Source organism: Achromobacter sp. 01N37 (assembly GCF_056399725.1).
Genome location: NZ_JBFTRX010000016.1, coordinates 57,672 through 141,330, shown reverse-complemented (window position 1 = coordinate 141,330; position 83,659 = coordinate 57,672). Strand labels below are relative to the sequence as shown.

The following is an 83,659-nucleotide window of genomic DNA, read 5'->3' as shown; positions in this document are numbered from 1 at the left end:
GTGGTACCACTCCTTCCCATCCCGAACAGGACAGTGAAACGCCTTCGCGCCGATGATAGTGGACGGACGTCTGTGAAAGTAGGTCATCGTCAGGCTTTTATTCCGCAAAACCCCACAGGTAACCCTGTGGGGTTTTGTATTTGGTGATTCGGTTTTTACGATTCGACCATTGATATATTCGATAACTGACATTCGAGCATTGATTAAAAGAAAACCCCTCGCAGCTGGCGCTGCGAGGGGTTTTTGCATGGGCGCGGGTATTAATCCTGTCTTTACGCTACGGCTACGGCCATCGCTACGGCTATCGCTATCGCTATCGCTATGGCTACGGATGGTGCGGTGCTTGATACGGGCCGCGCAAATACTGTTGCCGGTCAATGCCATGCCTTTGCAACTTGTCGTAGAAGGTCTTGCGGGGAATACCCAAGGCTTCCAGTGTGGCTTTGATATCCCCCTGATGCGTTTGCAACGCATCACGGATGAGTTGGGCTTCGAATTGCTCCATTCTTTCTGGCAGGCTTTGTGTTGCGTTTGCTGTGGGAACGGTATCGACCGCTGGGGTATTAAGAACGCCCAGCACGACGCGCTCTGCAAAGTGGGCGAGTTCGCGCACATTGCCAGGCCAGTCATGTGTCATCACATACTGTTTGATCGAGGCAGGCATCTCAGGAATATCGCGATGAAAGCGGCGTGATGCGTGACCGAGGTAATGCGCGAACAACAGAGGGATGTCGTCGCGGCGTTCGCGCAGGGGCGGAATACGGATCGTGACGACATTGAGCCGGTAGAAAAGGTCTTCGCGGAACTTGCTGCGGATAGCCGGGCTGCCCAGATCTTCCTTCGTGGCGGCGACGACGCGCAGATCGAGATTGCGCACCTCGTTGCTGCCAAGCGGAGTGATCTGCCGAGATTCCAGCACGCGCAGCAGCTTCACTTGCACGGCCAGCGGCATGCTTTCGATTTCGTCCAGGAACAAGGTGCCGCCGCTGGCATGTTCGATACGGCCTATGCGCTTCTTTTGAGCGCCCGTAAAGGCGCCTGCCTCGTGCCCGAACAATTCGCTTTCGATAACGCTTTCGGGCAGAGCGCCACAGTTGATGGCGACGAGCGCACGGTGCCGGCGGCGGCTCAGGCGATGCAACGCCATCGCTACCACTTCCTTCCCGGTGCCGGTTTCCCCTTCAACCAGCACGTCGACATCCGCATCGGCAATATGGCGCAGCGTTTGTTTGATACGTTGCATGGCGGGCGTGGTGCCGATGAAGGGGACTTCGTCGGCTTCCACCGCAAACGCGGCTTCACGCAGGCGCCGGTTTTCCAGCACCAGACGACGCTTTTCCGCGGCGTGTGTGATCGCTGTGGTCAGCCTGTCGGGTGCGTAGGGTTTGGCCAGAAAGTCGTAGGCACCGTCACGCATGCACTGGACGGCGGTGGCAATATCGCCATGGCCGGTAATGAGAATGACGGGAAGCTCGGGGTCAATATCACGCAGACGATGAAATAGTTGCAGGCCATCGATATCGGGCATGCGGATATCGGTCACGACGACCCCGTCAAAATCGCGGTGCAAGACGGGAAGCGCGGAACGCGCCGTGCCATGGGCGTCGACCGTCATGCCGTGCAACTTCAACGTCTGGACATTCGCGCGCCGTAGTTCCTCGTCGTCATCGATGAACACAACGTGAGGAGGAATGGGCGCGCGAAGACCGTCATCAATGGAAGCTGAAGCGGGAATTGGGGTAGAAGATGCAGGTGAGCGAGTCATTAGGGGGTGGCCGAAACGGGGTGTCCGGCAGCTGCCTTACGCAGCGTCAGGGTGAACATGGCGCCCGTTTGCGGGCCATGAGGGGCAGGAAAGCCGGGATCGCTGGGGTGGGCGGCTTGCAGTTCTCCGCCAAATTCAGTGACGATGTCGCGGCAGATGACGAGACCCAACCCCAGGCCTTCCGGTTTAGTCGTATGGAAGGGGATGAACAGGCGTGCTCGATCGTCGTCGGACAGCCCCGGGCCGTTGTCGGCGACATGGATTTGAACCGTCGCGCCCAAGTCTTGCAGCGCGACCACGACGCGGCCGTCCGCATTACCTTCCAATGCTTCCAGCGCGTTTTGCAGCAAGTTCACCAGCACTTGTTCCAGCCGGATGCGGTTGGCCCGGACCAGAACGTCCTGATCTTCCGGCGGCCGTTGCAGCGTGACGCCTTGGCGTCGCGCGCGTGGCCCGACCAACAGCAACGCGCCGTCCAAGGCTTCCTTCAGGCTGGTGGGCCCCACGGATGCGCCTGCCTTGCGTGAGAATGCGCGCAATTCGCCCGTGATGTGCCCGATGCGTTCAGTCAGCGAAGCAATGGTGCCCAAATTTTCCTGCGCGGAGCCGGAATCCTGGCGCCGCAAAAACTCAAATGCGTTGTCTGCGTACGCACGGATGGCGGCAACGGGCTGATTGATTTCATGGGCGACGCCCGCTGCGACCTGGCCAAGCAGCGCAAGCTTGCTGGCCTGTACAAGTTCATCTTGCATGGTGTGCAAGCGCGCTTCGGCGCGTTGGCGTTCGTCCATTTCATCCATCAGATGGTCGTTGACCTCGCGCAGCTGTGCGGTGCGTTCATCGACCAGCGCGGCGAGTTGGGCCTGGATGGCGGCCTGTTGTTCTGCGCGTTCGCGATTGCGATGGCGCCGATACAGCACGATGCCAATTGCAGCGGCCAGCAGACTCAGCGCCAGCAACGCGCCCAGCTGGGCGTTGGCGGTGGCTTGGCTCATGGCCGTCTGAACGGGCGACAGCAGGTGCAAAGTCCAGCCCGGTGACTCGGCGATGGGCAGCGTCGTGTGCAAGAGCGGCGCGCCTTTAGGCAGCGTCGGCAAGGCGTCGTCGATACGCACCAATTGCCCGGTGCTGGCTGGAGCCAGCGGCGGCGTGACAGGCAAGGACTGGAAGCGAGCGTCGCCGAATTGCAGGCTCGTACGCAGGCGCTCGGCCAAGTCGGGCGCAAGCGGCGCCAGCACATCGAAGCGCCAGTCCGGGATGCTGCCCAACAGCACCACGCCGTGCTCATCCGTGACAAAAATGGGTGCACTGGACTGGCGCCAGTCGGATTCAAGGTCACGGAAATCAACCTTCAATACGATGACGCCCAGCAGCGCGCCATTGATGTCATCGATGCGGCGCGACAAGTACAGCCCGGCCTCGTGGCTGACCGTACCCAGCGCGAAGTGTTCCGCAGAACCGTTGGCGACGGCGCGCTGGAAGTACGGCCGGAACTGGTAGTCCACGCCTACGAAAGTGGCGGGTTCGCGCCAATTGCTGGCGGCGATGGCCAGCCCCTTGGGGTCCAACAGATAGATGGCGGAGGCGCCGACCCCGTGGCTCAAGGCATCGAGCTTGTCATCCAACGATTCGATCTGCGCGGCGCTTGCGCCTTGCAAGGCCGCGCGCACGTCGACATCGCGTGTCAGCACGAAAGGCAGCGCCCTGAACTTGTCCAGGTTGTTGCGTAGTAGCGCGGCATTGATCTGCCCCGCCGCCCGCGCCTGAACGGTGGCGGTTTTGATCGCGCCATCGCGGGCCCATTGCGTGGCGATATGCAGCACGCCGAACACGATGGCGATGGCGAGCAGAATCATCACTGCGCGCCACGGCCAAGAGCCGCCCGATGACACCCGCGCAGTCGGCCGTGTGGCCGGATGCGTCGAGCCTTGGCGGCTGCTTTGAGGAGTAGTCGAGGGGTCAGTCATGGTGTGTGCGGTTTTCCGCACATTCTATCTTGTTTTCGTGCGGGATTCCGCTCGATCAAGACACCGATTCCCCATCGCCAAATACAAATAGCCAGACTTATCAAGGGCTTGTGCCGATGGGGCCAAGCCATTCAATGCTGGCACGCGTCTTGCATATAGGTATGCAAGCCGAGCGGCATCCGCACGCACGGTGAAATGGGCTTGCGGCGATAACGCAATGCCATAAAACAGATAACGCTCCGTCGCCCGCTGCGCTAGCCGCTCGGGGCAAGGAGCATTGGTGGGGACAAAACCCAATGATCGACGTGGATCAAGGCGCGCCTGCGCGCAAGCTCAAGTTCTATCAAATCCTGTATGTCCAGGTGATTTTCGCCATCATCGTCGGCGTGCTGCTTGGAGCATTCAAGCCTGAACTCGGCCAGCAGATGCAGCCGCTGGGCGACGCCTTCATCAAGCTGGTGAAGATGATCATCGCACCGGTGATTTTCCTGACCGTGGCCTCGGGTATTGCCGCCATGAGCGACCTGAAAAAGGTGGGCCGCGTGGCAGGCAAGGCCATGCTGTACTTCCTGATCTTCTCGACGCTGGCTTTGATCGTAGGCATGCTGGTCAGCCACTTGGTCCAGCCCGGCGCAGGGATGCACATTGATCCCAAGACGCTGGACGAGAAGGCTGTCGCGACCTTTGTCTCGAAGGCCCACGACTCGACCATCACCGGCTTCTTGATGAACATCATCCCGACGACGATCTTCAGCCCGTTCGTGGGTGGGGATATTCTTCAGGTGCTGTTTGTGGCCGTGCTCTTCGGTATTTCGCTGGCGATGGTGGGCGAGCGCGGCAAGCCGATCCTGAACTTCATGACGGCGCTGGCCCAGCCGATCTTCAAGCTGGTCGCCATCCTGATGAAGGCGGCGCCAATTGGCGCGTTCGGCGCGATGGCTTTCACCATTGGCAAATACGGCATCAAGTCGGTCGTGAACCTGGCGATGCTGGTGGGCACGTTTTACGCGACGTCGGTGCTGTTCGTCGTGGTGATTCTGGGCCTGGTAGCGCGCTACAACGGCTTTTCGATTTTGAAGCTGGTGCGCTACATCCGCGAAGAATTGCTGCTGGTGCTGGGCACAAGCTCGTCCGAAGCGGCGTTGCCCACCCTGATGCAGAAGATGGAACGCGCCGGGTGTTCGAAGTCGGTGGTTGGTTTGGTGGTGCCCACCGGGTACTCGTTCAACCTGGACGGCACCAACATCTACATGACGATGGCCGCGTTGTTCATCGCGCAGGCGTGTGACATTCCCTTGTCCTTGGGCGACCAGATCCTGCTGCTGGCGGTTGCGATGCTCAGCTCCAAGGGCGCGGCTGGCGTCACGGGCGCGGGCTTCATCACCCTGGCGGCGACCTTGTCGGTTGTGCCGTCCGTGCCGATCGCAGGGATGACGCTGATTCTGGGCGTGGACCGGTTCATGTCGGAATGCCGCGCGCTGACGAACCTGGTCGGCAACGCCACCGCCGCTGTCGTGGTCGCGCGCTGGGAAGGCGAATTGGACCAAGAGCAGTTGCACGCCGCGCTGGACGGCCAGGTGCCGCCCGCTGCGGCGGTCAACGAAGCGCAGCCAACGCTTAGCCATACTGCCTAACGCGCCGTATCCGTTCTTGCAATGAAAAAACCCCCGAGGTCCGGAAGACCTCGGGGGTTTTTTCATTTCAAAGGGAACGCGTTCAGGGCGTCTGGATACCCGCTGCGCGAAGCAGGTTAGCCGTTTCGAATAGTGGCAAACCCATCACACCGGTGTAGCTGCCGGAGATATGCGAGATGAAGGTGCCGGCCAAGCCCTGAATGCCATAGGCGCCGGCCTTGCCGAAGGGTTCGCCGCTGTCGCAGTAACGGGCAATCTCGCCGTCGTGAAGATCGCGCATACGGACTTCGGTAATGGAGACGGCTTCCAGCAGCTGCTCGCCCGTCCACACGGCGACGGCGGTATGGACTTCGTGTGCTGCGCCGGACAAGGCCCGCAGGATGCGGATGGCGTCATCGCGGTCGGCCGGTTTGCCCAGCACCTTGCCGTTAAGAATCACCGTCGTGTCCGCGGCCAGCAAGGGCAGGGGCGRCAAGCCTTGGGCGTGCATCCAATCGCGGCCGCGCAGGGCTTTGTCGCGGGCAGTGCGCTGCACATAATCGGCGGCGCTTTCGCCCGGATGCTGGGGTTCGTCTTCGCCGGGCGGGGCGGGAACGCGCAAGACCTCGTGCGCCAAGCCTATCTGAGTCAGCAATTCACGCCGCCGCGGGCTGGCCGAGGCAAGGTAAAGACGGGCTGGGGTGGGGGTGTCGGCGGAGTGGGGCATGCGTCAGCGAAGTGGGCGCCGGCCCGGCTAGCGGTCAGGCGCGGTGATAGGGGTGATTGGTCATGATGGCCCAGGCGCGATAGAGCTGTTCGGCCAGCACCACGCGCACCATGGGATGCGGCAGCGTCAGCGACGACAGCCGAAGCTGCCCGCTGCACGAGGCTTTCAGGTCGGCATCCAGGCCGTCTGGCCCGCCGACGAGAAAAGCCACGTCTTGCCCGCCAGCCCGCCACTGTTCCAGCTTTTGCGACAGAGCCATGGTGGTGAGGTCGCGCCCGCGCTCGTCCAGCGCCAGGCGCAGCGCACCGGCCGGCAAAGCGGCTTCGATCCGCTTGGCTTCCGCCGCCATCATCTGCGCGGGCGTCTTGCCGGTGGTGCGGGGTTCAGGCTTGATCTCGCGCAGTTCCAGCGCGCAATCGGCGGGCAGGCGCTTGGCGTAATCGGCCCAGGCAGTCTCTACCCAGTCCGGCATCCGAGTGCCTACGGCCGCAACGATCAATTTCACGGCAAAGACTCAGTGGTCGACGTCGTCGTAGTTGCTGTCGGTCGGGATCGGCGCAACGCGCGTCGATTCCGGCAGCAGCTTCACGCGCACCGGCTTGCCGCCCCAGATTTCTTCCAGGTTGTAGTACTGGCGGATGGCCGGTTGCATGATGTGCACGACCATGTCGCCCAAGTCGACGACGACCCATTCACCGGTGTCTTCGCCTTCGATCGTGATGCCCGAGAGATCGAGCGAGCGGCCGCGATCAGCCACGCTGGAAGCGAGCGCGCGGGTTTGGCGGTTGGAGGTGGCGCTGGCAATCACGACGCGATCAAACAGACTCGTCAGATGCGTGGTGTTGTAGACCTTGATGTCTTGCGCCTTGACGTCTTCGAGGGCATCGATGACGGCGCGTTGGAGTTTCGTTATATCCATAGCTGCAAATATAACCCGCGGACGGACGGCGGATGCCGGCTCCGTGACGCTTTCAGCGCCCGGCGGGTGAGGTTTATCGGTAAAGTTGGTGCGCCGCAATATAGGCGGCGACCGACGGGGCCAGCAGGCCTTCAGTGGATTCGCCCGCGGCCAGACGCCGGCGGATGTCGGAAGCGGAAACCGCCATGGGTGAAAACGGCAGCTCTTCCAGCTGGCGGCCCTGTTCTTGCAGGCAGGCGGCCAATTCGGCCGGCGGCGTCAACGGGGTGCCAGGGCGGGTGGCCACGGCCAGATCCACCAAGCTGGCGATGTCGCGCCAGTGGCGCCACGTGCAGAAATTGGCTAATTGGTCAGCGCCCAGCAGCCAGACATAGCGCGCGTCCTGGGGCAGGGCGCGCAGCGTGTCGATGGTGTAAGTTGCGCCACCGCGTTCGATTTCGATGGGGTTGACGCTTAAACCGTCGTGGCCGGCGATGGCCAGTTCCAGCATGTCGCAGCGTTCATCGCCCGTGGCGTGCAAGGCCGCGCGCTGCCACGGGTTGGCGGCGGGGATCAGTTCCACGCCGGTGAGCCGCAGCGTGTCCAAAGCGTTCTGCGCCAGCGAGATGTGGGCGATGTGGACGGGGTCGAAACTGCCGCCCAAGAGACCGATGCGCTTCAAACCCAATCCCGTGGCGTCAGATAGGCGGCGAGCTCGGCCTCGGGCGTGCCCGCCTCTGGCTGCCAGTCGTAACGCCATTGCGCCAGCGGCGGCATCGACAGCAGGATCGATTCCGTCCGGCCGCCAGATTGCAGGCCGAACAGCGTGCCGCGGTCGAAGACCAGATTGAACTCGACGTAGCGGCCCCGGCGGTAAGCCTGGAAATCGCGCTCGCGTTCCGAATACGGCAACGTGCGGCGGCGTTCGACGATGGGCAGGTAGCTGTCCAGAAACGCATCGCCAACTGAACGGGTCAAGGCGAACGAGGCATCGAAGCCCGGGGCGTTCAGGTCGTCAAAGAAAATGCCGCCGATGCCCCGCGTTTCGTTGCGGTGCTTCAGAAAGAAGTATTCATCGCACCAGCGTTTGTAGCGCGGGTAGTAGTCGGGGCCGTGGCTGGCCAACGCGTCGCGGCATACCGTATGGAAGTGCCGGGCGTCTTCTTCGAAAGGATAGTAGGGCGTCAGGTCGATGCCGCCGCCGAACCAGAAGACGTCGGATTCGTCGTGGCCCGGGCGGGCCGCGGCGACGAACATACGCACGTTCATGTGCGTGGTCGGCACATAGGGGTTGCGCGGATGCAGCACCATGGATACACCCATGGCTTCCCAACTGCGTCCAGCAAGCTCGGGCCGGTGGGCGCTGGCCGACGGGGGCAGTTTCGTGCCCTTGACGTGGCTGAACAGCACACCCGCCCGTTCGAACAGCTTGCCGCCTTCCAGCAGGCGCGACAAACCGCCGCCGCCTTCGGGCCGCACCCATTCATCGGCGCGGAAGGCGCCGCCTTCCGCGTCTTCCAAAGCCCCGACGATGCGGGCTTGCAAGCCGGTGAGATAGTCGCGGACAGTCGTGACGGGCAAGGCGTTCATCAGCGCTTTCCGGTTACGCGTTGGACTTGGGTTTTTGCTGCGACGGCTTCAGCGCGCGCCAACCGATGTCGCTGCGGTACTGGCGGCCATCGAAGTGGATGCCGTCGATGGCTTCGTACACGCGGTCGCGGGCCATCTTGACCGAGTCGCCCAATGCCGTCACGCACAGCACGCGGCCGCCGGTGGTCTTCGTGTCTTCGCCGACCAATTCCGTGGCGGCGTGGAAGACCATGCAGTCTTCGGCGTCGGCGGGCAGGCCGCGGATGACGTCGCCGGTGCGCGGCGTGTTCGGGTAGTTGTGCGAGGCCAGCACGACGCCCAGCGCGGTGCGGCGGTCCCAGACGATGTCGGCCTGGTTCAGCGTGCCGTCCACGGCGTGTTCAAGCGCGTCCAGCAGGTCGCTCTTGACGCGCATCATGATCGGCTGCGTTTCCGGATCGCCCATGCGGCAATTGAATTCAAGCGTCTTGATCTCGCGGTCGGGATCATCGCCCGGGGCGATCATCAGGCCAGCGTACAGGAAGCCGGTGTAGGGGATGCCGTCGCGCGTCATGCCCTGCACCGTCGGCAGGATGATTTCGCGCATGATGCGGTGGTGCAGTTCCGGCGTGACGATCGGCGCGGGCGAATACGCGCCCATGCCGCCCGTGTTGGGACCCTGGTCGCCGTCTTGCAGACGCTTGTGGTCCTGGCTGGTGGCCAGGGCCAGCACGTTGCGGCCATCGCACATGACGATGAAGCTGGCTTCTTCGCCCACCAGGCATTCTTCGATGACGACGCGCGCACCGGCGGCGCCCATCGAGCCGTCGCCCAGCATCGCATCGACGGCGGCGTGCGCCTCTTCGAGCGTAGCGGCTACGACGACGCCCTTGCCGGCAGCCAGGCCGTCGGCCTTGATGACGATGGGGGCGCCTTCCTGGTCAATATAGGCGTGGGCCTGGACCGGGTCGGTGAAGGTGGCGTAGCGCGCCGTCGGGATGTTGTGCCGGACCATGAAGGCCTTGGCGTAGTCCTTCGAGCTTTCCAGCTGCGCGGCGGCCTTGGTGGGGCCGAAGATCTTCAGGCCGCGGGCGCGGAACACGTCCACGACGCCCGAGGCCAGCGGGGCTTCCGGGCCAACGACCGTCAGCGCGATGCCTTCGCGCTGGACGAAATCGGCCAATTCCTCGGCATTGGTGAGCGGGATGTTTTCCATCTGCTCGGCCCGTTGCGTGCCGCCATTACCCGGGGCGACATACACCTTGTGTACGCGCGGGGAGCGGGCGAGCCGCCAGGCGAGGGCATGTTCGCGGCCGCCCGAGCCAATTACCAGGAGTTTCATGTTGCGTGATTCTGAAGGTTGCCACTCTAGCCCGTGGAGAAGGCAACGGACCCGAGACATTCCGGGTCCGAATATCACCCTGGCAAGACGGCGGATGCCGCCCGGCCAGGACGGTGGGATTTACTGCGCTTCGTCGAAAATGACAGTGGTATAGACTTCCTGCACGTCGTCCAGGCCTTCCAGGGCGTCGAGCAGTTTCTGCATCTTGATGGCGTCTTCGCCGGCCAGCTCGGTTTCGTTCAGGGCCTTCATGACGATGCCATCCACTTCGGCCTTCAAGCCAGCGTCGTCGAACGCCTTGCGAACCGCGGCGTAATCGGCCGGCGCGCAAACGACTTCGATCACGCCTTCGTCGTCAGTCGTGACGTCTTCGGCGCCCGCGTCGAGTGCGGCTTCCATGACCTTGTCTTCGGGCGTGCCGGGGGCGAACACGAATTGGCCGCAGTGCTTGAACATGAAGGCCACCGAGCCTTCCTGGCCCAGGTTGCCGCCGTTCTTGGCGAAGGCGTGGCGCACTTCCGCCACGGTGCGGGTGCGATTGTCGGTCATGCAGTCGACGATGACTGCCGCGCCGCCGATGCCGTAGCCTTCGTAGCGGACTTCCTCGTAGGCGTCGCCGTCTGCGCCGCCCGCGCCACGCTGGATGGCGCGCTGGATGTTGTCCTTGGGCATGTTGGCGTCAGTGGCCTTGTCCCAGGCCATGCGCAAGCGCGGATTGCTGTCCGGGTCGGGGCCGCCGGCGCGCGCCGCCACGGTAATTTCACGAATGATCTTGGTCCAGAGCTTTCCGCGCTTGGCGTCTTGACGCCCTTTGCGGTGCTGAATATTGGCCCATTTGCTGTGTCCGGCCATGGCTTCCCAGGATAAATTGTCTGCAAAGAAGGCATTTTACCGTGACGGCGGCCTGCGCGCCCGGCGCTGTCTTGCCTGTGTCCTTATTGCCACGCGCACAAGGCGCGCGGCAAGCTCTACACTTGGGCATCTTTTTGATCCCTGGTCCGGAGTGCTGCACATGCCCAACCCCATCGTCATCGCCAAGAACGCGCAGACCGAGTTGGCGCTGCTGCCTGCGCTGGCCAACCGCCACGGATGCATCACCGGCGCCACGGGCACCGGCAAAACCGTCACGCTGCAAGTGCTGGCGGAGTCTTTTTCCCGGATCGGCACGCCGGTATTCATGGCCGACGTCAAAGGCGACCTGACCGGCATTTCCCAGGCGGGGGCGGCCAGCCCCAAGCTGAGCGAGCGGTTAAAGAGCCTGGGCCTGTCGGAACCGGTCTGGGGCGCCAGCCCCGTCACCCTGTGGGACGTGTTCGGCGAGCAGGGCTTACCCGTGCGCGCCACCATTACGGATATGGGGCCGCTCTTGCTGTCCCGCATCCTGGAATTGAATGACACGCAGGAAGGCGTACTGACGCTGGTATTCAAGGTGGCCGACGATGAAGGCCAACTGCTGCTGGATTTGAAAGACTTGCGCGCCATGCTTCAGAACGTGGCGGATCGCTCGGCCGAACTCAAAACCCGCTATGGCAACGTGTCGTCCGCCAGCGTCGGCGCCATCCAGCGCGGCTTGTTGGCGCTGGAGTCCCAAGGCGCGGAAAAATTCTTCGGCGAACCGATGCTGGACGTGGCCGACCTGATGCGCACGGACGCCCAGGGCCGGGGCATGGTCAACGTACTGGCTGCCGACAAGCTGATGCAGGCCCCGCGCCTGTACGCCATCTTTCTGCTCTGGCTGCTGGCTGATCTGTATGAAAAGCTGCCGGAAGTGGGCGACATGGATCAGCCCAAGCTGGTCTTTTTCTTCGACGAAGCCCATCTGCTGTTCAACGACGCCCCGGCGGCGCTGCTGACAAAGATCGAGCAGGTCGTGCGCCTGGTGCGTTCCAAGGGCGTGGGCGTTTACTTCGTCACGCAGAATCCGCTTGATATTCCCGATACCGTGCTGGGCCAGTTGGGCAACCGCGTCCAGCACGCCTTGCGGGCCTTTACGCCGCGCGACCAGAAGGCCGTGAAAACGGCCGCCCAGACGATGCGCCCCAATCCGGGGCTGGATATCGAAGCCGCCATCACCGAACTGGGTGTGGGCGAGGCGCTGGTATCCCTGCTGGACGCCAAGGGCCGCCCGATGCCGACCGAACGCGCGTACATCGTGCCGCCCGCCAGCCGGATCGGCCCGGCCACCGATGCGGAACGCCAGGTCTTGCGCCAGGGCAGCCCGATGGCCGCGAAGTACGAAAAAGCCATTGACCGCGATTCGGCCTATGAAGTCCTGGCCGGGCGCGCTGCGGTGCCGGTGGGGCAGCCGGGCGCCAAGGCGCCGGCGCAGCCCGGTGGCGCTCCGGCGCCCGCCGAGGAGTCCGGCGGCGGCCTGATGGACAGCCTGAACGACGTCCTGTTCGGCTCGACCGGGCCACGAGGCGGCAAGCGCGACGGCGTGGTGCAGACCATGGCCAAGAGCACCGTCCGCTCGATTGCGCGGGAGCTCACGCGCGGCTTGCTGGGTTCATTGCTGGGGTCGAAGGGCCGCCGCTGAACGTCCCGCGTAATCGTCAGCAGAATAAGCCCCGTCGATTTGTAACGGGGGTGTTGCGCTGCGGCGGTTTATGCCTATGATTCTGGGCGTTCTATCAAAGGAAAATTAAGGAAACGTGGTGGCTAAGAAACACAAGATAGCGGTGATTCCAGGAGACGGTATTGGCAAAGAGGTCGTGCCGGAAGGGTTGAAGGTGCTGGATGCCGTGGCGACGCGCTTCGGCATCGAATTCCAGTGGGATCATTTCGATTGGAGCTGCGACTATTACGCCCAGCACGGCAAGATGATGCCGGACGACTGGAAGGCGCAGATCGGTCAGCATGAGGCGATTTTCTTCGGTTCGATCGGCTGGCCCGCCACGGTGCCGGATCACGAAGCGCTGTGGGGTTCGCTGTTCAAATTCCGTCGCGAATTTGACCAATACATCAATTTGCGGCCAGTGCGCCTGATGCCCGGCGTACCGTCGCCGCTCGCAGACCGCAAGCCGGGCGACATTGATTTCTTCATCGTCCGCGAAAACACGGAAGGCGAATACTCCAATAGCGGCGGCCGCCTGTTCGAAGGGACGGAGCGCGAAGTCGTCATTCAGGAAAGCGTATTTACGCGCATTGGCGCGGATCGTGTGCTGAAGTTCGCGTTTGAACTGGCCCAGAAGCGCGGCAAGCACCTGACCGCCGCCACCAAATCCAACGGCATTTCCATTTCGATGCCGTGGTGGGACGAGCGCGTGGCCGATATGGCCGGGAACTATCCGGACGTTCGCTGGGACAAATACCACATCGATATCTTGTGCGCGCATTTCGTGCAACATCCTGACTGGTTCGACGTGGTCGTGGCTTCCAACTTGTTCGGCGACATCCTTTCCGATCTGGGTCCGGCCTGCACGGGAACGATTGGCATTGCTCCGTCGGCAAACCTGAACCCCGAGCGCAAGTTCCCGTCACTGTTCGAACCGGTGCACGGTTCGGCGCCGGACATTTATGGCAAGGGCATCGCCAACCCGATCGGGCAGATCTGGAGCGGCGCACTGATGCTTGATTTTCTGGGGTACCCGGAAGCGTCGGCCGCTGTGGTCAAGGCGATCGAAACCGTGTTGGCCGATGGCCCGCGCACCCGGGACATGAAAGGCAACGCGTCGACTGTCGACGTTGGCAACGCGATTGCGTCGCTGATTTCTGCGGGTTAAGCGCATTTAGCGAGTACGGCCAATCTGGCTAGTAGATGGAAAACTCAATCGTTCCTTCTTCCGCCGCCGCCCATGTGGGCGGCGGCCGGGCCGACCGATTCGTACGCAAGCTGTTCCGCCTGCTGCGATCCCGCACGCAACGTCACAACCAGCATCTGTGGCCTTTCGTGCGCATCTGGCGGGACCGGTCCGGGGCGATTTGCGGTTTCCGGGCCTTTGGCCGCTCGCTGCCCATCACCCCGCTGGCGCAAGGGTACGACCCCGCCGATGAAACCGTGCATCTGATCCTGAGCGGCCCTTCGGTCGCCGAGATTCCCTACGATCAGCTGGAAATTGGTGCGGCAATGGGCGTCAATGGCGCCATTGCGCTGGCTCGCAAGTTCGACCTGAAGTTCAAGTATTACTGCATCATCGACCAAAATTTCGTGCGGGATCGCATCGAGCTCGTACGCGAAATCGTCAGCCGCGACCTGACGCTGTACGTGTTCCCCGAAGTGCTGCGCTACATCATGCAAGGCATTCCCCAGGATCAGATCCGCTGCCGCATCTGCGTCATCGAACTGATCTCCGAGCGCGCCTATCAGCGTACTTCCGCGCCCGCCATGCTCAAGCGGATTGCCGCCGCCACGCCTGACGTGCAATTGCTGGACGCCAAGCAAGGCCTGGGTTATAGCTTTGACGCCTCGCTGGGCGTGTTCGACGCCGACACGGTGGCCTATGCCGCGTTGCAGGTGCTGATGTCCAGCGGCGCGCGCCAGGTGTACGTGCATGGGCTTGACCTGACCGTGCAGCATGGCCTGCGCTTCTACGACGAAGGCGCGAACCCTCAGACGAGCCGTCTGGCGCGGAAGTTCGCCCACCTGATTGAACCGTCGTTCCGGTTTGCGTCAGCACAATGGCGCGCGCGCGGCTTGTCGGTATTCAATTTGTCGCCCGTCAGCGCCTTGTCGGCTGACATCATCGAACGCATGGATTGGCATGCGCTGCTTAAAGACAGCGTGGCCAATGAAAAGAGCGCCTGACAAGGCGCTCTTTTTTTTGAAGCATCGTTCCGCGCCTTAATGCGCGCCCGCCGCCGCTTCGGCCGCACCGCCCCCCGCGCCCGCCTTCGTTGACCGTGGGCGCGCAAACCACACCAACCCCGTCAGCATCAGGAAGATGATCGCCGAAGCGTAGAACACGTCCACGGCGGACATCGTGAACGCCTGCGCGTTGACCAGCCCGTCCACCATCGTCAGCGCTTGCTGGTGCGACAGGCCCATGCCGTTTTGCAGCGTGTTCATGGTCTGGTCGAACGCCTGCTGGCCAGGCTTGGCGATCTCGGTCAGTTGGGCGTGGTGCATGGTGGCGCGGTTTTCCCACAGCGTGGTCGCGATGGACGTGCCGAATGCGCCTGCGGTCAGCCGCAGGAAGTTCGACAGGCCCGAGGCCGCCGGGATGCGCCAGGGCTCAATGCTGGACAGCGTGATCGATGTCAGCGGCACGAAGAACGCCGCCATGGCCGCGCCCTGGATGATGGTCGGCAGCATCAGCGTGCGCACATCCGTCTGGGTGTTGAAACCCGACCGCATGAAGCAGACCAGCGCGAAGATCAGGAACGCTACCGTCACAATCTGGCGCGGGTCACGCGTGGCCAGCATCTTGCCCACCAGCGGCGTCAGCAAAATCGCCAACAAGCCCACGGGCGCCGTCACCAGGCCGGCGTAGGTGGCGGTGTAGCCCATATTGCTTTGCAGCCACAGGGGCAACAGCACCACGTTTCCGAAGAACACGCCGTAGGCCACCGCCAATGTCAGCGCGCCCACCGTGAAGTTACGTATCTTGAACAGGCGCAAGTCCACAACGGGGTGGGCATCGGTCAGTTCCCAGATCAGGAAGAAGACGAAGGCTACAAAAGCCGTGGCGGCCAGCGCAATGATGGTCGGGCTGGCAAACCAGTCCAGCTCTTTGCCCTTGTCCAGCATGATCTGCAGCGCGCCCACCCACACCACCAGCAACACCAGGCCCAGCTTGTCGATGGGCAGCTTGCGGGTCATCGATTCGCGGTTGCCGTAGATGCGCCAGCTGATCCAGGCCGCCAGCAGGCCGACCGGCACGTTGATGTAGAAGATCCACGGCCAGGTGTAGTTGTCGGAAATCCAGCCGCCCAGCAAAGGCCCGGCCACGGGCGCGACCAGTGTGGTCATGGACCAGACCGCCAGCGCCATGCCCGCCTTGGACTTCGGGAAGCTGGCCAGCATCAGCGTTTGCGACAGCGGGATCATCGGGCCGGCCACCGCGCCTTGCAGCACGCGGAAGGCGATCAACGCTTCCAGTGATGGCGAAAAACCGCACAGCCACGAGGCCAGCACGAACAGCAGGGTCGAGATCAGGAATAGCCGGACCTGCCCGAAGCGCTGCGTCAGCCAGCCGGTCAACGGCACCGTGATGGCGTTGGCGACGGCGAACGACGTGATCACCCAGGTGCCTTGGCTGGAACTGACGCCAAGATCGCCCGAGATGGTGGGAATGGACACGTTCGCGATCGAGGTGTCCAGCACGTTCATGAACACCGCCGTGGACAGGGCGATGGACCCGATGATGCGGGTCGCGCCTTCCAGCGGCGGATAAGTGCCCGGCGGGCGGGCGGGTTCGGCGGGGGGCGCGCCTGCGCCCGCGGGCTGGGCGGTCGTGCTCATGATGCCAGGTTGTCTTCGATGATCTTGTTGATCATGGTGTCGACTTCGCCGTGCGCCGGGTCGAAGGCGCGCGTCGACCATGCCGGCTCATTGCGCACGGCTTGCGTCAGCGGTTCGCCTTCTTGTTGGCCGACGTCGACTTCCACGTCCATCGACAAGCCCACGCGCAGCGGGTGCGACTTCAGGTCTTCGGGGTCCAGCGTGATGCGCACGGGTACGCGCTGCACCACCTTGATCCAGTTGCCGGTGGCGTTCTGAGCGGGCAGCAGGGCGAAGGCGCTGCCGGTGCCGGCGTCCAGGCCGGAGATCTTGCCGTGATAAGTCACCGAGCTGCCGTACAGGTCGGCCACCATCTTCACCGGCTGGCCAATGCGCATCTTGCGCAGCTGGCCTTCCTTGAAGTTGGCTTCCACCCACACCTGATCCAGCGGCACCACCGTCATCAGCGCATTGCCGGGGGCGACGCGTTGGCCCACCTGCGCGCTGCGGCGGGCGATGACACCGCTTACCGGCGCGGGAAGTACCGTGCGCGACTGCGCCAGCCACGCGTTGCGCAGGCCGGCTGCGGCTTGCAGCACGTCAGGGTGATTGGCCACTGTCGTGCCTTGCGTCAGCGCCTGGTTGGTCGCCAGCTTGGCGCGCGAAGCGGCCAGGGCGGCCTTGGCTTGCGCCAGACCAGATTGCGCGGACTTCAAAGCGGCTTCGGCGTGGAGAATTTCTTCACCGCTGACGCCACCGGATTTCGCCAATTGCTGGCGGCGGCTGACGTCGCTTTGCGCGCGGGTCAGTTCAGCCTGCGCGCGCAAGATGTCGGCGTTGCGCAGGTCGACATCGGCGGCCAGCGCGTCGTTCTGGACGTAATACGTACGAACCTGGCGCACCATCTGCGCCAGTTTGGCCTGGGCCTGTTGCAGCGCGATGTCGGTGTCGGCAGAGTCCAGCCGTATCAGCGGCTGGCCGGCGGTGACGGTTTCGGTGTCGTCGGCTTCGATGGCGACAACGGTGCCCGGCACTTGCGGCGTGATCTGCACAAGATTGCCGTGCACGTAGGCGTCGTCGGTGCTTTCAAAGTGGGCGCCAAACAAGAGCCACCAGATGCCGTAGGCGATGGCGACCAGAATGAAGACGCCGGTCGCCAGCAGCATCAGGCGTTTGCGGGCGGGGTTGGTGGTGGGGGTGGCAGCGTTCATGACGTCTGAATCCGGGGATCGTTCAATGAATGGAGGTCGTGGCGGGGGCGTAGCCGCCGCCCAGCGCGTTGGCCAGGTTGGCGTCGAGCTGATAAGCGCGGATGCGCAGGTCGGTATCCAGGCGGGCTTGGGTCAGCACGCCGGTTTGCGCGATGAGCACGGTGATGTAGTTGCCCAAGCCGGCCTTGTAGCGGTTGACCGCCAGGTCGTAGGCGGCCTCGATGGCTTCACGTGCCTGGCGCTGTTGGGCGCGTTCCTGGTCCAGCAAACGCAGGCCGTCCAGCGCGTCGGCCACTTGATGCACGGCGTCCAGCACTGCCTGGTTGTAGTCAGACACGGCCAGGTCGGCGTCGGCGCGGCGGCCGGCCAGATTGGCGTTGAGCTCGCCGCCATGGAAGATCGGCAACGTGATGGCCGGGCCGAAACCTGCGGTGCGCGCGGCGGCGCCCAGCAGATTGCCCGTGCCCAAGGCCTGGAAGCCGGCGAACGCGGTCAGGTTCACGTTGGGATAGAACTCGGCCTTGGCGGTGTCAATGGCGCTACGGGCCGCTTCGGCGCGCCAGCGCGAGGCGACGACGTCGGGGCGGTGGCCCAGCAGGTCCAGCGGAATGTCGGTGGGCACCACGCCAGCGGGGGCGGTCAGGTCCACGGCAACCAGCGATTGGCCCCGTTGCGGGCCTGCGCCTGTCAGCGCGGCGACCTGGTTGCGCAATTGCGCCAGCGTCGTCTCGGTCTGGGTCAGTTCCACGCGGCCGGCAGCCAGCGACGATTCCGCCTGCTTCACTTCCACCTGCGTATCCAGGCCGGCGCTGTAACGCCCTTGCGTCAACGACAGCACGTCGGCGCGCTGCGCGATCACGCGCTTGAGCACGTCGCGCTGGGCGAAGGCATTTTGCAGGTTCAGGTAGGCGCGGACGGTGGCGCTGGCCAGCATGTTGCGGGCGGCTTGCGCATCGGCGGTAGCGGCTTCGCGTTCGGACACCGCCGATTGCAGGCGCGACCGGTTCTTGCCCCAGAAATCAAGCTCGTAGCTGAAATCCAGCGCCAGCCGGTTGTCGCTGACGACGGAGCCGCCCAACGGCGCGGGGTAGATGTAGTCCGAGGAAAGGTGTTCGCGGGTCAACGTGTAATCGGCATCCACGCGCGGCATCAGCGGGGCGCGTGCGGTGCTGACGGCGGCGTTGGCCTTGGCCAGGCGGGCCTGTGCAGCGCTCATGGACGGGCTGTTGGCCAGCGCTTCGTCCATCAGCGCATTGAGCTGGCTGTCGCCGTAGCGCTGCCACCATTGCGTCTCGGGCCAGGCCGTGTCGTGGCCCGTCAGCCCCAGCTTGGCCGCATCCAGCGCAGCAACGGGCTCGGAGCCGGGCTCCATCAGTGCGCAACCGCTCAGGGCCAGCACCAATACGGTAGAAAGAAGGCGTTTCATCCTGACTGTTTGCTGAAAGTAATTGATTAATCTGTATTTGCCTAGGCAAATATTATGCCAAATAAAACCCCCAGGCACGGGGGGAGGGCAGGTGGGAAGATCGTCGTCAGCGTTCGGGAGCCGAGCCGGAAGCGGAACCGTTGGCGATCATGCGACGCATGAAATGCATCAGCTGGGTGACTTCGTCCGCCGTGAAACCACGCAGATGGTGGTTGAGCGAACGGGCGATATTGGGGGGGATTTCACGCGCCATGGCTTCGCCGAGTTCGGTCAGTTCGATCTTCACGACGCGGCGGTCTTGCTGGCTGCGGTTACGGCGCAGCAGACCTTTAGCCTCTAACCGATCCAGCGCGCGGGTCATGGCGCCGGTGTCCATGTCGTTCAAGCGCGCCAGTTCGGCGGGCGTATCGGCGCGGCCCAGATAGACCATGGCCAGGGGGCGCCACTGCATGGCGGTCAGGCCAAGCGGGGCCATTTCCTGGTCCAGCATCCGGGTCAGGGAGTGATAGGCCAGCTTGATCAAATAACCAGCGTTGTCTTCCGCCATGCAGCGGTTATCACTGCGGTAATGGACGGGAGTTTCTGACGACGGCGGGGAAGTTTCGGCATTCATGCGCCGAATTTTACTGCCTAGTCAGTTATTGTCAAGGCTGTGATTTTGCGATGGCTTCCGCGTCGGCGTCGGCCGTTGGGCTCTTGCGCAACCCCGACAAAACGATGGCGGCCACGATCAGCACGGCGCCCGCAATCATGCGCGGCGTGGGCTGCTGGCTGAACAGCATCCAGGCAAAGGCGATGGCGTAGACCGGTTCCAGCGCAATCACCAGCCCTGCGCTGCGCGCGTTCAACTGCGTCAGGCTGGAGACAAACAGGTAGTGCGACAGGCCTGTGCAGAACACGCCCAGCAAGGCCAGCCAGAACCAATCGACCGCCGGCAGGGCGGGCAACTGGCCCACGGCGAACGGCACCATGACCAGCGCCACCACCACGTTCTGCCAGCAGGCGACCTGCATCGGGTCCATGCCCGAGGCCGAGCGGCGGTTGCTCAGCGCCAATAACGCGAAGGTCAGCCCGGAAAGCAGGCCCCAGGCCAGGCCGATAGTGCCCTGGTCCGCGAAGTCGAATGATGGCGTAACCAGCACCAGACCGGCGGTGACCAGACCCAACAACATCCATTCCGCCGCGCGGATGCGCTCGCGGAACAGCAGGCCCTCAAATAGCGTGATGAAGGCCGGGAAGCTGGCAAAGCCCAAGGTAGCGATCGCGATGCCGCCCACTTTGACCGAAATGAAGAAGGTGACCCAGTGCGCCGCGAGCAGCGCACCGGCGATCACCAGCACGAACAGTTGTGCGGGCGTCAGCACGCCCATCAGGGGCTGGCGGCGCAGGCGGGCGAATATCCCCAGCGAAATCACCGCGAAGACGGCCCGGCCCAGCGTGATGACGGCGGCGCTGGCTTGTATCAACTCCCCGAAAACGCCGGTCAGGCCGAACAGCACGGCGGCAATATGTATAGAGGTCAGAGCGCGTTGTCGGGTCATGCGAGGGGGGCGGTGGATGCCAAAAAGCGTAGTTTGAGCGTGCAAATCGGATTGCACTGAATTTAAAATCATCGCATGAATCGTATCGCCAAGCTTTTGCCGCTCTCGCTCCCGTCCGGCCGCGCGGCCGGAATCCTCATGGCGACGCTTGGCGCGGTGCTGTTTTCAGCGAAAGCGATCGTCGTCAAATTCACCTATCGCTACGGCATCGACGCGGTGACGCTCATCGCCTTTCGCATGCTGTTCGCCATGCCGTTCTTCGCCGCGGTGGCCTGGCATCAGTCGCGCCGGGCCGCGCGCGGCGAAATCGTGGTGATGACCAATAAGGAACGCGCCCAGGTCATCGTGCTGGGCCTGCTGGGTTATTACCTGTCGAGCTTCCTGGACTTTCTGGGGCTGCGCTACATCACGGCCAGCCTGGAACGGCTGATCCTGTTCCTGTCGCCGTCGCTTGTCGTGCTGCTGTCCGCGTTCTGGTTCAAGCGCCCGGTTGAACGCCGCCAATGGATGGCCATGGTGCTGTCTTACGCGGGCGTGGTGCTGGTGTTTGCCCACGACCTGTCCTTTGGCGGGGGCGGCGAGGTGCTGTTAGGGTCTTTGTTCGTTTTTGGTTCGGCGGCAAGCTATTCTGTGTACCTGATTTGTTCCGGCGAACTGATCAAGCGGGTGGGGCCGACGCGGTTGGTGGCTTACGCCATGCTCGTGTCGTGCGTGGCCTGCATCATCCAGTTTTTCGTGATTCACCCTCCGTCGATGCTGATCCAGCCGATGGGGGTTTACGGATATTCCGTGATCCACGCCACGCTGAATACGGTCGTGCCGGTCTTCATGCTGATGTGGGCGGTGTCGTTGATCGGCGCGCCCACGGCGTCGCTGCTGGGCATGATGGGGCCGGTGTCAGTGCTATTCCTGGCGTCGTGGTTCCTGAACGAGCCCATCACGGTGTGGCAGATGGCGGGAACCGCGCTGGTGTTGACCGGCGTATTCGCATTGATGGGCGGCGGCCCCAAACCCGCACCCGCGCCCACGCGCGAGGCCGGAACGCCGCCGCGGTGACGCCCGATTTTCCCGATGGTTCGCATTAATTTCAATGAAAGGAGGCCAGCATGGCCAGCAATCTCGTCAAGGCAATTCGTATCGAGCAGCACGGTGGTCCCGAAGTCCTGAAGCTGGTCGAGGTGGAAGTTCCGCCGCCCGCCGCCAATGAAGTCACGATCGAGCAGCACGCCGCCGGCCTGAATTTCATCGATATCTATTTCCGCACGGGCTTGTATCCCCATCCGCTGCCGCATGGCCTGGGCTTCGAAGCCGCCGGCGTGGTGACGGCCGTGGGCGCTGGCGTCAAACACCTGAAGAAGGGCGACCGCGTCGCCTATGGCCAAAGCCCGATCGGCGCCTACGCCAAGGCCCGCAACGTGCCTGCCCAGCAGGTCGTCAAGGTGCCCAAGGGCATTGGTTTCGACGAAGCCGCCGCGCTGATGTTGAAGGGCCTGACGGTGCAATACCTGTTCCGTCAGACCTATCGCCTGCAAGGCGGTGAAACGATTCTGTTCCATGCGGCCGCAGGCGGCGTGGGCCTGATCGCTTGCCAGTGGGCCAAGGCCCTGGGCGTGAAGCTGATCGGCACCGTCTCCAGCCCCGAAAAGGCCGAACTGGCCCGCGCCAACGGCGCATGGGAAACCATCGACTACTCGCGTGAAAACGTGGCCGAGCGCGTGCTGGAACTGACCGGCGGCAAGAAGGTGCCGGTGGTGTATGACGGCGTGGGCAAGGACACGTGGGAAACCTCGCTGGACTGCATCGAGCCGCGCGGCCTGATGGTCAGCTTCGGCAACGCGTCTGGCCCGGTGGCCGGCGTCAACCTGGCCGTGCTGAACCAGAAGGGCAGCCTGTATGTCACGCGTCCGTCGCTGGGCGTGCACGTGAACACGCTGGAAAAACTGCAAGCGGCTTCCGAAGAAGTGTTTGACCTGGTCCTGAAGAAGAAGATCAAGGTCCGTATCGACCAGCGCTACACGCTGGAACAAGCAGGCGAAGCGCAGACCGCGCTGGCCTCGCGCAAGACCACGGGCGCCACGGTGCTGATGCTGGACTGATCGGCATCGGCGCTTGTTCGCTTGAACCCTGAATCAGGGCCGCAAGCGGACAAGTCCAAGGCCAGGCAATACGCGTCACACGCGGCTTGCCTGGCCTTTTTGTTTTTGCGCCGCCGTGCGCAGAATGACAAATCCCCATGCACGGCCCGACAAGCCAGCGCAAAACGCCGTTGCTATTCTGGCTCCACCCTTTTCGTTGGAGCGTCAGATGTCTTCAGCAAGCGAGTTTGCTCCGGCCGCCGTCACGCCAGACCGTCCCGAACTGGGCGCGATCCGTGAATTCATGTTGATCGACGGCAAGCCGGTGCATGACGAGCAGGGCAAGCCCATTCCCGTTTATGACCCGGCCACGGGCCAGGTCATTGCGCATCAACCCGATGCCGGGCCTGCGCAAGTGGATCTGGCGGTGCAGGCCGCGCACCGCGCTTTCGCATCGGGGCCGTGGCGCGAGATGTTGCCCGCGGGGCGTGAGCGCCTGCTGCTGAAACTGGCAGATCTGCTCGAACAGCACGGCACCGAATTGGCGCGGCTGGAAACGCTGAACAACGGCAAGCTGCTGGGCATTGCGCAGGGCCTGGAAGTGGGGGCGGGCGCGCAATGGCTGCGCTACATGGCCGGTTGGGCCACCAAGATCACGGGCGACACGTTGTCGCTATCGATTCCGTTTCCGCCGGGCGTTCAGTACAGCGCCTACACGCTGGCGCAGCCCGTGGGCGTGGTCGCCGCCATCATCCCCTGGAATTTCCCGCTGTTGATGGCGGTATGGAAGATTGCCCCCGCGTTGGCGGCTGGATGCACCGTCGTGCTCAAGCCCGCAGAAGAAACCCCGCTGACCGCCTTGCGGCTGGCCGAGCTCGTGCTGGAAGCCGGCTTTCCACCCGGCGTCGTCAACGTGATCACCGGGCGGGGCGAAACTGCCGGCGCGGCTCTGGTGGCGCACCCGGGCATCGACAAAATCGCCTTCACCGGGTCCACCGAAGTCGGCAAGCTGATCGGCCGGGCCGCCATGGATGACATGAAACGGGTGTCGCTGGAACTAGGCGGCAAGTCTCCGGTGATTGTGCTGGACGATTGCGATGTGGATCGTGCCGTGCAGGGCGCCGCCGCCGCCATCTTCTTCAACCAGGGGCAAGTGTGTACGGCGGGTTCGCGCCTGTATGTGCAGCAGGGCCTGTACGCAAAGGTCGTGCAGGGGCTGGCCGACATGGCCGCCAGCATGACGCTGGGTTCCGGCTTTGACGCGGCCACGCAGATCGGCCCGCTGATTTCGGCGCGGCATCAGCAGCGCGTCATGGACTACATCAGCATTGGCCGCGCGGAAGGCGGCCGGGTGCTGGCGGGGGGCGCGGCGGTCGACGGCAACGGGTATTTCGTGCGGCCCACCGTGTTTGCCGATGTGCCGCAAGGGGCGCGCATCACCCAAGAAGAAATCTTCGGTCCCGTCGTCGTGGCGCAACCGTTCGACACCCTTGACGACGCCGTGCGGCTGGCCAACGACAGCGCGTTCGGCCTGGGCGCCAGCCTCTGGAGCAATGACCTGACCCGCGTGCAACGCCTGATTCCGCGCATTGACGCAGGCACCGTCTGGGTCAACACCCACAACATGCTCGACCCCAACCTGCCGTTCGGCGGGTTCAAGCAATCCGGCATCGGCCGCGAACATGGCCGCGCCGTGCTGGAGATGTACCTCGAGAAGAAGTCCGTTTGCATCGCGTACTAGCACGGCGATAAGCGCCGACCAAGCCGGGGCATACCGGCGGCGGCGCCCTCGCAAGACCAAGGGGAATGGGATGGCAGGCAACACTCGTGGCCTCGTACGTATACGCGCAAGCGCAGCGCTGGTGCTGGCTTGGGCGGGCACGTCGCAGCCGGCGTGGGCGGGCGACCCCAGCGCGCGCGACTGGATTCCGGCGCCAGTAGGCACCAACATCGTGGCCGGCTATCTGGCCGGGCTGCGCTCGTCGGGGCTGTACTCGGAAGGCAAGCGCGTTGACGGCGCGTCCGTAGATGTGAATGCGCTGGTCTACCGCCAGATGCACTATCGCGACTTCTACGGCAAGACGGTGCAGCTGGAATTCATCGTGCCGATGTACCGGACCTCGTTGGACGTGCCCGGCGTGCCTGGCGACCACCAAACCGGTATTGGCGACGTGACGCTGGGCTCGGCGATCTGGCTCTACAACAACGAACAAACCAAAACCTGGTTCGCCTGGGAGCCTTTCATCGTGGCGCCTGTTGGGCGCTATGACGGCTCGCGTCCCGACGTGTCGCCGGGCAAGAACCGCTGGTCCACCATCCAGGATTTTTCGTTCGTCCAGGGCGTGGGTGAATCCACGTTCCTGGAAGCGATTGCCGAAGTTGAAATCTACGGGCGCAACACGGACTGGTACGGCCAGACCTTGAAGAAAGACCCATCGTTCCGCTTTTTCGCGTTGGCCTCCACCAACCTGACGCCGGACACCTACACGGGCATCCGCTATCGGTACGAAACGGGCGGGCGCGAAACGTCATCGGGGGAAACGGTGGCGACGCGGGCGCGCAATCATCAACTGGCGCTTGAGCTGACGCATCAGATCAACGACGCCAACCAGATTCAGATGCAGTACATCCACGACCTGAAGGTCGAAAACGGGCCTCGGATGCGTGGCGTGCAATTGCGCTACGTCTACGCGTTCTAGGGAGTCGGATCATGAGATCAGGAGAATATCGATGATTGCGCTTCGAGCCACATCACGCGCATTGCGGGCGGGACGCTGGGCATTGTGCGCCGCCTTGGCAAGCGCCACGGGCCTTGCCTGGGCGGACTTGCCCATAGAAGAACTCAAGGGGGGCACCCGCTTGCCGCCCGCAACACCRCATCGGCTGTACGTGATGGACACGTCGTTCAACCATATGGTCGACAGCCGCGTCAACCTCTATGACGGCGACTCCGGCAAATACCTGGGGATGATTCCGACATCGTTCAACGGCCACATGACGGTGTCCGCCGATGGCCGCGACATCTACGTCATGACGACCTATTACGAACGCTTGAACCGCGGCAAGCGCACCGACCTTATCGAAGCCTGGGACGCCGAGACGCTGACGCCCAAATACGAGGTGCCCATTCCGAAAAAGCGTGCGCAAGCCTTGAACTACCGCAACTACCTGCGCCAAAGCACGGATGGCGGTTTGCTCTTTGTGCAGAACGCCACGCCCGCCACTTCGGTAACCGTGGTGGACCTGAAGACGCGCCAGTTCGCCGACGAAGTGACGGCGGCCGCGGGCTGCTGGAGCATCATTCCGCTGCCCTCGCGACCGCGCAGCTTCGCCACCATCTGCGGCGATGGCGCGCTGCTGACCATTGATCTGGATGCGGCTGGCAAGCCTTCCGGCCAGCAACGCAGCAAGCCGATGTTCGAGCTGGAAAAGGACCCGGTCTTCATACACACCGAGAACCTGGGCGACACCTTCTACTTTGTGTCCTACAACGGCAACGTCTACAGCGCGGATTTCAGCGGCAAGGAAGTCAGCTTCGGCGCGCCATGGTCACTGCTGGACGCCTCCGGCAAAGACCGCGGCTGGCGGCCTGGCGGCTACAGCCTGCTGGCCATCAACCAGGCGTCCAAGCGGATGTATGTGGCCATGCATCCGAATGGCGCGGAAGGCTCGCACAAGACGCCCGCCGCCGAAATCTGGGTCTATGACCTGGCCACGCACAAGCGGGTGGCGCGCGTGCCGGGCAAGGGCGCGTTGTCGATGTCGGTCTCGCAGGACGACAAGCCCCGCCTGTTCACGATTGATGGCGGCAACGTCAGCATCTTTGACGCCACGCCTGTCGCACCGGTGTTTCAGCGCACGATCCAGGCGGCGGGCGAAACGGCGTTGCAGGTTGAGCCGCAACCACTGGGAGGCCCGCGATGAACGATCCCGTGCTGTTCTATGGCGCTAGTGCCGCGCTGTCCTGCGTGCTGTTGTTGGGCGCGCTGGAAAAAGTGAAGGACATGGCGGCGTTTTCTGCTGCCGTGTTGGCGTACGGCATTTTGCCTTCGGGCGTAAGCGGGGCGTTCGCGCGTGTTTACGTGCTGGCCGAAATTGCCGCAGGCGTGTTGTTGCTGATGCCCGGCTGGCAGGCAGCGGGCGCGGCGCTGGCATTGGGGGTGCTGGCCGTGGCGACGGCAGGCCTGGTCTACAACCTGGCGCGCGGGCATCGCGATATCGACTGCGGCTGCGGCGGCCCCGCCAGCCCAGCGGCGGGCGCCACGCGCACCGGCCTGTCGTGGTGGCTGGTGCTGCGCAACGGCGCACTGGCGTTGTGGACATTGCCGGCGCTAAGTGTGTTCGCCGGGCAGGCGCGCGCTCTGCAATGGGCGGACGCCGCCGCCGTCTTCGGCCTGACGACCACCGCGGTGGCCTTGTACTTCACCGCCAATCACCTGTTGGCCTCGCATCTCAAGCTGCGCAACCTTTGAAGGAGTTTCATATGGATGCCTTGATCATTTCCAACGTTCTGCTGTGGGGCGTGGTGCTGTGCCTGGTGCTGGTCATCCTTGCGCTGTCCCGCCAGATTGGCGTGCTGTACGAACGCGTGGCGCCGATGGGGGCGCTGACGATGGACAAGGGCCCGGCGGTGGGGGACGCCGCGCCGCATTTCGAACTGCCTGATCTGCTGGGCCGCCGCATCACGATTGGCGAACGCGGCCAGCACAGCCAACTGCTGTTCTTTCTGTCGCCCACGTGCCCCGTATGCAAGAAGCTGCTGCCTATCCTGAAGTCGGTGGCCAGCACGGAAAGCGCGTGGTTGCGCATCGTGTTGGCCAGCGACGGCGAAATGCCCGAACACCTGGCGTTCTACAAGCAGGCGGGGCTGGAGCGCTTTCCGTATCTGCTGTCGGCGGAACTGGGCATGAAGTTCCAGATCAGCAAGCTGCCCTACGCCGTGCTGATGGACGAAACCGGCACCTTGCGCGCCAAGGGGCTGATCAATTCCCGTGAGCAGCTGGAAAGCCTGTTCACGGCCAAGGAGCTGGGCGTGGCGTCGGTGCAGGATTTTCTGGCCGGCAGCATGGACGAGACCCGAGTGTCCCGCAAGGAGAGCGGCAATGCATTGGCTGGATAAACTTGGCGAGCGCGCTACGCGTTCCGTCGCGCATGCAACGTCCCGGCGCAGCGTGCTGAACCGCATCGGCAAGTTGCTGGTCGGCACAGCTTTTCTGATGCCGGTGCTGCCGGTTGCGCGTTCGGCGCCCGCAGCGGGCAAGAAGCCGCAGATGGACGACACGGCGTGCGATTACTGGCGCTATTGCGCGGTGGATGGCTTCCTGTGTTCCTGCTGCGGCGGCAGCATGACGTCGTGCCCGCCCGGCACATCGCCGTCCGCCGTGTCGTGGGTGGGCACTTGCCACAACCCGCTGGACGGCAAGGACTACCTCATCAGCTATAACGATTGCTGCGGCAAAGCGGCGTGCGGCAAATGCATGTGCGCATCGGCCGAGCGCGAACGTCCGGGCTATCAGATGTTCCTGCATAACGACATCAACTGGTGCATGTCGAACGAGTCGTCGATCTTCCACTGCACGACGTCTGTCATCGTGGGGCTGGCCAAGCCGCAATCGCAACCGAAGGCAGCGCCGAAACCATGAGGTCTGGGGCAAGACGGCAAGCAACGGGATGGCGGTGGCTGTGCGCCGCCGCTATCCTGCTTGGTGTCACGCAGGCGATAGCGGCGGAGGGGGCGTCCGCGGTCGCGGCTGACGCTGCGCGCTTGCCGCAGACGGCACCCGCAGTCGCGGCCGACGCTGCTCGCTTGCAGCAGACTGCACCCGCAGTCGCGCCCGACGCTGCCCATTTGCGGCAGACAGCGCGGCCCGACTACGTGCTGCAATGCGCCGGCTGTCATCGCTTGGATGGCCGAGGCAGCAACCCGCATGGCATTCCAGATTTCCGCCAGTCTGTCGGCGCATTTGTCCATCTGCCCGAAGGCCGCGAATACCTGATCCGCGTGCCGGGCGCGGCGCATTCCCAATTAAGCAATGCAGAATTGGCTTCGGTACTGAACTGGGTGCTGACTGAATTCAGCGCCGCGCAGTTGCCCGCTGATTTCGTGCCGTATTCAGAGGCCGAGGTCGCGGCGGCACGGCCCAACCGCTACGACGATGTCGTGCCCGTGCGCCACGCCTTAGCCCGGCGGCTCACGTCGATGGGGTTCACGTTGTCTGATTATTATTACGGTAGTGACAGAAAGCCGTAGGGCTGACAGAGGGCGACGGGCGCTTACGGCCACTACTTAGGGGTTGTCACCGATACTCGCTCGGGAAGTGCGGTGCTAGAAAGAGGCAGCATCCAAGAGGCAGCATCCCATTCAACGCTGTAGCTGTGCCGCAGGACTGCCTGTCCATGGCACAAAGGCACGCCGTTTCGAGACGCCGGAGTCGCCATGTCATCATCCGTTTTGCACAGCGCGCCCAGGCACTTCCTGGACTGCGCCAGCTGGCAGGAAAGCATCAGCAACACCTTCGTGCCCCTGGAGGTGTCCGCCGTGTTCCCCACGCGCTTTCGCAATAGCGTGGCGGTGGATTCGCTGGGGTGGCTGCACGTCAGCGAATTGCGCAGCAGCGCGCAACGCGTACGCCGCAGCAAGCTGCTGGCTGACCGCGCCGAGGAAGCCGGCTACAAAGTCACGCTGCAATTGGCGGGCCGTAGCGAGATTCGCCAGTCCAATCGCTTGGCGCTGCTGATGCCGGGTGAATGGGGCATCTACGACACCACGCGCCCCTACGAAGTGGATGTGGACGATGGCGCGCATTTTCTGGTGATGCAGGTGCCGGGCAAGCATACCGAGACCTGGCAGCCGCACATGCAGAATGCGGTCGCGCGGCGCTTCAGCGCGCAACAGGGCTGCGGCCGCATGGCGATGGATCTGCTGCGTGTGGCGCTGAGCGAACACGCCCATTTGTCCGAGAGCGCGGCGCGCGATGCGGCCAACGCGGTGTTGCAGATGATGGGGCTGGATATCCGCGAACGGGCGGGCGAGCAGGCCGAGCAGGATCAGGCTGGCGTGAAGCAGGCGCAGCTGCGCCGCGTTCAGCAGCACATCCTTGAAAACCTGCATGACCCGGCGTTGTCGCCTGCGTCTGCGGCGGCGGCGTTCAGGATGTCGCGGCGCTACCTGTACAACCTGTTTGCGCTGGCGTCCACGACGCCCGCTGATTTCATTCTGAGCGCGCGGTTGGAACGCAGCAAAGATGTCTTGTGTGATGCGGCGCAAGGGGCGCGGCAAATTGGCGATATCGCCTACCGCTTTGGCTTTTCAGACGCCGCGCGATTCAGCCATGCGTTCCGCAAGCGTTTCGGGGCGTCGCCGTCTGAGTATCGGCGCCAGGGGCGCTAAGTGAAGCCCCGGGTGTAGCCCTGGGTTTAGCCCCGGCCGGGGAGGCTCGGGGCGTTGAACCGCGCTGGAATCAGAGCAGTTCTTCGTTGATCAGATCTTCCTTGCCGTAGAACTTCACACCGATGTGGATGCGGTCGCGGCCTTGCGAGCGGCGGTGGCGGTTGGTGTCGCGCAGGGAATAGACGCAGCCGCAATATTCCTGCTGGTAGAAGTTTTCGCGCTTGCTGATTTCGATCATGCGGGCGGAGCCGCCGCCTTTGCGCCAGTTGTACGTCCAATAGACCAGGTCGTCATAGCGGGCGGCAGCGCGTTCGCCGCAGCCGTTGATCTGGTTCATGTCTTTCCAGCGCGAAATGCCGAGCGAGCTGGTGATGGTGTCAAAGCCGTGTTCGTGTGCGTACAGCGCGGTGCGCTCAAAGCGCATGTCGAAGCAGGCCGTGCAGCGTTCGCCACGTTCGGGGGCGTCTTCCATGCCCTTGACGCGGTCGAACCAGTTGTCCATGTCGTAATCGGCATCAATGAATTCAATGCCGTGCTGTTCGGCGAAGCGGATGTTTTCCTGCTTGCGGATTTCGTACTCTTTAACCGGATGAATGTTCGGGTTGTAGAAGTAGATTGCGTAGTCGATGCCGGAGGCCGTCATGGCTTCCATGACTTCGCCGGAACAGGGCGCGCAGCACGAGTGCATGAGCACCTTGCTGCGGCCAGCGGGAAGGTCAAGCTTGGGGCGGACGAGTTCAGACATGGCTTGCAAGCAAAAAGGCGGAAAACTCCTTATTTTACCGCGAGTTGCCGTCAGCCGGGCGCGCGGCCCATCACGGTGTCCCAGAGTTCGCTGACGGCCTGGCGTTCCGCCACCAATTCATCCGGCCCGACCCGCGCCTTCTCAACGCCCTGCATGCGCAGCTGATGCTGGACGCGGCGCAGGACGCGGTACGCGTCGGCGGCGCGTGTCGCCAGTTCGGGGGCGATCAGCCCGGCCTCGCTGGCCAGCCGCAGTAGCGTGATGTTGCCCAGGTTGCGCACCAGCACGGAATGCGTCCCGGCATAGCAAAGCACCAGGTACTGCGTCACGAATTCCACATCGACCATGCCGCCCCGGTCGTGCTTCAGGTCGAATTGCTTGCTGGTATTGGGATGGCCGGCGTTGATCTTTTCGCGCATGGCCAGCACTTCTTCACGCAGCGCGGCGGGGTCGCGCGGCTGCACCAGGATGGCCTCACGGATTTGTTCAAAGCGGGCGCCCACATCGGAGTCGCCAGCGGCAAAGCGCGCGCGCGTCAATGCTTGATGTTCCCAGGCCCAGGCATGCTTGTGCTGGTATTGCTCGAAGGCTTCAACGGAGACGGCCAGCAGCCCGGCATCGCCGTCAGGCCGCAAGCGCAGGTCCACTTCATAGAGGCGGCCCGATGAGGTCATGGTGGACAGCCACGACGTCATCCGCCGGCCAAGCTTGGCGTAGACCTCGGCGGCGTCTTCACGCGGATCATCGAACAGAAAGACCAGGTCCAAGTCAGACGCATAGCCCAGTTCCTTGCCGCCCAGCTTGCCGTAGGCGATGACGGCAAATCGGGGCGGGGCGCCTTCTACCTTGTTCACCAGCGGCCAGGCGCGGCGGATGGTTTCCGTCAGCAGCAAATCGGCAAGCGCCGACAGTTGGTCCGCCAGCTTTTCAACCGTGAGCTCGCCTTCCAGATCCTGCGCCAGCAATTGGAAGCTGGCCTGGCGCTGCACGTCGCGCATCAGATTCATCTGACGTTCGATGTCAGGGTCGCCATCGGGCAAGCGGCACGCGTCCAGGTCTGCCGTGAGTTGACGGGCGATCTGCGTAAATTCCAAGGGCTGAAATAGCGTGCGCCAGTCGATCAGGCTGTCCAGCAGCAGGGGGTGTTGCGTGAGGTATTGCGCGGCCCAGGGGCTGGCGGCGACCATGCGGGCCACGCGCGCAAGCGTGTCGGGGTACTCGGCCAGCAGCGCCAGATAGGCGCTGCGTTGGGCGATTTTTTCGATCAGGTCAAACAACCGAACCGCCGCGTTCATGGGCGCGGAAGTCTGGCGGGCGGCGCGCAAGGCCGCAGGCAGCAAGGCTTCCATGCGGCGGCGGCTGCTTTCGGGCAGGCTGCGCACCCGATGGCTGCCGAGCAACGTCTCGGTGCGCCGCAACAGGTCTTGGGCTTCGTCGCCGAATGCCTGCCGGATCTGTTCGGCCAGTTCGCATTCCTGGTCGGGCTCGTCGGCGCTATCGTCGCGGTCGGCGGGCGTGGACGTGTCTTCAGCGTCGCCCATGCCGACCATGCGGAATACGTTGCGGAACGTTTGCGATACAAACTTGCGGTGGGCGGCCAGCGTGCTTTCGAAGTCGTCCGGGCTCATGCCCAATGCGGCCGCCAACGCTGCGCGCTGAGCCGGGTCGCCGGGCAGCAGGTGCGTCTGTTCGTCTTCCCGGTACTGCAAGGCGTGTTCGGTGCGGCGCAGATAGCGGTACGCCTCTTCCAGCCGGCGCGCGTCTTCTTCGGGCACCAGACCCGCCAGGCGCTCGGCGTGCAGTGCTTCCAGCAAGCCGCGCTTTTGCAGGGCGGGCATGCGCCCGCCGCGAATCAGCTGCGCCAGCTGCACCACGAATTCGATTTCGCGGATGCCGCCATCGCCCAGCTTGATATTGTTGGCGCTGTCGATCCCGTTGCGCGCGCTGGCGCGCCGCTGCCAGTCCTGGCGAATGCGCTCGCGCAAGGCGCGCAGGGCAGCCAGCGCGTCGAAGTCAAAATACTTGCGATACACGAACGGCACGCGCAGGCTTTCCAGCTGACGGGCCTGCGTGCTGCTGTCGCTGTCTTCAAAGGCCTTGGCCGGCATCAGGCGGGCCTTGAGCCAGGCATACCGTTCCCACTCGCGGCCCTGGCCGATCAGGTAGTGTTCCAGCGCGTCCAGGCTCCAGGCGAGCGGGCCCGAATCGCCATCGGGACGCAGGCGCAGGTCCGTGCGGAACACCTGCCCATTGGCGTCCACTTCGGAAATTACCGGCATCATGCGCCGGGTCAGGCGGCCATAGAATTCGTGATGGCTAATGCGGCGCGGGCCATCGGTGTCGCCTTCCTCGCCGTACAGCATGATCAGGTCAATGTCGGACGACACGTTCAATTCGCAGCCGCCCAGCTTGCCCATGCCGACGATCAGCATTTCCTGCGGCTTGCCCGTGGCGGGGTCGCGCGGCACGCCGTGCACGGCCGCCAGTTCCGCCGCCACGCTGCGGTAAGCCTGCGCCACGGCGATGTCCGCCAGCGTGGTCATTGCGCCCACCACTTCTTCCAGATCCGCCTGGCCGCCCAGGTCACGCACGATCAACACGCTGAAGACGCGCTCGCGCAGCTTGCGCAGCACCATCCGGCACGTCTCCACCGGCAGGGTCGCAGGCGCATCGGGGCCGGCGAGTTCAGCCTGCCATTGCGCCAGACGTTCGGCGGTGACGGGTTGCTGCACCGCCGTTTCGAGCCAGGCGGCCAAGTCGGGATGGGCATCCAGGCGGCGGCGCAAGTGACCAGACCAGGCAAGGGCGGGGGCAAGCATAGGAGTCGATGACATGGCGTAAGGGCGGCAGACGAATGGACGCGTTTCAGGTATAAGTGGGGACGATACCGCAAGACATATTCTCCTGCCCACCGATCCGTGTCTGTTTCAAAAAAAGCCCCCACTGCGCGCACGCGAAGCGTGCTTCGCTGCCTGTTCTGGGTCGCGCTGATCGTTTATGGCGTCGTGGCCGTCGGGTTTCTGGGCGTGCGGTATTGGGTGCTTCCTCGCGTGGACCAATGGCGTCCACAGATTGAAGCCTACGCCAGTAAGGAATTGGGCGCTCGCGTCACCATCGGCAGTATCAAGGCGAACTGGCAGGGGCTGAATCCCAAGCTTGATCTTGCGTCGGTCCAGGTGTTCGATGATGACGCCACGCCGGTGCTCAACCTGCCTTCCGTTTCCGCTGTGCTGGCGTGGCGCAGCGTGCTGACCTTGTCACCCAGGCTGGTGCGCTTGCGCGTCGAAAAGCCTGAACTGACCTTGCGCCGCGATGCCGCCAACCATTTGTGGGTAGCGGGTCAGGACATCGACCTGAACGCCAGCGACCATCAATCTGATCTGAATCACCCCGCGCTGCGGTGGCTGGTCGCCCAACGCGAATTGCTGGTCCGTGACGCCACCATCGTCTGGCAAGACGATTTACGCCAGGCGCCCGCGCTGCCGCTGACGGGCGTCGATTTCCTGATGCGCAACGGCAGCCTGTCGCATCGCTTTGTGCTGCGTGCCAGCGCTGGCGCGGCGCTGGCCCGCAACGTGGAGCTGCGCGGCGAATTCAATCGCAGCCTGTTCGCCGCCAATGCCTCGAATCCCGCAAACTGGAATGGCCAGCTTTATGCGGCCTTGGACGATGTGGAGCCTTTGGCCTGGTCGCCATGGTTCAAGGTGCCCGAGATTTCGGGACGCATCGCAGGCCGCGCCTGGCTGCAACTGGATCGCGGAAAATTCACCGAGCTGACGTCGGACATCGCCGTGCGCGGCGTGAATTGGGCGCCGGAAAAGGATGGCCCGGCGGTACGTGGCGCGTCGGCGCAATTGCGCGTTCAAGGGCTGCCGGGTGATTTCGTGCAGGTTGACGGGATGCCGCTTTCCCGTAGCACTGGCGCGCCCGATGTATCGGTCAAAGGGGCCGTGCAGCAGTTGCGCGTCACGCTGCCGGGCGTGTTTGCGGACCCCACACTGAATGTCCGCGAGCTGGCGGTGGATGCGGAAATCAAAGGGCCGGACGCCAAGAACTGGTTTGTGGACGTCGCCCAATTGCATGTGGTGAATGATGACCTGGACGTGCGCCTGCAAGGCCAGTGGCGCCGCGAAGGCAAGACGGCGGCGGGCAGCGCCGACATGCGTGGCACGATGGTGCGCGGCGCCATGCCGGCGATTCACCGCTACTTGCCACTGGACGTGAATGCCGATGCGCGCGAATGGCTGGCCACCGGCCTGCCCGCGGGCGAAATGCAGTCTGCCGCCATCACGCTCAAGGGCGATCTGGACGACTTCCCCTTTGGCGCGTCTGGCGCAACGGGCGAATTCATTATTGCCGGCGCGTACGTGGGCGCCAAAGTGGACTATGCCCCCGCGCGCCAGCACCGCAAGGGCTGGCCGATGCTGGAAAACCTGTCAGGTAATTTCCGCATCGATAAGGTCGGCCTGACGCTGGATAGTTCGGGCGGCGCAGTGGCGCACACCGGGCCGGGGCAGACCGTCAGCCTGGGCGCCGTGACAGCCACCATTCCCGACATGGAACACGGCGCCGAGCTGTTCGTTGATGGCGAAACATCGGGCCCTGTGCCCGCCTATCTGGCGATGGCGGCGAATTCTCCGCTGGGTGTTTTGCTCGATGGCGCGCTGGACGAGGCTCGCGGCACGGGCGACTGGCGCATGCCGTTGAAGCTGAAAGTGCCGTTGATGAACACCGACGATACGCAGGTCACCGGCCACATCCTGTTCGCCGACAACACCTTCACCTTCATGCCCGAGATGCCGCTTCTTTCCCAGATGCATGGCGATCTGGAATTCTCGGAAAAGGGCGTCCATACCAAAGAGCTTCGTGCGCAGTTCCTGGGCGGGCCGGTCAAGATCTACGGTTCGCTTGCGCAAAGTACCGACGTCCTGCGCTTTGATGGCACGCTGGCCGGTTCCGGCCTGACGCAACTGAGCAACACGCCGTCCATGTCGCGGTTTTCGGGCAAGGCGGCGTACAAGGGCCGTCTGGGTTATCAGAAGGGCGGCTCAGTCGATATCTCGATGGAATCCGACCTGGTGGGCATGGCGATCGACATGCCGGCGCCCGTGGGCAAGGCGGCGCCCGCGTCACAGCTGCTGAAGCTGCAATGGGGCGCGGCGCAAGACCGTGGCATCAAAGACCGCCGTTGGCTGACCGCCAGCCTGGGCGACAACGTGAATGCGCTGTTTGAGCGCGACCCCGGTGATGGCCCCTCGTATTTCGCCCGGGGGGCGCTGGGAATCGGCCGGCCCGCCAGCCTGCCCGAGCATGGCATGAGCCTGAACGCCAGCCTGCCCGAGCTGGACATGGACAGCTGGGAAACGGTGATGACGGGCTTCGACACCCCGGCGGGCAAGGGCGGCGCCAAGAAGCCGGTGTCGAAACCGATCTTCCCGCAGCCCGAACGCATCAGCGTGGCAGCAAGCATCTTGCGCACCAGTGGCTACACCCTGAACGATTTGACGCTGTACGCAACGCGGCCCGAACCTGCGCAGTGGCGCGTGGATATCCAGTCGCGTCAGGCGGCGGGTTCGCTGGAATGGCGCGAAGCCTCTGGCGCCATCGCGGGCCAGATCACGGCACGCTTGAAGCACTTGTCCTTGGGCGGCGAAGGCGACACGAACGAGGCCGACAAGGCCTTGGCGTCGGGCAATGACCTGTCAGACATTCCGGCCATCGACCTGCAAGCCAAAGAGTTCTTCCTGTACGGCAAGAACGTGGGCGAATTGCAGGTGAACGGCACGAACCTGGAGCGCGGCCGGCAATGGCGTCTGGACAAGCTGTCGATTATCAACAGCGACGCGAGCCTGAACGCCACCGGCAATTGGCGGCTGGAAGGGCCTGATCGGGGCCTGACCGTGGATGCAAGCGCCAAGTTCGTGGACCTGGGCAAATTCATGAACCGGATCGGTTTCGAGAAAATCATATCCGCCGGCGAAGGTACGGCCCAGGGCAAAGCAACCTGGCGCAACCTGCCGTGGACGCACAACGTGGCGGATATTTCGGGCGAGGTCGACATCAGCCTGGACAAGGGCCGCTTCATGCACGTGAATTCGCGCACGGCGCGTTTGCTGGAGCTGCTGTCTTTGCAATCGTTGCAACGGCTGGCGCGCCTGGATGTGAACCCGACCAATCTGTTGCGGGACGGGTTCCCGTTTGACACCATCCGCGGACGCGTGAAGATGGCGGATGGCCAGATGACCACCGAAGGCTACAAGATCAACGGCCCGGTGGCGGCCATCGTGCTGGCGGGTGGCGTCAATATCATCCGCGAGCGCTGGGATCTGAAGGCGGTGGTGATTCCCAATCTGGACGCCAGCGGGGCGGCCATGGTGACCGCGCTGGCCGTGAATCCGCTGATTGGCCTGGGCGCATTTGTCACGCAGTGGCTGCTTAAGCAACCCTTGGCGCGCGCGATGACCATGGAGTATTCCGTGACGGGCAACTGGGACGATCCGCAGGTGGAACCCATCGACGCCTCGGGCAAGGCGCCGGACAAGCAGACGCCGAGGCCGGCGAATTCCTCGCCGCGCCGCATGCCCGACCACATCGAACACTGATTGCGGCGCGCACATCGAACATCGTCCAGCCAATAAAAAACCGCCTTCAAGGCGGTTTTTTATTGCACGAGACGCGCTGCTTACTTCTTCTTCATCATGTCGAAGAATTCGGCGTTGGTCTTCGTGGCGCGCATCTTGTCCAGGATGAATTCCATGGATTGCACTTCGTCCATGTCGTGGATGAACTTGCGCAGCACCCAGACCTTTTGCAGCAGGTCCGGCGCGATCAGCAGTTCTTCGCGGCGGGTGCCCGACTTGTTCAGGTTGATGGACGGGTAGACGCGCTTTTCAGCCAGACGACGCTCAAGGTGGACTTCGGAGTTACCCGTGCCCTTGAACTCTTCGTAGATGACTTCGTCCATGCGGCTGCCGGTTTCGATCAGCGCCGTGCCCAGAATCGTCAGCGAACCGCCTTCTTCCAGGTTACGGGCCGCGCCGAAGAAGCGCTTGGGGCGTTGCAGGGCGTTGGCGTCCACACCGCCCGTCAGCACCTTGCCGGAGGCCGGCACCACGGTGTTGTAGGCGCGGGCCAGACGGGTGATCGAGTCCAGCAGGATCACGACGTCTTTCTTCATTTCGACCAGGCGCTTGGCCTTTTCGATGACCATTTCGGCCACTTGCACGTGACGGGTAGCGGGTTCGTCAAACGTCGACGCCACCACTTCGCCGCGCACCGTGCGCTGCATTTCGGTCACTTCTTCCGGGCGTTCGTCGACCAGCAGAACGATCATGACCGCGTCGGGGTAGTTGGTGGTGATGGCGTGCGCAATGTGCTGCATCATCACCGTCTTGCCGGACTTGGGGCTGGCGACGATCAAACCGCGTTGGCCCATGCCGATCGGCGCGAAAACGTCGAGGATACGGCCCGTCAGGTTTTCTTCGCTCTTGATGTCGCGTTCCAGACGCATCGTCCGGTTCGGATGCAGCGGCGTCAGGTTTTCGAACATGATGCGATGCTTGATCGCTTCAGGCGCCACGCCGTTGACCTTGTCCACCTTGACCAGCGCGAAGTAGCGCTCGCCGTCTTTCGGCGTACGCACTTCACCTTCGATCGAGTCGCCGGTGTGCAGGTTGAAGCGGCGGATCTGCGACGGCGAGATATAGATATCGTCCGTGCTGGCCAGATACGAGGTCTCGGGCGAGCGCAGGAAACCGAAACCGTCAGGCAGGACTTCAAGTACGCCGTCGCCAAAAATCTGCTCGCCCTGCTTGGCGCGCCGTTTCATGATGGCGAACATCAGCTCCTGCTTGCGCAGGYGGTTGGCGTTCTCGATTTCCAGGCCAGCGGCCATTTCCAGCAGCTGCGAGACATGCAGCGCCTTCAGTTCGTTGAGGTGCATCGCGGTGATTGGTGGGGAAAAGTAAAGGAGGGCTCTGGCGGCGCGCCACGGACGGGCTCGCGCGGTATTGAATGAGCGCCGCCCTCGGGGCGGCGCCTTCGTTCACAGCACGCAGTTTACAACGCGCCGTCCAGGAATGCGGTGAGTTGCGACTTCGACAGCGCGCCAACTTTGGTGGCGGCGGCTTGGCCGTCTTTAAAGAGCATAAGGGTGGGAATGCCGCGGATGCCGTACTTGGTGGCGGTGCCCTGGTTTTCGTCCACGTTCAGCTTCGCGATCGTCAGGCGACCTGCGTACTCGGTGGCAACTTCTTCCAGGATCGGGGCAATCATCTTGCAGGGGCCACACCAGGCAGCCCAGTAGTCCACCAGCACCGGCTGGCCGGATTTCAACACATCGGCATCGAAGCTCGCGTCACTGACGTTCTTGATTTGGTCGCTCATGATGGTGATTCTCGGTTCGGCAGCAAAAGGCGCGTAAAAAGGGACGCGCCTTGCCGTTGTTCTTGTTTGTGGAATGGGCTAAAGCATACCACTGTCAATAACAACAGGCATACCACTGTTAATAACAACAGGGTTTGCTGGTTTTGTGTAGGATGTTGCGGCGCAGTTGATGTGATTCGGGCCGTTAAACCCGGGCACGCTGGCTGTGACTTGTCATCATCCTACCGAATTCGGTGTTGGTCAGGTCGTGCGCATCCCACTGGGAGCCGCGCAGAACCTAGGCTTATCCGTAAAATGTCGGTTTTTTTCCACAGATGTTGGGGATAACTTGGCCACTCCACGTTACACCGAGGCGTCCATTCGCGTCCTGAAGGGGCTGGAGCCCGTGCGCCAGCGCCCGGGCATGTACACCCGTACCGAAAACCCCCTGCACGTTGTGCAGGAGGTTATTGATAACGCCGCAGACGAGGCCTTGGCCGGCTACGGCAAACAGATTCAAGTCACGCTGCATCTTGATGGCAGCGTGTCCGTCGAGGATGACGGGCGGGGCATTCCCGTCGGTCTGCATCCTGAAGAAGGCGCGCCCGTTGTGGAGCTGGTCTTCACCCGCCTGCACGCGGGCGGCAAGTTCGACAAGGCGGGCGGGGGCGCGTACGCGTTCTCTGGCGGCCTGCACGGCGTGGGCGTTTCCGTCACCAACGCGTTGGCGACCCGGCTGGAAGTCGTGGTCTGGCGCGATGGCGCCGTCAACCGCCTGGTGTTCAAGGGCGGCGACGTTGCTGAGCCCCTGGCGCCTTACGACCAGGGCGGCCGCAAGAAATCCGGCACCCGCGTGCGCGTCTGGCCGGATGCCAAATATTTCGACAGCCCCAACATCCCGTTGGGTGAACTTACGCACCTGTTGCGCAGCAAGGCCGTGCTCTTGCCCGGCGTCAAAGTGACGCTGGTCAATGAAAAAACCGGCGACACAAAGACGTGGCAGTACCAGGACGGCTTGCGCGGCTATCTGGCCGAAGCGCTGTCTGGCGCCGAGCTCATGGTGCCGTTTTTCGAAGGCCAGCAATACGCCGGTTCCGACCACGAGAACTTCGCCGAAGGCGAGGGCGCGCAGTGGGTGGTGGCCTGGACCGAAGACGGCAACGCCGTGCGCGAGTCCTACGTCAACCTGATCCCCACGCCGGCGGGCGGCACGCATGAATCGGGCTTGCGTGAAGGCCTGTTCGGCGCCGTGAAGGGCTTTGCCGAACTGCACAGCCTGCTGCCCAAGGGCGTGAAGCTGCTGCCGGAAGACGTGTTCGCCCGCGCCAGCTTCGTGCTGTCGGCCAAGGTGCTGGACCCGCAATTCCAGGGCCAGATCAAGGAACGGCTGAACAGCCGCGATGCGGTGCGTCTGGTGGGCGGCTTCGCGAAGAGCGCGCTGGATTTGTGGCTGCACAGCAATGTGGAGTTCGGCAAGAAGCTGGCTGAGCTGGCCATCCGTCAGGCGCAGGCGCGCCAGYGTTCTGCCCAGAAGGTCGAAAAGCGCAAGAGCTCCGGCGTGGCGGTGTTGCCTGGCAAGCTGACCGACTGTGAATCCAGCGATGCGACGCGCACCGAGGTCTTCCTGGTCGAGGGCGACTCGGCAGGCGGTTCCGCCAAGATGGGGCGCGACAAGGAATTCCAGGCCATCCTGCCGCTGCGCGGCAAGGTGCTGAATTCCTGGGAAGTTGACCGCGACCGACTCTTCGCCAACAACGAAATCCATGACATTTCCGTGGCGATCGGCGTGGACCCGCACGGCCCTGGCGATTCCCCGGACCTGTCGGGCCTGCGCTATGGCCGCATCTGCATCCTGTCCGATGCAGACGTCGACGGCTCGCACATTCAGGTGCTGCTGCTGACGCTGTTCTACAAGCACTTCCCGAAGCTGGTTGAAGCGGGGAACGTGTACGTGGCCAAGCCGCCGCTGTTCCGCCTGGACGTGCCGGCCCAAGGCAAGCGCCCGGCCCGCAAGATCTATTGCCTGGACGAGGGCGAGCTTGAGGCCGCGCAGGACAAGCTGCGCAAGGAAGGCGTGCGCGAGGGCGCCTGGTCGGTCAGCCGATTCAAGGGCCTGGGTGAAATGAACCCCGAGCAGCTGTGGGAAACCACGATGAATCCGGACACGCGCCGCCTGTTGCCCGTGGGCTACGGGGATCAGACGCCTGAAGACACGACCCGCATGTTCGACATGCTGATGGGCAAGGGCGAATCGTCGCAGCGCCGCGCCTGGATCGAAGAAAAGGGCAACCTGGCGGAGCTGGATATCTGATGACGTCCGCCACGCCCGAGCGCGTCACCCCCGGCGCCGGCACGCCTGCCGACGGTACGCCCGCAGCCGGTACGCCCGCAGCCGGTATGCCCGAAGCCGGTATGCCCGCAGCCGATACACCCACCCCCGCTCGTATGACCGTAGACATGACGGCCGACGACTACGCGGAGTTCGCCGCCTATGTGTATCGGCGTCCCGAGCTGCGCCGCCGCCGCTACCGGTCGCACTTGCGATTCGGGGTCTTGATGATCGTGGCCTTGCTGGCCTACCTGATCTGGCAGACCTGGGATGGCAAGGGGCCGAACTGGGGGCAGTTGCTGCCCGTGTATTTCCAGGGGCTGGCGGTGGGGCTGGGCATTCTGGCGCTGCTGGCGCTGGCTTACGAGTTCGTGCTGCCGCCGCTGGTTCGCATGAACACGCGGCGCATGCTGAAAAAGCAGCCCGACGACCTGTTCCTGGGCCGGCATCAGCTGGACTTCGGCCCCGAGGGCATTTCGGACTCCACCGCCACGGCCTCCGGGCGCATGGAATGGTCTGATATTCGCCGGGTCGAAGAGACGCCGCAGCACCTGTACGTCATTCTGGGCACCTTGCAGGGCGTGATCATTCCCAAGCGCGGCCAGGACGCCGCTACGTTGGCGGCGGTGCGCGCCCAGTTGCGCGCGCATGTTGCCGATACGCAGCTGGCGCCGTCCGCTTGAGGCGCTTTGACGCCGTTTCAATGAATTTGTCTACCTGAATAAACATGACCGACAGCAATCAACCCGGCTTGTTCGACCCCACCCCGCCTGATGGCGATGGCGATGCCAACGCCGCCATCACGCTGGCGCGCTATGCCGAACAGGCTTATCTGGACTACGCGGTTTCCGTTGTGCGCGGCCGCGCCTTGCCCGATGTGGGCGACGGGCAAAAGCCCGTGCAGCGCCGCATCCTGTTCGCCATGCAGGCAATGGGGCTGGCCGCTGGCGCCAAGCCGGTGAAGTCCGCGCGGGTCGTGGGCGACGTGCTGGGTAAGTACCACCCGCACGGCGACCAGGCCGCCTACGACGCCATGGTCCGCATGGCGCAGGACTTTTCGCTGCGCTATCCGCTGATCGACGGCCAGGGCAACTTCGGTTCGCGCGACGGCGACAACGCCGCCGCCATGCGATACACCGAAGCGCGCCTGACGCCGATTGCCAAGCTGCTGCTGGACGAGCTGGACGAGGGCACGGTGGATTTCGTGCCCAACTACGACGGCAGCCAGGAAGAACCGCAAATGCTGCCCGCACGCCTGCCCGTGATGCTGCTGAACGGCGCATCGGGCATCGCGGTCGGCATGGCCACCGAGATTCCGCCGCACAACCTGCGCGAAGTGGCGCAGGCCTGCGTGGCGCTGATCAAGCAGCCGCAACTGCCGGACGCCGAACTGCACGCCATGATTCCCGGCCCCGACTTCGCCGGCGGTGGCCAGATCATCACGTCCGCGGCCGATATCGCGCAGATCTACGGCGTGGGCCGTGGTTCGCTGAAGGTGCGTGCGCGCTGGACGTTTGAAGAAATGGCGCGCGGCCAGTGGCAGTTGGTGATCACCGAACTGCCGCCCGGCACGTCGGGCCAGAAGGTGCTGGAAGAGATCGAGGAAATCACCAATCCGAAGGTCAAGTCCGGCAAGAAGAGCCTGACGCCCGAGCAGACGCAGGCCAAGGCGGTGATGCTGAACCTGCTGGACGCCGTGCGCGACGAATCGGGCAAGGACGCGGCGGTGCGTCTGGTGTTCGAGCCGAAGACCTCGCGCGTGGACCGTGACGAATTCGTCAACACGCTGCTGGCGCAGACCAGCATGGAAAGCAGCTCGTCGATCAACCTGGTGTGCATCGGCACCGATGGCCGGCCGCGCCAGAAGGGCCTGCGCGACATCCTGGTCGAATGGGTGGCGTTCCGCACCAACACGGTGGTGCGCCGCACGCGCTTCCGCCTGGATAAGGTCACGGACCGCATCCACGTGCTGGAAGGCCGCATGCTGGTCTATCTGAACGTGGATGAAGTCATCCAGACGATCCGCGAATCCGACGAGCCGCGCGCAGCGCTGATGGAACGCTTCAAGTTGTCTGAGCGGCAAGCCGAAGACATCCTGGAAATGCGTTTGCGCCAGTTGGCCCGTCTTGAAGGCTTCAAGATCGAGCAGGAACTGGCCGACAAGCGCAAGGATCAGATTTCGCTGCAAGAGCTGCTGGACAATCCGGCCACGCTCAAGCGCCTGCTGATCAAGGAAATCGAGACCGACGCCAAGCAGTACGGCGACGAGCGCCGCACGCTGATCGAAACCGCTGAACGCGCCGTGCTGGAAACCAAGGTGCTGGACGAGCCGGTTACGGTGGTGGTGTCGCAAAAGGGCTGGCTGCGCGCCCGCCAGGGCCATGGCCACGACGCCGCGCAGTTCGCCTTCAAGCAGGGCGACGACCTGTACGGCGCCTTCGAATGCCGCACGACGGACACCCTGATCGCCATGGGCGACAACGGCCGCGTGTATTCCGTGCCGGTCGCCGGGCTGCCTTCGGCGCGCGGTGACGGCCAGCCAGTCACCACGATGATCGACCTGGAATCCGGTACGCGCATCGTGCACACCATCGCGGCCGCGCCGGAATCCCGCTGGCTGCTGGCCACGCGCAGCGGCTACGGTTTTTCGGCCAAGCTGTCCGACATGGTCAGCCGCCAGCGCGCAGGCAAGCAGTTCATCACGGTGGAAACGGGCGACGAAATGCTGCGCCCGGTGCCGTTGTTCGACGGGGCCACGCAACTGGCGCTGCTGTCGGCCAAGGGCAAGTTCCTGGTCTTCGGCCTGGACGAATGCAAGTCGTTGTCCGGCGGTGGGCGCGGCACCATCCTGATGGGCCTGGACGCGTCCGACAAGCTGGAACAAACCGTGCCGATTGGCCCCCGCGGCCTGCGCGCCACGGGTATCTACCGCAACAAGCTGACCGAAGACATTCTGGTGGGCGATGCGCTGGCGCCTTATGTGGGCAAGCGCGCACGCAAGGGCCGCCATCTGGATGTGCGTCCGAAGCAGCCAGTGCTGTCGCCCGTGCTGGGGTAATGCAACAAGCCACGGGCGCGGGATGACCCGCGCCCGTGGCGGTCTGCCCTGATGAATCTGCTGTTATCAATTGCCTGTTTTGCCATGGATACGTCAATGCGAAAGGGGCGCGCATGATCGCCAACGAGCCGCCCGGCCGTCTGGCCCACGTGGATGCCCTGCGCGGCTTTGCGCTCTTCGGCATCCTGATCGTGAATATCGGCGTCTTCTCGTCGCCGTTCTATGGCGCGGGCATGGCGGACCCAAACTACTCCCGTCCCATGGACCTGGTGGTGCGCTGGCTGATCGCCTTGCTGTTCGAAACCAAGTTCTATCTGCTGTTCTCGTTTCTTTTCGGGTACAGCTTCACCTTGCAAATGTCGGCCGCAGAACGCAGCCAGGCCGCGTTCAGCCCGCGCTTTTTGCGGCGGCTGGCGGGGCTGGCAGTACTGGGCGCGGCGCATGCCGTGTTGTTCTATCAGGGCGACATCCTGTTGACCTACGCCTTGCTGGGCCTGGGGCTGCTGGCGTGCCGAGGCATGGCGCCCAAGCGCGCGCTGCTCACGGCGCTGTGGCTGATCGTGCTGGCCGCAACGGTCTGGGGCATTCTTGGCCTCGTGAGCTTTCTGGACCCTGTGCAAGCGGATTACACGGCGCAGTACAAGGCGGATGCGCTGGCGTCCATCCTGGCGTACCGCGGCACCATCGGCACGACGATCACGCAGCACATCTATGAACTGACCACGTCCGTGTGGTTCATGGTCTTGTTCGTGCAGGGGCCATTCGTCTTCGCGATGTTCCTGGCCGGTTTGGCGCTGGGCCGGCGCAACGCGCTGGCTGATCCCTGGCGGCAACCGCGCGTGTTGTGGCTGTTGTGCGCGTTGGGGCTGCTTCCTGGGCTTGCCGGGTCAGCGCTGTACGCCACCACGTCGCTGCCGTCGGCAGGCGCGGCGTGGGAACTGCCCGGGCTGGCGGCCGACTTGCTGACCGCGCCGCTGTTAAGCATGGCGTACGCGGCGGCCTTCCTGCTGGCGATCCGCACTCGCGCGCTTGGATGGTTGGGCCGCTGGCTGGCGCCGGCCGGGCGGATGGCGCTGAGCAACTACCTGATGCAGTCGGTCATTTGCGCCTTGTTGTTCACCGGATGGGGCTTGCGCCTGTTCGCGTCGCTATCGCCGTTGGCGACCTTCGGCATCGCGGTGGCGATCTTCGCCGCGCAGTTGCCGTGGTCCGCCTGGTGGTTGCGGCACCATGCCTATGGCCCGGTGGAATGGTTTCTGCGCGCGCTCACCGTCGGGGCGTTGCCACCCTGGCGGCGAGCACGCGCAGTCTGATCAGGCGGTGCTGGGGCGCGTCTGCGTAATAGCGGCGTCGATGGCGCCAGCCAGGCGTTCGGTCAGTTGGTCCAGTTCGTCGTCGGAAATAATGAAGGGCGGGGCCAGCAGCACATGGTCGCCGTGGCGGCCGTCAATGGTGCCGCCCATCGGGTACACCATCAGGCCGCGCGCCATGGCTTCGCGCTTGATGCGCGCGTGCAGCGTCAACGCCGGATCAAACGTCGCTTTGGTGGCGCGGTCTTGCACCAGTTCAATGCCCATGAAGAGGCCGCGGCCGCGGATGTCGCCCACATGCGGATGCGCGCCCAGCGCGTGCTCTAGCCGCTGACGCAAGCCCGCGCCTTGTTCGCGCACGCGCGCCAGCAGGTTGTCGCGGCGGATGACGTCTTGCACGGCCAGCGAGGCGGCGCAGGCAATGGCATGGCCCAGATACGTGTGGCCGTGCTGGAAGAAACCGCTGCCTTGCTGCATGGCGTCCACGATGCGCTGCTGCGCCATCACGGCGCCGATGGGCTGATAGCCGCCGCCCAGGCCTTTGGCGATGGTGATGAGATCAGGCACGATGCCTTCCTGCTCCACCGCGTACAGCGTGCCGGTGCGGCCCATGCCGCACATCACTTCGTCGGCGATCAACAGCACGCCATGGCGGTCGCAGACCTCGCGGATGCGGCGGAAGTAACCCGGCACTGCCGTGACGGCGCCGGATGTTGCGCCCACCACGGGTTCGGCCACAAATGCCATCACCGTGCCAGACCCCAGCTTTTCAAAGGTCTGATCCAGCTCTTGCGCCAAGCGCTCGCCGTACTGTTCGGGGCTTTCACCGTCGCGCTGATCACGATACGCATAGCAGGGCGAGACGTGTTCGACTTCGATCAGCAAGGGCGCGAATTGCGCGCGGCGCCAAGCGTTGCCGCCCACGGCCAGCGCGCCCAGCGTATTGCCGTGGTAGCTCTGACGGCGCGCCACGATATGGCGGCGTTCCGGCTGGCCGATTTCCACGAAGTACTGTCGCGCCATTTTCAGCGCGGCTTCCACGGCTTCCGACCCGCCCGATACGAAGTACGCGTGCGAGATGCCTTCAGGCGCGTCGGCCACCAGACGGTCGGCCAGCTGTTCAGCGACTTCTGTTGTGAAGAAGCTGGTGTGAGCGTAGGCCAGCGCGTCGATCTGCGCGTGCATGGCCGCCTGGATGTCGGGGTGGTTATGCCCCAGGCACGACACCGCCGCGCCGCCCGATCCGTCTAGATAGGCGCGGCCGGCGCTGTCGTGAATCCATACGCCCTGGCCGCGTACGGCGACAGGCGGTGTCTGGCGTAGGGAACGATGCAGGACGCGGGTCTGGCTCATGGGAGTTCCGTGATGCAAGGGTTGGCAGTAATAAAGCGGGTGCGGTCAGCGCTGACGCGGATCAGCCTCGTCGCCCGGAAGCCGGGCCGGTCCAATACACGTTGTCGGTACGCAGGCGCTGTTCGACTTCGGTCAGGCGGTTCAGCACGTCTGCGCCGCCGCGGGCGGTCAGGCGCGCGATCAAATGCTCGGCCAGCCCCAGCAGGCCGGCGGTGGTGTGAAAGAACGAGCCGGGGCCTTGGCGCGCGGGGCGTGCTTGAACGCCGTCGCGGTCGGGCGGCGCGAACCGCAGCGTGTGACGGGCGTCCATGGCCAGCGGCGACAAGGGGTCGTCGGTCAATGCGATCAAGGCAACGCCGCGCTGCGCGGCCTGGCGGGCCAGCTGCACGGTGGCGGTGGGATAGGGCGCTTGCGAAATCACGATCAGCGCGTCGCCGGCATCCAGGTTGTCGGCCTGCTCGGCGGGCGCGCCGCCCAGACCGTCGATCAGCACGCTGTTGCGGCGCACCAGCTGATACGCGTAACGCATCTGGAAGGCGATGCCGAACGCCGAGCGCGTACCCAGAAAGCCCACTTGGCGCGCGTCCAGCAAGGTCTGCACGGCGGCGTCGAACGCGGTGGCCGGGTTCAACGCGCACACCGAGCTCATGGCCTGGATCTGGTAGTCAGTCAACACGTCGTGACCCGGCGTGGCAGGGTCACCCGCAGCGGCTTGCAGGGCGGCCGCGCGGTCGCGCAAGCCGGGGGCGCTTTGACCGGCCAGCGCTTGTTGGAACGGCTGGCGAAAGGCTTCGTAACTGGAATAACCAATGGCGCGCGCCAGCCGCAGCATGGTGGCCGGCGCCACGCCCAACGCCTGCGCCTGCCGGCGCATGGACCACAGGCCGACTTCAGCAGGATGCGCCACCACCCAATGCGCCGCGCGTTGCAGCTCGGGGGGCAGGTGTTCCAGCTTTTCCTGCAAGGTGGGAATCAGGTCGGAAGGCAGGGGCATGGCTTGCGCCGTCAGATAAAAAACAAATGATAGATCTGATTGTTTAAATAAAACATATGTTTTTTATCGGGGATTCCCCCTAGCGCCAAGTCGCCGTTGCAGGGGGGAGAGATGACAACGGCAAGTCCTGTAATCCGGTAGTTATCTTCTGCAATTTCGTGTTTATTTATTTACATCGTGCGGGGGATTTTTGTTTGACTCGAATAAATCGTGCGCATATCATTCGTGTAGAAATGAATTTGACCGAACCCTTCTCTTCCATGACCAACGCCGCGAAATCTGATCCCTCACAGCAGTACGACTTGCGCATCTTGCGAGCCCTGCGCCGCATCACGCGTTCGATCGCCCTGCATTCGCGTCAGTTGTCCGCGGTCAGCCACATCACTGCTCCGCAGCTAATGTGTCTGCGCACGGTGATGGCCAACGGCCCGATGACGGCCACGGCCATCAGCCGCGAAATGCACGTCAGCCCGAGCACGGTTGTCGGCATCCTCGACCGCCTGGAAGACAAGGGCTTGATCCGTCGTGAACGCGGCCGCGAAGACCGCCGCATCGTTTTCGTCACGGCCACGGACGCGGGCCGCGAATTGGCGCATGGCGCGCCGTCGCCGCTGCAGAAACACTTGGCCGAAGCCTTGAACGCGCTGCCCGAACTTGAGCAAGCCACCATCACGCTGTCGTTGGAACGCATCGTGGCGCTGATGGAGCAAGAGGGTCAGGCAGTTGCCGCGGAAGCGCATAGCGACGTTTCGTCGCCCATCCTTGAAGTGCCCACGGGCGGGGCACCCCCAGAATCGGGAATCGTTGCATGAAGAAAAACGAACTGGATACAACTACTCTCTCAAGTGCCGTGGCGCCGGCGGTTCGCGCGCAGACCCATACGATGCGTCTGCCCAACCGAAAAGACGGCGCCGCCATTCACCGCCTCATTTCCGAGTGCCCGCCACTCGACCTGAATTCCCTCTACGCCTACTTGCTCCTGTGTGAGCATTTCAGCGACACCTGCGTCATCGCCGAAAGCTCCGGCGGACGTATCGACGGTTTTATCTCCGCTTATGTGATCCCGACCCGGCCCGACGTGTTGTTCGTCTGGCAGGTTGCGGTGCACGCCCGCGCACGCGGCCATCGGTTGGGCCGCGCCATGCTTCGTGAACTCTTGCAGCGCAAGGGGCTCGAGCATGTTCGTCATCTTGAAACCACGGTGGGGCCTGACAACCAGGCATCGCGCCGCAGCTTTACCGGCCTGGCCGGCGAGCTGGGCGCCCACGTTTCCGAGCAGCCGTTCTTCGACCGGCAATTGTTTGGGGGCGCGGACCATGACGACGAGATGCTGTTGAGGATAGGCCCGTTCGCATTGCCCGCCCCGTAGGGCGGCGCAACCCCAGCGGACTTATCGAAATACCGAGACGGTTTTACCTATCCGAATGCGTTTACGCATCCGGAGGGAGCTGGCCGTCTGTCAACTTATGAGATGAAAAGGGAGGATTAATCATATGGACTTGAAAATCTTTGACCGGATGGAATCTGAGGTGCGGGGCTACATTCGGTCGTTTCCCGTGATATTCAGCCAGGCCAGAGGCTCAACGCTGATTGATGAAGACGGCACCGAGTACATCGATTTCTTCAGCGGCGCAGGCACGCTGAACTACGGCCACAACAATCCTGTTCTCAAGGAAAAGCTGCTGGAATATGTCCAATCGGACGGCGTCGTCCATGGTCTGGACATGGCCACCAGTGCGAAGAAGCGTTTCCTGGAGACGGTGGATCGCGTGCTGCTCAAGCCGCGCAACTGGCAATACACGCTGCAATTCACCGGCCCCACCGGCACCAATGCCGTGGAAGCCGCGCTGAAGATTGCGCGCCAGGTGAAGGGCCGCCCCAATGTGATTTCGTTCACGCACGGTTTTCACGGCGTCAGCGGCGGTTCGCTGGCGGTGACGGCCAACATGAAGTTCCGCGAGGCATCCGGCTACGCGCTGGGCAACACGACGTTCATGCCCTATGACGGGTACTTCGGGCCCGACGTGGACACCATGGCGTACCTGGAGCGCATGCTGGAAGATCCCAGCAGCGGCATGGACAAGCCCGCCGCCGTCATCGTGGAAACGGTGCAAGGCGAGGGCGGCGTCAACGTCGCAACGCTACGCTGGTTGAAGGAGCTGGAAAAGCTGTGCAAGCGCCACGACATGCTGCTGATCGTGGACGACATCCAGGTCGGCTGCGGCCGTACGGGCACGTTCTTCAGCTTCGAGGCCGCTGGCATCCGCCCCGACATCATCACCCTGTCGAAGTCGCTGTCGGGTTTTGGCCTGCCGATGTCGCTGGTGCTGATGAAGCCCGAGCTGGACATCTGGAAGCCGGGCGCCCACAGCGGCACGTTCCGCGGCAACAACCTGGCTTTCGTCACGGCCACGCAGGCGCTGGAAACGTATTGGGCCAATACCGCCTTCACCGCCGACATCCAGCGCAAGGAACGCACGGTGCGCGACTGGCTGGAAAACCTGGTCCACAGCTATCCCAACGCCGGCCTGTCGGTGCGCGGCCGCGGCCTGATCCAGGGCCTGGTGTGCAACAGCACGCCTGCGCTTGCCAACCGCATCGCGCAGCAGGCCTTCAAGAAGGGCGTCGTTATCGAAACGTCGGGCGCGCACGATGAAGTGCTGAAGCTCTTGCCCGCGCTGACGATCGAGGAAGACCTGCTCAGCAAGGGCCTGGACCTGATCGAGGCCAGCGTGGCGGAAGCGCTGGCTGAAGAAGGGCAGTCTGCCCGCATTCTGAAATTTGGAGGAAAACGTCAATGATCGTACGCAATGTCAAAGATGTGATCGGCACCGCCGACGAAGTTCGTACCGACACCTGGGTCAGCCGCCGCGTGCTGCTGAAGAAGGACGGCATGGGCTTCTCCTTCCACGAGACCACCATCTTCCCGGGCGGCCGCACGCACATCCACTACAAGAACCATCTTGAAGCGGTGTGGTGCATTGAAGGCGACGGCTCCATCGAGACCATCGCCGACGGCAAGAAGTACGACCTGGGCCCCGGCGTGGTCTACGCCCTGAACGAGAACGACGAGCACTGGCTGTGCGGCGGCAAAGAGCCGCTGCGCGTCATCTGCGTCTTCAACCCGCCGCTGACCGGCCAGGAAGTGCACGACAAAGAAGGCGTCTACGCCTTGCCTGAAGCCGAAGCCAAAGCGGCTTGATACAAGGAGGTTCGCATGATCTCACCTGCTCAGGACCCGTACGCCTCACGTACGGATCGAAGCTCCGCCATTATCTCCCGCCAGGACCCGGTGGTTTACGAAGACGGAAAATACGCCAGCGCCTTGTCCGGCGAGCAAGTCGGACAGTACGAGCGCGACGGTTTCCTCTTGCTGGAAAACCTGTTCTCGGAAGAGGAAATCCGCGCCCTGTCGTCCGAGGTCGAGCGCATGACGCGCGACCCGTCGATCATCCGGCGTGAGGAATCCATCACCGAACCCGGCAGCAATGCCGTGCGCTCGATCTTCATGGTCCACGTGCTGAACCCCGTGCTGTCGCGCCTGGTGCGCGACCCGCGGCTGGTCAATGTGGCGCGCCAGATCCTGGGGTCCGAGGTGTACATCCACCAATCGCGCGCCAACATGAAACCCGGCTTCAAGGGCAAGGAGTTCTACTGGCACTCCGACTTTGAAACGTGGCACGTCGAAGACGGCATGCCGTCGATGCGTGCGCTTAGTTGCTCGGTGCTGTTGACCGATAACAACGAGTGCAATGGCCCCTTGATGCTCGTGCCGGGCTCGCACCGGCAGTTCATTTCGTGCGTGGGCGAGACCCCGAACGAGCACTACAAGCAGTCGCTGAAGAAGCAGGAGTACGGCGTGCCGGACCCGGTCAGCCTGCAACTGCTGGTCGAGCAAGGCGGTATCCGCTCGATGACGGCCAAGGCCGGCTCGGTGGTGTTCTTCGACTGCAACACGATGCACGGCTCGAACAGCAACATCTCGCCGTGGCCGCGCGCCAATGTGTTCATGGTCTACAACAGCATGGAAAACACGCTGAACCCGCCCAAGTACGGGCTGAACCCGCGTCCCGAGCATATCGCCACGCGCAAGGGGTTCAAGGCGGTGACGCCGCTGGACACGTTAAAGCTGGTGGGCAGTTAAGGTTTGCTGCCTGATGGCACTGAAGGCAATACGGCCCGTGGGCCGCGCTGCAAACGAAACCCGGGCCTGGCCCGGGTTTTTCATTTTTCGTCAGCTGGGCCTGGCCCGGGTTTTTCATTCCTCGACAGCCGGACTTGGCCCGGGTTATTTCGTGCATCGACGCCCGGGTTCCGCTCGGGTTTCTTCATGCGCACAGCCATCGGAAAAGGGGTGAGGGAACACGGGGCTGTCTGCTATCCTCTCGCGGACTATTCCCGCCCATCCTTCCTCCTGCTGATCTTCCGCCGCCATGTCCGCTCGTATTCTCAGCTTGCACATTTACCCGATCAAATCCTGCGCCGGCATCGACCTGGCCGAGTCCCCCATCGACCGGGCGGGTCTGGCCCACGACCGCCGCTGGATGCTGATCAGCGAAGACGGCCAGTTCATGACCCAGCGCCAGTGGCCCGCGATGGCGCTGATCCGCACGGCGATCACCGCCGATGCGTTGCGGCTGTCCGCGCCGGGCATGGCGGACCTGGATATCGCGTTGGATGGGTCGGGCGTTGAGCCGGGGGCAGCGCCCGTGGCCGTCTGGAGCGACACGATCTCAGCCCAGCGCGAAAGCGCCGCAGCGGGGCAGTGGTTTTCCGATTTCCTCAAGACGCCGTGCCGCCTGGTCAAGGTGGACCCGGCCGCGCATCGCAACGCCAAGCCGGACTGGGTGACGCGCTGGCTGGATGCGCATCCCGATCTGGCGGACGCGTTTGCGGGCGAGCATGACTTTGGCTTTGCCGACGGCTTCCCGCTGCTGGTCGCCAACCAGGCATCGCTAGATGACCTGAACGCCCGGCTGCAAGCCAAAGGCGTGGCGCCGGTTCCCATGGACCGCTTCCGCGCCAATATCGTGGTGCAAGGCGAATGGGAGCCTTTCGAAGAAGACCACACCGCGATGATCACGGCGGCTGGGGTACGCATGGCTTTCGTCAAGCCCTGCACGCGCTGCTCGATTCCCGATATTGATCAGCGCACCGCGCAGCAGAACGACGAGCCCGGCCGCACGTTGGCGGGCTATCGCAATTTGGAAATAGGGGTGGTGTTCGGCCAGAACGCCATTCTGGACGCGCCGGCCGGGGCGCGCCTGAAAGTCGGCGACGAGGTCGAGATCGAATTGGATTTCTGACTGCTTGGCTTGGGGGCATGAACCAGGAGCGCCGTAGCAGCGGCGCCCTGGCCGGGGCAGCGGGGCTTACACCAGCGCTTACACCGAAGACATCTTCAGGCCGATCAGCCCCAGCACGATCAGCGCTACGCTGGCGATGCGCATCCAGCTCGTGGATTCACCAAACAGCACAATGCCGGCCACGAAGGCGCCGATGGTGCCAATACCCACCCACACCGCATAAGCGGTGCCCAACGGCAGGGATTTCATGGCGACGGCCAGCAGCCAGACGCTGATGGCCATGCCGCCCGCGGTAATCAGGGACGGCCACAAGCGCGTAAAGCCATGGGTGTACTTCAGGCCGACGGCCCAAACGATTTCAAACAGGCCTGCAAGTACCAGGATGATCCAGGTCATAGACGACTCCTACTGTTGCGCTGCCGGCGGGGCGCCGGCATTGAGGGGTCGTCCCCGGATAAAAAACAGGCGGGTCTTTGACCGCGCGCAGCAGCGGGCCGTCCCGCTGCGGCAAAAATTATAGAATACCGGCTTCCAACGGCAAAACCGGATGCCGGGCATCACCTTAGCAACACGTCGCGGACCGGACCGCGAACCAGGATATTTCTATCATGCAACGCATCATGCTGCGGGCAAAGCTGCACCGCGTCACGGTCACCGAAGCCGACCTTCACTACGAAGGATCTTGTGGCATCGACGAAGACCTGCTGGACGCTGCCGGCATGCGCGAGTTCGAACGCATCGAACTCTACAACGTCACCAATGGCGAACGTTTCGACACCTACATCATCAAGGCGGCCCGCGGCAGCGGCGCCATTTCCTTGAACGGCGCCGCCGCGCGCCGGGCTCAGGTCGGTGATCTGCTGATCATCTGCACCTACGGCCCGATGTCTGAAGAAGATTCCGCCACGCACAAGCCGCAAGTGGTGCTGGTGGACGACGCGAACCGCGTCAAGGAAATCCGCAAGTTCCCGGCCTGAGGCCGGCCCGGGCACAGCGCCATCCTGGCCTAGCCGGATGGCGCTCTCCTCAAACCCTGAACCGTTTCATCATGAGCTTCCAGGTCATCATTCAACCCAGCAAGCATCAATTCCCGGTCGAGCCCGGCCAGACCGTGCTCGACGGCGCCTTGGCCGCCGGCATCGTGCTGCCCTATAGCTGTCGCAACGGCGCGTGCTCCACCTGCAAGGGCAAAGTGGTGTCCGGGGAGTTCGACGCCGGGCAGTATCCCGCCCAGATCCTGTCGCCCGAAGAACTGGCCGACGGCTACACGCTGTTCTGCCAGGCGCGGCCCGAGTCGGACATGGTGGTGGAATCCACCGAAGTCCGCCTGGCCAGCGACATCCAGATCCGCAAGCTGCCGTCGCGCGTGCAGACGCTGGAACGCGTGGCGCCCGACGTCACCGTGATCAAGCTGCAACTGCCCGCGTCCGAGCAGTTCCGCTATTACGCGGGCCAGTACATCGAAGTCATCCTCAAGGATGGCCGCCGCCGCAGCTACTCGATGGCGGGCGCGCCGCACACCGGCAGCCCGCTGGAACTGCACATCCGCCACATGCCGGGCGGCCTGTTTACCGACCACGTCTTCGGCGCGGGCGATACGCAGATGAAAGAGCGCGAAATCCTGCGTCTGGAAGGGCCGTTTGGTTCGTTCTTCCTGCGCGAAGACAGCGACAAGCCGATCGTGTTGCTGGCCAGCGGCACGGGCTTTGCGCCGGTGAAGGCCATCGTGGAACACATGATCCACAAGGGCATCACGCGTCCGGTCACGCTGTACTGGGGCGGCCGCCGCCCGCAGGACTTGTACATGGATGCGCTGGCACAATCGTGGTCGGGCCTGTTGCCCAGCTTCAACTATGTGCCGGTCGTGTCGAACGCCTTGCAGGAAGATAACTGGACGGGCCGCACGGGCTTCGTCCACGAGGCCGTCATGCAAGACATCGGCGATCTGTCGGGCCACCAGGTTTACGCCTGCGGCACGCCGTTGATGGTGGATGCCGCGCGCCGCGAATTCAGCACGCAGAATGGCCTGCCGCCGGAAGAGTTCTACGCGGACGCGTTCACGTCCGAAGCCGACCTGGCGAAAGCCGCGTCGTAACCGGAAAGCGCACGGATACGGGGGCGAATTCACAAGCTGAAAAGCTTAGTGACTTCCGCCCCTTTTTAATACGTAGGCGAAGGCAAATCGGCAAGGTAAACTGCCCTGGCAGCGGCTTGCCAAGGGCGGCGGACATCGGGTCCGCGAACCGATTTGGCACGCAAGGAGCAATGCGGGCATGAAAGTAGCGGTATTGGGTAGCGGCATTATCGGAATCTCCAGCGCCTGGTGGCTAAGCCAGGCCGGCCACGACGTCGTGGTCATTGATCGCTGCACCGGTCCCGCACAGGAAACGAGTCTGGCCAATGGCGCGCAGATTTCCGTGTCCTATGCCGAGCCCTGGGCCAATCCTCAGGCGCCGTTGAAGCTGCTGAAATGGATGTTCCAGGATAATGCGCCGCTGCTGTTCCGTCCGCAGCTGGACTGGCGCCAATGGATGTGGGGCCTGGCCTTCCTGCGCGAATGCCTGCCCAGCCGTCTGGCGCCGAACATCCGCGCCATGGTCCGCATGGCCGAATACAGCCGCACTACGTTGCGCAGCATGCGCGCCGAACTGGGTATCGAATACGACCACCTTGAACGCGGCATCCTGAATTTCTATCGCGATCCCCACGAATTCGAAAACTCGCAGCGCGCCGCCGGCCTGATGCGTGACTTCGGCGTCGAGCGCCGTGTGGTCACGGCCGACGAAGTCATTGCAATTGAGCCCGCCCTGGCGCCGCATCGCCAAACCATCGTCGGGGGCGACTACACCCCCGAAGACGAAAGCGGCGACGTGCATCTGTTCACCGTCGCACTGGCCGAACGCTGCGCCCGCGCAGGCGTCGAATTCCGCTACAGCACACGCGCGACCCGCCTGTTGACGCAAGGCGGCACGGTGCAAGGTATTGAAATCATTGAACCGGACGGCCGCTACGGCACCGTTTCGGCCGATGCCTATGTGGTGGCGATGGGCAGTTTCAGCCCGAACCTGCTGCGCCCGCTGGGCATCCCCTGCAACGTCTATCCGGCCAAGGGCTATTCGGCGACGTTTCCGGTCATCAAGCCGGAGGCCGCGCCCACGGTCAGCCTGACGGACAGCAGCCACAAAATCGTGTTTTCGCGCCTGGGCGACCGCCTGCGCATGGCAGGCACCGCAGAGCTGTCGGGCTATTCCCGCGGCCTGAACACCGGCCGTTGCGAAGCGTTGACGCACCTGGCGCAAGAACTTTTCCCCGACGCGCTCGATTTCGAGAGCGTCAGCTATTGGTCGGGCTTACGCCCGTCCACTCCCTCGAACGTGCCCATCATCGGCCGCAGCCGTATCCCCAATTTGTATATCAATACGGGACACGGTACGCTCGGTTGGACGATGGGTGTTGGCTCGGGCCGGGCTTTGGCCGATCTGCTCAGTGGACGGCGGCCAGAACCGGAATTCCCTTTTCTTGGTCTGTGAACCTATGAAGAATCTGCAATTGGCGGGCGTTGCCCGCGCGATGTTCGCCAGCCGGCGTGCATGGGTATTTGGCGCCGCGATGGCAATCGCGGGTGTGGCGAATGCCGCCCCAGTGGAAATTCAAGTCTGGCACACGCTGTCTGACGCGAATAAGGCCGAGTTCGAAAAACTGGCCAAGCAATACAACAAAGAACAGGACCAAGTTAGCGTCAAGCTGCGTGGATTCAGCTCGCAGGACGCGCTGGAGCAAGAAGCCATCAGCGCCGTCAAGGCGAAGAAGGCGCCCAATCTGGTCCAACTGACCGACAACCACTCCCCGGAAGTCGTGGCCCAGCACAAGGCCATCCTGCCCATGCACGAACTGCTGGCCAAGTACCCGATCAAGGACCTGAACTGGTTCGTGCCGGCCACCAGCAGCTTCACGCGCGACAGCAAGGGCCGCCTGCTGGCGTTCCCCTGGATGGCCGAAGTGCCGGTGATGTTCTACAACACCGCCGCCTACAAGAAGGCCGGTCTTGACCCCAACAATCCCGCTCGCACCTGGACCGGCCTGCAAGCCGAACTCCTGAAGCTGCGCGACGTGGCCGATATCGACTGCCCCTACGCCTCCAGCGACCAGGTCACGGTCCATCTGGAGAACCTGGCCCCGATCAACGGCCAGCAGTTCACCACCAACAACAACGGCCTGGATGCCGTGACCAAGAAGAGCGCTGCGCCTGCCATGCAGTTCGACACGCTCTACATGCGTCACATCTCGCTGATGGTCAGCTGGAAGCGTTCGCTGCTGTTCATGGCGCACACGGGTGACGCTGCCGCAGACAAGCTGTTCGCCAAGGGCGAATGCGCGGTGCTGACGGCGAACTCGGGCGCGTTCGGCACGTTCCTGAACACCAAGTCGCTGGCGTTCGGCGTGGCGCCGGTGCCTTACTACGATCAGGCCACGAAGTCCGCCGGCCAGCCTTTTGTGAGCGGTTCGGCCCTGTGGGCGCTTGAAGGCCGCCCGCAAGCCGAAGAAAAGGCCACCGCGCAGTTCCTGGCCTGGCTGTCCAAGCCGGTCGTGGCCGCCGAATGGCATCAGCGCACGGGCTTCCTGCCGCTGACCGAAGCCGCGTTCCGTGCCTCGGATGTGTCGTTCTACAAGAGCATCCCGGGCGCGCAAGCCGTGATTGCGTCGATGAGCAACCGCCCGGCCAGCAACAGCCGTGGTTTCCGCATGGCGAACTACAACCGTATCGAACCGGTGCTGAACCAGCAGTTGAACGATGCGTTCGAAGGCAAGGTGCCGCCCGTCGCGGCCCTGAACAACGCCGCGTCCCAAGCGCGTTCCCTCGCGACGCAACGCTGATCGCACACGGCTGATCGGACGGCATTCGCGCTGTCCGTTTGGCCTGCAAGAACCCGGCCCCAGGGCCGGGTTTTTTTTCGTCCATAAGGTTCGTCAGGGCAGGGTGGATCAAAGCATCCATGCGTACATGCCAGTCTGGCGGCGCGTCCGGCCCTCGTCCACCATCTGCGGCATGCGTACTACTTCCGGTGCGCCCTTTGCTCGTGGTGAGGCATGGTTCGAATCTTCTTCCTGACGGCGGCGCTGTCCTGCCTGGGGGCCTGCACAAACAGGCCGTTCAATGGCGGCGTCATTCCTTCCTGGTCAACCTCCGCGCCGGTTGCGCGGGCCTTCCGTTTTGACTGGCGCCTGTCCGGCGACCCTGCGGTCGCGCCGTTGCAGGTGTTCGACGACGGCAAGGATGTCTGGCTGCAATTCACGCCCGGCCAGGCTTTGCCAGCGATTTTCGGTGTACGTGGAAATGGCGAGCACGCGTTGCCGTATGTGCGGCGCGAACCCTATGTTGTTGTGTCGGGCGACTGGCATGCGCTGCGATTTCGCGGGGGGCGACTGGCGGCGCGCGCCGAGCGCGATGCCGACAACGACATCGTTGCGCAAGCGCCGGTGGATGCGGAGCCCGTGGTGCTTGAATCCGCGACGCCGCGCCAAGGCGTGAATGCCCCAGGCGTGAATGACCAAGGCGTCAATGAGCTGGCGTCCAACGGGCCGTTGCGCCGAAGTGTTCAGGCGGGCTCTCGTTCCGACGCGCCGATAGCGCAGGCGCCGCTCAGCGCTACCGAATCAACCCTTCTCCCCGCCCCGCAAGCGACGTTGCCGGTTGCGGCCGCCCCGCAAGCGACGCTGGCCGTTGCGGCCGCTCCGCAAGCGACGCTGGCCGTTGCGGCCGCTCCGCAAGCGACGCTGGCCGTTGCGGCCGCTCCGCAAGCGACGCCGGCCGTTGCGGCCGCTCCGCGATATCGTGCCGCGCCGCCAGACACCACGTTGCGCGGCGTGCTGGCGCGCTGGGCGGACAGTTCAGGTTGGACGTTCGCGCCGCAACACTGGGCGGTCGACGTTGATATTCCCTTGTCCGCATCGGCGGACTTTGCGGGCGACTTCAAATCCGCCGTCCGTGAATTGCTGGGCGCCACCGAGCTGGCCGACCGGCCATTGCAGCCGTGTTTTTACGGCAATCAGGTGTTGCGAGTGGTGCCCTTGGCGCAGTCCTGCACACGGGCCGCCTCACCCGCGGGAGGGGCAGCATGATGATCCGTCGAGGGATGCGCATCGTCGCGTGCGGGGTGGTGAGCGGCATGCTGGGCGCTTGCGTGGCGTCGCAGCAGGCGGCGGAACTTGGCCGTAACGCGAGCCAGCGCCACGCCACGCTTGCGGACCAGCATCAGGCATTTGCCAATGGGCTGACTGACCGCCAGGCACGGATCGCCGCGCAAGAAGTGGCCGCGCCTTGGCTGGCCGGCAAACCGCAGCCGTTGGCGCGCGACGTCACCTTGCCGCCGGCATTGCGTGAAAACGTGCCGACCACGTTGATGCTTGCTGAAGAAACCGATCTTTCCGCCTTGGCGCAGCGGCTGGTTGCCGCTACCGGCATTCCGGTGCGGGTCAAACCCGACGCCTTGCTTGCGCTTGAACATTTCCTGCCGCGCCTGGCGTCGAATGCCGGCTTGTCCGTACCGGCGCCCGTCCGTCTGGAAGTCCGCGATGGTCCATTGCCGCTTGCAGACTTGCTGGATGCATTGGCTGCCCGGTTCTCGGTGCATTGGCGCTATCAGCATCAAGCCATTGAGTTCTACCGCACGGAAACCCGGGTGTTCGACATGCGCGCGCTATCGCTCGCCAGTACGGTCGACATCCGGCTGGGCCGTTCGGGCAGCGACGACGGCGAAGGGTTCGAAAGCACGTCCAACACCACCTTGTCCGCCCGGGAGCACAACGCGTTGGCGGTATTACGCGCCAACATCACGCCGTTCCTGACGCGCTCAGGTTTCGTCGCCGACGCAGTGGATGGCGCGACGGCGTTGGTGGTCACCGACACGCCTGAAGCGCTGGACCGCGTGGCGCACTATCTCGACCGCGAGATCACTGTCATCGCCAAGCAATCGGCGTCAGGAGGCTTGGACTGGAACGCGCTCTACGCCGCAGCAGGCGCGTCGGCGCGCTTCGCGATGGCAGCAGTATCGGGTGTGGGCGCGGCTGAGTTGGCGGGCGGCGTCGGCAGCGGGCCGTTCCAAGGATCGCAGGCGGTGGTGTCGGCGCTAAGCAACATGGGCGCCATCGTCCGGCACAGCAAAGTCCCCGTGCTGACCTTGAACCGCCGGCCCGTCACGCATGCCATCCGCACCACCTTTTCCTATATCGACCGTGTTCAGAGCACATCCGTGCCAGGCGCAACGACGGCGGGCGCCAATGGGTCGCTGCCCGCGGTCTCCATCAGCCAGAAGGAAGAAACCGTCGGCTCGTTTTTGACGTTGCTGCCCGATATCCAGGAAGACGGTCAGATCCTGCTGTCCGTCGCCTATGACAACGCGGTGGCGCATCCGCTGAAGACGATCACGTTCGGAGAACGCGGCAATCAGGTGCAAGTCCAGCAGATCACGATTGACGGCAACGGCACGGTGCAACAGATCGAGCTGCGGCCCGGTCAGCCCGTCATCTTGTCGGGCTTCGACCGCCGGCAAGACCAGCACGATCGCCAACGGCTTGCGCCTGGCATGCCCCTGATCACCGGCGGGCAAGACAGTGCGGCTCAGGAGCGCGAGACCACGCTGATGCTGGTTACGGCGCAGGTCGAAGAAGGGTACTAAGGACACGATATGAACCGAGCTCCCTATTTTCTGATGCATGAATGTCCGGGCAGCGCACGCTACCTGGCGTTTGGCCTGCGCTGGCTCGCGCTGATTGGTTCCGATGTGCCGGGCTTGGCGCGCACGCGTGGCCGGCGGCTGCGGGCCACGCACTTCGTGGTTGGTGGCTCGCCCGCCACCATGGCGGGCTATGGCAGAACGCACTCGGCGTGGCGCCGGGGCTGGCGCGCGGGGCGGTCCCGCCGCGGTGGTGTGCCGCACATCCAGGCGGCCGCTCAGCTATACGCGCTGTTGTACCCCAGCGGCGGCCATTGCCTGATCCCGTTGCCTGACGGCCGCTATTGGCTGGCGGCAGCGCAAGACGGCATGGCGCTGTCGCAGGCGGATCGCTTGTTTGACTCGCACGATGAGGCGCTGCACGCGCACAGGCGCTTGGCCGATGACCGGCCCGGATTGCTGGCCCACGACGCTGGCACGGTATGGGCGGCGCTGTTGCAAGCGGTGGAGCCAGGCGCGCAGTTGACGCCATTGCTTACCCGCTGGGCCGCATTGCCGCTGGTGCCGCGAGTTTTCCTGGCGTGCGTGGGGCTGTCCGCGGTGGCGCCGCCGGTATGGAACCTGTTGTCGGCACGCTTCACTGTTCGCGAGCCCGCGGTGGCTTCGCCATCTGCCGATTCGGCGGCTGCGCTGACGCCATCTCGGCCGTTGCTTGAAGGCATGGCGGCGCATGCCCGCACTGAAATGTCGAACCTGTTGCGCAGTGTGGGCAGGCTTCCCGTTCACGTGCAAGGTTGGGCGTTGCGCCGCGCACAGTGTGATGCGGGTGCAATAGGCTGGGATTGCGCCGCGGTTTACGCGCGCGCCTCGCCGCAGGCCACGAATCTCCAGCTGCACCATCGGTTACCCGTTGGCTGGCGGGTGTCCTTCAAACCGCTTGAAGAAGCGACGTTGCGCTGGCACATCACGTCGGCGCTGGTGCCGTTGGCGTCCATGACGCTACCCAGCGCGCTGCGCGTCGATACCGAACTGGCCGGGGCGCTGCAACAGTTGCAGCCTGCATTCACCGCTGTGGCGCTGGCGCCAGCCGTTGCCTTGTCGTCACCGTTGCCGTCGCCGTCCTCCCCCTCGTCAGCGGACGGGTCGGTGGAGGCTGCGCAAACCCTCCAACCCTTGGTCCGGCGTCGCGCATTGCGCATGCACGGCCCGTTGCGTTCATTCGCGCTATTGCCCGGCCCGTTTGAAACGGTGCGCTGGTCTCGTTTGGCCTTGAACGTGCAGCCCCTTCAGCGGCCCACTCTGGCTGCCAGCACGCTGGTCGCCGAATTGCACGGAGATCTCTATGAGCAGGATTAGGCTTGCCGCCCGGCGCGTTGCGCAATCTTTAATTGTGGCGTTCTCGCTGGCCATCGGTGCGCAGGCTCAGGCGTTGTCGCCGCACGTTGATGAGGCTCACGGGTGGCCGGATGTTGAGACGGTGCAGACCCTGTTGCGCGCCGATGCGGCGGCGGCTTTGGCCGATTGCCGGACGCCGGGGATCTGCCAGCCGGGGGCCGCACCTGCGGATCAGGCGGCTTCTGCCGGACCGAAACAGGACGACATTCGCGTGGCCGCGATCTTCGGGTCCACCCGGCGGCTCACTGTCGATGTCGTCGTCAATGGTGCGTTGCTGCGCTATCGGGCGGGCCATGGTGCGCCTATCGCCGGGGCGGTCTCGGCGAATGGCTATCAACTGCTGGCAGTCGTTGGGGCTTGCGTGCACTTGCGCCGCAACGAACACGATCACATGGCCTGCGTGCCGGTCGGGAGGGCGCTGCCATGACGCTGCCTTTAACGCCGTTAGCAATGCTGCCTTTAACGCCGTTAGCAATGCTGCCTTTAACGCCATCACCGTCTTCAACACGATTCAAACCGAGCGACCCCCAATCGCTGCATACCGCCGACGACATCGCTCGGCTCGCGCCCGCTTTCGTCCGCGCATTGGGCGACGAATTCGATCTTGCCTCATTGGCGGGCCGGTTGTGTCCGGTGCTGCTGGACAGCGGCCAGGCCGCGCTGTTCGCGGTCGACGAATACGCGCTGGGCGATACCGTCGACGAACTTGAACGCATGGTGCGCGCGGCCGGATACCGCTTGGCCAAGCCGTCACGCTACATCCTGCCTGCGCCGTTGCTGCTGATGATTGCGCGCGGGCAATTGACGGCGGCGGGCTTGGGGCGGCGGGGCAAAGGATCACCGGCTGAGCGAACGTCCGCCCTGGCTGCCTTGTTTCAAGACGTCGTCCGTTGGGGCGTGACGCAGGGCGCCAGCGATGTCCATATCAACGTCAATCAGCGGCAGGCTTTCTGCGACATCCGCTACACCATCAATGGCGAGTATGTCGGCACGGAACGTTTTGCCGGGCTTTCGAACACGACATTGCTGGAGGTGCTGGCGGTGGCCTGGATGGAGGTGCGCGGGGGCAACGGCGCGGTGTTCGACCCGGCGCTTGAGCAGCAAGGGCGTATCGCGCTTGAGGTCGACGGCATCCCGATTGTGTTGCGCTGGGCATCGCTGGCAACCGATGTGGGGCCGTCTGTCTGCCTGCGGATTCTGCGCTTGGACGCCACGGCTGACGGCGATCTTCACGCACTGGGTTATCTGCCCACGCAAATCGAGACGCTGCTGCGCGCCCGCGACCGCGAAGGCGGCGCCATCGTGCTTGCCGGCGTGGTCGGTTCCGGCAAATCCACGACCATCGCGACGTTGATGCGGGGCATCGAATCGACGCGCAAGGTCATCACATTGGAAGACCCGGTTGAATACGTTATTGCCAACGCATTGCAGAACACGCTGAACGGCGCGCTGGCGGAATCCGCGTGGCCGACGCTGGACGCCAAGTTGAAGACCATCAAGCGGTCGGCGATGAACGACCTGCTGATCGGAGAAATCCGAGATGTGGATACGGGGCGAGCGTTCATGGACCTGGCCGGTTCGGGCGTCAGCCTTTACGCCACCACGCATGCGGGGTCGGCGGCCATGGTTCCTGAACGGCTGGCGTCAGAGGCGATTGGCGTGTCTCGAGATTTCCTCGCGACGCCCGGCATGCTCAAACTGCTGGTTTATCAAACCCTGTTGCCGCGCTTGTGTTCGGCCTGCGCCTTGCCGCTGGAATCCCTCTGGCGAGAGCAAACCTCTTCGCGCACATCGGATTCCGCGTTCGCTGCCCAATGGGATTGGCAGGCTTGGACGCACGAAATGGAACGCGTGTACCGCTTGGAGCCGCATGCCCTGAGGGTCAGGAATCCGGCGGGGTGCGGCGCTTGCCGTCGTCCGCAATTGCCTGAACTCAATGGCACGGCGGGGCGCTGTGTTGCCGCGGAAATGATCGAGCCCGAACGGGTAGAGGGGTTTCTGGAACGCGTGCGTTTGCGCGATAACGCGGCGTTGATGTCCGCCACGCAAGAGGCAGACCCATGGGCATGGCGCGATGTTTCAACACGAGGCGCAAGGGCGTTGGACGGCGCCTTGCATCGAGTCAGCTCCGGCGAGGTGGACCCGCGAGCGCTGCTGCGCCGCTTCGACCTTCTGGTTTCACCGCAAGCCGCCAGCGCCGAACCGGGCGCCGGACGGGATCGGGGGCTGATATGAGGTGGCTGACATGAGGTGGCTGACATGAGGTGGCTTACATGAGGTGGCTGACATGACTTGGCTGACTCGCCCGGCCCCGGTTCGGTTCGGTTTGCGTTTCGAAGCCGCGCCGCGATGGATGGATGCGATGCGCTTTCGTTTCCAGCGCGCCGATTACTACGCCTATCTTGCCGATCTGATCGACGGCACGCAGGGGCGCAAGAACCTGCGCGACATTTTTGATGACGATGCGCGCCGATACGGCCCGCGCACGGTACGGGGCCGGCTGTCTCGCGATTGGGCTGCGGCGTACCTTGAGGCGGGCGGCGACCTGGGGTTGGCGTGGCGGGACACATTCCCTTCTGGCGAATGCTTGTTGCTTAGCTGCGTGCAGGAAGAGGGCGGCGATCTTGCGGCGGCGCTGCGCGACTTGTCGCGTGCCGTCCAGTTGGCCGGGGATGCCTGGCTGGCTGTGGCAACGGCGGCTGCAGCGGGCGTCGTCGCAGCTGCCGTCGCCTTCGCCCTGCTGTGCGCGATTCCCTACTTCAGCGTGCCGCGCTTGCAGCAGGTCTTTCAGCTGGTGCCGCCCGAAGACTATCGGGGGCTGACGCGCGGTTTGTTCGCCCTGGCGCGCGCGTTGAAGCAGTGGCTGCTGCTCTGGCTCGTGCTCAGTTTGGGCCTGGCGGGGTTGAGCCTGTGGTCGCTGCCGAATCTCACGGGTCCATTCAGGCGCGTGCTTGATGGCTGGCTGCTGTGGCGCTTGTACCGGGATTTCCAGGCGATTCGCTTTCTTTGCCTGCTATCGGTGCTGGTTCGCCAGCACGGGGCGGCTGACACCCGGCTTCGCCGTGCGCTGTCTGTCCAGGCGCGCAGCGCGCAACCGTGGATGCACGCGCACCTGCAAACCATGTTGGACCGCATCAATGCCGGGGCAAGCGGCCCCGAGATATTCGGCACGGGCCTGCTGGATCAGGAAACCTGGTGGTACATGGCCGACATGATGGACGCGTTGGGGCTGGAGGCCGGTCTGGCGCAGGTTCGCCAGCGCGTCGAGTTGCGCCTGCTGGTGCGGGTGCGCCGGCAAGCCGCCACGCTGCGATGGTCGTTGCTGATCCTGTCGCTGGCGACCGTGTTGGGCGTCACGTTCTGGCATTACGGCGTCATTGATGAGCTGCGCCAGGCGTTGACCAATTTCTACGCAAGCCAGTAGCGCGGCGATGCATCACTCAAACCACTGATTTCATCAACGAAAGGAGGCAACCATGCCTGGTCTAAGGGTTCAGCAATATCGGCTCAGCACGCGTCAGCGAGGGTTCTCGTTAATGGAGGTGTCCATCGTTACCGCCATCGTCTTGTTGATCGCCATCGTCGGCATTCCCGCGATTGGTGCGTACGTGATCGAGAACAAGGTGCCCAAGGTGGGCGAAGAACTCCAGCGGTTCATCGCCAGCATGAAAATCAATGCCCAAGGCGGCGGCGTCAATCCGTACTTGGGTTTGGACACTGGCGCAATGGCGAATGCGCTGCGCGATTCCAGCGTGCTGGCCGTCCAGGGCAGCGGCGCGTCAGCCCGTATCGTGCATGGCCTGGGCGGCAGCGGGGCGGGCCGCAATGGGGTGGTGGAGGTCGTGGCCGGGACATTGGGGGGCGCAGGCCTGGGTTCTGCCTTCACCGTGACGCTGACGAATGTGAGCCACGCAGCCTGTCCGGCGCTGGCGTCTGTGCTGCAACGCGTGTCGGACACAATTTCCATCGGCGGCGGCGAAGGCGTCAAAGTCGTCAAAGATACGCAATCCATCCCCATCCTGCCCTACCGCGCAGCGCAGGCCCAGGCGCAATGCGGCCAAGGGGACGTCAACACCTTTGTATTCACGGCAAAATGATGCGGCCTGCCTTGTCGGACGGTGCGCGGTGGCGCGCCATCTTGAGTCCGCATCAGCAGGGGGGCTTTTCGCTGGTGGGCTTGGCGCTTGCGTTGGCATTGACCTCTGTCATCGCCATTTGGGCGTCGAACCAGGTCGTACAGCGAATCGAAGACGCGGCGGCGCGTGCCTCGGGGCTGTGGCTCACGCAGGTCCGCGAGGCGGCGGCGGGGATGCTGACTCGGCATTTCGACGTGCTGGCCAAGGCAGAGGCCCCGTTGAGTGAGGGCGGGCAGCCGCTATTCGTGGATGCTCTTGCGCCGACGGTGCCCGAGCTTCGCGCCCTGGCGCTGCTGCCGGCGGCGTTCCCAGAGCGTTCGGCGATGGGGTTCGGCGCGCAGATCAGGGTAGTCAGGGGCGAAGGTTGTCCAGGCGAGCGCTGCCGGCTCGATGCCCTGGTCTATAGCGCCGCACCGATTCTGAAATCTGGGTCTCGCTTTCCTGATCTGATTGGCATTGCTGCGGTGATGGACGCCGCGCAAGGTTATGGCGGCGCGGTGTGGGCGGAGTCGCCTGACCGGGTTCGCGGCTCGTCGTTCAGTTTCCCGAACCCTCTGGCGCCCGGCGCCCCTGCCTATGCCGCAGGCACGGTGGCGCTGTGGGCCGGGGCGGGGCCTGGAGCCGATCGCTCGCCCGTCATGCCCGACCTGGACCCTTTCGTCAGGATTGGCGACGCGCGTGACCCCATGCTGCAAGGCACGCTGACGGCCGCGTCTTCCGTGATCGCGGGCGGGTATCTGTCGGTGGGGGCGCGGGCTCAGGCGGGGCAGCACTGCGGGGTGGCGGTTGGCACGATCGCCACGTCGGACGATGGCGAATTGCTGACCTGCCAATCCAGCGTCTGGCGGCGCGCCAGCAGCGGCTTCGGCGGCGCGTATAGCGTCAACTATCCGCGGGGCTGCACGCACTTTTCCGGAGCGTCCACTGCAAATCCCGTCACCGGGCAATGCTCGTGTCCGCCTGGTTTTACGGAGGTCATCGTGTCGGCAGGCGGGAAATGGACCGAAACCGAAGGGTGGACCACCGGGTATGTCTGTGTCCGATAGGGGGTCTGGCACCCATTCCCGCGCTTTTCCGCCAAACCTCTATAATCAAAGATTCGCCTAAATCCTGCGTCATCCACGATGAAATCCTCCGAGATTCGCCGCCAGTTCCTGCAATTCTTCAAGTCGAAGGGACACACCATTGTTCCTTCGTCGTCGCTCGTCCCCGGCAACGACCCGACCTTGCTCTTCACCAATTCGGGCATGGTCCAGTTCAAGGACGTGTTTACGGGCAAGGAATCGCGGTCGTACACGCGAGCCACCTCGTCGCAGCGCAGTGTGCGCGCCGGCGGCAAGCACAACGACCTGGAGAACGTGGGCTACACCGCCCGCCACCATACGTTCTTCGAAATGCTGGGTAACTTCAGCTTCGGCGACTACTTCAAGCGCGACGCCATCCAGTACGCCTGGGAACTGCTGACGCAGGTCTACAAGCTGCCGGCCGAGAAGCTCTGGGTCACCGTGTACCAGGAAGACGACGAAGCCTACGACATCTGGGCCAAGGAAGTTGGCGTGCCGGCCGAGCGCATCATCCGCATCGGCGACAACAAGGGCGCACGCTACGCTTCCGACAACTTCTGGCAGATGGCCGACACCGGCCCTTGCGGTCCGTGCTCGGAAATCTTCTTTGACCACGGCCCCGAAATCTGGGGCGGCCCCCCGGGATCGCCCGAGGAAGATGGCGACCGCTACATCGAAGTCTGGAACCTGGTGTTCATGCAGTTCGAGCGCGACGCGCAAGGCAATATGCCGCGTCTGCCGCGCCCCTGTGTCGATACCGGCATGGGTCTGGAACGTATCGCCGCCGTCTTGCAGGGCGTGCATTCCAACTACGAAATCGATCTCTTCCAGACGCTCATCCACGCCGCCGCTCGCGAAACCGGTGTGAAGGATCTGGACAACAACTCGCTGAAGGTCATCGCTGACCACATCCGCGCGTGCTCGTTCCTGATCGTGGACGGCGTGATTCCCAGCAATGAAGGCCGCGGCTATGTGCTGCGCCGCATCGTCCGCCGCGCGCTGCGCCATGGCTACAAGCTGGGTCAGACCAAGCCGTTCTTCCACCGTCTGGTGCCGGATCTGGTCGCGGAAATGGGTAAAGCCTATCCGGAACTGGCCGCCATGGCTGACCGCGTGGGCCAGGTGCTCAAGCAGGAAGAAGAGCGCTTTGGCGAAACGCTCGAGCATGGCATGCGCATTCTGGACACCGCCCTGGCCAACGTACCCAAGGGCGGCGTGCTGGACGGCACGACGCTGTTCACCCTCTATGACACCTACGGCTTCCCCGTGGACCTTACCGCCGACATCTGCCGCGAACGCGAAGTGGAAGTCGATATGGCCGGTTTCGAGGTCTCGATGGAGCGCCAGCGTGACCAGGCGCGCGCCGCCGGCAAGTTCAAGATGGCCGAAGGCCTGAGCTACGAAGGCGCCGACACGCGCTTCGAAGGCTACGAAAAGCTGGAACTCGACAACGTCAAGGTCACGGCCTTGTATGTCGATGGCTCGCAAGTGCAGCAAGTGAAGGCCGGCCAAAGCGCTGTGGTGGTCTTGGACGTCACGCCGTTCTACGCGGAGTCGGGCGGCCAGGTCGGCGACACCGGTTTGCTGGAAGCGGACGGCGTGCGCTTTGCCGTGGCCGATACGCTCAAGATCCAGGCCGGCGTGTTTGGCCATCATGGCGTGCTGGAATCGGGCACGCTGTCGATCGGCGACACGCTGCTGGCGCGCGTTGACGCAGTTCGCCGCGCCCGCACGGTGCGCAACCACTCGGCCACTCACCTGATGCACAAGGCCTTGCGCCAGGTGCTGGGCGCGCACGTGCAGCAGCGCGGCTCGCTGGTGGACCCCGACAAGACCCGTTTCGACTTCGCGCAAGATGCGCCGATGACCGCCGAGCAGATCGCGCGCGTTGAAGCCATTGTCAACGCCGAAGTCCTGGCCAACCAGCCCACCGTGGCCCAGGTCATGGCCTACGACGACGCGGTCAAGGGCGGCGCCATGGCGCTGTTCGGCGAAAAATACGGCGACACCGTGCGCGTGCTGGACATTGGTTTCTCGCGTGAACTCTGCGGCGGCACGCACGTCAGCCGCACGGGCGACATCGGCCTGTTCAAGATTATTTCCGAAGGCGGCGTGGCGGCGGGTGTGCGCCGTATCGAAGCCATCACGGGCGACAACGCGTTGGCTTGGGTGCAGAACCAGAACGCCTTGCTGACCCAGATCGCCGGCATGCTGCGTAGCACGCCGGCCGATGTGCCGGCGCGTATTGCGCAGGTGCAGGATCAGGTCAAGGCGCTGGAAAAAGACCTTGAGCAATCGCGCAACAAGCTGGCCGCCAGCGCGGGTAACGACCTGGCTACCAGTGCCGCCGTTGACGTCAAGGGCATCAAAGTCCTGGCCGCCAGCATCGCCGATGTCGATCCCAAGGCATTGCGCGGCATGGTCGACAACCTGAAAGACCGCCTGAAGCCGGCGGTGGTGCTGCTGGCCACCGGCGCTGCCGATGGCAAGATCAGCGTGGTGGGCGGCGTTACCGCCGACCTGACCGACCGCATCAAGGCTGGCGATTTGGTGGGCTTTGTCGCCAGCCAGGTTGGCGGCAAGGGCGGCGGCCGCCCGGACATGGCCATGGGCGGCGGCACCGATCTCGCAGCCTTGCCCGCAGCGATTGCCGGCGTGCAGAAGTGGGTGGACGAGCGTCTGTGATGAGCAGCGGGGATACCGGCCTGAACGCGGGCGCGCAAACGCCCGTGTTTCAGCAGGAAGTGGATGCCAGCGGCCTGACGTGTCCGCTGCCCATCCTGCGCGCCAAGAAAGCGTTGGCGCAGATGGTCAGCGGCGAAGTCTTGCGCGTTGTCACCACCGACCGCAATGCAATCCGCGACTTTCAGGCGTTTTCCCGGCAAACCGGCAATGCGCTGGTTGCGCAGCACGAGGCTGATGGCCATTGCGTGCACTACCTGCAACGGCGCTGACCTTCCGGCCTTCGGCTAATAATCATCGCCCGATGCAATAAAAAGGCCCGCCTTCCAGCGGGCCTTTTTGCATGACGCTGACGGGTTTACTTGTGGATGGCCACAGCGACCGCCTGCGTGATGGTGAAATCCACCAGATCGCCTTCCTTCAGCTGCTGCAAGCGTGCCTGGAGTGCTGGGTCCTTGACCTGGATCGTGCGCATCCCGCCTTGCGGGCCCTTCAGGGTGACCAAGTTTGCACTCTTGTTGATGTGCCAGATTTCGGCGGTGATGGTCGTTTGGCGGCCCATCGCGCCACCGGGCTTGGCGCCGGGGGCGCTGCGGGTCGCCGACGTTTCTGTGACGACCTCGGGCGCGCCTGAGCCCGCGCGGCGCACATCGACCGCGACGGATTCGTAATAATCCAGCGTCAGGGTATCGCCCGTTTTGATCTGTTGGAAATTACGCACGTCCGGGCCTGCAACGACATCGACGGAATTGCCGTTGGCGCCTTGCAGGGTGATGGTGCGCGTGGCGGGGTCAACCGCCGTCACCTTGCCGGACGCGGTGGTGAGCGCCGCGCCGACCACGCGGGCAGACGCCGCAAACGGCATCGCCAATGTGCCCAGCAAAATGCCCGTCAACGCCAGGCGCGCAACGGGAGTGAAGACAGATTTCTGGTTCTTCATGATGTGGCACCCTCCAGTAGAGGAAGTGTTGGGAAAAAACACGAGGGAACTGGGGAAAATGCGAGCTCAGCGGAAGATATCCGCCTTCAGGACGAGGGCTTGAATACTGCGATGGGCCGACGCCGCAGGGGCGTGGCCGGGTGGAGCAAAGCGTGGAGTAAGGCGTACGACGACATAAATCCGATCTCTCCAATCGGGTTATTCTTCAAACGCATTAACGATCAACCGCAGGAAATGCAGACGTGGGCGCGGCGAGAAGGCTACACTTTGGTCTGCGGCGGGCTCCGGCCCGTTTTTGTAGAATACCCGGATGTGGTGTTTTAGGATACAAAACGCGCCGCCACGACTGATTCAGCACCTGCATTTGCCAGCTGGCTTGTTTAAGTGCTAGAATTTCCCGTTTTTCACAACTAATTCAAGGGATTACCTATGGTGGTGATTCGCCTGGCCCGCGGTGGGTCCAAGAAGCGTCCGTTTTACAACCTGGTGGCCACCGATTCGCGTAACCGTCGCGACGGCCGCTTCATCGAGCGCGTGGGTTTCTACAACCCCGTAGCTAGCGAAGGCACGGAAAACCTGCGCATTGCGCTGGATCGCGTGCAGTACTGGACCGGCACTGGCGCCCAACTGTCGCCTGCTGTTGAGCGTCTGGTCAAGGACTACTCGGCTAAGGTTTCCGCCGCTGCTTAATTGCCGCGTCGACCAACCAAGTCGTTAGTTCAGCTGTAAAAGCTACCATTCTTAGCTGTTTCATCCTTACCAAGAGCGCGATACATGTCTGATGCCGCAACCTCTAACGCGGCGCCTACGGATTTGATCGAGCTGGGCCGCATCACTGCAGCCTACGGTGTGAAAGGCTGGGTCAAAGTGCAGCCTCATTCGGCCAATGCCGAAGTGCTGCTCTCAGCATCTCAATGGTGGTTGACTCGCCCTGTGCCTGAATTGGCGCGGGGCGCTGTCGCGTCTGCGCCTGTCGTAATCAAAGTTCTGCAAGCCCGCTCGCAAGGCGCCACGGTCGTGGCCCAGCTGGCGGGTATTGCCGATCGCGATCAGGCCGAAGCCATGCGCGGATATTCCGTGCAGGCGCCACGCGGATCTTTCCCCGCGCCGGAAGAAGACGAATACTACTGGGTCGACCTCATCGGCTGCGCGCTGTACACCAGCGCCAACGGTGAACCCGCCTTGATTGGCGTGGTGGACGAAGTCCTTGATAACGGCGCTCACGCCGTCTTGAAGGTTTTGTGCCAGAAGGCAGGGGCCGAAGGGCCCGAGCCCATCCTGACCGCCAAAGGCCGACCCGCCGAAATGCTTGTTCCGTTCGTACGTGCGCACATACACGCCGTCGATCTGGCTGCTCGCCGCATTGACAGCGACTGGCCGGCGGATCTTTGATGCGATTTGACGTCGTTACGCTCTTTCCCGAAATGTTCGGGGTAGTGCGCGATCTGGGTGTCACCGGCCGGGCGCATGCCCAGGGCCGGTGGTCTCTGCATGCGTGGAATCCTCGAGATTTCACGCACGACGTTCATCGCACGGTGGACGACCGCCCCTACGGCGGCGGCCCCGGAATGGTGATGATGGCGGGGCCTTTGGAAGCCGCTGTCAACGCCGCTCAGGACGCGCGCGCCGCGCTTGGCCTGGGCCGTGCCCCCGTTGCGCTGCTGGCCCCGGTTGGACAGCGCTACGATCAGGCGGGCGCCGAAACACTGGCTGCAAGCGACGGGATCATCCTGATTTGCGGCCGATACGAAGGTGTCGACCAGCGCTTCATTGAACGCTGCGTGACCCACGAAATATCCCTGGGCGACTTTGTGTTGTCCGGCGGAGAAATCGCCGCGCTTGCGGTGATCGATGCCGCCGTGCGTCTCTTGCCCGGCGTGCTCAACGATGGCGATTCCGCATTGCAGGACTCGTTCAACGACACCTTGTCCGGCTTGCTGGACAGCCCCCACTACACGCGCCCCGAAGTCTACGAGGGCGAGTCCGTGCCCCCGGCGCTGCTTAGCGGCCATCACGCCAACATCGCCCGTTGGCGGCGCGAACGCTCGCTGGCGTTGACCGCCGCCCGCCGCCCTGAGCTGCTGGAATCCGCCCGTGCCAAGGGCTGGTTGAACAAAGCCGATGAGCGCTTTTTGGCTGAATTGGCCGGCACGTACGACCCGGCATCTGATGCCCCCAAGCGGCGGCGCAAATCTTCAAGCAAGCCTGCGGCCAGTTCGCCCGCAACGCCTGACGCCTCTTCCTAACGCTTTTCATCAGACTGGCGCTGCCCAACCCCGCTAGGGATGTTCCTAGGTTGTGGGCGGTTTGTGTGCTCCTTAGTATTGAAAATTACATGCAAATGAAATTTTCATATGAATCAGCCCCGCCGCGCCGAATCTGGCCTGTCTTCCTCTGAACGCCCAACCCCGGCGTCATCGCGCCTGTCGTCCGGCCGGCCGGAATCCGCCGTTGATATGTGGCTGGGCCAGCAATTGCGCCAGTTGCGCAAGCAACAGGGCCGCTCGCTGACCGATGTGGCCAGTGCTTGCGGCATGTCGGTCGGACTGTTGAGCCAGATCGAGCGGGGCTTGAGTTCCGCCTCGGTCAAGACGCTGGACCTGCTTGCCCGTGAGTTTCAGGTGTCGGTCAATTCGCTGCTGCGTAATGCCGAGCACACGCAGGGCGAAGATGGCGGCCGTGTGGCGCGCGCCGGTACGCATCGGTTTATCGACCTGAGCGAAAAAGGCATCAGCAAAGAGATGTATACGCCGCCCGCCTGCCGCAGCATGGACCTGTGCCGCGCGACCATCGAACCGGGCGGCTCCACCGGCAATGAGCTGTTCGTAACGGGGCAGGGCGAGCAGATCGGCGTCGTGCTCAAAGGGTCGTTAGAACTCTGGGTAGGCGACCGCGTCGTGCTGCTCAACGAAGGCGATAGTTTTTGCTATGCCAGCAGCACGCCGCGCCGCTGGCGCAATCCCGGCTCGCAGGCGACGGAAGTCATCTGGGCCATTTCCAACATCACTCAAGCCGCGGGGGACGACACGCAACAAGCGCCCTAGGCGCGCAGCATCCACAGCGGCGTGGCGACACTGGGGATCGCCGCGCCACCGGACACGCCAGGCGTTGCCCGGACTTCTTTGCCACGATGAGGAAATGTCATGAAATTCAAGACTCTGGTTGTCTCGGTATTTGCTGCATTGTCCATGGCCGCGGGCGCGCACGCCCAGACGGTGTTGAAAGTGGGGTCCACACCCACCGGCAGTCCGTTCACGTTTCTCGACACCAAGACCAACAGCATTGAAGGCGTGATGGTCGACATCGTGAAAGCGGTTGGCAAAGAAGCGGGATTCGAGGTGCAGATCGAACCCATGGCGTTTTCGGCGCTGATCGGTTCGTTGACTTCCAAGCGTATCGACATCGTGTCGGCGGCCATGTTCATCACGCCGCAGCGCCAGCAGGTGGTGAGTTTTTCGGAACCGGTCTATCGCTACGGCGAAGGGCTGATGGTGTTGAAGACCGACAACAAGGATTACAAGTCCTTTGCCGACATGAAAGACATGACGGTGGGCGTGCAGGTGGGCACCGCGTTTGTCGAACCCATCCAAAAGAGCGGCGTGTTCAAGGAAGTGAAGCTCTACGACAACCCGCCCGACATGATGCGCGACGCCAATGCCGGCCGTATCCAGGGCGGCTTCATGGACTACCCGATTGCGGCCTACATCCTGACGCAAGGCAACTACCCGAACCTGAAGATGGCGCAGTCTTACCAGCCCACCATCATGGGCAGCCTGGGGCTGGCCACGCGCAAGGAAGACACCGCGCTGCTTGATCGCATCAACAAGGCGCTGGTCAAGCTGAAGGCGGACGGCGCCATCGACGCCATCCTGAAAAAGTGGGGCCTGTCCGGCGCGTGATGCTGGCCTGATCTCAAGCAACTCGCAGTTTTTGCATCAGCCTGGCCGGTGCGCGCCCGCGCGCCGGCGGGCGGGGCGCATCCCGCGTTCCCGTGGGCTGTCTCGTCGGGGTGGGTGAAGTCATGATGGAATTCTTCAAGGATTCGGCGGAGTATCTGCCGATATTGCTGCAAGGGGCAAAGCTGACAATCCTGGTGACGCTGGGGTCGTTGGCGCTGTCGACCGTGCTGGGCCTGGTGTGGGCGCTGATGCGGGTGTCGGGCAACACGTTCCTGTCCAAGCTCAGCGGCGGCATCATCAATCTGCTGCGCGGCATTCCGATCATCGTGCTGCTGTTCTATATCTATTTCGTGATGCCCGACATGGGTGTGTCGTTGACCGCCGTGCAGGCCGCCATCATCGGCTTGGGCGTGGCGTATTCAGCCTATCAGGCCGAGAATTTTCGCGCGGGGATTCAGGCGATTGACCGTGGCCAGATCGAAGCCGCGATGGCGATGGGCATGAGCTGGAGCATGACGATGCGGCGCGTGGTGCTGCCGCAGGCTGTGAAGATTGTGCTGCCGCCCTACGGCAACATCATGATCATGATGCTCAAGGATTCGTCGCAGGCCTCCACGATCACCGTGGCGGAGCTGGCCTTGCAGGGCAAGCTGATCGCTGTGTCGACCTTCAAGAACGCGACGGTGTTTTCGCTGGTGGCGTTGATGTACCTGGTGATGTGCGTGCCGCTGATTCTGCTGGTCCGGCATCTGGAAAAAAGGAGCGCCACGAAATGATCGAACTCCAGGGAGTCCGCAAGAGCTTCGGCCCGCTAGAGGTGCTGAAGGGAATCGATGCCGAAGTCAGCAAGGGCGAAGTCGTTTGCGTGATCGGCCCGTCGGGTTCGGGCAAATCCACCATCCTGCGCTGCATCAACGGGCTGGAACGCTACAACGCCGGCCGTATCACGGTTGATGGGGAATTGGTTGACGCCGATGCTCCGTCCATCGTGTCCATCCGCACGCAGGTGGCGATGGTGTTCCAGCGCTTCAACCTGTTTCCGCATCGCACCGCGTTGGAAAACGTGATCGAAGGGCCGATCTTCGTGAAGAAGGAACCGCGTGCGCAAGTGCTGGAACGCGGCCGCGAGCTGCTCGCCAGCGTGGGCTTGGCGGACAAGGCGGACGCGCATCCGAATCAGTTGTCGGGCGGCCAACAGCAGCGCGTGGCGATTGCGCGCGCGTTGGCGATGCAGCCCAAAGCGATTTTGTTCGACGAGCCCACCTCCGCGCTGGACCCGGAGCTGGTGGGCGATGTGCTGGGCGTCATGCGCAAGCTGGCGGAAGCCGGTATGACGATGGTGGTCGTGACGCACGAAATGAGTTTTGCCCGCGAGGTTGCCGACCGCGTCATGTTCTTCGATGGCGGCGTCATGGTGGAGCAGGGCGCGGCCCGCGAAGTGCTGAATCATCCGCAGCATCCCCGTACGCAGGACTTCCTGCGCCGCGTGCTGCATCCCATGTAAGGAATCATCATGCAGCAAGCGCCGTTTCCCTTATCTCCGTCATTGTGGGCAGCCACCGCCGCGGCGCCTCCGCCGACCGAGCCGCTGATGGCCTCCACGCAGGCGGACGTGCTCGTCATCGGCGGCGGATACGCCGGCCTGAGCACGGCCTTGCATCTGGCCGAGCGGGGCGTCAAAACCGTGGTGCTGGAGGCGCGCGAGATCGGCTTTGGCGGATCGGGTCGCAATGGCGGGCAGGTGATTCCCGGCTTGAAGTACGACCCGGACGCCTTGATCTCGATGTTCGGCCACGACCGCGGCGAGCGGCTGTTGCGGTTCGCCGGCGCCACGGCCGACTCGGTGTTCAACTTGATCGACCGTCATGCCATGGATGTGCCGCACGTCCGTAAAGGCTGGATTCAAGGCGCGCACACCGCCGACGCGTTGCGCACCGCGCACGACCGCGCCGCCCAATGGGCGCGCCATGGCGTGGATGCGCAGCCGCTGGATCGCGGGCAAGTCGCGCGCTTGCTGGGAACCGACCGCTATCTGGGCGGATGGGTCGATAACCGCGCGGGCGCCGTGCAGCCCTTGAGTTATGTGCGTGGCCTGGCGCGTGCTGCATTGAATGCGGGCGCGGTCATCCACACCGATACGCCGGTCACGGGCTTGAAGCGCGAGGCCGGCAAATGGACCGCCACCACCGCACGCGGCGCGACGGTTTCCGCCGACCGCGTGGTGATGTGCACGAACGCCTATGGCGGTGATCTGTTGCCCGGCTTGAAGACGTCCATCATCGACGCCAACACCTTCCAGGTGGCGACGGCCCCGCTGCCGGAGGCCGTGCGCGCAGGCATCTTCCCCGAGGGGCATGTCACGTCGGACACCCGCAACCTGTTGCTGTACTTCCGGTTGGATCACCAGGGCCGATTGCTGATGGGTGGTCGCGGGCCCTTCCGTGAACCCAAGGGCCCGCAGGACTGGGCGCATCTGGAACGCGTGATGCTGAAGCTGTTCCCGCAGGTGGCCGGTACGCCGTTCGAATATCGCTGGTGCGGACGCGTTGCCGTTACGCGCGACTACCTGCCGCATCTGCACGAGCCGCAACCGGGCCTGCTGGTGGATATCGGCTGCCAAGGGCGGGGCGTGGGCTTGCAGACCAGCATGGGGCGAGCGATGGCGCAATACGTGGCCACGGGCGACGCGAATGCATTGCCGGTGCCGCTGTCGCCGATTGTGCCGTTCCCGCTGTACGGGCTGCGGCGGCTCTACGTGAATGCAGTGGTGACCTGGTATCGCCTGAACGATGGCGGTGTGTAGGCGGGAGGTCGGTGCGGAGTTGTCTGTCAGGACGTGCCTGTCAGGACAGAGGCCATAAAAAAAACCCCGGACATCGTCCGGGGTTATTCGTTCAAGCGGCCAGGCCGTTTGCTCAGTCGCCCAGCTTGGCGCGCTGTTCGCGCACCTTCTGCAACGTTTCACCAAACTGCGCCATGCGCGCCTTTTCCTGTTCGACAACCGCTGCCGGGGCGCGTTCGACGAAGCTGGCGTTGGACAGCTTGCCGTTGGCCTTGGCGATCTCGCCGTCCAGGCGCGCGATTTCCTTGTCCAGGCGGATGCGTTCGGCGGCCACGTCAATTTCCACGTGCAGCATCAGGCGGCTGGCGCCCACGACCTGGACCGGCGCACCGGCGTCGGGCAGCACGTCCAGCACATCGACCTGGCTCAGCTTGGCCAGCGCGGCCAGATACGGCGCATTGCGCTTGAGCGTGGGCGCGTCGCCCTGGGTGCACAGCGGCACCTTCTGGGCGGGCGACAGATTCATCTCGCCACGCAGTGCGCGCACGGCCTCAACCTGCGCCTTGAGCTCGGCCACATCGGCTTCTGCCGCGGCGTCCACGGCGGCCGGGTTGGCTTGCGGATACGGCTGCACGCTGACGCTGTCGGCAACGCCTTCCTTGCGCTTGCCCGCCACCACCGACACCTTCTGCCACAGCTCTTCCGTGATGAACGGAATGATGGGGTGCGCCAGGCGCAACACGCATTCCAGCACGCGGATCAGCGTGCGGCGCGTGCCCAGTTGCTGGGCCGGCGTACCGGTCTGGATCTGCACCTTGGCCAGTTCCAGATACCAGTCGCAGTATTCGTCCCAGACAAAGCGGTACAGCGCGTTGGCGATGTTGTCGAAGCGGTAGTCAGCAAAGCCGCGCGCCACATCGGCTTCCAGCGTCTGCATCTGGCTGACGATCCAGCGGTCCACGAACGAGGTCTCGCCCGTGTCCGAACCCGTCAGGTCATGGCCTTCGGTGTTCATCAGCACGAAGCGGGTGGCGTTCCACAGCTTGTTGCAGAAGTTGCGATAGCCCTCGCAGCGCTTCAGGTCGAAGTTGATGTTGCGGCCCAGCGTGGCGTAAGCGGCCATCGTGAAGCGCAGCGCGTCGGTGCCGAAGGCGGGAATGCCGTCCGGGTACTGGCGGCGCGTGGCCTTTTCGATGGCGCCTGCTTGCTTGGGGTTCATCAGGCCGTAGGTGCGCTTGGTGACCAGGCCGTCCAGGTCGATACCGTCGATGAGGTCAACCGGGTCCAGGGTGTTGCCCTTGGACTTGCTCATCTTTTGGCCGTCGGCATCGCGGATCAGGCCGTGCACGTAGACGTGCTTGAACGGGATCTGGCCGGTCATGTGCGTGGTCAGCATGACCATGCGGGCGACCCAGAAGAAGATGATGTCAAAGCCCGTGACCAGCACGCTGGAAGGCAGGTAGCGTTGCAGGTCCGGCGTGTTGTCCGGCCAGCCCAGCGTCGTGAAGGGCACAAGGCCCGACGAGAACCAGGTGTCCAGGACGTCGGGGTCGCGCTTCAGATCGCCCGTCACGCCAGCGGCGCGGGCCTGCTCGATGGCGCCCGCTTCGTCGTGCGCCACAAAGATCTGGCCGTCGTCCGAATACCAAGCCGGAATCTGATGGCCCCACCACAGTTGGCGCGAAATGCACCAGTCCTGGATGTTGTTCAGCCACTGGTTGTAGATGGTGGTCCAGTTCTCCGGGTAGAACTGGATGCGGCCGTCGGCCACGACTTCCAGCGCCACTTCGGTGATGCTCTTGCCCGGATTCAACGTGCCTTCCGGGGCGGGCTTGCTCATGGCCACGAACCACTGGTCCGTCAGCATGGGTTCCAGGACGACGCCGGTGCGGTCGCCCTTGGGTTGCATCATCTTGTGCGGTTCGATCTTGACCAGATAGCCTTCGGCATCCAGCTGGGCGACAACGGCCTTGCGGGCTTCGTAGCGCTCCAGTCCCTGGAACTGCTTGGGGCCGTTTTCGTTGATGTGCGCGTCCAGCGTGAAGATCACGATCAGGGGCAGGTCGTGGCGCATCGCGCAGGCGTAGTCGTTGAAGTCGTGCGCGCCAGTGATCTTCACGCAGCCCGTGCCGAAGGCGGGGTCGACGAAATCATCCGCGATGATGGGGATGTTGCGGTCGCACAGCGGCAGCTCGACTTCCTTGCCGATCAGGTGCTGGTAGCGCGGATCTTCGGGGTGCACGCACAGCGCGCCGTCGGCCAGCATCGTTTCCGGGCGGGTCGTGGCGATGGTCATGCCGCGCAAGGTGACGGTCTGGCCGTCCTTGTCGACGATGGTTTGCGGGCCGTCGACGAAGGGGTAGAGGATGTGCCACATGTGGCCATCGGTTTCTTCGGACTGCACTTCCAGGTCGGATACGGCGGTCAGCAGCTTCGGGTCCCAGTTGACCAGGCGCTTGCCGCGGTAGATCAGTCCCTGTTTATGCAGGCGCACGAAGGTTTCGACGACGCCGCGCGACATGCGGTCGTCCATCGTGAAGTATTCGCGAGGCCAGTCGGCCGACGCGCCCAGGCGGCGCACCTGCTCGGTGATGGCGTTGCCCGACTTTTCTTTCCATTCCCAGACCTTTTCCACGAATTTTTCGCGGCCGAGGTCGTGGCGGGAAACCTTCTGGGCGTCGAGCTGTCTTTCAACAACGATCTGCGTGGCGATGCCGGCGTGGTCGGTGCCGGGAATGAACACGGTGTCGTCGCCCGACATGCGGCGGTAGCGCACCAGCCCGTCCATGATGGTCTGGTTGAAGGCGTGGCCCATGTGGAGCGTGCCCGTCACGTTGGGCGGCGGGAACTGGATGACGTAGGGCTGGCTTTCCGTCCCCGTTTTTACGTGCTGGCCTGCCGTGAAGTACCCGCGCTTGTCCCACTCGGCGTACCAGCGGGATTCCAATTCGGAGGGTTCGAAGCTCTTGGAGAGTTCCGGGGTGTCGCTCGCGGGGTTCGCGGCGTTCGGGGGGGCAGCTTGAGTCATTACAGGGTTCCGGCAAACAGGGCGCCCGGCGTAGGGATACGGGCAGCAAACCGCTCATTTTAAGATGTAATGCGGTCTTCTCAGCGTGTTAGAATACCGGGTTACTGAAAACCTTTTAGAAGTCCCTGAATTCATTGAGGATTCCTTCAGAAATATGCGCCGAAAAGCTCACCTTTCTGTATTCTCAACAAGAATTGAGGGCGCATCCGATCGGTAGGCAGTGTCGAATCCCTGCCTTGGCCATGTGGTTCAGGACGGCCCGGAATGCGAACGGCATCGTTCAAGCAACCCGGACCGCCTGTGCGCCAACAGCGCGATGACACTTCTAGGTTGACACCGACAAGTGCAGAGCCACGCCAGGCAATTCATTAGAAACCAGTCAGAAATCAGCTTTCGGAGTTCCTTATGTCCATCCAACGCACCCTCTCGATCATCAAGCCCGACGCCGTCGCCAAGAACGTCATCGGCCAGATCGTCGGCCGTTTCGAGCAAGCCGGCCTGAAGGTCATCGCCGCCCGCCTGGCTCAACTGTCGCGCGCCGATGCCGAGCGTTTCTACGCCGTGCACTCGGAACGCCCCTTCTTCAAGGACCTGGTCGATTTCATGATCTCGGGCCCGGTCTTCGTGCAAGTGCTGGAAGGTGAAGAAGCCATCCTGAAGAACCGTGACCTGATGGGCGCCACGGACCCGAAGAAGGCTGCTCCCGGCACCATCCGCGCCGACTTCGCCGACAGCATCGACGCCAACGCCGTGCACGGCTCCGACGCTCCGGAAACGGCTGCTGTCGAAATCGCTTTCTTCTTCCCCGAAATCAACATCCACAGCCGTTGATTTTCGCGTAAGCACTGTTCTAGTTTTTTAGCGTTACCCAGGTCATGGAATCCGTCGAACGAATCAATCTGCTGGGGCTGGATGGCTCCGCCCTGTCCGAACTTGTCGGGCAGTGGGGCGGCAAGCCTTTTCGCGCTCGCCAGCTGCAGCGCTGGATGCACCAGCGCGGCGCCGATTCGTTCGACGCCATGACCGACCTGGCTCGCGAATTCCGCAGCCAGCTCGCGTCGAATTGCCGCATCGAAGCCTTGCCCGTCAACATCGAGCAGCGCTCGACCGACGGCACGCGCAAGTGGCTGTTCGATGTGGGGCAGGGCAATGCCATCGAAACCGTCTTCATTCCTGAAGACGATCGCGGCACCCTTTGTATTTCCAGCCAGGCCGGCTGTGTGGTGAATTGCCGCTTTTGCTCGACCGGGCATCAGGGCTTTAACCGCAATCTGAAAACCAGCGAAATCATCGGCCAGCTGTGGTGGGCCAAGCGCGTGCTGGAGGCCGACATCGGCACCGCCCGCCTGGAAAGCGCCAAAGCCACCGAAGATACGCGCGTCATCAGCAACGTGGTCATGATGGGCATGGGCGAGCCCTTGCTCAACTACGACCAGGTGTTGCCGGCGCTGCGCCTGATGCTGGACGACAACGCTTACGGCCTGTCGCGCCGCCGCGTTACGGTGTCCACGTCTGGCGTGGTTCCCATGATGGACCGCCTCTCGCAAGACTGTCCGGTGGCGCTGGCCGTGTCGCTGCATGCGCCCAACGATGCGCTGCGCGATGAGCTGGTGCCGCTGAACAAGAAGTACCCGCTGAAGGAGTTGCTGGCGGCCTGCGAACGTTATCTGGCGTTTGCCCCGCGCGACTTCATCACGTTTGAATATTGCATGCTGGATGGCATCAACGATACCGACCAGCACGCCAAGGAACTGATCCAAATTGCACGCCAGCTGCGCTGCAAGCTCAATCTGATTCCGTTCAACCCCTTCCCTGAGTCGGGCCTGAAGCGTTCCAACTCCGCGCGCGTAAAGGTGTTTGCGCAGCGCCTGATGGATGCCGGCATCATCACGACCGTGCGCAAGACCCGGGGCGACGATATCGATGCAGCTTGTGGTCAACTGGCCGGAGAAGTGCGCGACCGCACTCGGATTACCGAGCGCAATGCCGCACAGCGCCAGACCATACCAATTAAACAGGTGCATGCATGACGCAGGATTTCGCTTCTGCAGTTTCTGAAACGCCCGCAAGCGCAGCGGGCAACGTCGGCTCGGCGCTACGCGCGCTGCGGCAGTCCAAGGGCTGGTCGCTAGACGAAGTATCCAGCCGCATCAAGTTCTCTACCAAGCAGATCGAAGCCCTGGAAAACGAAGCGTGGGCAGACTTGCCCACCGGCGTTTCCCTTCGCGGCCTGGTGCGCAACTACGCGCGCCTGCTGGGCGCGGATTCGCAAGCCATCGTCGATTCGCTCGACCCGAAAGCACGCGTCACCGGTCCGGTGAAGCTGAGCCCGGGCGCGCTGCATTCGGCCAATTCCATTCCTCAGTCCAGCGCCGATGACGACCGTTCGTCCTCGACCTCCTGGGGGTGGCTGATCGCCATCGTGCTGGTGCTGGCCGCCGGCGTGGCGTATGCCTTCTGGCAAGGCTGGTTGCCGCAGCAATGGCTGCCGTTCGACTGGCTGCCGAAGCCGACCAAGTAAACCGATTCCACCGATGCAAGATTCCTCTCTGCCTTGCCAGGACGCGCCGCCTCCCGCCGTGGGGGCCGCTACGCGCCGCGCCACGCGCTCGGTGGCGGTCAAGTGGGGCGAACGTGTCGTGATGATCGGGGGCGATGCCCCCGTCGTCGTGCAGTCCATGACCAACACCGACACCGC

Annotated in this window: 74 protein-coding genes and 1 rRNA gene (1 of these 75 running past the window's edge); 52 read left to right on the top strand and 23 right to left on the bottom strand. The window is 63.7% G+C overall.

Features of this window, described 5'->3' with window-relative positions:
- Positions 1 to 95 (top strand): 5S ribosomal RNA (gene rrf, locus AC1DSJ_RS25870); the annotation flags it as partial.
- A gap of 230 nt (positions 96 to 325) precedes the next feature.
- On the opposite strand, the gene AC1DSJ_RS25865 is transcribed toward rrf, so the two are convergent.
- Both AC1DSJ_RS25865 and AC1DSJ_RS25860 read right to left on the bottom strand, forming a co-directional pair.
- The gene (locus tag AC1DSJ_RS25865; RefSeq protein ID WP_441372410.1) at positions 326 to 1,765 is read right to left on the bottom strand and encodes a sigma-54-dependent transcriptional regulator; all 1,440 of its coding nucleotides are present in this window, start codon (positions 1,763 to 1,765) and stop codon (positions 326 to 328) included.
- Entirely contained in the window at positions 1,765 to 3,621 is a 1,857-nt protein-coding gene (locus AC1DSJ_RS25860) for a sensor histidine kinase (RefSeq protein ID WP_441372413.1), read from the bottom strand. Before AC1DSJ_RS25860 ends, AC1DSJ_RS25865 begins: the two co-directional genes overlap by 1 nt.
- 407 nt (positions 3,622 to 4,028) lie before the next feature.
- Between AC1DSJ_RS25860 and AC1DSJ_RS25855 the strand changes: the two genes are divergently transcribed.
- A complete protein-coding gene (locus AC1DSJ_RS25855) occupies positions 4,029 to 5,366 on the top strand; it encodes a dicarboxylate/amino acid:cation symporter (RefSeq protein WP_054427387.1) in 1,338 nt (445 codons plus the stop codon).
- An 82-nt stretch (positions 5,367 to 5,448) separates the two neighbouring features.
- Here the strand turns inward: AC1DSJ_RS25855 and AC1DSJ_RS25850 are convergent, their stop codons facing one another.
- From AC1DSJ_RS25850 to AC1DSJ_RS25820, 7 genes are all read right to left on the bottom strand, one after another.
- Positions 5,449 to 6,072, bottom strand: coding sequence for a Maf family protein (locus AC1DSJ_RS25850; protein ID WP_476760416.1), 624 nt, complete (start codon positions 6,070 to 6,072; stop codon positions 5,449 to 5,451).
- Between the two features lie 34 nt (positions 6,073 to 6,106).
- Positions 6,107 to 6,577, bottom strand: coding sequence for a 23S rRNA (pseudouridine(1915)-N(3))-methyltransferase RlmH (rlmH, locus tag AC1DSJ_RS25845; protein ID WP_050449060.1), 471 nt, complete (start codon positions 6,575 to 6,577; stop codon positions 6,107 to 6,109).
- Between the two features lie 9 nt (positions 6,578 to 6,586).
- Entirely contained in the window at positions 6,587 to 6,991 is a 405-nt protein-coding gene (gene rsfS / locus AC1DSJ_RS25840) for a ribosome silencing factor (RefSeq protein ID WP_175169772.1), read from the bottom strand.
- A gap of 73 nt (positions 6,992 to 7,064) precedes the next feature.
- On the bottom strand, positions 7,065 to 7,652 hold the full coding sequence (gene nadD / locus AC1DSJ_RS25835; RefSeq protein ID WP_441372409.1) for a nicotinate (nicotinamide) nucleotide adenylyltransferase: 588 nt from the start codon (positions 7,650 to 7,652) through the stop codon (positions 7,065 to 7,067).
- A complete protein-coding gene (hemF, locus tag AC1DSJ_RS25830; protein WP_441372408.1) occupies positions 7,649 to 8,560 on the bottom strand; it encodes an oxygen-dependent coproporphyrinogen oxidase in 912 nt (303 codons plus the stop codon). Before hemF ends, nadD begins: the two co-directional genes overlap by 4 nt.
- Before the next feature lie 13 nt (positions 8,561 to 8,573).
- Entirely contained in the window at positions 8,574 to 9,881 is a 1,308-nt protein-coding gene (gene purD / locus AC1DSJ_RS25825; RefSeq protein ID WP_054427392.1) for a phosphoribosylamine--glycine ligase, read from the bottom strand.
- 120 nt (positions 9,882 to 10,001) lie between these two features.
- The gene (locus AC1DSJ_RS25820; protein ID WP_054427393.1) at positions 10,002 to 10,733 is read right to left on the bottom strand and encodes a YebC/PmpR family DNA-binding transcriptional regulator; all 732 of its coding nucleotides are present in this window, start codon (positions 10,731 to 10,733) and stop codon (positions 10,002 to 10,004) included.
- Between the two features lie 160 nt (positions 10,734 to 10,893).
- Between AC1DSJ_RS25820 and AC1DSJ_RS25815 the strand changes: the two genes are divergently transcribed.
- The 3 genes from AC1DSJ_RS25815 to AC1DSJ_RS25805 all read left to right on the top strand — a co-directional run bounded on the left by AC1DSJ_RS25815 (position 10,894) and on the right by AC1DSJ_RS25805 (position 14,625).
- Positions 10,894 to 12,417 (top strand): helicase HerA-like C-terminal domain-containing protein, encoded by a 1,524-nt coding sequence (locus AC1DSJ_RS25815; RefSeq protein WP_342066916.1) that lies wholly within the window; start codon positions 10,894 to 10,896, stop codon positions 12,415 to 12,417.
- 118 nt (positions 12,418 to 12,535) lie between these two features.
- A complete protein-coding gene (locus AC1DSJ_RS25810) occupies positions 12,536 to 13,603 on the top strand; it encodes a tartrate dehydrogenase (RefSeq protein WP_054427395.1) in 1,068 nt (355 codons plus the stop codon).
- A 35-nt stretch (positions 13,604 to 13,638) separates the two neighbouring features.
- Positions 13,639 to 14,625 (top strand): hypothetical protein, encoded by a 987-nt coding sequence (locus tag AC1DSJ_RS25805; RefSeq protein ID WP_342066915.1) that lies wholly within the window; start codon positions 13,639 to 13,641, stop codon positions 14,623 to 14,625.
- 36 nt (positions 14,626 to 14,661) lie between these two features.
- Here AC1DSJ_RS25805 and AC1DSJ_RS25800 read toward each other — a convergent pair whose 3' ends face one another.
- The 5 genes from AC1DSJ_RS25800 to AC1DSJ_RS25780 all read right to left on the bottom strand — a co-directional run bounded on the left by AC1DSJ_RS25800 (position 14,662) and on the right by AC1DSJ_RS25780 (position 20,438).
- Positions 14,662 to 16,281, bottom strand: a complete 1,620-nt coding sequence (locus AC1DSJ_RS25800; protein ID WP_254600535.1) for a DHA2 family efflux MFS transporter permease subunit — start codon at positions 16,279 to 16,281, stop codon at positions 14,662 to 14,664.
- Positions 16,278 to 17,471, bottom strand: coding sequence for an HlyD/EmrA/EmrK family protein (locus tag AC1DSJ_RS25795; RefSeq protein ID WP_175169776.1), 1,194 nt, complete (start codon positions 17,469 to 17,471; stop codon positions 16,278 to 16,280). Before AC1DSJ_RS25795 ends, AC1DSJ_RS25800 begins: the two co-directional genes overlap by 4 nt.
- 22 nt (positions 17,472 to 17,493) lie before the next feature.
- Entirely contained in the window at positions 17,494 to 18,897 is a 1,404-nt protein-coding gene (locus AC1DSJ_RS25790) for an efflux transporter outer membrane subunit (RefSeq protein WP_054427398.1), read from the bottom strand.
- Between the two features lie 106 nt (positions 18,898 to 19,003).
- Positions 19,004 to 19,510: a MarR family winged helix-turn-helix transcriptional regulator gene (locus AC1DSJ_RS25785; RefSeq protein ID WP_054427399.1), complete on the bottom strand. Its 507-nt coding sequence runs from the start codon at positions 19,508 to 19,510 to the stop codon at positions 19,004 to 19,006.
- A gap of 31 nt (positions 19,511 to 19,541) precedes the next feature.
- Complete coding sequence (locus AC1DSJ_RS25780; protein ID WP_441372407.1) at positions 19,542 to 20,438, bottom strand: DMT family transporter; 897 nt, start codon at positions 20,436 to 20,438, stop codon at positions 19,542 to 19,544.
- 75 nt (positions 20,439 to 20,513) lie between these two features.
- Between AC1DSJ_RS25780 and AC1DSJ_RS25775 the strand changes: the two genes are divergently transcribed.
- The 10 genes from AC1DSJ_RS25775 (at position 20,514) to AC1DSJ_RS25730 (ending at position 29,903) form a co-directional block, all read left to right on the top strand.
- Positions 20,514 to 21,494: a DMT family transporter gene (locus AC1DSJ_RS25775; RefSeq protein WP_054427401.1), complete on the top strand. Its 981-nt coding sequence runs from the start codon at positions 20,514 to 20,516 to the stop codon at positions 21,492 to 21,494.
- 50 nt (positions 21,495 to 21,544) lie between these two features.
- Positions 21,545 to 22,534, top strand: a complete 990-nt coding sequence (locus AC1DSJ_RS25770; RefSeq protein WP_441372406.1) for a quinone oxidoreductase family protein — start codon at positions 21,545 to 21,547, stop codon at positions 22,532 to 22,534.
- 208 nt (positions 22,535 to 22,742) lie between these two features.
- Positions 22,743 to 24,254: a phenylacetaldehyde dehydrogenase StyD gene (styD, locus tag AC1DSJ_RS25765; RefSeq protein WP_441372405.1), complete on the top strand. Its 1,512-nt coding sequence runs from the start codon at positions 22,743 to 22,745 to the stop codon at positions 24,252 to 24,254.
- Positions 24,255 to 24,324: 70 nt separating this feature from the next.
- Positions 24,325 to 25,212 carry a transporter gene (locus AC1DSJ_RS25760; protein ID WP_054427404.1) on the top strand — a complete coding sequence of 296 codons (888 nt, stop codon included), beginning with the start codon at positions 24,325 to 24,327 and terminating at the stop codon, positions 25,210 to 25,212.
- A gap of 31 nt (positions 25,213 to 25,243) precedes the next feature.
- The gene (locus AC1DSJ_RS25755; RefSeq protein WP_441372404.1) at positions 25,244 to 26,437 is read left to right on the top strand and encodes an amine dehydrogenase large subunit; all 1,194 of its coding nucleotides are present in this window, start codon (positions 25,244 to 25,246) and stop codon (positions 26,435 to 26,437) included.
- Entirely contained in the window at positions 26,434 to 26,985 is a 552-nt protein-coding gene (locus AC1DSJ_RS25750; protein WP_441372403.1) for a MauE/DoxX family redox-associated membrane protein, read from the top strand. The genes AC1DSJ_RS25755 and AC1DSJ_RS25750 overlap by 4 nt, the downstream gene beginning before the upstream one ends.
- 11 nt (positions 26,986 to 26,996) lie before the next feature.
- Positions 26,997 to 27,632, top strand: a complete 636-nt coding sequence (gene mauD, locus AC1DSJ_RS25745; protein WP_175169782.1) for a methylamine dehydrogenase accessory protein MauD — start codon at positions 26,997 to 26,999, stop codon at positions 27,630 to 27,632.
- Complete coding sequence (locus AC1DSJ_RS25740) at positions 27,616 to 28,155, top strand: methylamine dehydrogenase light chain (RefSeq protein ID WP_342066911.1); 540 nt, start codon at positions 27,616 to 27,618, stop codon at positions 28,153 to 28,155. The genes mauD and AC1DSJ_RS25740 overlap by 17 nt, the downstream gene beginning before the upstream one ends.
- Before the next feature lie 164 nt (positions 28,156 to 28,319).
- Positions 28,320 to 28,763, top strand: coding sequence for a cytochrome C (locus AC1DSJ_RS25735; RefSeq protein ID WP_441372402.1), 444 nt, complete (start codon positions 28,320 to 28,322; stop codon positions 28,761 to 28,763).
- A 186-nt stretch (positions 28,764 to 28,949) separates the two neighbouring features.
- On the top strand, positions 28,950 to 29,903 hold the full coding sequence (locus tag AC1DSJ_RS25730) for an AraC-like ligand-binding domain-containing protein (protein WP_441372401.1): 954 nt from the start codon (positions 28,950 to 28,952) through the stop codon (positions 29,901 to 29,903).
- Positions 29,904 to 29,973: 70 nt separating this feature from the next.
- Here AC1DSJ_RS25730 and AC1DSJ_RS25725 read toward each other — a convergent pair whose 3' ends face one another.
- Positions 29,974 to 30,648 (bottom strand): epoxyqueuosine reductase QueH, encoded by a 675-nt coding sequence (locus tag AC1DSJ_RS25725; protein ID WP_054427410.1) that lies wholly within the window; start codon positions 30,646 to 30,648, stop codon positions 29,974 to 29,976.
- 50 nt (positions 30,649 to 30,698) lie between these two features.
- The gene (gene glnE, locus AC1DSJ_RS25720) at positions 30,699 to 33,482 is read right to left on the bottom strand and encodes a bifunctional [glutamate--ammonia ligase]-adenylyl-L-tyrosine phosphorylase/[glutamate--ammonia-ligase] adenylyltransferase (RefSeq protein WP_441372400.1); all 2,784 of its coding nucleotides are present in this window, start codon (positions 33,480 to 33,482) and stop codon (positions 30,699 to 30,701) included.
- 126 nt (positions 33,483 to 33,608) lie between these two features.
- On the opposite strand from glnE, the gene AC1DSJ_RS25715 reads away from it, so the two are divergent.
- On the top strand, positions 33,609 to 37,250 hold the full coding sequence (locus AC1DSJ_RS25715; protein WP_441372399.1) for a YhdP family protein: 3,642 nt from the start codon (positions 33,609 to 33,611) through the stop codon (positions 37,248 to 37,250).
- An 80-nt stretch (positions 37,251 to 37,330) separates the two neighbouring features.
- Here the strand turns inward: AC1DSJ_RS25715 and rho are convergent, their stop codons facing one another.
- Together rho and trxA are read right to left on the bottom strand one after the other, a co-directional pair.
- Positions 37,331 to 38,590, bottom strand: coding sequence for a transcription termination factor Rho (gene rho, locus AC1DSJ_RS25710; protein WP_476760415.1), 1,260 nt, complete (start codon positions 38,588 to 38,590; stop codon positions 37,331 to 37,333).
- Positions 38,591 to 38,706: 116 nt separating this feature from the next.
- Complete coding sequence (trxA, locus tag AC1DSJ_RS25705; protein ID WP_006218534.1) at positions 38,707 to 39,033, bottom strand: thioredoxin TrxA; 327 nt, start codon at positions 39,031 to 39,033, stop codon at positions 38,707 to 38,709.
- Between the two features lie 328 nt (positions 39,034 to 39,361).
- On the opposite strand from trxA, the gene parE reads away from it, so the two are divergent.
- From parE to AC1DSJ_RS25685, 4 genes are all read left to right on the top strand, one after another.
- A complete protein-coding gene (gene parE / locus AC1DSJ_RS25700) occupies positions 39,362 to 41,323 on the top strand; it encodes a DNA topoisomerase IV subunit B (protein ID WP_476760414.1) in 1,962 nt (653 codons plus the stop codon).
- Positions 41,324 to 41,424: 101 nt separating this feature from the next.
- Positions 41,425 to 42,024, top strand: coding sequence for a YcxB family protein (locus tag AC1DSJ_RS25695; protein ID WP_175170002.1), 600 nt, complete (start codon positions 41,425 to 41,427; stop codon positions 42,022 to 42,024).
- A 44-nt stretch (positions 42,025 to 42,068) separates the two neighbouring features.
- Positions 42,069 to 44,399 (top strand): DNA topoisomerase IV subunit A, encoded by a 2,331-nt coding sequence (gene parC, locus AC1DSJ_RS25690; protein WP_441372398.1) that lies wholly within the window; start codon positions 42,069 to 42,071, stop codon positions 44,397 to 44,399.
- Between the two features lie 113 nt (positions 44,400 to 44,512).
- The gene (locus AC1DSJ_RS25685; RefSeq protein ID WP_441372397.1) at positions 44,513 to 45,712 is read left to right on the top strand and encodes a DUF418 domain-containing protein; all 1,200 of its coding nucleotides are present in this window, start codon (positions 44,513 to 44,515) and stop codon (positions 45,710 to 45,712) included.
- Here the strand turns inward: AC1DSJ_RS25685 and AC1DSJ_RS25680 are convergent, their stop codons facing one another.
- Both AC1DSJ_RS25680 and AC1DSJ_RS25675 read right to left on the bottom strand, forming a co-directional pair.
- On the bottom strand, positions 45,713 to 47,062 hold the full coding sequence (locus tag AC1DSJ_RS25680) for an aspartate aminotransferase family protein (protein WP_441372396.1): 1,350 nt from the start codon (positions 47,060 to 47,062) through the stop codon (positions 45,713 to 45,715).
- Positions 47,063 to 47,123: 61 nt separating this feature from the next.
- Positions 47,124 to 48,056, bottom strand: coding sequence for a MurR/RpiR family transcriptional regulator (locus AC1DSJ_RS25675; protein WP_175169790.1), 933 nt, complete (start codon positions 48,054 to 48,056; stop codon positions 47,124 to 47,126).
- Between the two features lie 260 nt (positions 48,057 to 48,316).
- Here AC1DSJ_RS25675 and AC1DSJ_RS25670 point away from each other — a divergent pair, with 260 nt between their 5' ends.
- From AC1DSJ_RS25670 to AC1DSJ_RS25645, 6 genes are all read left to right on the top strand, one after another.
- Positions 48,317 to 48,868, top strand: a complete 552-nt coding sequence (locus AC1DSJ_RS25670; RefSeq protein WP_054427487.1) for a MarR family winged helix-turn-helix transcriptional regulator — start codon at positions 48,317 to 48,319, stop codon at positions 48,866 to 48,868.
- Positions 48,865 to 49,425, top strand: a complete 561-nt coding sequence (gene ectA / locus AC1DSJ_RS25665) for a diaminobutyrate acetyltransferase (protein WP_054427417.1) — start codon at positions 48,865 to 48,867, stop codon at positions 49,423 to 49,425. Before AC1DSJ_RS25670 ends, ectA begins: the two co-directional genes overlap by 4 nt.
- A 124-nt stretch (positions 49,426 to 49,549) precedes the next feature.
- On the top strand, positions 49,550 to 50,857 hold the full coding sequence (gene ectB / locus AC1DSJ_RS25660; protein WP_054427418.1) for a diaminobutyrate--2-oxoglutarate transaminase: 1,308 nt from the start codon (positions 49,550 to 49,552) through the stop codon (positions 50,855 to 50,857).
- Positions 50,854 to 51,258: an ectoine synthase gene (locus tag AC1DSJ_RS25655; RefSeq protein WP_054427419.1), complete on the top strand. Its 405-nt coding sequence runs from the start codon at positions 50,854 to 50,856 to the stop codon at positions 51,256 to 51,258. Before ectB ends, AC1DSJ_RS25655 begins: the two co-directional genes overlap by 4 nt.
- Before the next feature lie 15 nt (positions 51,259 to 51,273).
- On the top strand, positions 51,274 to 52,200 hold the full coding sequence (thpD, locus tag AC1DSJ_RS25650; RefSeq protein WP_054427420.1) for an ectoine hydroxylase: 927 nt from the start codon (positions 51,274 to 51,276) through the stop codon (positions 52,198 to 52,200).
- Between the two features lie 289 nt (positions 52,201 to 52,489).
- A complete protein-coding gene (locus AC1DSJ_RS25645) occupies positions 52,490 to 53,362 on the top strand; it encodes an MOSC domain-containing protein (RefSeq protein ID WP_054427421.1) in 873 nt (290 codons plus the stop codon).
- 78 nt (positions 53,363 to 53,440) lie between these two features.
- Here the strand turns inward: AC1DSJ_RS25645 and sugE are convergent, their stop codons facing one another.
- A complete protein-coding gene (gene sugE / locus AC1DSJ_RS25640) occupies positions 53,441 to 53,758 on the bottom strand; it encodes a quaternary ammonium compound efflux SMR transporter SugE (RefSeq protein ID WP_054427422.1) in 318 nt (105 codons plus the stop codon).
- Between the two features lie 212 nt (positions 53,759 to 53,970).
- Between sugE and panD the strand changes: the two genes are divergently transcribed.
- The 14 genes from panD (at position 53,971) to AC1DSJ_RS25570 (ending at position 70,584) form a co-directional block, all read left to right on the top strand.
- Positions 53,971 to 54,339, top strand: coding sequence for an aspartate 1-decarboxylase (gene panD, locus AC1DSJ_RS25635; RefSeq protein WP_050446262.1), 369 nt, complete (start codon positions 53,971 to 53,973; stop codon positions 54,337 to 54,339).
- 71 nt (positions 54,340 to 54,410) lie between these two features.
- A complete protein-coding gene (locus AC1DSJ_RS25630) occupies positions 54,411 to 55,457 on the top strand; it encodes a CDP-6-deoxy-delta-3,4-glucoseen reductase (RefSeq protein WP_054427488.1) in 1,047 nt (348 codons plus the stop codon).
- Positions 55,458 to 55,635: 178 nt separating this feature from the next.
- Positions 55,636 to 56,892 carry a D-amino acid dehydrogenase gene (locus tag AC1DSJ_RS25625; protein ID WP_054427423.1) on the top strand — a complete coding sequence of 419 codons (1,257 nt, stop codon included), beginning with the start codon at positions 55,636 to 55,638 and terminating at the stop codon, positions 56,890 to 56,892.
- Positions 56,893 to 56,896: 4 nt separating this feature from the next.
- Positions 56,897 to 58,237: an extracellular solute-binding protein gene (locus AC1DSJ_RS25620; protein WP_054427424.1), complete on the top strand. Its 1,341-nt coding sequence runs from the start codon at positions 56,897 to 56,899 to the stop codon at positions 58,235 to 58,237.
- A 213-nt stretch (positions 58,238 to 58,450) separates the two neighbouring features.
- The gene (locus tag AC1DSJ_RS25615; RefSeq protein WP_441372395.1) at positions 58,451 to 59,482 is read left to right on the top strand and encodes a TrbG/VirB9 family P-type conjugative transfer protein; all 1,032 of its coding nucleotides are present in this window, start codon (positions 58,451 to 58,453) and stop codon (positions 59,480 to 59,482) included.
- Positions 59,479 to 61,038, top strand: coding sequence for a hypothetical protein (locus AC1DSJ_RS25610; RefSeq protein ID WP_441372394.1), 1,560 nt, complete (start codon positions 59,479 to 59,481; stop codon positions 61,036 to 61,038). Before AC1DSJ_RS25615 ends, AC1DSJ_RS25610 begins: the two co-directional genes overlap by 4 nt.
- Positions 61,039 to 61,047: 9 nt before the next feature.
- The gene (locus AC1DSJ_RS25605; protein ID WP_254600537.1) at positions 61,048 to 62,391 is read left to right on the top strand and encodes a hypothetical protein; all 1,344 of its coding nucleotides are present in this window, start codon (positions 61,048 to 61,050) and stop codon (positions 62,389 to 62,391) included.
- A 34-nt stretch (positions 62,392 to 62,425) separates the two neighbouring features.
- The gene (locus AC1DSJ_RS25600) at positions 62,426 to 62,857 is read left to right on the top strand and encodes a hypothetical protein (RefSeq protein ID WP_476760413.1); all 432 of its coding nucleotides are present in this window, start codon (positions 62,426 to 62,428) and stop codon (positions 62,855 to 62,857) included.
- Positions 62,858 to 62,904: 47 nt separating this feature from the next.
- The gene (locus tag AC1DSJ_RS25595; protein ID WP_441372392.1) at positions 62,905 to 64,665 is read left to right on the top strand and encodes an ATPase, T2SS/T4P/T4SS family; all 1,761 of its coding nucleotides are present in this window, start codon (positions 62,905 to 62,907) and stop codon (positions 64,663 to 64,665) included.
- Between the two features lie 118 nt (positions 64,666 to 64,783).
- Positions 64,784 to 65,854, top strand: a complete 1,071-nt coding sequence (locus AC1DSJ_RS25590) for a hypothetical protein (protein ID WP_441372412.1) — start codon at positions 64,784 to 64,786, stop codon at positions 65,852 to 65,854.
- A 52-nt stretch (positions 65,855 to 65,906) separates the two neighbouring features.
- The gene (locus tag AC1DSJ_RS25585; RefSeq protein WP_054427429.1) at positions 65,907 to 66,527 is read left to right on the top strand and encodes a type 4 pilus major pilin; all 621 of its coding nucleotides are present in this window, start codon (positions 65,907 to 65,909) and stop codon (positions 66,525 to 66,527) included.
- 41 nt (positions 66,528 to 66,568) lie between these two features.
- Entirely contained in the window at positions 66,569 to 67,612 is a 1,044-nt protein-coding gene (locus tag AC1DSJ_RS25580) for a prepilin (protein ID WP_346552656.1), read from the top strand.
- A 78-nt stretch (positions 67,613 to 67,690) separates the two neighbouring features.
- Entirely contained in the window at positions 67,691 to 70,315 is a 2,625-nt protein-coding gene (gene alaS / locus AC1DSJ_RS25575; protein WP_441372391.1) for an alanine--tRNA ligase, read from the top strand.
- Complete coding sequence (locus tag AC1DSJ_RS25570) at positions 70,315 to 70,584, top strand: sulfurtransferase TusA family protein (protein ID WP_054427432.1); 270 nt, start codon at positions 70,315 to 70,317, stop codon at positions 70,582 to 70,584. Before alaS ends, AC1DSJ_RS25570 begins: the two co-directional genes overlap by 1 nt.
- An 86-nt stretch (positions 70,585 to 70,670) precedes the next feature.
- Here AC1DSJ_RS25570 and AC1DSJ_RS25565 read toward each other — a convergent pair whose 3' ends face one another.
- The gene (locus AC1DSJ_RS25565; RefSeq protein ID WP_175169798.1) at positions 70,671 to 71,252 is read right to left on the bottom strand and encodes a hypothetical protein; all 582 of its coding nucleotides are present in this window, start codon (positions 71,250 to 71,252) and stop codon (positions 70,671 to 70,673) included.
- 429 nt (positions 71,253 to 71,681) lie between these two features.
- Here AC1DSJ_RS25565 and rpsP point away from each other — a divergent pair, with 429 nt between their 5' ends.
- The 8 genes from rpsP (at position 71,682) to AC1DSJ_RS25525 (ending at position 77,954) form a co-directional block, all read left to right on the top strand.
- Positions 71,682 to 71,942 carry a 30S ribosomal protein S16 gene (gene rpsP / locus AC1DSJ_RS25560; protein ID WP_006224007.1) on the top strand — a complete coding sequence of 87 codons (261 nt, stop codon included), beginning with the start codon at positions 71,682 to 71,684 and terminating at the stop codon, positions 71,940 to 71,942.
- Positions 71,943 to 72,026: 84 nt separating this feature from the next.
- Complete coding sequence (gene rimM, locus AC1DSJ_RS25555) at positions 72,027 to 72,644, top strand: ribosome maturation factor RimM (protein WP_054427435.1); 618 nt, start codon at positions 72,027 to 72,029, stop codon at positions 72,642 to 72,644.
- Positions 72,644 to 73,498: a tRNA (guanosine(37)-N1)-methyltransferase TrmD gene (gene trmD / locus AC1DSJ_RS25550; protein WP_346552658.1), complete on the top strand. Its 855-nt coding sequence runs from the start codon at positions 72,644 to 72,646 to the stop codon at positions 73,496 to 73,498. The genes rimM and trmD overlap by 1 nt, the downstream gene beginning before the upstream one ends.
- A gap of 210 nt (positions 73,499 to 73,708) precedes the next feature.
- On the top strand, positions 73,709 to 74,296 hold the full coding sequence (locus tag AC1DSJ_RS25545) for a helix-turn-helix domain-containing protein (protein ID WP_245636478.1): 588 nt from the start codon (positions 73,709 to 73,711) through the stop codon (positions 74,294 to 74,296).
- 99 nt (positions 74,297 to 74,395) lie between these two features.
- Positions 74,396 to 75,151, top strand: a complete 756-nt coding sequence (locus AC1DSJ_RS25540) for an ABC transporter substrate-binding protein (protein WP_054427438.1) — start codon at positions 74,396 to 74,398, stop codon at positions 75,149 to 75,151.
- A gap of 122 nt (positions 75,152 to 75,273) precedes the next feature.
- Positions 75,274 to 75,927: an amino acid ABC transporter permease gene (locus AC1DSJ_RS25535; RefSeq protein WP_175169801.1), complete on the top strand. Its 654-nt coding sequence runs from the start codon at positions 75,274 to 75,276 to the stop codon at positions 75,925 to 75,927.
- Positions 75,924 to 76,655 carry an amino acid ABC transporter ATP-binding protein gene (locus tag AC1DSJ_RS25530; protein WP_054427440.1) on the top strand — a complete coding sequence of 244 codons (732 nt, stop codon included), beginning with the start codon at positions 75,924 to 75,926 and terminating at the stop codon, positions 76,653 to 76,655. Before AC1DSJ_RS25535 ends, AC1DSJ_RS25530 begins: the two co-directional genes overlap by 4 nt.
- Before the next feature lie 9 nt (positions 76,656 to 76,664).
- Positions 76,665 to 77,954, top strand: coding sequence for an NAD(P)/FAD-dependent oxidoreductase (locus AC1DSJ_RS25525; RefSeq protein WP_175169802.1), 1,290 nt, complete (start codon positions 76,665 to 76,667; stop codon positions 77,952 to 77,954).
- A gap of 112 nt (positions 77,955 to 78,066) precedes the next feature.
- Here the strand turns inward: AC1DSJ_RS25525 and AC1DSJ_RS25520 are convergent, their stop codons facing one another.
- On the bottom strand, positions 78,067 to 80,961 hold the full coding sequence (locus AC1DSJ_RS25520; RefSeq protein ID WP_441372390.1) for a valine--tRNA ligase: 2,895 nt from the start codon (positions 80,959 to 80,961) through the stop codon (positions 78,067 to 78,069).
- A 405-nt stretch (positions 80,962 to 81,366) separates the two neighbouring features.
- Between AC1DSJ_RS25520 and ndk the strand changes: the two genes are divergently transcribed.
- The 4 genes in view from ndk to ispG are tightly spaced (at most 44 nt apart) and all read left to right on the top strand, a layout consistent with a single transcriptional unit that may run on beyond the window.
- Entirely contained in the window at positions 81,367 to 81,792 is a 426-nt protein-coding gene (gene ndk, locus AC1DSJ_RS25515; protein WP_054427443.1) for a nucleoside-diphosphate kinase, read from the top strand.
- Between the two features lie 44 nt (positions 81,793 to 81,836).
- Entirely contained in the window at positions 81,837 to 82,991 is a 1,155-nt protein-coding gene (gene rlmN, locus AC1DSJ_RS25510) for a dual-specificity RNA methyltransferase RlmN (RefSeq protein WP_046803686.1), read from the top strand.
- Positions 82,988 to 83,482 (top strand): helix-turn-helix domain-containing protein, encoded by a 495-nt coding sequence (locus AC1DSJ_RS25505; RefSeq protein ID WP_054427444.1) that lies wholly within the window; start codon positions 82,988 to 82,990, stop codon positions 83,480 to 83,482. Before rlmN ends, AC1DSJ_RS25505 begins: the two co-directional genes overlap by 4 nt.
- A gap of 13 nt (positions 83,483 to 83,495) precedes the next feature.
- A protein-coding gene (gene ispG / locus AC1DSJ_RS25500) for a flavodoxin-dependent (E)-4-hydroxy-3-methylbut-2-enyl-diphosphate synthase (RefSeq protein WP_054427445.1) crosses the window boundary here: on the top strand, positions 83,496 to 83,659 show its 5' end (the start). Its footprint extends 1,123 nt past the window's final position; only the first 164 of its 1,287 coding nucleotides appear in the window; its start codon is at positions 83,496 to 83,498; the stop codon falls past the right edge of the window.

What these genes read in the sequence shown, in the direction of transcription:
- styD (WP_441372405.1), top strand. Translation starts at nt 22,743, where the DNA reads ATGTCTTCAGCAAGCGAGTTTGCTCCGGCCGCCGTCACGCCAGACCGT.
- AC1DSJ_RS25750 (WP_441372403.1), top strand. Translation starts at nt 26,434, where the DNA reads ATGAACGATCCCGTGCTGTTCTATGGCGCTAGTGCCGCGCTGTCCTGC.
- thpD (WP_054427420.1), top strand. Translation starts at nt 51,274, where the DNA reads ATGATCTCACCTGCTCAGGACCCGTACGCCTCACGTACGGATCGAAGC.
- AC1DSJ_RS25625 (WP_054427423.1), top strand. Translation starts at nt 55,636, where the DNA reads ATGAAAGTAGCGGTATTGGGTAGCGGCATTATCGGAATCTCCAGCGCC.
- AC1DSJ_RS25620 (WP_054427424.1), top strand. Translation starts at nt 56,897, where the DNA reads ATGAAGAATCTGCAATTGGCGGGCGTTGCCCGCGCGATGTTCGCCAGC.
- AC1DSJ_RS25595 (WP_441372392.1), top strand. Translation starts at nt 62,905, where the DNA reads ATGCTGCCTTTAACGCCATCACCGTCTTCAACACGATTCAAACCGAGC.
- AC1DSJ_RS25655 (WP_054427419.1), top strand. Translation starts at nt 50,854, where the DNA reads ATGATCGTACGCAATGTCAAAGATGTGATCGGCACCGCCGACGAAGTT.
- AC1DSJ_RS25685 (WP_441372397.1), top strand. Translation starts at nt 44,513, where the DNA reads ATGATCGCCAACGAGCCGCCCGGCCGTCTGGCCCACGTGGATGCCCTG.
- AC1DSJ_RS25805 (WP_342066915.1), top strand. Translation starts at nt 13,639, where the DNA reads ATGGAAAACTCAATCGTTCCTTCTTCCGCCGCCGCCCATGTGGGCGGC.
- AC1DSJ_RS25610 (WP_441372394.1), top strand. Translation starts at nt 59,479, where the DNA reads ATGATGATCCGTCGAGGGATGCGCATCGTCGCGTGCGGGGTGGTGAGC.
- rsfS (WP_175169772.1), bottom strand. Translation starts at nt 6,991, where the DNA reads ATGGATATAACGAAACTCCAACGCGCCGTCATCGATGCCCTCGAAGAC.
- AC1DSJ_RS25520 (WP_441372390.1), bottom strand. Translation starts at nt 80,961, where the DNA reads ATGACTCAAGCTGCCCCCCCGAACGCCGCGAACCCCGCGAGCGACACC.
- AC1DSJ_RS25505 (WP_054427444.1), top strand. Translation starts at nt 82,988, where the DNA reads ATGACGCAGGATTTCGCTTCTGCAGTTTCTGAAACGCCCGCAAGCGCA.
- sugE (WP_054427422.1), bottom strand. Translation starts at nt 53,758, where the DNA reads ATGACCTGGATCATCCTGGTACTTGCAGGCCTGTTTGAAATCGTTTGG.
- AC1DSJ_RS25855 (WP_054427387.1), top strand. Translation starts at nt 4,029, where the DNA reads ATGATCGACGTGGATCAAGGCGCGCCTGCGCGCAAGCTCAAGTTCTAT.
- AC1DSJ_RS25585 (WP_054427429.1), top strand. Translation starts at nt 65,907, where the DNA reads ATGCCTGGTCTAAGGGTTCAGCAATATCGGCTCAGCACGCGTCAGCGA.
- AC1DSJ_RS25725 (WP_054427410.1), bottom strand. Translation starts at nt 30,648, where the DNA reads ATGTCTGAACTCGTCCGCCCCAAGCTTGACCTTCCCGCTGGCCGCAGC.
- AC1DSJ_RS25780 (WP_441372407.1), bottom strand. Translation starts at nt 20,438, where the DNA reads ATGACCCGACAACGCGCTCTGACCTCTATACATATTGCCGCCGTGCTG.
- AC1DSJ_RS25590 (WP_441372412.1), top strand. Translation starts at nt 64,784, where the DNA reads ATGGATGCGATGCGCTTTCGTTTCCAGCGCGCCGATTACTACGCCTAT.
- AC1DSJ_RS25535 (WP_175169801.1), top strand. Translation starts at nt 75,274, where the DNA reads ATGATGGAATTCTTCAAGGATTCGGCGGAGTATCTGCCGATATTGCTG.
- AC1DSJ_RS25545 (WP_245636478.1), top strand. Translation starts at nt 73,709, where the DNA reads ATGTGGCTGGGCCAGCAATTGCGCCAGTTGCGCAAGCAACAGGGCCGC.
- AC1DSJ_RS25865 (WP_441372410.1), bottom strand. Translation starts at nt 1,765, where the DNA reads ATGACTCGCTCACCTGCATCTTCTACCCCAATTCCCGCTTCAGCTTCC.
- AC1DSJ_RS25860 (WP_441372413.1), bottom strand. Translation starts at nt 3,621, where the DNA reads ATGATTCTGCTCGCCATCGCCATCGTGTTCGGCGTGCTGCATATCGCC.
- AC1DSJ_RS25615 (WP_441372395.1), top strand. Translation starts at nt 58,451, where the DNA reads ATGGTTCGAATCTTCTTCCTGACGGCGGCGCTGTCCTGCCTGGGGGCC.
- AC1DSJ_RS25785 (WP_054427399.1), bottom strand. Translation starts at nt 19,510, where the DNA reads ATGAATGCCGAAACTTCCCCGCCGTCGTCAGAAACTCCCGTCCATTAC.
- AC1DSJ_RS25775 (WP_054427401.1), top strand. Translation starts at nt 20,514, where the DNA reads ATGAATCGTATCGCCAAGCTTTTGCCGCTCTCGCTCCCGTCCGGCCGC.
- rlmN (WP_046803686.1), top strand. Translation starts at nt 81,837, where the DNA reads ATGGAATCCGTCGAACGAATCAATCTGCTGGGGCTGGATGGCTCCGCC.
- ectB (WP_054427418.1), top strand. Translation starts at nt 49,550, where the DNA reads ATGGACTTGAAAATCTTTGACCGGATGGAATCTGAGGTGCGGGGCTAC.
- AC1DSJ_RS25730 (WP_441372401.1), top strand. Translation starts at nt 28,950, where the DNA reads ATGTCATCATCCGTTTTGCACAGCGCGCCCAGGCACTTCCTGGACTGC.
- rimM (WP_054427435.1), top strand. Translation starts at nt 72,027, where the DNA reads ATGTCTGATGCCGCAACCTCTAACGCGGCGCCTACGGATTTGATCGAG.
- AC1DSJ_RS25565 (WP_175169798.1), bottom strand. Translation starts at nt 71,252, where the DNA reads ATGAAGAACCAGAAATCTGTCTTCACTCCCGTTGCGCGCCTGGCGTTG.
- ndk (WP_054427443.1), top strand. Translation starts at nt 81,367, where the DNA reads ATGTCCATCCAACGCACCCTCTCGATCATCAAGCCCGACGCCGTCGCC.
- AC1DSJ_RS25680 (WP_441372396.1), bottom strand. Translation starts at nt 47,062, where the DNA reads ATGAGCCAGACCCGCGTCCTGCATCGTTCCCTACGCCAGACACCGCCT.
- AC1DSJ_RS25530 (WP_054427440.1), top strand. Translation starts at nt 75,924, where the DNA reads ATGATCGAACTCCAGGGAGTCCGCAAGAGCTTCGGCCCGCTAGAGGTG.
- AC1DSJ_RS25675 (WP_175169790.1), bottom strand. Translation starts at nt 48,056, where the DNA reads ATGCCCCTGCCTTCCGACCTGATTCCCACCTTGCAGGAAAAGCTGGAA.
- parC (WP_441372398.1), top strand. Translation starts at nt 42,069, where the DNA reads ATGACCGACAGCAATCAACCCGGCTTGTTCGACCCCACCCCGCCTGAT.
- ectA (WP_054427417.1), top strand. Translation starts at nt 48,865, where the DNA reads ATGAAGAAAAACGAACTGGATACAACTACTCTCTCAAGTGCCGTGGCG.
- AC1DSJ_RS25525 (WP_175169802.1), top strand. Translation starts at nt 76,665, where the DNA reads ATGCAGCAAGCGCCGTTTCCCTTATCTCCGTCATTGTGGGCAGCCACC.
- AC1DSJ_RS25570 (WP_054427432.1), top strand. Translation starts at nt 70,315, where the DNA reads ATGAGCAGCGGGGATACCGGCCTGAACGCGGGCGCGCAAACGCCCGTG.
- AC1DSJ_RS25820 (WP_054427393.1), bottom strand. Translation starts at nt 10,733, where the DNA reads ATGGCCGGACACAGCAAATGGGCCAATATTCAGCACCGCAAAGGGCGT.
- AC1DSJ_RS25795 (WP_175169776.1), bottom strand. Translation starts at nt 17,471, where the DNA reads ATGAACGCTGCCACCCCCACCACCAACCCCGCCCGCAAACGCCTGATG.
- alaS (WP_441372391.1), top strand. Translation starts at nt 67,691, where the DNA reads ATGAAATCCTCCGAGATTCGCCGCCAGTTCCTGCAATTCTTCAAGTCG.
- trmD (WP_346552658.1), top strand. Translation starts at nt 72,644, where the DNA reads ATGCGATTTGACGTCGTTACGCTCTTTCCCGAAATGTTCGGGGTAGTG.
- glnE (WP_441372400.1), bottom strand. Translation starts at nt 33,482, where the DNA reads ATGTCATCGACTCCTATGCTTGCCCCCGCCCTTGCCTGGTCTGGTCAC.
- mauD (WP_175169782.1), top strand. Translation starts at nt 26,997, where the DNA reads ATGGATGCCTTGATCATTTCCAACGTTCTGCTGTGGGGCGTGGTGCTG.
- AC1DSJ_RS25670 (WP_054427487.1), top strand. Translation starts at nt 48,317, where the DNA reads ATGACCAACGCCGCGAAATCTGATCCCTCACAGCAGTACGACTTGCGC.
- AC1DSJ_RS25605 (WP_254600537.1), top strand. Translation starts at nt 61,048, where the DNA reads ATGAACCGAGCTCCCTATTTTCTGATGCATGAATGTCCGGGCAGCGCA.
- rpsP (WP_006224007.1), top strand. Translation starts at nt 71,682, where the DNA reads ATGGTGGTGATTCGCCTGGCCCGCGGTGGGTCCAAGAAGCGTCCGTTT.
- AC1DSJ_RS25760 (WP_054427404.1), top strand. Translation starts at nt 24,325, where the DNA reads ATGGCAGGCAACACTCGTGGCCTCGTACGTATACGCGCAAGCGCAGCG.
- AC1DSJ_RS25800 (WP_254600535.1), bottom strand. Translation starts at nt 16,281, where the DNA reads ATGAGCACGACCGCCCAGCCCGCGGGCGCAGGCGCGCCCCCCGCCGAA.
- purD (WP_054427392.1), bottom strand. Translation starts at nt 9,881, where the DNA reads ATGAAACTCCTGGTAATTGGCTCGGGCGGCCGCGAACATGCCCTCGCC.
- AC1DSJ_RS25630 (WP_054427488.1), top strand. Translation starts at nt 54,411, where the DNA reads ATGAGCTTCCAGGTCATCATTCAACCCAGCAAGCATCAATTCCCGGTC.
- AC1DSJ_RS25540 (WP_054427438.1), top strand. Translation starts at nt 74,396, where the DNA reads ATGAAATTCAAGACTCTGGTTGTCTCGGTATTTGCTGCATTGTCCATG.
- panD (WP_050446262.1), top strand. Translation starts at nt 53,971, where the DNA reads ATGCAACGCATCATGCTGCGGGCAAAGCTGCACCGCGTCACGGTCACC.
- AC1DSJ_RS25695 (WP_175170002.1), top strand. Translation starts at nt 41,425, where the DNA reads ATGCCCGCAGCCGATACACCCACCCCCGCTCGTATGACCGTAGACATG.
- trxA (WP_006218534.1), bottom strand. Translation starts at nt 39,033, where the DNA reads ATGAGCGACCAAATCAAGAACGTCAGTGACGCGAGCTTCGATGCCGAT.
- AC1DSJ_RS25815 (WP_342066916.1), top strand. Translation starts at nt 10,894, where the DNA reads ATGCCCAACCCCATCGTCATCGCCAAGAACGCGCAGACCGAGTTGGCG.
- AC1DSJ_RS25645 (WP_054427421.1), top strand. Translation starts at nt 52,490, where the DNA reads ATGTCCGCTCGTATTCTCAGCTTGCACATTTACCCGATCAAATCCTGC.
- AC1DSJ_RS25770 (WP_441372406.1), top strand. Translation starts at nt 21,545, where the DNA reads ATGGCCAGCAATCTCGTCAAGGCAATTCGTATCGAGCAGCACGGTGGT.
- hemF (WP_441372408.1), bottom strand. Translation starts at nt 8,560, where the DNA reads ATGAACGCCTTGCCCGTCACGACTGTCCGCGACTATCTCACCGGCTTG.
- AC1DSJ_RS25790 (WP_054427398.1), bottom strand. Translation starts at nt 18,897, where the DNA reads ATGAAACGCCTTCTTTCTACCGTATTGGTGCTGGCCCTGAGCGGTTGC.
- AC1DSJ_RS25740 (WP_342066911.1), top strand. Translation starts at nt 27,616, where the DNA reads ATGCATTGGCTGGATAAACTTGGCGAGCGCGCTACGCGTTCCGTCGCG.